The sequence below is a fragment of the Bacillus sp. 5w2 genome, assembly GCF_054353775.1.
The window spans coordinates 57,672-173,014 of sequence record NZ_JBTIWT010000001.1; the positions used below are offsets into that span (position 1 = coordinate 57,672).

Sequence of the window (115,343 nt, forward strand, 5' to 3'; positions counted from 1 at the left end):
TTTGTGGTTGCATTCTATAACCGCCATTAGCAATCGTTGAAATATATTGCGCCAATTGCAACGGCGTATACGTATCATACTGACCAATAGAAAAGTCTAGTAAAAAACCAGGTTGACTATCTGCTTTTCTAGTTTGTCCAATTATTTCATTCGGTAAATCAATACCTGTTGGGACACCTAAACCAAATTGCTTGAAATAATAACGCATCGTATCAAAGGCTCCTTGTTTAATATCCAATGAGCCATTTGGTACGTAATTAACTCCCGCAATTTTTAAAGCTGTCTGGAACATGTATACATTCGAAGATACTTGTAGAGCTCGTAAATCATTAATATTACCAAATCCGGATACATTCCATGATTTCTTAGCTTGTGTACCTTTAAATTTCATAGGTGCATCATAAAATTGATCTCCTGGATGTATTGCCCCTGTCTCATATCCAGTTAATAAAGTAGCACCTTTTACAGCTGACCCTAGCTCATACGAAGTTGTCATGTTGCCTAATGCCAAATCCTCAATCTCTATTTTCCCTTCTTTTTCTACAATCTTTTTGCCTGCCATGGACAAAATCTGTCCATTATTTGGATTCGTCATGACGACAAAAGCTCGGTCCAACAGTGGCTCTGAACTCTTAAAAGCTCTCAAGTTTTTCTCTATACTTTCTTCCACTTTCTTTTGTAATTCCATATCAATCGTTAATGTTAAACTATTTCCACTTTTCCCTTTAGAAATTACTTCTGTGTTTATAATGTTTCCTGATTTATCAGTAATGTTTTTCACTTCTTCTTTTGTACCGTGTAATACATCTTCATATCGTTGTTCAATATAACTTTTTCCGACACGATCATTACGGTTATATCCACGTACCAAATAAGAATCTAAATTTTCTTTTGGTAAACCTTCTTCGCTACTCGTAATATTTCCTAATACGGAACGAAATAAATTACCGTTTACATAATTACGTTCCCAATCAACTGTTGCATCTACCCCTGGAAACTCCGCAAGATTTTCACTTATTCGCGCATACTCTTGATCTGTTACATCTTTTTTTATAATTTGTGGTGTTAGTTGATAACCTGAACTCATTTTACTTTTAATAGCTAACACCTTTAAATCTTGTGTTGTTAATTCTGCCAATTCAGCTTCTGTAACGCGACTTCGTCTTAAGTCTTCAATTTTTTTATCTAACTCTTTTCCCTCTATTCCCTTATCTTTTAACTTTTCTATATCTTTTTTAGTAATCTTTGTATCAGCACGTTTCGTATTCAACTGCATCCAAAAATCTTTTTTATCGATATCTGTTAATTTATTTATATCTTGTTCGGGCATTTCAAGTACTTTCGCTAAATCTTTTGCTGTTTTTAAAATATCGTCACTCGTAACCCCCTTCACCCTTGTATACGTAATTGTGCGAAGAGACTTATTATTAACAACTGTTTTCCCTTCTCGATCTAGTATTTGTCCACGCGGAACTGGAATACTAGTTATTGCATTTTGACTGCTTTCCACTTGATTCTTATAAGCCTCTCCCTCTACGATTTGCACTTTTCCTAGCTGCATAATAATAACTGCGAATAGTAAAAATATGCAAAGGAACATTATATTTAATCGAATAGATATATATGTCTTCTGCTTCTTTCCTTTTTGTTCTTTCATAAATCCTCCATTTAATCCTTTCAGGAATTACTGCAAATACTAAAAGCATTCCTTTTATATTAGATACCGATGACCGGTTATAAATATCGTCTCAATTTTTTGCCTACTCCTTGTAAGCATCCATTCCTTTTCGTTTAGCTACGTAACTCATAACTCTCCCTTTCTGTTTTCTCTCTATTTTTTTGTCTCTTGCATTAGAAATGCTACACTGTATAATGACTCTTATTAAACTTACATATAGACTTGCTAGTAAATTTTCATACTGATGGTTCCTTTCTTCATGCTGTAATACTTAATAGACAACCTAAACAATAAAGTTGTTCCACATTTACAAAAAAAATAATTAACTATAAGATGAAATAGGCTACATAAGGGAGGGTTATATGTTACATACAAAAAGATGGAGATTTTTTGCGGTTCTTTCTATTTTAGGTTTGATTTTACTAATTTTATTAAAAATCAACTTCATTTCAATTACTATCGCAACTTCTTCAGCTGAAAGAGGAAAAATTTTTGATCAAAATGGTGTAATACTAGCTACAAATAAGAAAGTTAAGTCTCTTTATTGCACTTCTAATTATGAAAATTTATCGAATCAAGATACATCAAACACATTAGCTTTTTTCAATCAATTTTCAAACGAGTTTCAACATGACATTTCTACAGAGACTATAAAATCGCAATTACAACAATCTTGTAAAAATAAGACTATGAATGATATACCGTTATACTCTGACATAACTGAGAATGAACTTGCATTCATAAACAAAAACAAACCCAATAATGTAATAATCAAAGATGAATTGATTCGATATTATCCTAAACATGAAACTGGTTCACAAGTAATTGGGTATGTGGAAAATGAGCTTAATTCAAAGCATATGCCCGCTGGAAAAAGCGGGATCGAGTTGCAATATGAAAATGATTTAAAAGGAAAACCAGGAAAAACTCTAATTTTTAAAATGAATAATAAAAAGTTCTTTTGGAACATCCGAAAAGTACAAAATGGAAAAGATGTCCGGCTAGCTTTAGATTCTAAGTTGCAGCAAAAAACAGAGGAAGCATTAAGATCTCAAATTAAGAAAACACCTGATGCTAAAGCTGGTTATGCTGTAGTGAGCGATGTAAAAACTGGCGCAATTTTAACTATGGCCAACTCGGCAGTTTTTGATCCAAATATATTACATACACATGTATCACCTAAAATAGAAAACATAAAATCACTTTCGCAAAATAAAGCAATTCAAAAATTAAAGTATGGTGAATCTTATGTAAATATGGCTTCTACTATAAAGCCACTTACTATTTTAATTGGATTAAACGAAAAGCTTTTTCAACCTGAAGATACTTATTTAGATAAGGGTACTTTTCAGTATGATAATCAAAATAACATTACGAATGCACCTGGAACGCCAACAGGTGAGATTACACCGAGGCAGGCTATCATTAATTCATCTAACACATTTATGACAGCAAAAGTAGCTTTGCCCTTATTCAACCAAAATAATGGGAATATAGAAAAAGTGGCACATATATGGACAGAGTATTTAAAGCAATTTGGCCTTCGTTCTAAAACTGGGATTGATTTACCCTTTGAAGAAGACGGACAATATGAATTCCATCCTTCTAATAAGTTTGAAAATGGAATCTCCGCTTTATTAAATGCCTCTTGGGGAGGAAATGAAGTGCATACTCCTCTTCAACTTGCTCAATATGCAGCAACTTTGGCAAGTAAAGGTGATAAATATAAACCTCAAATCGTAAGTGCTGTTATTGCTCAAGATGGTCAGGAAACAAAAAAGTTTAAACCAATTTTAGAAAGTTCAAATCGTTATCCAATGAACTTTTGGAGTGTCGTGCAAGGTGGAATGAGTCAAAATATAGAGGAGATTAAAAAATTGCCCTTTGATGTCGCAGGTAAAACGGGTATAACCGGTTCTCCAAATGAACAAGAAAGAGTAATCAATCATTCTCTTTTCATTGCATATGCTCCTACCAAAGATCCACAGATTGCCGTTTCTGTCGTTATTCCTGGTAGTAATTCAGAAAAAAACATTGCTGCTCTCGTTACATCAGAAATTTTAGAGTCTTGGAATACTCTTCAAAAAGAGAATAAAAACAAAGAGGAAGGTTCATTAAAGTGAACCTTCCTCTTTTACCATATAGAATCTATATTAATAATTTTCCATATACCTTCATTATTCTTTTCGAACATAAATGAATATTTAATATCAGTTAATACATACTCTTTTTGTACATATCCAGTATTACCGTTAATTGTCGATATTTTTATATATCCATCATTCTGCACTTTTTCTGGAATCCAAGCTTTGACCATTTCATTAGATACTTCATATAAAACTTGCGATTCTCGCTTTGGTTCACCTAAAATTTTCGTTTTATTTCCAATAACAGTTGCATATATAAAATGCGCTTGCTTTGGTTGGTTACTTTCTGTCAATCCACTTGGTACTTTGTATACTTGCTTTGTATCATTTGCAAACTCTCCTCCCATTGTAAGAGCGACTTGCAACTCATGAAAAATATCTTCATCAAACTTCATTTCATCCTTCTTATAACTCTTCCCTTTAAATAGAACTTCATCATTTAGCGCTTTGTACAGCTCATTTTCATTTTTTGAACTTGTACTTTGATATAGTTCATTCATAAATTGTTTTAATGATGGATCTTGAGCAGACTCATCTTTTGTTTTAGGCTTAATTTGAGTACTACTTTGTACCGGTGATTTATTATCATCAATCCAAGGTTGTTGAACAATAAAAAATAAAAATGTACAAGCTAAAACCACTACAATTGGCAATGCTTTTTTACGAAATGGTCTTGTCTGTTTTGAAGAATCTACCTCATTACTTTCGTATATAGATTGCTTTATTTTATAAATATATTCTTTTTCATCTTTACGTTGTTCCATTGGGCCGTTTTTTAATTTACTATACCAGTCAGGATTTTTTTTATTTTTCATCACTACTACCCTCCCCTATTAATTTTGAAACCTTACTTCTTGCTCTACTTAATCTAGATTTCACAGTTCCAATGGAAACTCCTAACGTTTCAGCCATTTCTTCATAAGATAATTCATATTTTGCATCCAATATTATTATTTCACGATGCTTTTTAGGTAGTTTTAATACAACCTTCCACACATCATTCATTTCTTCTTGCTTAAAAAATTCTTGTTCTGCCGACTGCGATTGCTTATCGTCATTAAAAAATCCTATTAAAGATATCCTTTTAAAATAAGAGGATTTCAAATAGTTTATTGCCGTATTTCTTGTAATTTTTAATATCCACGTTTTAATAGATGACTCCTTTCGAAATGAATTCCAATTTTTAAATACCTTTATAAATACATCTTGCGTGATATCATCTGATAAGTGTGGATCTTTCGTAATAATAAATGAATAATTCCATACATCTTGCCAATAGTCTTTTATAATATCGTCCAGCTCATCATGATTACACTTTTCAATAAACGTCTGTTCCATTTCCACACCTCAAACTTATTTGAATAAACATAAAACTGCCCTCACTTTTATTATGGTTTCAATATATAGACAAGATACAAGTTTCATTTGTTCCATTGTTTATCTTTTTTGATAGAAACATCCTCCTAAAAATGTAAAGGTGTGCAATTACTTTCATAAAATAATCACCTACACATTCTCTTACATGACAGGCTCCTAAAAAACAAGTAAAGCATACAATATTAAAAATACACTCATAAAAAATCTGATTATTATTTGTGCATTTCACGCAACACTTCACTTGTACCACCTTTTTTCTTAGAGCATACTTATTTGTGTGCTCTATTTATGTTTTACTACATAACTGTTTTGTTACAGTTTTTAAACTTGTCCCTTTCAATATGTTTTACTCTTCTATTTACTATTAGCAATACCAACTTTTCAAAAATGAAAATAAAGATGAGGTATCAACTTTATTCAGCCACAACAAAAAAGCATTCTCGATTAAGGAGAATGCTTTTTTAAAACTTAATTGCTCTTTGTTTTGCTCAATTTATACCTTCGTGTTAAGCAAACAATGAATGTAGTAAAAGATTTCACCTTATAGTTACGTATTATTTCTGAAAAACGTGTTTTACTTTTTCGCCTGGAACGTTACTCCCCCCTCTTCCTTTTACATCTTCAATCATCATGGTTACAATCATGTCTGGCTCATTTGCATCAAAAGCCGCAAACCATCCAAGTTCTTTTCCGTCTGCCTCTTTCGATTCTTTCAATTCTGCTGTACCTGTTTTACCAGCAAGAGTTACACCATCAACCTTAGCAATTCTACCCGCACCATCAGGGTCATTAATGACTTTTATTAAGGCACTCTTTAATATCTCTTGATTCTTTTTAGAAACCACATTTTCTTTCCAATTCCCCGCTACTTTTGCTTCTTTTAAAAGATGAGGCGACGGAATATTCCCTTCATTCACAATCGGTGCATATGTTAATGCTAAATGAAGTGGTGTCATTAATACTTGTCCTTGTCCGTATCCCGTGTCTGCTAGTTGAATATCATTTTTTATCCCGTCTCTTGCAATGATTGAAATAGGAAATTCATATTCAATTGGTAATTTTTCATGAAATCCGTATTTCTTAAATTCGTTTACATACTGATCTTTTCCCATTTTCAAAGCTTGTTGAGCAAAATAAATATTATCAGAGTACTTCATTGCCTTGTCAAAATCAATTGGACTTGCATCCTTCACACGTGTTACATAATAATTTCCCCAAGATGAATCTTTTGTCCACTTTAATCCTTGAATTTTAAATTCTTCCTTTGGATTTATTGTGTTTGTTTCCAAACCAATTGCACCTGTAATCGTTTTAAATACGGAACCTGGTACAAATGCTTGTGTGAAACGATTCATCATTGGTAGTTTCGAGTCGTTATTCCATGCTTCTCGTTGGGCTTTTGATGCTCCTCTAACTATTATATTTGGATTATAAGCAGGGCTACTTACAAGTGCAATTGTTTCACCCGTTTTCGGATTGACCGCTGCACTAGATCCTGCTTCATTTTTCATCTCATTAAAGATTTTTTCTTGAATTGCAGCATCAATTGTTAACGTAACATTTTCCCCAGCTTTTGCTTCTTTTTTTGCTATGTTTTTAATCTCTTTCCCGTTCTCATCTTCCATAAATACGCGTCCACCCTTTTCACCACGTAATTTATTCTCTAATACTTTCTCTAAACCGGTCTTACCCACTAAATCATCTGCATGATAACCTTTTTTTTGAAGCGATTTTAACTCCTCTGCATTCACCTTTCCTATATATCCTGTTAAGTGTGCCGCTGCTTCTCCTAATGGATACGTACGAATATTTACTGGACGAGATGAAACTCCTTCTAATTCAATATAATCATTCTGTCTAGTTCCCTCTTTTAATATACCAATTGGTACAAAGGAGTCTGGTTTTATCCATTTCGCTGAAAGCTTCTGATCGACCTCTTCTGTAGACATATCCAGTAACTGTGCTACTATTTCTTTTGTTTGTGCTGCCGTTTCGCCTAGTTTCTCCGGAATAATTCCAACCTCAGTCGCTTTACCATTCGTTGCTAGACCTTTCCCATTTCGATCGTATATTTCTCCACGTTTTCCTTGTTCTGTTTGCATACGTACCTTGTAATCTTTTTTCATACCTGGAAAAATGAAATCTGGTGTCCAATCTATTTTCCAAGATTCTTTTTCTTTCACAAGTTTTGCTTCATGGATAAATGAAGCTGTTCCTCCATCCGTATCCATCTTAACTTCAAAAAGAAAAAGTTCTTTATCTTTAGCATTCTCTCCTTTCGTTTTAACTTTTAAATTCTTAACGCCAATACCTTCATAGATTTTTTGATATTTTTCTGTAAATTCTTTTTTAGAAATCGTTTTTTTTGCATGATCTGATAAATAATCATACATATTTGCAAATTTTTTATCATTCCATAAATTGATATATTCTTCAAATGTTTGTTTTGGCGGTTCGTTTTTATTACATCCTACCAACATAACTGCAAAACAAAAGAAAACCAACATCCATAATTTTTTCAATTCAATCTTCTCCCTTAGTTAAAAATATTTATTCCTTTCTTGCTATATTAAATAAAAAATGTTGTAACGCTTAATTGACAGTGTAAGTAATGAGATTGTTCCATATTTACAAAAGAAATTAATTTATGGTTCAGTTGCATTCGAAGGGGAAGATTTTAAAATTCTTACAAATAAAAAAGCAAATCTATTTAGCAATCGGTGTCATTATTAGTGCTGTTTTAACAATTTTATTTAAAATACCTTTTAGTTTGAGTTCTCCGCTCTTATCTTTTTTGTAGATATTTGAAACAAAAAAGACCCCTTATACTAAGGGGCCTACAACAGAAAACAAATAAGTATAAACAGAAAGTATAATTTATAGGCGCTTATATCCTTCTATTTCGCATCAAAACCCCTGCACTGTATGCGACAGGGGGCTTGTTCATTCTAAAGCTTATTTAAAAGAGTCATGTACAGGCAAACTACTAAAAATCAATTCAGCAACTTTTACATATCCTTTTGAGTTTGGATGAATTAAATCCTTAGACCAAAGCGTATTGTCATTAACTAAATGATGATTCCAAAAATCAACATGATGAAGCTTATACTCTCTGCTCAGTGAATGTATAACTTCATTTGCCTCTAATAATTGTTCTTTTATTACTTGTTTTTTTTCAGAAGCAAAAGGAAGCCTAACTGTAAAATCGGGAAGGTTTGCTATAATAATATCAGCATCTGTTTTACTTAATGTATCTATCATAAATTCCATTTCGTTCTTATATGCTTGATGATCCCAACGTCCTTTTAATACATCGTTTGCACCTGCAATTAGACTAACCAAATCTGGATTAAACGTTAATGCCTTTTCCAATTGCTGTGAGCGAATTTCTTTAGTTACTAACCCACGCTTTGCAAAATTAACATATTCTATATCGTTTACACAGAGTTGAACAAAATGATCTACCCAGCTTTTTAATGCTATTCCCTCAACTTCATCCCCTATCCCCTCTGTAAAACTATCACCAATCGATACAAATCGCTTCCACATATGTAGTCCCCCTTTATTATTATCCATATCTATACTATACAATAGCTTACAACGTATTTGTTATTTCTAAGTGTTTTTCGATTTCAATTACATTCCATTTTAGTATGTTTACATTTAGTAAACGAAATAAAATCCCTCTAGGTATTATACTTTTTTCAAAAAATTTGTTGTTCTTTGTTTTGCCCAGTTGATACATTTCTTTTCGATTAAATGATACGAAACTATAGAAAAAAGGAGTGTCATTGTAATGCACAAAGTAAGAAGGAATAAGATAGATATCTTTGTATACAAAAGTTTAAATAGTACCATCATGATTGGAAAATGACACAAATAGATACTGTATGAAATTTCTCCTAAATATACAAACACACTCTTATTTAAAAATGCTTTTACTTTTAGGTTACTCATGGCCATTATAATAAATATACTAACACCCATTACGACACCCCAATCTTTTAATAAGAAAGTAGTATCATTACGGGAAATACCATAAATTAAAATGGAATATAAATATAAAATAACCCCTAGTGCAATAAGAAATCCTTTATTAATTTTTTTCATATTCCTATATGAGTAGATAAGTTTTTCCTGATGTTTAAAAAGTAACATCCCAACCATAAACATAGATGTAAAATGCAGTGTATCAGCATAACCATTATAAAACCCCTCAGCTTTCCCAATATGCAACATATTAAGAAAAACACTAATGAAAGAAAAGCTCAAAGCAAATAGTATCGTTTTCTTCCAACTCTGTTTATAAAAAAGGAGGAATAAGAAAGGAAACACAATAGATATACGCATTTCTTGAGCCAATGACCAGATAACTGGATTATAATTTTCCGTAAAAAAGTTATTAAGAAGCACAAAATGGTTTATAATATCTAATTTTGTTATAGAACCTTGCCACCTATCATAGAACCAATCCCGTAGTCCTACCACTTCATACGGTGAAAATAAAATAAATAAAGCAAAGGTAATGATTATCCAAAAATAATAAGGGATATAGATTCTTACAAATCTCTTAATTAAATATCCCCAATAATTTGTTTTTGAATGGTAAAGTGCCATAGATAACACAAAACCACTGAGTACATAAAAAACGATTACAGCTTCTCCACCCGCCCATAAAATCCTAAGCGGGGAAAATTTAATAGAATTAGGCAACGATGGTAGCATTAAACAAAAATGTCCAAATACCACGGTAAGTGCTGCTAACCCTCGTATGGAATCTAATTCTTTTATTCTCTTACTCATAAAATGTTCTCCTTGTAAATTGTAGATTTTGCTGTTCATAAAGGCCACTATACAAATGTAGTGGGAGAATTGTACATATTGTTTCTTTAAATTCCTAATATAAGCAGTACAAAGTTAATTTGACCTCCATTTCTTTATATACATAATTTAAAACAAAATATTTAATACAAAGAAAAGATTTTATTAAATTTTTATAAAATCTAATTACAGAAATACGTACCGGATATTAATTTTTTTTGTCATTTGATGGAATAGTGGGTGGTTTTTCATCATGTAACTTTATGAAACTAACCTTGCACCTGAACCCTTTAAATCGAAAGATTCATAAAAAACGCCATCCTTTCTGTATATTTCTACAAAAAGAATAGCGTTTTTTAATTTATGGAAACAAATGTATGTTAGCTTTTTACTATATCAACCGCACTATCCCACATACCATTAAAGAAAGATCCGATTTTACGCATAAATCGTGTAAACCAATTTGCTTGTTCTACATCAGATTTTGTTACAAGGTCTATTTGTAATGATTTACCTGATAAGAACCCAGGATCTGTATTATCTTTAGGCGAGATAATCATTTTACTTATTGTTACACCTTTTTTAATAGGAGCTTCTTGTTCTTTATTCGATACTTTAAATTCTTTTTTATAAACATCTTTATTGCCCTTTGGCATTGGAAGTGAAACAGCTTGCTTCGTTTGAACTACTACATCTTTGTCTTTCGCATTTGCAACTCGCAAAGTTTCATGCCCTTTTACTACTGAATCTTTTCCGTAGATATTCTTCACTTCAAAATTCGCAAATCCATAATCATATAATTTCTTTGTTTCATCAAAACGTGCTGTATGAGAGTTTGCTTTTATTACTACAGAGATTAGACGCATACCGTTTCTTTCTACTGTACCAGTGAAGCAATCACCGGCTTCTGGAGTAGTTCCTGTTTTCAACCCATCTACACCTTCGTATTGCTTAATTAAACCTTTTAACATCATGTTAAAATTCACCATATCAATTGGATACTTGCCACCCTTTTGGAATGTTTTTTTGGGGATTTTTGCTGTATCTAACATTTTTGGAAAATCTCGAACGAGACGTTGTGCTAAAATCGCACAATCTCTTGCGGACATTTTATTTTTCTCGTCTGGAGTTGTCCCTTCTGGATGATGCCCTTTTAAATCATAGTTTGTTAAGCCAGTAGAGTTTACAAATTTATAATTTTTCATTCCAAACTCTTTTGACTTATCATTCATCATTTTCACGAAATCGGCTTCTTTTCCAGCAATTTCTTCAACTAAAGCAATTGTTGCACCATTTGCAGAGTAAATTGCCATTGCCTCATATAACTCTTTTACTGTATAAGAGCCACCATTTTCTAATGGAACGTTTGATAATGAGCGATCTTGTGAAATCTTATATGCATATTCAGAGATTTTAACTTTTTGATCCCATTTAAGTTTTCCTTTATCCACCGCTTCATGAACTAAGTATTCACTCATCATTTTTGTCATACTAGCAATTGCTAGTGATTCATCCGCATTTTTTTCATATAAAATTTTTCCGGAATTTACTTCTACTAAAATTGCTGATCCAGCTTCTACGTCTAAAACAGGAACTGTTTCCGCTGATGCGCTCCCAGATGTAACAACTATGCTACAAAATAGTGTAAGCACTGTTACTATTACAATGAATTTTTTGTAAAACATACCTTTCAATTCTCTTACCTCCAATATCTTTGTACTCAAAAAAACCGTTATTCTAGCATAATTCCTATAAAAATAGATAGTTTTATCAAATTCTATATACATATAAGACGTTAGGATCGCTTTCATATAGACCATCTCATACTTTTAGGCGCACTGATACTTTGTATTCCTACACGCATCCCTATTTTTCATACCTTTGTATTTTTCAAAATGATCCGTACTTTCATATTTTTTAGGATTACAATGAATAGACAATCTAAATAATGCGTTTGTTCCACATTTACAAAAAATAAAACCAGTGTATCCCGATTAAATATCGAGACACACTGGTTTTATTAGCTATCAAGGATTTTAATTATTGAATTCAGCTATTTACTATACTCATACCAGAGATGAATTTTCCTTAGTCTAGACTATTAATTTTTTATAATAAAAAACTACATCCTATATAGAATGTAGTTTCCCTCACAGATCTATCTATTTTTTACTTCCTTGTTATAAAAATCATATAATAATTCAATAGATGAACTAGATAAAAGCGGCATTGCCTTCTCAACTAATTCTCTATCCCAATCAAACCAACGCATATCCATTAGCATTTTCATTTCTGTATCAGTGAATCGTTTCTTTATTTCCTTAGCAGGATTTCCACCAACTATTGTATACGGCGGAACATCTTTACTTACGACAGATCCCGCTGCAACGATTGCACCTTCACCGATTATAACGCCAGGCAGAATAATAGCATTCATTCCAATCCAAGCATCACTTTTAATGACTGTATCGCCCTTCGGTTCATATGAATGCTCAATTTGCTCAGCGAATGGATATACTGTAATCCATTCTGAGTGATGATTATGATTACCACCCATTAAAATGACTACTCCACTCGCAATACAAACATAGTTCCCAATAATGAGTTTATCAAGATGCCATCCCATCTGTTCAATTGGATTGAACAGCGCTCGGGACTTAGCATCCCCCCACAAATACCTTACACAGCCATCTTCAAAATTTTGATGACCATAATAACCTGAATAATAGGAGTACTCTCCTACCTCAATGAGTGGATTTGTTACTATATCTTTTAAATACTTTGTTTCTGACCAATGATTAAATAATGGATGCTTCATAACTTTATTCCTCGCTTCTAAGTATTATATATTTTGCTATTTACTTAGAAGCTTACTACGACTGCTACATTTTTTAGCTTTCTCAAACGACGAATCATTATCTTCAAGCCTTTCTTTTATTATAAAGGAATCATATCGTGATAAATTATATAAGTCAAATTGTAAAATTATGTACTGAAACTTGAATTATGAATTGAAATTTCAGCATTAAAACAATCGAGTTTTCAAATAACAAATCCCAATTACATATAATAAAGATTTCTTAGCTATACATCTAACTTCTTTCTTATATTAGCCTTCACTCCCTCGATATAGTTTTATTATTTATTAATTTGTCTGATAAATCAATAAATGTTAATATGATTATAGAAGATATTATCATCCATTAGATTTCACAGCTAGTTTTTCACAAAAACGATTTCTGAATCCTTAAGTAAATAGGAGGTTTAGAACATGAAACTTTTAAGGCAATCAACAATTATTGGTGCATTGACTGTTGGAGGATTTTTATTTTCAAATACAATTAGTACAATCACACCTGTGTCTGCTGAATCGCAACTTACACAAAAAGAATCACGAATTTTAGATAATTGGCGGTGGCAAAGCTATTTTTTATTACATCATAATGCAGATTTTATAGAAGAGTTAGCAGTTGGTGAGTTAAAGCATGGAGATACATTCGATGTTACTATATATACTGGTGGTAAGGATACTGGTATTGTAAAAATATATCAATTGAGTGAAAATGAAAATAATGAAATAAACTTGCATAGATATAAAACCATTTATGACTCAGGTTTAAAACATAATTATGGTAGATTTGTAACACCTATTACTAAGGTTTATAATCCAGGAACATATGTAGCCGTTATGAAACTTGGAGAAAATTATTATTATGGAGGCAGCTTTAAAATCTCAAAATAATTTACATTTATCTCATCAGTAAAAAAATATTGGATACATTTTTATTAGACAAAAATCATTTTAAAAGCTTCTCTACCTTATATAAGATAGAGGAGCTTTTTGATTGTTTGCCCTTTTTAAGGTTTAAAAAAATTCTTACTTTCTTTATAAATTAGCATTTTTATTCAATAACTGTTTCCACTTCTATAAGTTTTACAATTCAATATGCAATATTGCATATTTTATATGTTTACTCTTTAAAAATGGGATAATTTATTTATACTAATTTATAAAATTAATATTGAAAGGAGAATATTACATGTCTTTCTATTCTTGGTCTCCTCTTATTTTCTTAATAGTTGTTGCAATTATCATTTCTATTCAAAAGGCTAAGAAACAATAATTTATTATGTGGAGGTGTAATAATGTCATTTGCAGCATGGAGTGCTATTTTTATGACTTTAATCGGAGCAATATCTGGAGCAATCTTTGGTACAATCTCCTCTAGAAATAAAAGCAAAAATTAAATGCTAACGTAAAAATGAATTTCTAATAAAACTCTATACAAAAAAGTAGCCTATAAAGTTTTATAGGCTACTGTTCTTTCATCAAAATTATTTAGCTAATTCTTTTGTCCCCTTCATTACATCAACAAAGAATCCCCAGTTATTCACAACAGAAGAAATACTAATATGTTCATCTGGAGTGTGAACATTGAATATATCTGGCCCGAATGAAATTGCATCTAATTCAGGCATCTTTTGAACGAATACACTACATTCAATTCCTGCATGTACAGCAAAGATTTCAACATCTTTATTGTATTTTTCTTGATGCACTTTTTCAAACAAATTACGAATTTGTGAATTCGGATTGTATGGCCATTCTGGATACTCTGACTCTATTTCAAATGTTGCACCAACTAATTCGGCAATACATTTAATTTCATCTGCAACATGTTGTTTTAAACTACTTACAGAACTTCTCACTTCGTTACGTAATTTAATTTCATCTTGCAACGTTTCAATAACGCCTAAATTTGTTGAGCTTTCTACTAGACCTTTAATATCCATGCTCATGCTTTGAATGCCGTTCGGAATTAAGAATAATGATGAAATAAGCTGCTTTTGTGTTTCTTTAGCAAATACTTTTTCTACTTTCTCATCCAATTTTGTAAGTGTAACATGAACATCTGGATCAACAGCACGCATTTCTTCTTGTAATACTCTTGTCCATGATAATAGTTTTTCTTCTACTTTCTCTACATCTTCTGTACGTAATACAATTGTAGCTACACTTTCACGCGGAATTGCATTCGTTTTTAATCCGCCATGAACTTCACTTAAACCAAATTGAATATTTACTGATAAATCATGTAATACTCGTCCTAATACTTTGTTCGCATTACCACGTTGTTTATCAATTTCCATACCAGAATGTCCGCCTTTTAGACCACCAACATATAGACGGTATGCATCCATATTCGCTGGCGCTTCATCCCAAATTACTGGAATTGTTTCAACAGCTTTCGCACCACCTGCGCTACTTACAAGTAATTTATGATCTTCTTCAGAATCAATATTAATAAAGATCTTTCCTTCAAAATGATTTGAATCAACAGCGAAAGCCCCGCCCATTGTTGTTTCTTCTTCAGTGGTTATAACTACTTCAAGTGCTGGATGTGGAATGTCTTTTGAATCTAATAAAGCCATTGCATACGCAACTGCAATACCATTATCAGCACCTAAAGTTGTTTGATTTGCATATAACATGTCCCCAATAATTCGTAATTCAATTGGATCTTTTTCAAAATCATGTACAGTCGCTTGATTTTTTTCACATACCATATCCATATGACCTTGAATAATAATAGCTGGTACATTTTCATAACCAGCAGTTGCTTCTTTTTTAATAATGACATTCATCGCTTCATCTTGAATCACTTCTAAATTACGCTCTTTTGCAAAGCCCACTAAATAATCACTAATTTCCTTTTCATTACCAGATCCTCTAGGAATCTTTGAAATTTCTGCAAAATGATAAAATACAGGGTGCTTTGTTAATTGTTCTAAAGTAGAATACATTTTTAAGCTCCTCTCAAAATGACAAAATAATATGTAAGTCTTTTATCATTATACCATGATTCGTTAGTTTCCCTTTCTATTTCATACTTTAAAATCCTCGCGTTAAATATTTAATCCTATAAAAAAACGAAAGAAAATGCACTATGCATTTTCTTTCGTTTTTTTTGCTTTCATATATTTTGAAGTACTATTATTCATTAATTTCTCTAAACGATTTATATTTTCCGTTAATGCACCTTTCACAAGAGAGAAATCTGTATTTGGTTCTTCTTTTTTTTCTTTAAAAAATGAAGACTTTTGTACATTTACTTCAGCCATCTCTTCTCCCCCTTTTCAAAAAGATACAACCTTTTATTTATATTATATAGCAAATGCAGACAGGGTGTACACGTATCATTTTCTTTTTAATTCTTCTTCTAATTCTTCTACTTGCTGCAAAGTATCTCCTTTTATTAAAGAGAAATCTGTTGTATCTTCACTATCTTCTTTAAAAAAATCATTGTCATAATCTTTTATCACTACAATCACCTCTACCTACTAGTGTAGGAATGATTGTCCGAATTTATACAAGTTTGTCTTAATTTGCTTTCCCTTTATGTATAAGTAAAAAGGACAGAAGAAAATCCTGTCCTTATTTAATAAAATAACTATGATGTATTGTTAAATTATATACATTTTCAAAATCCCGATCTTGCAGATTATTTTTCTTCCCATCAATAACAATGAAAACATCACTCACTATTTTTGCTGGTATAATTCCGACATTTTCTACTTGCACCGCTTTCTGCTCATTTAATTGCTCAATGTACTCTAACGGAACGATAGTACTAAATTGAGATCGAATACCACGAAAATTTGTATTTAATTCCTTTGCAGCTTCAAATACAACAATTTTCGCTCCAATCTTTTCCCCATACGAATCTAAAAATGCGTTTAAACTTTTTGTATATTCTTCTTCCGAATGCCATTCCATTGTACCGAATACTGCTGGATTGACATTTTGAATAATTGTTGTGTATATTTCTCCTCTTGCTTTAGAAGCAATTAATGACCGTTTTATCGATTGAACAGTCTTGCCGATATCACTAAATTTCGCTCCCCATATTTCTGAAATATTAGGTGTTAAAATAAATGCGATATCAACGAAAATAACCATTGCAGTGAACATTAAAAGATTTTTCCAGAGGGTTAAATCGATTCCTTTTATCATGAAATACACGGTGACAGATATGATAAACAATCCATACCAAGTCTTTCTAATACGTTGCTTTTTCTCCTCGTACAACTCTTCATTTCTCCAGTAAAAGAAAACAAGAACTAGAAAAACGATTGCTAAAATAAATAAGCCGAATCGAATGTTAGAGCTCACCAATCATATCACCCTCCATTCAAAAACTACTCACGATATCATTACATGCACAAGCAGCTCTTTTTATGACAAAAGACGTGGACAAGCTTCTAAATTTAGCTATACCGCATATACATTAGAAGGTGCCACGTCTTTTATCATGAATCTACATTGTATATGTAGACAAGCGTGCGTTTCAAATTTTCATGTTAAAAAGAAATATGTTTTGGAATTTCCCCTTCAGGTACTTCTCCATCCATACTTAAATAATAATGACGAATCGGATGTAAATCATCGTCTAATTCATAAACAAGTGGTATGCTCGTTGGAATATTTAATGAAACAACACCATCGCTTGAAAGGTTATCTAAGTATTTCACTAGCGAACGAATCGTATTACCATGCGATGAAATAATTACCTTTTCACCATTTTTTAATGATGGCGCAATTTCTGAATGCCAATAATCAAGTACTCTTTTCTCCGTATCCACTAAACATTCTGTCAATGGAAACTCACCTTTTTTAAGTGCTTTATATCTTGGATCATTCATTTCATATCTAGGATCATCCTCAGTAAGAGCAGGTGGTCTTACATCAATACTTCTTCTCCAAATATGAACTTGCTCCTCACCATATTTTTTAGCAGTTTCATCTTTATTCAACCCTTGCAATGCACCATAATGTCTTTCGTTTAGCTTCCAAGATTTATGTACTGGGACCCAGGCAAGATCCATCTCATGAAGTACAATCCATAACGTCCGAATTGCTCGTTTTAATACAGATGTATAAGCAACATCAAAAGTATATCCGTTTTTCTTTAATATTGCTCCTGCTTCTCTCGCTTCACTTAATCCATTCTCTGATAAATCTACATCTGTCCATCCAGTAAAGCGATTTTCAAGATTCCATAAACTTTGTCCGTGACGAATAAGTACAAGTTTTATCATAATAATTCCCCTCTCGGAAATGTGAATTTTATTGTTCCATTGCGTACACGTATAAAGTATCTAGTAATGCATCTTTTTATCCATCCACTCTATGACCAATCCATAGTTGCCAAATGTATGGATAAAATTTGTTCTTTTTCAAACTATAAAACAGATATATTTCGTATTATTTTTGATCGATTGCAACTTCCCGTTTTGATATCCAAGCATTAAAACCTGATCGGCTATTTGCCATCTCATTCATAACTTGATGCCAATTTTCTTCACACGATTCACCAAATTTTGAAAAAATGGCACCCATTTGTTGTCTTTGTACATCGCTCAGTTTTTTCTCTAACTCGGCACCTTTTTCTGTTAAAGATAACTGTTTCACACGACGGTCATGTGTAGCTTCATTACTCTCAATTAAACCCTTTTCCACAAGTTGACGTAGTGGTCCGTGAAGAGCTTGTTTACTTATCTCTAATAGTGATAATAATTCATTTACACTTATTCCTGGAAAACGTGCGATAAAAAATAAAATTCGGTGATGTACTCTTTGTATGCCATACTCTTTTATAATTTCATCTGGCTTTTCAGTAAATGTTTTATATGCAAAGTAAAATAGTGCTAATGCTTCATTCATCTGTTCTTCTTTATGTTGTGTCATCTACTTTCCCCCTGTATGTAAATTATACCACAATCCAGTAATCAATATTTTAATGAACGCATTGGAACTTCTTTAGTCTATTGAAATATTCATTGCACAATTAGGAGATGATTCACTTGAAAATGCAATATACTGTAAGTACATATTTGCTAGACCGACTAAGCGAATTAGGAATTGAACATATTTTCGGTGTCCCTGGTGATTATAATTTGGCTTTTTTAGATGATGTACTAGCACATGAAAAGCTAAAGTGGATTGGCAATTGTAATGAATTAAATGCTGCATATGCAGCAGATGGATACGCTCGCATAAACGGAATCGCAGCTCTTATTACCACTTTCGGCGTTGGAGAATTAAGCGCCCTAAACGGAGTTGCTGGCTCCTATGCAGAAAACGTACCAGTTATAAAAATCACAGGTACACCAACAACAAAAGTAATGGAAAATGGAGCACTCGTTCATCATACCTTAGGTGATGGAAAGTTCGATCATTTTTCCAATATGTATCGAGAAATTACTGTGGCACAAACAAATGTAACAGCTGAGCATGCTGCTGAGGAAATTGATCGTGTATTACGTGCATGTTGGAATGAAAAACGTCCTGTTCATATTAATTTGCCAATTGATGTGTATAATAAGCCAATTAATAAACCTACAGAACCAATTTTACATAAACCGATTTTAAGTAATAAAGAAGTGCTGGATAAAATGCTTCTACATGCAACTTCAAAAATAAACAGTGCCAAAAAACCTGTTATTTTAGCTGATTTTGAAGTGAATCGTTTTCATGCGGAAGAATATTTACTTCAATTCGTAGAAAAAACTGGGTTTCCTATCGCAACGTTAAGTATGGGTAAAGGAATATTTCCTGAAAAACACCCACAATTTATAGGGATTTATACTGGTGATGTTAGTTCTCCATACTTACGAAAAAGAATTGATGAATCTGACTGTATTATTAGTGTTGGTGTGAAATTAACTGATACTATTACCGGCGGCTTTACACAAGGTTTTATGAAAGAGCAAGTGATAGAAATCCATCCCTTTACTGTGAAAATTATTGATAAAAAATACGGACCAGTTATAATGCAGGATGTTTTGCAGCATTTGAGTGATTCAATAGAACATCGCAGCGAGGAAGTTCTTGAAATTAAGCCTTTTATTTCTGAATCATCTTTATTTACCGAAGAGTTCATTCCAAAAGAACAAATCGTTACGCAAAAACGATTTTGGCAACAAATGTATCATTTTTTAAAAGAAAACGATGTCTTAATTGCAGAACAAGGAACACCTTTCTTTGGTAGTTCCGCTATCCCTTTACCAAACAACACTACATATGTAGCACAACCATTATGGGGATCGATCGGTCATACATTACCTGCTCTACTTGGTACACAGCTCGCTAATTTATCGCGGCGTAACATTTTAATTATTGGTGATGGTTCTTTCCAATTAACTGTTCAAGAGTTATCGACTATACTACGTCAAAATTTAAAACCGATAATATTTTTAATCAATAACAATGGATATACTGTTGAACGTGCGATTCACGGTCAAAATCAACCGTATAATGACATACAAATGTGGGATTACACTAAACTAGCAAACATATTCGGAACAGAAGAAAAAAGCCAAACATTTAAAGTAGAAAATGAAATAGAGTTAGTAGAAGTCTTAACTAAAATAAGTTTTAATAAGAATCAACTTATCTTTATTGAAGTTATAATGAGCCAAGGGGATCAACCTGAATTGTTAGCTAAACTGGGGAAAAGATTCGGCCAGCAAAATTCTTAAAATGAAAAGCGTAACTATAAATAGGTTACGCTTTTCTTTTCAAATCTTTACTCAGCAAGCGTTAACTGCCAAGACACACCATACTTATCATTTAACCAACCAAATTTTTTACTAAATGGATAGGCACCTAAAGGCATAAGAATTGCTCCATCTTGTGCTAACTTATTAAAAACAGTTTCAATTTCTTCTTCCGTTTCACAAGTTACATAAAGTGACATAGCTGGAGTGAATGTAAACTCATGCTTTACATAACTATCAATACACATAAACTCTTGGCCATTTAGCGTAAAAGTTGCATGAATTACAGTTCCCTCTTTACCAGGTCCATTTTCATCGTAGCGAGAGATACTTACAATTTCTGATTGATCAAATAGTGATGTGTAAAAATTCATCGCTTCTTCAGCTTTTCCCTCAAACATTAAAAACGTAGTAATTTTTTGATTTGTGTTACTCATATAGAGACAGCTCCTTGTTATGTATTTATGAAAAATATACATCGGCCAACAAAACCGAACATACATTCTATCAAGTATATTTTCTATAAAAACGATGAGTTTGTCAATTATCTACTTTCTTATTTCTTCTTACATAATGCTGTCCAAAGAAATGATTCTCCAAACATTGTATTTGGTTGTTCAATTCGCTTCATCTTTCTAATTTCAATCACTTCAAATCCCTTAAATATCTCTCTTAATTTTTCTTCCGAATAAGCAAGACCACCTTGTAGACTCCATCCTCTATATACGTCCCAATCCGTTATTTCTGATCCATTTCGCTCATCTAAATCGCCTGCTGCAAAACATGTTAATCCAAAATAACCACCCGATTTTAATGAGTTTTTAATTAAATTCACATAATTTATTCTTCTATGCGGTGGAATATGATGTAAACAGCCCGAATCGTATACAAAATCAAATTCATTTTGACCCTCTAAATTAAAAATTGAATCACAAATAAATTCAATTTTTACCCCTTTTGCTAATGCCCTTTCTTTCGCCCAATTAATCCCTTCTATAGATAAATCCACTGCTGTTACATCAAATCCTTCATTTGCTAGATAAATTGCGTTTCTACCCGGACCACATCCAAGTTCTAGTACTTTTCCTTTTGAAACCCACTTTTTTTGTATATATGAAACTAAGTTTTCATCTGGAACATTTTCAAAAAACGGAACATCTTTTTCTCTATTCGCATAAAATTCATTCCAAAATGGTTCTGCCGGTCTTAATAATGAATCAAGCATTTTAATAATATCTTCTTGTGTGTGCAACGTTTCATTTTTCATTTGTATCCCTCCAAAACTTAATAGTCAGAAAATTATTATATATCTTTTTGAACTTTCAGACAAAGAAAAACCCCTACATTCAATAGGAGTTTTTATCTTTAAAATCCAAGTACAGTTAACCATTTTAACAACTTCTCTTCTCGTGCTTTTAAATCATCGTTCCTAAGCTTACCTAACTGTATTTCACTAACAATTTCTCCGTCCACCATAAAAAGAACTCTTTCTGTTTTCGCTGCTACCTTTACATCATGAGTCACTAACATAACTGTAGTCCCATCACGGTTAATATTTAATAATATTTGCATTACTTCTTCTGTTGATTTTAAATTTAGAGCACCAGTTGGCTCATCTGCAAAAATAATATTCGGATTATTGATGAGTGCTCTACATATAGAGACCCTTTGTAATTGGCCTCCAGATGCTTCGGTTATATAATGAGACGCTATATCACTTATCTCCATTTTCTCCATTAGCTCCAGAGCACGCTTATTTACTATTTTCTTACTCTCACGTTTCGCTAAATAAGCGGACAAAATAATATTATCAAATAAATTCAAATTTCTAAGAAGATTGCTCTGCTGAAAAATAAATCCTATTTCAGTAAGGCGCAATGCGGCTAACGCTTCTTCTTTCATACATGATATTTCTTTCCTATCAACTTTCACACTTCCTGATGATATTTGATCCATTCCACTAATCGTATATAGTAACGTCGATTTCCCAGAACCCGAAGGCCCCATGACCGATACAAACTCTCCCTCATAAATCTCTAAATCTATATTTTTTAGCACATGATAAGTTGCATTTCCATCTATGGAATATTTTTTGTTTAATTGTTTAACTTCTAAAATTTTGTTCAAGTTACACACCCCCTACTCTCCATTTGGCTTTACATCGTTTGTCTGTTTCATAGTAAAACTACTGAAAAGTGTTGTTGCTGTCACAGATATAAATAATATAGCTGGACATATTACATAAGAAACGATAGGATTCACGACAAACTTTATATGAGCTGCTCCCATAAATGAGCCCAACCAACTTACTAACATCTCACCAAACGTAGCAGCTATAAATGTCCCTGTCACAATGCCTAATAATACAATGACAATAGAGCGTGTTATATACTGTATACGAATATCTTTGCTAGAAAAACCAATACTTTTCATTATTAATATTTGGGAGGAGTCTTTTGCCAATAACATTTTAAAAAACATTGCAGTAATTAAAACTGATATCAATATCGCAATCAAAATTGCCACTTGAGTTACAAGTCTTAATTGTTTAATTGTCTCTCCTAAAGTTTGCGTTAAATAATCATCCGTATCTGTTATTTTTGCTGAATGAAAATTGTGTTTATACTCCTTCACTTTTTCTTGCAAATCCACAGTAGGCTTCAAATCTACATTTACTACATACCATAATATATTTTCATTATTATAAGAAAAACTCGCTTTAGCTGTTTTCCCACCATTGGTTACATCTTGATACATACCACTAATAGTTAGCTTTTTCTCTTTCCCATCTACAAATAAAATGATTCTATCCCCTACATTCTTTTTTAATTCATTTGCGTTCATATAAGAAAGAGCAATTTCATTTTCGTTTTTTGGTGCCATACCTTGAATATAGTCTAATGGAAATTTAGTGAAATCTCCCACTTCTACATTTAAGTTTTCATGTGTACCATCAGCGTTTACCATTTTAAATGTACTCGTTACAAATGCTGCATATTTTTCTACTTCTGCATCATTTCGCAAATATGAAATAACATCCTTAAATCGTTTCTCTATATTTTCAGATTGCTGTAAATCTATTCGAATATCACTTTTTCCTGTTCCCATATAATTTACAAACTTCGGTGACTGAATCGTATATAAAAAGTTAACTGGTACAACAATCATGAGTACGGCTATTATGAAAACGATACTTAATACGCGATATAACTTAAATCTTTTTATAACATCTTGTATACCAATAAATATATTTACATTTTTAAATTTAGATCGATTGAGTGAAAAGGAGTTTCTAATCTTTCTTTTCCCTAGTTTATCTCTTGATCGTAAAGCATCTATTGCTGTAATCTCCCTAAAACTCCGCAAAATGATACGACAGAACAGGATAACGACTAAAAATAACAATGTTGTGATTATTAATGGCACAACATTGTGTAAAATACTTTTATCTGCCGCCCCCATATAAAGAGTGATATTAGAAGTGAATATCTTTGTAACAAATAGTGAAAGTATATATCCACATATACATCCACCAGCTGAAATAACAACATATTTTGTTACATATAGTTTTTGAATATCTTTACTTGTAATGCCGATAGCTTTCATAACACCAATTTCCCGATAATCTTCTTCCATCGAAGTAATGATCGTAAATCTAATACATAACATTGCGATTAACATTAATAATGCACTTATTATGATAAGTACGGCGGCTATTATTCCATCTGTTAATGAATTGAGTGTTTTAAAGAGTGCATACGTAATAGAGGGACCTTTTTGGGGTAAGTTCGATGACTGGTATAAATTTTCAAATTCATTTATTTTATCTACGTCTGTTAGCTGGAATTCAATAAGATATTCGCTTTCTCCAAAATTTCTTTTTATTCTTTCGAAATCTTCATTGCTTATTACAAACCGTTTTGAACTAACAATTGATGGATTCATTTGAACATCACGAACAAATGCTGAAATAGTAAATTCTAGTTCATTATTATTTTTAACAACCCATATTTTATCTCCCATACGCAAATTATATTTTTGCATATAATAAATGGGTATACCTATTTCCCCTTTCCTAACATCGACCACTTTATTATTTAAATCTAATAAAAAATCAAACTTACTATTTTGCTTAACGAAACTAATGTCCATTACACTATTATGTTCTGCGTGATTTTTCTTTTTAATAAAAATGTTAGATCCATTTATTTGAACCATCTCAGCCGTTTGCTGTTCTTTTACAAAAGGAGTTTTTGCTACAAATGAATCAATTGACTTTTGGTTTATTTCTCCGGCATGCATTTGTACGAAGTGAGGTGCGCTTGATACTTTAAACAATTGATCCATTGAGTTCAATAGATGTAAAACGCTACTTGAGGCACTAGCCATTAAAAGACTCGATAGCATGATAAACATAAATAAAATGGTAATTATCATTTTTTTTTGAGAGAAATCGCTTTTTAATATTCTCCTAATCATATGAAGCTAGTTCCCTTCATTCGATAATATTTTCTTCGTCACAACCGCTATTAATATCATTATGAAACTAATAGCTAATATAGGTAAATAAATTTTCATACTAAATTCTTCAACATAAAACCATAAACAACTTGCCCAATCGGTGCCATACATTGAGATACAGCTGTTATAATTGCCATTACTTTTCCTAAGTTTTCATTTGGTGTTTTCTTTTGAACTACAGTAATCACATAGATGGATACAATCGTCATGATCATTGCAATTAGAATAGAAGAAAGTATAAAGAGGATAAATGGTGGGTAGTTTCCTAAATTAAGAATAAATGGCGTAACTGATAGTGACATTGGTATTACTAATAAAGCTATTAAAATCATCCAGTAATACAATGTTTTCATCTGTAGCTTTTTCGCAAAAAAACTTATTGATAACGCACCTAAAATAGTTGCAAAATCGATCAATCCCATTCCGATTCCATATAACGTGTGGCTACTTTCCATTGTTACTCGTAGAATAATTGGAGCACCAACAACAAATAGCGGTGTTAGTATTAAATTTAGTAATGCGGCTAAAAGCATAGATTTCAAAATAAATGGTTGTTTTAAAACGTATACAAAGCCATCTTTCATATCCTTTACAATTGTCGGTATGATATGACTTTCTTGCGCTCTTTTTATAAAAGGTATTTTAATAAACATTTCTAAAATCGCAGATAAAAAGAAAGCAAGACAGCTTATTATTACGAGCATTTTCAAACCAATTATGCCGTACCATATTCCTCCTAATACAGGAGCAACTATATTAGATAATGCTTGCACACCATTTACGATACCGTTCGCTTGTTCTAACTTTTTTTCTGGAACTAATTGCGGAATACTTGCCATTACAACTGGTGAGTACATTGCACCAATGACTGCTAGTAAAAACATAATTGTTCCAATCAATAAAATAGATACAGATCCAGTAAATAACAAAACTATAAAGCTTATTACAATCGCAGCGTTTATAAAATCAAAAATAACCATTACATTACGACGATTGAAACGATCTGCTATCGCTCCGCCGAGAGGGGCTAGCAAAAACGGAATACTCGTTACCGCATATAATCCTGCGAATATATCAGCACGCCCTGTTATATCTAATACATATAAAGATAGGGCAAAACGTAAAAGTGTTGAACCCAAAATAGTAATAATTTGCCCACTAACCATTAAATAAAAATCTTTCATCGAAGGTTGTATACTAATAGACATCATAATCACATCCTTCCTTTAATTTAGACCGACTGTCGGTCTATAATAAACAAACAGAAAAATATTATTTCTGTTTCATTAAAACCTCCATCATATAATTAAAGGATCCTTCTTTCGCCCCAACAGATACTTCCATCATTTTGATATAAGCTTTGGCTCTTCTCATCATTTCTTCCGGTTTCCATTGAAATAACCCATCATCAAATATGACTTGCGCTGAGGAAATTAATAATTCAATCGTTTCCTGCGGGTATAGAGTAGAAAATATACCTTCTTCAATTCCTTGCTCTAAAACTTCTGCTAATACAGGAGATAAATGAATAATGGATTGTACTAAACTTTTTTGATGCATTTCTGCATTATTTGGTTGATGAAATTGCTCAATTATTTTATCTTTTATATCTCCTGATTTTGGCGATTGCTCCATCAAAACTCGAAATAACTTTTCTAATACTGGGGTATTTGGATTAGAGACGATTACTTTCGCTTTTGCAACATCTTCTTTAATAATCCTCATAATAATTTCATCCATTACTTCCTCTTTCGACTTAAAGTAATGATAAAACGTCCCCTTTGCTATCCCTATCTCTTTTAAAATGTCATTTACTGTTGTTTTCGTATAACCTTTCGTAATAAACAAACGTTCAGCAGTTTCTAAAATTTCCTTTCTACGCTCCTCATACTCCTTTACAATGCGCATTCACGTTCTCCTTCCCACTAGACCGACTGTCGGTCTAATTTAATTATATGTTTAGTGAGTAAAAAGTTTCCTACTATCGTACATATACAACAAACTACATTATATTTCCTTTATGTATTTTGAAAATCATTTTTCAATACGGTGAATGAAATTTTCGAAATTACTTCTTAGTATCGCTTATTCCTATATTGTTGTATAAAAACAAAAAAGAGCCGCAACGCTTTGCGGCTCTTTTAGAATAATAACTATTTAACGGCCACGTCTTTGCTGACCTTGTTTTGTACTACCTTTTTTATTACTTGGCTTATTAAATGATCGATTGTTATCATTTCTCGAACTATTTCTTGAATCACTTCTTGAGCTATTTCTCGAATCACGTCTTGATTCACTTCTTGAACCTTCACGGCTATCTCTTTGACGATATTGACCTGATTTCTTTGGAGCTGGCTTTGGTACCGGTTTTCCATTTTCATCTACACGTTTTATCTTCGGTTGTTCAATTATTTCTCTTTTCAGTGGTGCACCAAGCGTTTTTTCAATTTCTTCTAAATGTTTTTCATCTTTCGCTGCAACGAATGTAATTGCAAGACCTGATCCACCTGCACGTCCTGTTCGGCCAATGCGGTGAATATAACTTTCTACATCTTCAGGGATATCAAAGTTAAATACGTGCGTTACACCATCTACATCAAGTCCACGAGCTGCTACATCCGTTGCGATTAAGTACTGAATTTTAGCTTCGCGGAAACTCTTCATAACTCTTTCACGTTTCGCTTGAGGTATATCACCATGAAGTTCAGCACAATTATAACCTAGTCCTTTTAAATTATCATAAAGCTTACTTGCTCTAACCTTTGTACGACAGAAAATAACTGCTAAAAATGGCTGATCACGATCCATAACAAAACGAAGTGCATCTGGCTTTGCACGATCTGTCGTCTCAATGACACGCTGCTCAATTGTATCTACCGTTACTTCTTCACTTTGTACTTGAATCATTTGCGGCTCATCCATATAACGCTTCGCCAATTTTTTAATATCTTTTGGCATCGTTGCTGAGAATAACATCGTTTGTTTACTACCAGGTGTCTCATCTAAAATATCTTCAATATCATATAAGAAACCGAAATAAAGCATTTGATCTGCTTCATCTAGTACAATCGTTGAAATATCACTTAAATCAATTGTTTCACGTCGTATGTGATCTAATAATCGTCCTGGTGTTGCTACAACAATATGTGTATTACCTTTTAACTTTCTCAATTGTTGTGCTACATCTTGCCCACCATAAATCGCTAGTACATTAATATCTTCTCTTTGAACAAGCATTTTTTTAATTTCAGTTGTAATTTGCAGGGCTAGTTCCCTTGTTGGTGCAACAATTAAAGCCTGAACATCACTACACTCTGGATCGATTTTTTCTAAAATCGGTAACACGAATGCTAATGTTTTACCTGTTCCTGTTTTCGCTTGCCCAATAACATCTTTACCTGACATAATAACAGGAATTGCCTTCTCCTGAATCGGTGTTGCTTCTGTAATTCCATTTTCACGTAATGTATGATTAAAAGTTTCACTAATTCCTAATTCTAAAAAGTTTTTCAAATAGACCACTTCTTTTCCTTATTTTTCACATTAGCTTCCATTGTACCATTTGTTTCGCCAAATATGAAAAATAAAAAAAATTCTTATCTTCTTTTTTTATATTCATCGTGTACTAGGTGGACAAATTCTTTTTGTTTTTTCTCGGAATTTATTAATGCTTCCATGTTAGTAGAAGACAAAATGAATTTCTTAATTTTTCTATTACTCCAAATTAAACTTGTATACTTTGTATCTTCATGTAAATTTCGAAACCACCCAAATTCACTTAATTTTGCGATATGATGTCTTAATTTTATGTCATTTCGAGGATAAAAGGTAATTATGGCCATTATTACATCAAACAATAAACTCATCTTCTCCCCTCCTATACATATATATTTCAATGTTACGGAAATATAGTTACAGGGTGATAAAATTGACTACTACATTCATAAAGACTTTTTGCATATTTTTCTTACTATTTTTTCAATCCACCACAATTATAATGGCGAAATCTCAAACAGATGTAATCAGTGAATTCAAACATGCTTTACTCAAAAATGATAAAAAATTAATGCAGTCATATGTAACAGAAGGAGTTGAATTACCTGCTTTCCAAAAGGAAAAACCTATTCATGAAATTAAAATAGTACCATCTCCAAAAGAAGATACTACAATTCTTATTTCTTATTCCAAAGACACTGATAATGAATTTACTATCGGTTTCATTTTAGAAATAGTAACAAAAAACAATAAAATATCTCGCATTAATCAAATTTATAATGGAACCAATCCACTTATGAAAGAAGCTACTATCGTAAAAGAATATGAAATGAAGTGTAAGGAGCATATACTTACTCCTACAAAATTCCCGTTCGAAATTCACGAATTTCAAGGGTACATCTATAACGATTACTTAGACCTTCAATACTACAATGAAGATATGAATGGGATTTTTAAAATCACTGTTTCACCAGTTCAAAACAAATTAGGCTTCTATGTACATAGGGGCGCTACGTTCTACAGTTTAAAAAATAATATAAAAGCATTATATAATCCTCATTTTGATTTAGCATATGAACTTATCTTTCAGAAGAATGGTTTTCAATATACAATTGCAATTGGTAACAAACTATACATAAAAAGAAAATACAATGTTACTGATTTGATAAGAATTGCGGAATCTATGAATTAAAAACCCGATCTTTTTGATATAAGAAAGATCGGGTTTTTATTATTTTATATAATGAATTTCCCTCCATGATAGCAATAATACTTTACGGCTTTAAGATTTTTAATCCTCTTTAAAGACTCTTTTGCTTTTTCAATATCTAAACAAAAATTCGGATTAGCTATTACTAACTCACGATTCTCTTGAACCGCTGCATCTCCCGTAATTACACAGTTTAAATTCGGAAAATATAATGAAATATGCCCCGAAGTATGTCCTGGCGTTGCTATTATTTGACATTCATCATTCAAAATCATTTGGCCATCATATACTTTTTCATCGACAGAAATATGTCTTATATTTTTTAATTGTTGTATAAACCACTCACCAAATTCTTTCTCTTCAACTGGAATAAGTTGTAACATGTCTTCAGCTTGAACTAATCTCTCTGATTTTATATCACCATTAATGTAGTTAGATTCAATTTCACTAGCAATAATATTAACGTGAGGATATTTCACTTTGAAATCATATAAAGATCCTATATGATCGTCATCATAATGGGTAATAATTATATTTTTTAAGTTTTTCATCTCATATCCATGTTTTAATATTGCATTTTCAATTAAAGGTAAAAAACTTGGATATCCTGTATCGACTAACGTTAATTCATTATGTAATATAATTAAACTTGGATAAATACATTGTCTTACCCCGTTAAATTCGAATTCAATTGGTAGTTCTATTATTTTCATTTTTCTTCCCCCATACCCGTTATTCAATTTTTAATAATAAATACATCATCCACATATATTTTACTGTACATACTTATGTAACAAAACAATGTGAGTCATTACATAACCAACATTCTATTATTTTGAACAGGTAATTCCCTATTTTTATGGAATATACAATAAGAAAAACAATAAAATTGATTATTTCCCTACTTCTTTGTCTATCCTTTTAAAAAATCGATGTTTTTGTAAAAGGAGTGTTTATATGGAGAAACAGACACTTTGGAAAAAGTTCAAAAAAAGCTCTGTAAACCTCGGTAAATCCAGCGTATATGAAAGTATTATTTTATTCTACACAATGAAAAAGAAAGAATTACCTACTAAAGCGAAATTCATAATATTAGCCGCTTTATCTTATTACGTATTAACAATTGATTTCATTCCAGATATAGCTGCTATTATTGGGATCGGCTTATTAGATGATGTTTTAGCAATTGCTATAGCGCATAAATATGTGATGCGCCATGCGGATGCTGAAATTCGAGAGAAGAGCAAAGTAAAAATGGAGTCATTATTTACTTCAGCACAAGCATAATTAAACTATTTAGTCATTTACCTAGCTTTTTACTTTCAAAAAAGCTAACTTTAATTATTGATAGTTCTATTTAACCTTCACCATGAGATCATTACAGAATACATTCTTAATTTCTCTTAACTCTCGAGCCGTAAACAAATAGGGTGCCAGTACTTGTTCCTAAGTTCTGACACCCTATTATTTGTTCTTATATTTATCTGTTATACAATTCATTCAGGAAAGATTCCAATAGAGACATTCTTAAATAAAGAAAGACCATAATAGTGCAGATAGTTTATACAGTTGCATGCGTGCCCCTATACAAAACTGCTATTGCAACTACTATAAGAATCATCCCCATAAAAGCAGGTGCGGCATGACCAAGTGATACATAAATTTGCCCTCCAATAATTGGACCAATCATTCTTGCCAAAGCTTGAATAGATTGGCTTCCACCCTGAATCCTTCCTTGTTCACTAGAATCGACAGACTTTGAGAGCATCCCATTGAATGAAGGCCCGAAAATCGAGTCACCAAAACCAAACAGTAACATCCCAACGATTAAAAGAGGATATAGGGAAAACAAAGCAGATGCTGCAATAAAACTGTAGCCAATAATCTCCGAAACCATCCCAAGTATTGCTATTTGTTTATCACTAAGCTTGCCCACAAGCTTTGGCATTATAAAAGCTTGTGAAATGATGTCTTGAAAGCCCATAATTGAAAACATAAGTCCGATTAGTGCAGGCTTCCAGCTAAAAGTATCCATCGTAAATTGTGTGAAAATTGCTTGTAAAGATCCGTTAGGTATCCAAAGTAAAAACGCTGAGACGAGTAACCATTTTAAATGTTTCATAGAAAGTATGTTTGCAAGTTGTACAAAAGGATTTAACCTTACAAAAGTAATCTCTTTTAACCTATTATTTTTGTCAAGACTCTCAGGCATATATTTCATCCCATATAATACATTGAATAAAGTTATGAGCGCTCCAAAATATAAAGGTACAGAATGACCAAACTTTGCAAGTAATCCCCCAAGAGTTGGGCCAATGATGGTTCCTACACCTACCACCGCACTTACCCATCCAAAGTATTTCGTTCTCTGTTCTGGCGGAATGATATCTGCAAAATATGCGAAAATTGTACTGATACTCCCGCCTGTTATACCTTCTATTATGCGTCCAGCAAATAGTACCCATAAGGCCCCTCCTATACCAAAAACTAAGTACCCGAGTGCAGAACCGAAAAGGCATATTAAAAGTAATGGACGACGACCATATTTATCGCTTAAAGCCCCGAGTGCAGGAGCAGCAAAAAACACGCAAACCGCATAAACAGAGGTCAGTAGCGTAACAACTAGAGCCTGTTCTTCCGGACTACTTATATAAGGCTGCACTAAGAATGGCACTACAGGCATAATGATACTGAACCCTATACCACAAAGAAATACAGAAATAAGCCCGAATATTAAAGCATGTTTATCTATGTTTTTTTCAGTTTCCTTTTCATTTTGTGATCTAAATATAGACATTTAACTTCTCTCCTCAAAACTTTTTGTTGCTGTGTCAACAAAATAATAACTCCATTTTGTTGATTAGTCAACAAAAAAACAATAATAAAAAGGTAGCCTCTTCTCATACGAGTAAGGCTACCTTTTTATTATTTAAATTTATTACGACTTAATATGTATACCTTGTTTCTTTATTTCTGCATCCAAATGCCTACTATATTTTTCCACGAAGCTAATTATACTGTCGAATTCTGCCTCGGTTACTTGCTCAAATACAACTTTATCCCGCTCTTGAAACTCTTTGTGCAAGTCTTCATGGATTTTATAAATTTCTTTCCCCTGTTCAGTAAGCCTAAAATAGATCTCTTTTTTATTCTCTGACTTTTGGTAGCTTTCAATAAGGCCTTTTTTTATGAGCTTCTTAGTCATCCTACTTATAGCACCGCGAGTTACATAAAAAGCCTCTGCAAGTTGTGTCACGTTAGAATCTGCATTGTTTTCAATATGTTCAATACAATGTACCTCAGAAGACTTAAACCCTTTAAGACCTTCTTCCATTTTATCCTTATTAAGCCAAACCATCTTATTATATAAGTCCCTGAAACCGTTCATGACCTGTTCTTCCTTATTCATGGCCTATCCTCCTAACCGCTCATTCATACATTAAAACCATTATATTAAATTTCTGTTCCCGTTTCGACAATATTGATATAATTATTTGAGTTATCTATGAAAATAGACGATTAAATAAAATAATTCACGAAACAACAAATAATGCAAGTGTATTACAACTTGTACTACACAGTAGACAAAAAGTAAGAGCTAAGATAATTTCTCTTAGCTCTTACTTCATAAAATTAATATTTTTAAGATACTATTTCACTTCATTCGCTACAAAAAACTGTTCACAAACACTCGAAATACGCTGTAAGTCTACGTTTCCACCAGATATAACCGCTACTACTTTTTTCCCTTTGATATATGGATCCACTTTCCCTGCAAGTAGAGCAGCAGTAGCTAATGCGCCTGCACCTTCTACAACAGCTTTACCTCGCTGTAATAAGTCTTTCATCGCTACTTCTAATTCACCTTCTGATACTGTGACAATATCATCTACTAATTCTTTTACAACTTCAAAAGTTAAATTGCCCGGTATTTTAACCGCACAACCATCTGCTATAGTAGGTGCCTCATAATGTTCTACAATTGTACCTTTGTCATAAGATGCCTTCATTCCATGAACATTATCTGCTTGGACACCAATTATATGAATGGATGGATTAAAAGATTTTAATGCAACAGCAATACCAGAAATAATTCCACCTCCACCAATTGGTACAATGACAGTATCAACATCCCACATATCATCAAGAATATCTAATCCTATTGTACCTTGACCAGCCATTACTTCTACATCATCATATGGATGTAAGTATGTTTCACCTGTTTCCCTAATAATCTCTTCACATTTTGTCTTCGCATCATCAAAGGTTTCACCATGTAAAACCACTTCTGATCCATATCCTTTAGTTGCATCAACTTTCGCCTGAGGTGCAGAAATCGGCATAACAATTTTACTCTTAATACCGAGTAAATGAGCAGATAAAGCAATTCCTTGCGCATGATTACCTGCTGAACATGCAATAACTCCTCTTTCTTTTTCTTCGTCTGTAAGCTGTGACATTTTATTAAATGCGCCACGGAATTTAAAAGAACCCGTTAATTGCATATTTTCTAATTTCAAATGAATTTCTCCGCCTGTTTTACTAGTCAAATAAAAAGATTTCACTAATGGAGTTTTACGAGCATTTCTGTCTAGAATGTTTTGAGCTTTTTTAATGTCTGCTATATGTAATGGTAGTTTTTTAGTTATCATACTAACACCCCTTCTAATGATTTATAATTTACTGATTGTCTCATTCCTAAGTTTTCGTAGGCAATTACTCCTTTATACGCAACCAACCCTGTTAAAAAATCATTCCTCATATATATACGCTATTCTTTAAAGTACACAAATGCAAACAATTCAACATCCTCTTCATATCACGTTCTTTATAATGATTCAGGCATGCAATTTGGATCCAATTATTCTTTTGTAAATACGCTGATTCATAATGGACAATATATCCTTGTAACGCTAACGCATCACCTACTACTTTAGAAGAAAGACCTTCGTTTAATTGAATAGTAAGTATAATTGGCGCAGCATGTTCTTTAGGTGAAACAAGGTTTAAACCCATAGTGGTAATAACTTCTTCCATATAATCATATGTCTCATTTATTTTTACAAATGCTTTTTCATCTTCAAATTTCTTCAACGCTTCCTGCAATGCATAAATTAAATTCCATGAATGAGAATATGGAATACTTTCATTTTCTCCGTACATGCCTATGTCCATATAGGCTGGTAATGTCTCGTTTACTTTCACATTATGATTATGAAAAACGAAAGATAATCCAGTAAACGATTTAATTGCTTTTCCACTAACACCACTTGCAAAATATACACCCTTTAAATCTATCGGTATCGCTCCAATTGAACTGATACAATCTACACATAGTTTCACTTTATACTTTTCACAGAAAACATTTAGTTCGTCTAAATCATTTAACATTCCGGTTGATGTTTCATGGTGAACAAACCAAAGCCATTCATAATTTCCAGTTTTCATTATTTTTTCTAATTCTGTATAAATAAACGGTTCTCCCATTTCTTTTTTATACGTATCAAAATGTAATTGCGCGCGTGCTGCGTGTCCAACTAATCTATTTCCAAATTCCCCATTTGTTAATACGAGTCCTTTCCCTTTTAAAGAACGCAACTGTAAAGCAATGGCATCATTTGATAACGTCCCTGTTCCTAACATGATTTGCACACGTTTTGCTTTTGTCATTTGCAGTAAACGTTTTTTCACATTTTCAATTGTTACTTGAAATGACTTAGAACGATGCGAAATAGGCTTAGTAGAAAATGCCTTTCGAACATTCTCTTCAATATCTACTGGACCAGGTAAAAACGTATATTCTTTCGTCATAATCCCTCCAACACTCGACTCTTCAAACATAGCGGGGGTAACATACATTGGCTGGAAGGCTGCTTCTTCTGTACCAACTAACTTATGGAAAGTTTTGAATCCCATTTGCTCATATAAAGGTAGCTCACGTGTTGTAGCAGAAATGAGTGCCAATTCATATCCATTTAGAAGCAAATAACGATGTAAAAAGCGAATTAAACCTAACAACGCTCTTCCATTTCGATATTCACGTTCTACTGAAAGCAAACGAATTTCATATACGTTTTCTCCATGTTCTTGCAAATAAAAATCTAGATTTGAAATTTTATAATCTAACGAGAATGGTCGTTTTCCCCGCAATGCGACCATACCGACTAACTTATCGTCATCTAAACAAATTAAATATGTATTTTCTTCATGAAAACGATCTATACGAACACGCTCTTTCGTTTCTTCATGTTGCGGAATTTCTTCTACAAATGTTTTATAATTCAATTTATGTATACTTTCAAATTCCCAATCTTGATCAGCAACCTTATAAATTAACCCCATGTTCTATCTCCTTTATGCATTTAATAAAAATTATAAGTGGAGATTAACTCCACTTATTAAAAGTTCATTTCATTCTCGATTTACATATAAAATAAGTACAATTATAAGAGCACTTAAAATAGTCGTAACAATAGAGTAAGAATACAAAATTATGCAAATTGGTAAACAAGCAATTGTAATTAACCCTGGCTTAGTAAATCCTTTAAAGATTAAATAAAATATAATGAAAACAGCAACAAGTGTAAGCGCTATCAAATAATCAAATGCGATTAATCCTCCAATAAATGTTGAAATGCCTTTTCCGCCCTTGCCTTTAAATACAATTGGGTAAATATGTCCAAGTAAAACAGCTAGTAAAGCTAACATTACAAAAGTAGAATCTTCAAAAAGATATTTTGCAATAGAAACTACGATTGCCCCTTTAATTGCATCACCTAAAAATGTAGCGACGAAATACCCTTTTCCATATACGCGCCCCATATTTCTTGCGCCAGGATTCCCACTTCCTTCATCCCGAATATCAACGTTATGTCTCCATTTTGTTACTATATAAGCGGTCAATATGTTTCCAAATAAATAAGAAGCCACCAAATACAAAAACTGCATACTATTAATCATGTAATCATTCACTTTCTACATGGGAGTACTTATACAATATTCAATGACTATGTATATTGTACTTTTCTTGCTTTAGATCCCTTCGTATATTTTAACATCATTTTTTTACAAATCATACAAAAATTCACATACAACTATTTTTTAAAATATATATTCTTCATTAAATAATATGCTCCTTTCGCAGCTGGTTCTGATTGTGATAAAAATGTAACTTCTCCTATACTCTTCTCACAGCATTTCTTAAATTCAGCATATATTTCAGGAACGAAACACAATATGCTGCCACTTACTGCAATTGAAGTTGGGTGCTTAAATTTCAGCTTGTTATAAACATTTACTGTAATCCTAGCTAATTCCTTTCCAGTTTGCATCATAATTTCATGTGCATCATCATTCCCATTTCTCGCTTTCTCAATAATGAATGGTGCAATTGCTGCCACTTTATCTTTTGAAGAAATATATACTAGACTTTTTATATGAGACGGTGTCAAAAGTTGAAACTCGTCTTGAATACTTAAGCTTAATGGGCAAAGTGGAACTCCTTGATCAAATTGATTTGCCATTCTCTTTAAACCTTGTAATGCAATCCAATATCCGCTTCCTTCATCTCCTAAAATATGTCCCCATCCACCGCTATACCCGTACACTTCTCCCTTCTTTCCTAGACAAATCGCACCTGTACCACCAATCGTTAAAATTCCCTCCTTCCCTTTTAAAGCCGCTGCATGTGCGATCATTGCGTCATTATAAACTTCAATTTGTGTTCCGTACTTCTTTTTTAGACGAAATGTTAATTCATTTGTATTTGCTCCACTTGCACCCGCTAATCCTAAACAAACACAAACGCAATTCCCATTTAATAAACCTTTCTGGCATTGATCAATCGCTTCCATAATATGGAAAAGCGCTTCTTCAAAATCTATTAATATGTTTCCAAATCCACTTGTAGCTCTTACAAGTTCGTTTCCATCTTTATCAAATGCAATTGCTTCTGTCTTTGTTCCCCCGCCGTCTACTCCAATCATATACTTCATATGTTCGCCTCATTTTCATCATCTTATTGGAGGGAATGTGATATTCCCTAAAACTACAGATTGCTTTGCACCTGTTGCACTTGGCACATTACTCGGATTACGATGATGTGTTTCGTTTGCTAAAATTGCAAAGGCGATTGCTTCTTTCGCCTCTGAAGAATAGCCTATATCTTCTTGAATGAATATTGTGCACTTTTCTTCCTTCAATCCATACCGTATCATTTCAACAAGTGTACAATTATAACTGCCACCACCACCTAAAATCACCTCATCGATTTCATAATATGGCAGAATAAACTCATGATAATGATGAACAATCGATCTTGCTGTAAACATTGTGACAGTCGTCAATATATTTTCTTTACTATGCTTTTCAAACCGCTTCAATAACTCACTTACAAATTCTTCTCCAAACTGTTCTCTACCAGTTGATTTTGGTGGATTCATTGTCAAAAATGAATGGTTCATACAATATGTCAAAATTTCATCTACAACTACTCCCTGTTTTGCAATCTTACCATTTTGATCATATGGCAACTGAAATAACCTTTGACATACTTCATCAATTATCATATTGCCTGGACCAGTATCAAAAGCTATTACGCTCTTATCACTTCGGTGATTTGGTATTACTGTTACATTACCGATCCCGCCAATATTTTGTAGTAGTCTATTTTTAGTTGGATGACGATACAAAATAATCTCTGAATATGGTACAAGTGGTGCACCTTGTCCCCCTGCTGCCATATCCATCGTTCGAAAATTAGAGATAACCGTCGTGTTCGTTTCATATGCTATAACTGCTGCTTCTCCAATTTGCAATGTGGAAGGAATCAAATTACCATTTTGCTTTGGCTGATGATAAATCGTTTGTCCGTGAGAACCTATTAAATCTAATTGTTTCAAAGAAAAATTGGCCTCTTTACAAACTTCCTTTACAGCATTGGCAAAACATAAACCGAGCTTGAAATTTAAACTGCATATAAGTTGGACATTTGAATTTTCTATTGATAATGATTGTTGTATTTCATTTTTTGTATCATTACAAAATGGAACAGTAGTAAAATGGATAAGTTTGACCTTAGACTCTACACCACTCCCTTCTATATGAACGAGTGCTAGATCTATACCGTCTAACGATGTACCTGACATTATGCCTACAATATACATAACATGCATGACTTCCTATTTACTAAAAAACAATCATGTAAGTTACAAACGTACAACCGATCGAAAATAATATGAATCTAAAAAACAACTGAACTTTCGATGTGAACGATCCATCAATGAAAGAAACAACTACTGTAAGCAAAATACTTGCCGCAATGCTTGTAACGAGCCATATACTATGCATTTGTGATAAATGTAGCATTCTTAATAAAGGTACAAAAAGTAAATTTGCACATATCACTCCAAATAATAATAAAGATACACCTTTATAACTAAATTTTATATTCATTCCATTTCACCCTCTCTGAACTTCATGTGAAAGAAGTGATAGACAACATGCCTATCACTCAAAATAAAATATAAAACTTACGGATTAACAGATTCTCCATCACCATTTTTCTCAATTTCAAGCATGTTTTTGTCGTACATTTTAAAGAATGGTAAATAAATAAGGAATGATATTGTTATGTTTATAAATACGAGTACAATCGCTCTCCAATCCCCACCTGTTGCTAAATATGCACCAATTGGAGCTGGTAATGTCCATGGAGGCATTATATGTGTTGGTGTAACAAACCCCATCGCAGTTGCTGAGTATGCAATAGTTGCTGTTACTAGTGGTGTAATGATAAATGGGATAATTAATATTGGGTTTAGTACAATTGGCAATCCAAAAATAACAGGTTCATTAATATTAAAAATACCAGGCACAATACAAGTTCTTGATAATGCCTTCGAATATTTTGATCGACCAAATACAATCATAGCTAATACAAGCCCTAACGTCGCACCAGAACCACCAATCCATATAAACCATTGGTATAATGGTTCTGGTGAAATGAATGGTAACTGATTTGCGCCACTAGCAACTGCTTCACCATTTTTCCCTAAATATACTTCCCATAATGGCCGGGCAACAGTTCCAACAACTGACACACCATGAATTCCGAATGACCAAAAAAATGTAATTAAAAATACTGGAATGATTACACCGAAGTAACTATCACCAGCTTTTACTAACGGTGCCGCTAATTTATCAACTACATGATGTAAATCAATACTAAAAACGACAGTTACTAGACTCATTAAAATAATAACGAATGCAGCAGGTATAAGTGCTTCAAACGAACGTGAAACAGACGGCGGTACTTGTTCTGGCATTTTAATCATTACATTTTTCGTCTTACAAAATCTTAAAATCTCAACTGATAAAATAGAAACAATCATCGTCACGAATAATCCATGACCACCGAGATTTGTCATCGGAAGCATAAACCCTTTTTTATCAATTAATTCAGGCGTTAATGTTAATAGTAATGAACATACTGCAAGCTGTGCTCCTGATAAAGCATCTAGCTTATAACTTTTCGCTAAATTATATCCTATTCCAAATGCTATATATAAAGACATAATAAACATCGTTAAACGATATGGTATTAATATACTGGTTTGATTCTTTAATGCCCAAACGGATATGAAACTATCTTTCGGTAAAGGTGGAAATGCTACGATTAAAAAGAAACTTCCTACAATAATAAATGGCAAAGCTGAAATAACTCCATCACGGATTGCTTGTAAATGCCTTTGCTCAGAAAGCCTTGCCATCGGTCCAGATAAGTTTTTATCAAGAAACGTGACAAACTTATTCATAACACTTCCCCCTAACTAATTAAATCATTTACAGTTTTTAATAAAGTCGATCCACCAAGCGGCGTATATGCTTGCGGCGGTATGATACCGCATGGAATAGATTCCTCTTCTGCAAATTTTTTTACAGAGTCAAATCGATGTCTTACTTGAGGTGCAACCATTACAACATCCCAACCATTCTTTACTTCTTCCTCTACCTCACTTGTTCCAATTGCATGGACTTCCATGTTCATACCTTTTTTCTCCGCCTCTTTTTTTAAAGCGTTTACAACAATTGCGCTGGACATCCCTCCAGAACAAACGAATAAAACCTTCATTTATTAATCCTCCTATACTTATAATTTATCCCCTTCGAATGAAAGGAAGTTTCACTTTACTAACAAGCATATGAAGTTGTGAAAGAATTTAGTTATGATGAAAGTAAATTTCACTAAAAATATTTCCCCTATTAAATTAATGTTTCAATATGTATTTTTCTCAATTGTAAGAACAACCTCACCTCGGATATCATATTAGTTAACGATATAATAGGGAGGCGTATAAATGATCGTTAAACGTTTATTAATGTTATGTTGTATCGTCATCTTTTTTATTCCTTTCTCTTTCATTTCCCCTTACTCTACTTATGCTGAAGTAAATACTACGTACAAAAAGCATGAATTACGCGCTGTATGGATTGCATCAGTTCTTAATATTGATTGGCCCTCAAAAACTGGCTTGCCTATCGAAAAGCAGAAACAAGAATTTATAAGATTGCTAGACGATGTAAAAAGCACAGGTATGAATGCAGTGGTTGTACAAATTAAACCAACCGCTGATGCTTTTTATCCTTCCAATTACGGTCCTTGGTCTGAATACATTACGGGGACACAAGGAAAAGCCCCTGGATATGATCCACTCGCATTTATGATTGAAGAAGCACATAAAAGAAATATAGAATTCCACGCATGGATTAATCCATATCGAATAACGATGAATCACACTGATATAAATCGATTATCGGATAATCACCCTGCAAAACAGCATCCGGATTGGGTTGTACCTTATGGCGGGAAATTATATTACAACCCTGGTATTCCAGAAGTGAAAAAGTTTATAACAGAAGGTGCTTTAGAAATTGTTCAAAATTATGACATTGACGGGCTGCATATGGATGATTATTTTTATCCATATAAAGTAGCGGGTGAACAATTCCCCGATCAAAAAACGTACGAAGCATATAATAACAGTAGATTTACTAATATAGAAGATTGGCGACGTGACAATGTAAATGAACTTGTAAAAGGTTTAAATACAGCTATAAAACAAGAAAAATCATACGTAAAGTTTGGTATAAGTCCGTTCGGCGTATGGCGAAATATAGCTGACGATCCAACTGGCTCTAACACAACTGCAGGTCAAAGAAACTATGATGACCTTTATGCCGATACACGTGAATGGATACAAAAAGGATATATTGACTACATTACACCGCAAATTTATTGGAATATTGGTTTCACACCAGCTGCATATGACATATTAGTAGATTGGTGGGTAAAAGAAACAAATAATAAACCGATTCACCTATACATCGGTCAGGCGGCCTATAAAATTAATAATAATTCTGTCCCCGCTTGGTCTGATCCGGAAGAATATCCAAGACAAATTGCATTAAACCGGTTATATCCTGAGATAAAAGGTAGTATGCATTTTAGCTTAAAAGATATGAATAACAATCCACTAGGAGTTAAAGATAGACTCTCCAAAGACATATATAAACATCCCGCATTAATCCCGCCTATGCCTTGGCTTGATCATGATCCCCCAAAACAACCGACTTTAAAAGGTGCCATTCCAAGAGATGAAGGTATTGCTATAGGTATCATTGATGATAGAGAGAATGACTCTGCTTATTACGCAATTTACCGTGTCAATGGAAAAAATGAAGTAGATATACAAAACCCAAAAAATCTACTTACTACTGTAAGAAAAACAAAACTCGGAGAAATTTATGTAGATAAAACAGCTATTTCTGGAGAAACGTATACGTATGTAGTAACTGCAGTTGATCGATTGCATAATGAAAGTGTTGCATCTAGTAAAACTACAGTTAAAGCAAAATAACATCTAATAAAAAAAGCGCCTTAAAAGCTAAGAACTATAGCTTTAAGGCACTTTTTTTATTTATTCTTAAACTTTTCAGTCGCTGCCCTCATCTTCACATTCAAATCGTGATCAATCGAATCACGAATATCTCGCTCGACTACTTCCATTTCTTTTTGGAAATTTTGCAAGTAGATTTTTAATTCTTCTTCTTTTTCTGGTCGTTGTGAAGGTGGTAATTGTACGACTAAAGATAGCATCGCTGTTAAATCTTTCATTAAAAACGTTTCAAGTTTATGTTGTTGTTCAAACATACGCTGCTCTTGATAATACGGTAAGGCATTTAATACTGAAATTGTAATATCATCAACCGTTCGTTGTAATGCAGGATTTATTGAGCGTTTATACGCTTGAATTGTATTTAATGCATCTGGATATCGATCATAAAAATACAATTTGTAAAACGATAAGTCTGTCGGTTTTACTGTTTGCTGCGTTTCTTGTCTTAAAAAATCTTTTACTTTCATCGCCGCTACATCAATATCTTCATTTGTAAGTTTTTTCGTTGTTTTTGCCATTACATGTACTTTTTTCTGTTTTTCTTTCGGTAACATTGAAAATACTTGCTCTCTCGTACGTTGACCCGATGCACAGAAAAGCGTGTTTAATGTATATTGTTCTTTCTTTCCTTCCGTACGAATCCAGCGATAAAAGAGTGGATGTTGTGTAAATTCTTGTAGAAACGGCAAAGATTTATTCGATAACTTATCTAAAGAATCGTGTGCCCTTTTATATGGTTTCGTCCATGAAAAAAACAGTTTGCGTCCGAAATATACAACTAAAACAACGACAGTAAATGCGATTAAAAGTAATGTACCCAATAGTACTAATACGGTTTGAATGAAACTCATTTTTTCACCTCCTCTAAAAGTCTGTTATTTCCTTGGACGCTGAATGAGTTTTTGTTTCATTTCATCATTAAATGTGTCTAATTCAATTACAAACTTCTTACTTGACTCTATAATACGTTCTGATGATTTCTCAGAAGCTTCAATCGCAGCAAATACGTTTTGGAATGATTCGCGTAATTTATCCATGCTAATTGCAGGATTTTCAAGAAGTTTTGTTGTTTCTTCTGTATTTTGTTTTAATGCTTGTGAGTTACTTAATACCATTGATTCAATTGCTTCATTTGTCGCATTCACTGCATCAATTGTTTTACGCTGATTTGTTAACGCTAGCTGGATAGCAGCTGAAACTGTTACAACGTTTTGCGTCATCGTAATTGCATTACGAATTGCCTCTGTTAACTTTTCATTATTTTTCTTAATAATGTCTACAGATGCGATAGATTGTAATAGCACACTTTTCGCTTGCTGCATATTACGTGTACGCACTAGAATCTTTTCTAACGCATCGTTAATTAATGGAATATCTCTTTGACGTTCTGGATTTTGTTTCTCAGCTTCCAGCATGCCAGCGAGTTTTCTTCCTAAGTATACTTGTTTATCAAGAGCGTGAATTTTATCGTGCGATTGCTCTTTAAGCATTTCAAGACCAACTGTATCTTCTTGTAAGTTGTCCCGACCAATTAGAAGGGATCTTATAATCTCCTCAATTTGCTTATCTATGGATTGATATTTATGCACGTATGTTTCAAGTGGGTTTTTCTTGAATACTTTAAACATAATTTTCTTCATTCCACTTGCTTTTAATGAATTCGGATCAAGCTCTGATACCACTTTTCGTAATTCTAACAATGTATTTGGTATTTCTTCGTTCTTTCCATTCATCATCGCTGTTACAGGACGTTTTAATGCTGACAACGTTTGTCCTGCTGCTTGTTGCTCTTTATCCCCTAAATCTCCTAGCTGGGACAATACTTTTGATAAATCTGTATTTTGCTCGCTATTTAACTTTTGTACATAAAGATCAGCTTCTTTATTCAGTTCCTCTAATTCTGCATCTTTTATAACTGTATCAACCACTACTTCTACATTATTATCTTTCACAATGGATACAGGTTCTTTTTTCTCGAGTTCAGTCAACAAAATCGCTCCTTTATTTATATGTGCGAATTTATTTGCACTATATATTTCATCTCATTCATCGAATTCCACTTGTTTGAAACCGATTTTCAAGAAATACCTGCATATGCAGTCATTCCCTGTTTCTTAGTATAAGTATACCTGTTCTCAACATTATTTTCCTCAGACTTAAGACCTAGAGTACAACATGCTGAAGGCGGATTCTTCGTATATTACGTATATAAATTATGTTCTTCTTATCCTACTGTACTCAATCTTTTGACATATACCCTTTTTCAATGTGATAATTAAATTGCGCTCACTCCTATTTCTTCTTGCGCGCTACGAATGCTCCATTTTGAAATGCCAATAACACCGTTTCAAATATTTCATCTTCTTCAATCATTTTTCTAAACTCGGCTAACTCACTCGCGTGAGAAGTAGCATTATCAACAACAAGAAAACCCTTTGGTTGTAAAATGCGTTTTATATGCTCAAGCCACCACATGTATTGCGTACGCTCTGAATCTAGGAAAATAAAATCAAATGAATGATCTAGTTGCGCATCTAAAAATGCCCCTGCTTCTTGATTATGAACATCAATCCTTTGTAGAAGGTTTACCTTTTCAAAATTGACAAGTGCCTCTCCAACTCGTTCTGAAGAAAGCTCTACAGTTGTTACATTTCCATTTGTTTCTTCTACCGCGTTAGCTAACCACAATGTAGAATAGCCATTAGAAGTTCCAATTTCTAAAATATTTTTTGCATTACACCCTTTTACTAAAATTGATAAAAATTGCCCCATTTCACGAGAAATATTCCGTAATTTTTCTTCCCGCGTTTTTTTATTTCGATCATGCTCTTCTCCATATTGTTCAAGTTGAAATAATAATGAATCTAACGTATCCATTTTTTCATCGCCTTTCCAAAGCAATATGATGAAAAAGCTCTTGCTGCCCGTCTACTTTCATTATATGCGAAACGAAAACCTTTTTCTCGTTATATGACAAAGATTTAAAATTTTTTATAGCATATTGTTTCGTTTTTTGGTAAAGTTAATTTCTACGTGCAATTATTCCATTCATACTATTTTTAATTCAATTGCAGTTATTAAATCATATAACCCCCAATTAAATGAATCGGTATTTCAAATTCAATTAAGCGCCCTTTCCGGACGCATTTTCTTTTGTTTATATATTTCTAGAAGAAAGGATGCTTACAATGAACGTGATTAGCTTAGATGCTGCTAGAAAACGAAAACAGCATAAAAAATTAATGATTACTATACCGATTATTTCACGTATTTATGAAGAAGACGGGGAAATTAAATTTGAGGTAGCTGGCGAAAAAGATGTACCTCTTGAAATGTTAGAGAAATAATAAAAAAGACGCAATTCAAAAGAAATGCGTCTTTTTTTATACTATTACATTTAAATGCATAAGTTTTTCAGGATTAACCATCATATAAATGTTTGAGATTTTCTCATCCTCAAATGCGAATGAAAGTACATACATCACTTTATTATTTATTGTAACTATAACGCCCGGTGCACCATTTACTATTTTGAAATCAATACTATGCTTTTCTGGCAATCTTTTTGCAATTCCAAAGAACAAACGTATAATTTTATCTGCAGAATAAATCGGATTAATAGCAGTTGTAACTTTACCACCACCATCTGCTTTAAATATCGCATCTGTTTTTAATACTTCTAACATGCCTTCTGCATCCCCACACTGTAATGATGATACAAACTTTTCCACATAGACAGCCATTTTCTTCGTACTTAGTGTTGATTGCTTCGGCTTATCTAAAATACTTTTTCGTGCGCGTTGAAAGATCTTCCGGCAATTCACACTACTCTTATCAACAATTGAAGCTATTTCCTCGTAGTCATAACTGAAAACCTCTCTTAATATGAAAACAACCCTTTCTACCTCAGCCAGTTGTTGTAAAAGTAATAAATATGCCGTAGAAATTGATTCTTTCATTACAAATGACTCTGCTGGCTCATCAGACTCTTCCACAAATGGCTCTGGTAACCACATCCCTACATATACATTACGTTTATGCGCTACCGAACGTAATTTATTAATTGAACGATTTGTCGCCATTTTACACAAATATGCTTTCATATTTTCTATAGATTGAACATTCTCTGTATTGTTTATCGCGATAAATACGTCATGAACAATATCTTCAGCGTCCATAACACTCCCAAGGATTCTATATGCTAATGAAAATAATAATGGTTGATACGCTTCATATAATTGCTCCGTTTCCATGATGAATTGCCTCACTTTCTAATTGCTTTAAAATGTGTAACGCTGCTCGTTTCCCGCTTGCTACCGCAGCATCAGCTAATATTTCATCATGCCCAGCCCAATCTCCTGCAACGTAAACACCTGGCATTTCAGGTATAATAGGGCCCGGTTTTTCAACACGGTCAATATGAGGAAAATCATGTACTACCGTTATTTTCGGTAAATATTGCTTTGCAACAACTTCTCTTTTCCAATTAGGATGTAGCAACTCCATCGTATTTTCTAACTGTGCTTGATCATCATGAAAATGATTTATCTCTAGCATAGGATTATGGTACTTAATTAAACTCACTACAATTGCTCCATCTTCACTTAATTTGGCTGCTCTTGATTGATTCGTGAAAAATATAGGTTGATCTAACCCTAATGCAAATTGATGTGTAGGGTTGGTTAAGCGTCTTAAACCAATATCTAATGCAGCAACGGTAACCGGTACCGATTGTTCACTCCATCTATACAAACTTGTTCCTTCTGCACCTTTTATTATTTTACAAGCCTCTTTTGGTAGAGTCGTCACGATGACTGTACCTACTTCAAATAACTCATCGTCAAAACAATGTATTCTTTGTTTATCTTCGTCATGCTCTATTTCCAAAACATGTTTATTAGCCGAAAATTGCACCCCGTGATTATTCGCTATATCTCTTAATTTTGTTATTATCGTCTCCCAACCACCATCTACATAAAATACTCCTTCTTTCATAGACAGCTGTATTTGCTTTAGTACAGATGATGCTAATTGCATTGTAGGAGCAAACGTATATGTTGTCGTTCGGCATAACGCATAAAATATATTTCGAACCATTGGATCTTTTATTTCTTTTTCTGCCCATGTAGTTAGACTCATTTTCGGAACTTCCCCTACATCTAAATTCCCTAAATGAATCATAAGACGCGAAAATTGTACTTTTGCAGACCATGAAAGTAGTGGAGTTGCTAAAATAGAGCGAAAATCTGTGGGGATGGTAAATACATCCCCTTTCCATATTCCATGTGCTTTTGTAGATGGCATTCCCCCTGGAAGATTCAAACCTAACTCATTAAAAGTTAAAAATGCTGCGCCTCCTCTGTATAAAGCATGTGCACCAAGATTCATGCAAATGCCATTTTTATTTACAGTCATACCTCGACCACCGAAGCGACTGGATTTTTCCAATACAATAACTTTCCTTCCAGCTTTCGCTAAATATATAGATGCTGTTAATCCAGCAAGCCCACCGCCAACAATTGCTACATCAAATGTATTCATAATAAAATCCCTCCTTATCCGTTCTACATACAAGACGAACGATTAACGAGGGATGTGACATTCAGTGATAAATAATTTATTTTCTAATCCATTACATGCTGATGCCAAACTTCTCTTTCTTCTTCACTCATTCCTCCAATTATTTTTGAAAAATCTATTTTTCTTTCAAATGAGTCTTTTAACATATAAAATTTTTCAAACGAACCTGTAAATATTTCTAATGAACGAGAACAACAAATCGTTTTAAGGTTATCAATTGTTGCGCCATCTAATTCTAATTCCTTTAGTCCTTTCATTTTACCTAATGCGGTTCCATCCTTTACCTTTGTATCTGTCAACTTTATATTTTGAATTGACGAATTGTGTTTTAAGCAATTAAAATTAACAATGATGCTATTTTCAAATTCAATTGTTATTAACTTATTTAATTTTTGCAAAACAAGCAAATCCAATTCACTAACATTTTCTAAACCTAAAATATACAAATGCTTTAAAGTGTCTACTTTTGAAATTGCATAGAGCTGCTCGCGATTTGAAATATGTACAGTAAGCGATTCTAACTTTTTAAACTGCGGTAGTAACGAAAAATCTTGAATACTAGTATGTGAAATATCTAATTTTTTTAATGATGCTATTTCTACAAGTGCCGATAGATTATTTATCCTTGTATTCTTTATATTCATTTCTTGTAAGTGCTGTAAATGTAATATTGGCGTTAAATCTTGAACCGGATTTTTAACTAAATATAACTTCTTTAAAGAATTCATTCGTTCTAATCCTGTTAAATCTTTAATTTCATTTCCAGATAAAATTAGTTCTCTCACTTCCGTACACATCTGTAACGGACTAATATCTTCTATTCCATTTCCACCTAAATATAATCTCTTCTCTCTAATAAACTTGTCTGCACGTTCAGATGGTCCCACTATATTTCTCCAATTCTCATCTAAACTATCGTACCAATCTTTCACGTTATTTTCAGATTGAAATATAAATTGAGGATGTAAAACAGGTAATTCAATATTAAATAAAGCGTCTAAAAAATGTATATTATCGTTAGCACCATAACCCCAATATATATAGTCTTCTTCTTGGTGAATGGTGAAATTTTTATTTTTTAACGTTTGTAAAATAAATAGTAACAAATCTGAAATTCTATTTGCAATTACATATTTTACTTCTTCATCTCGTCCAAAATTAATAACTTGTCCCATTTCCCCCTTTTCATCCGGATCAATATCTATTCCTATATTGTTACCGCCATAATCTTTACTAATAGGTATCCAATTGTGATTCACATATCTTTCCCTAATACATTCTGTTGGTATTGAAAATGCATCAAAATTAAAAAACTCATCATCTTCAATTCTTTTCCAAACTCTCCACTCATCCAAAACTTCATCTAACGAGAGAAATGGCAAACCAAAAAATAAACCTGGTCCTGATTTATCCTCACCGTTATGTGCGAGATAAAGATTACGTAATTCATCTGGAAACGAAATTCCCATTTCACTTTCGGCAAATTGAATTTCTTCTATTGTTGCAGGTGCATTCAAAAACGGTTTAAAATAATTCGTTAATTCATCTTCCAACTCTTTTAAAATAGTATGATTCATTTTCTGCACTCCCCTTGTATTCCATAATAAAAAAGCGCTATCACTTATATTAATTGTAATTAGCAGCACCTTTTTTCGCAATGACATTAATTTAATCATATTGCATACAAACGAACAGTTTTATCCTTGTACAAACCAAAAGCAGCAGCGTTTTCACATTTCAACAACTAGACTCATATCCTAATTTCAGATTGTGTGAAAATATAAGAAAGGCAGGTAATACCAATGACTTCTAATATCGACTACACTTCCCCCTCAACTAATTTCACTTATGATGTAAGTAAAAGTAATTTTTTTAAGAAAGATGCCCAAAATTATATAAACGTACTTGGCATAAAACAATTAAATACTTTAGAAAACACTTCTTTATTAGATATCTATTTAAGTACAGGAAATGTTGTAGAACCACATATTCATCAAAATGCAGCTGAACTTGTTTACTGTATTTCAGGATCTGCTGTTGTTTCTTTACTTAATCCTTTTACAAACCAAATATTAAACTTACCGATAAAACCAGGGCAAGTTGCCAACATTCCACAAGCGTGGTGGCATTATGAAATTGCTACAGCAGATGGTACTCATTTATTAGCTATTTTCGATGCCCCAACCCCAGAAGTTATTTTTGGTTCTGATATTTTAAGATTAACTCCCGCTAATATGATGGCTCATACTTATTGTCTCGATGAGCAACAATGGAAACAAGCGGTATCCCCTATTCAATCCACTACAGTAATTGGTCCCCCAGCAAACTGTAATCAAAACCGCGAAATGATAAATCAGCCAACTCAGCTCCCTATTCAACAACAAAATCTATACTACCATGATTCTTATTATTACCCTCTTTATTGGGGGTATTAATTTATATCATTAAAAGACAATTATTTATCTCCTCGAAAAATACGTGGGAGATTTTTTTATTGTATATCCTCCATTCCTATTTTTATCGTAACAATTAATAGAGTACATACATATAATATTTATATATTTAATTGGAGGTGATAGTACTATGAGTAATTATAACTATCGAAAAAACTACTCTCATAATAAAAATAGTAGTTCATCAGCATCCTCTCAGTCTTCGAATTCTCAATCTTCCAATTCCCAATCTCAAAGAGATTTAGCAGAACAAGGCTATGTAAAGAAAAAAGGATGTAACTGTAATAAAAACAAATAGTTTATTTCGAATGTAAACAATAATATTTCAACGCTCACGATAAATAACTTACTTCCCTTGTATACAAGTTTATTTTATGGATGAATTCTATTTTTAATAGAATTCATCTTTTTTGTTTATAGGTCATTTTTCAAAGCATTTAACTTAATGCATAAACAATAGAGTATAAATTTTGTTTTTTCTTTCATACCAACTTAACAAAGAATGATTTCTCAATTGATTTATCACCTATCTTCCCATAAAATATAGCCCTTCCTAATATAATTAGGAAGGGCTATATACAAATGCCAGTTCAAATTTCAAACAGACATTATGACAAACTAGACGATATTAATACCTGCACTTACAAATCCAGCTACTGCAGCTATTGGACTTGCCGCTGTTAACGAAACATACAGTAGTATTTTATCTCCAGCAGTTACTGGAATAGCTTCAGGTATAATACCTGATGATGTAGCACCAATCGCTATTACTGCAAATGCTGGTGTTAATAATAGAGGTGCACCCTGTACTGTAAACGTGTTACTTGCTGCAGGTGCAGTTAATATTTGTATCTGCACTTGAACAGGTGATAATGGAGCTAATGCAGCTGTTGCACTAAAGAAACCTGCTAATGACGTAATAACCCCATCGCGTGGTGCTACAAATGCATAATCACCTATACCTAATGCTAATGTGATACTAGTTCCACCTGTTAAAGCTATGCCAGGCTGACTAAATCCAAATCCAAGGAGTGTTCCTGTATTAGCAATTAACGCGTTAACTAACGCAGATGGTGTTGTACCTGAAGCAAACGGAATAATAGCTCCGCCACCAGTTGCTCCTGTTAAGCCTGTCGGACCTGTTGCTCCTGTTGGGCCTGTTGCTCCAGTTGGACCTGTTGGGCCTGTTGCTCCTGTGTCTCCCGTTGGACCTGTTGGACCTGTTGCTCCTGTGTCTCCCGTTGGACCTGTTGGGCCTGTCGCTCCTGCTCCTGTTGGACCTGTTGCTCCTGTGTCTCCTGTTGGGCCTGTTGGACCTGTTGGGCCTGTCGCTCCTGCTCCTGTTGGACCTGTTGCTCCTGTCGCGCCTCCTGCTCCCGTTGCTCCTGTTGCTCCTGTTGCTCCTGTTGGGCCTCCTCCTGGAGTAGCACCAATTAGTTGAACTAATAAGTTTAATAGAAGTTGTAAACTTGCAGGATCAATAATTAAAGAGAAGAAGAATGGTGCAAGTGCGCTGTAGAATTGTTGTAATAAGGAAAGCAATTCGCTTAAGTCTGGGTTAGGAGACTGTAGTACATTGATAATACTTTGAATTAATTGTTTTAAATAATTACCTTCTGGAGAAGGTGCTAATTCATTTAGCAAATTCAGTAGTTGAGTAAATAAGTTGAGTAAAGCTAATCTGTTTGCATCACTTGGATTTGCAAAAAACGCTGCAATAGCCGAAATTAAAGAGTTTAGTAAAGTTATTAATCTTCCTAATTGTTCGCTAGTAATTGGAACCGTTTGTGGATTGTTACAACAATCTGGTGTGAAAACAATCGGATTATTGCAGTTGTTATGACCAAAACAATCATTATGTTTCATTTATTTCCTCCTTACCTTTCTTATATTTGAGTATTTTCCTATTATAAGAACTATAAAATTGTGCATAGATTTCATTCACTTAAAATAGGAAACATGAATGATAATTAAACTTTAAAATGTTATTTAATTATGTTCATGACTCACATATTAATTATATGTTTTTAATAATTGACTGCTTAGATTAAACACCTAAACTTAAAAGTTTATTTTATTTTTCCACGTTTATCTCTTAGGTCCAAAAGCACATTTTAACTTGAGTATAAAAACTAAGCATTGGCATATAACCACCAAAACAACAATATCTTTACTAAAATTGTGTTCCCTCTATTATCATGAAGCCGTTTCTATTATCAAAAACTTTCATACAATATATTGGACAAGTTATCCCATACTTTGTTCAAAAAATAATTTAGGGAGTGAAAATTAATTGCCTATTATTCAACCCTTTATGGCATCTAGAAGATTCACATCTACACTAGGAGCTGGAACCGGAACTGGTGCAGCTTTTGCAATTGCTGCTACAGCTTGTTTAAATGATGCCGGTACTACTGCAACTGCTTTTCCGACTTTTACGTATTACAACTTATATGTAAACGGCATTCTTCAACCTAGTGTGAACTCCAGTGTTACTACTGGACCTACCGGTGCTATTACAATTCCTGGCGGAGATGCATTAGACGGCGGAATTCCAATTACAATCGAATTTATCGTCACTTAGTTTAACTACTTTAATGTAGAACAAAAAGACAGATTCTTTTTATCTAAGAATCTGTCTTTTTTAATTAATAATGATAAATTGCAAAATAATTGAAGAACCTTGCGTTGGTGGTTGATTATCCAATAAAGTTAGCTGACCATTACTAACCTGATATAATGGTTGTGGTTGAAGTATTCCATTAATAAACAAATTAATATAAGAAACCTCATCAGGAGATAATATGTGAGTTGTACCATATTGAGCTAGCCCATCTGAATCTGTATATATAAGTTTCTCTCCATCTGCAAAAGTGTAAAATAATAAATTAGTTGTTGTTATTGGTCCAATTACTCCAGTTGGACCCGTTGCCCCTGTTAAACCAGTCGGGCCTGTTATTCCCGGTGATCCTGTTATACCAGTCGCACCTGTTATTCCCGGTGATCCTGTTATACCAGTCGCACCTGTTATTCCAGTCGCACCTGTTATTCCCGGTGATCCTGTTATACCAGTCGGGCCTGTTATTCCCGGTGATCCTGTTATACCAGTCGCACCTGTTATTCCCGGTGCCCCCGTTAAACCAGTCGGGCCTGTTACTCCGGTCGGGCCTGTTACCCCTGTTGACCCTGTTACCCCTGTTGACCCTGTTACTCCCGTTAAGCCGGTCGGACCTGTTATTCCAGTTGGCCCCGTCGGAATATAAATTGGGGGAAGAACTGGAAAAGTTGGTCCAATGTTTTCAGGTTCTATCATAGCTTTATTTATTGATAATTTATTATCTCGCTTCACTTAAATACCTCATCCCACATTTTTGTTTACTAATTAACAAAATAATACATCTATCATTTTAGAAGGATTCCATAACTACTTTTTTCATTCTCAAATGATTTTTACATATAGTAAACTTTTTACCGTTGCTATAGCCAGTAGTATTAATATAATAAAATGATAGTTCCATTTCAAAATACTAAATCGGTTACGTTCTAATTAAAAATGAGGTGATTTATATTCAAGATAAGAATGAAAAAAGAACTATTATCACTGGCTCTTGAAATTATTCTTCCATACAGACTTACAGGTCCTACTGGGCCCACAGGCATTACTGGACCCATTATTACAACAAACTCTATGTTCGCTAATAATACATTAGGTGGTCCCATTTCAGTCATATTAGGTGGAACTAATATTCCACTTTCTAATAACCAAAGTCTCAGTAATTTTACAGTGAACGCTACAAATGATATATTTACAATCCCTGTTACTGGAAGATATAATTTAACCTATCAAGTTAATACAACAACTTCTCTACTTGCTGGTACAAGGCTACTATTAAACTCTTCGATTCCACTTCCCGGATCTATTTTTTCACCCGCAATATCAACTTCAAATTATAATAATAATTTAATAAGCAATTTAATTGCTGGTAATACAATTTCACTTCAACTATTCGGCGTATTATCCGTAGTTAATTTAGTTGGAGGCGGTTCAACAGGTGCCTCTTTAACAATTATACGAATCGATTAAAAAATGATTCGTTCTTTTTTATAATAATCATTCTTAAATGCTAAAATAGTAACTATTACGTCATTCCTAAAGCTTATATTTCAATAACTTCACGACAGTGATTATGCAATAAGAAACACTTTGTACTATATTCATAGTACAAAGTATCTATACTAAATTTTCCGTATATACATTATCAATTTACACTCCTTCCTACCAATGTTACATTAAATATGAAGACAGTTTCTCAAATGCGAACCATCTCAAAACGTATTTGAGAAACATACTCCAATCCTATACGCGAGAGCAATACTATGTTGACACTCAAACGAGTGTCTTTTTTTATGAATTTTAAAAAATAAAACCATCTCTTTTAGATGGTTTATCAACACACATTTCTATATATTCTTGATGAAATAACAAGTTTATACAGCTGGATAATAGATGGTCATACTTAACCGAGTTAGCGTTCTTCCGAAATTATGATAAGAGTGCGGTCTATCTGCCTTAAATCGAATTGCATCTCCGCTATTTAATGTATATTGACAATCATTTATTTCAATTATCAATTCCCCTTCAAACACAGTTATAAATTCTTCGGTCCCTTCTTTATGGCCTTCCGAACTTAACTTCCCTTCTGTTTCAATTTCAACCATATAGATTTCAAAGTTCCTATCATCTTGAAAAGGAAAAGAAGGATACACTTTATATCTCCCATTGTCTTCTGATAATACTTGAACATCATTTCGTAAAACAAGTTTCGTATCTGGTTGCGGATTATTGATTAAAGAAGTAAAAGATACTTTCAATCCATTCGCAATTTTCCATATCGTTGTTAATGTTGGACTTGACTCTCCTCGTTCAATTTGTCCAATCATCGTTTTACTTACACCTGTTAATTGCGAGACCTTTTCCAAACTCATTTTCTCTTTCTCTCGTATTGTTTTTAAATTTTTCGCCAAAATAAGTTGAATTTCTTCCATAAGAAACACTCCTACACTATATACAATATAACGACCGTTATGTATAATAAAAAGCACACGTTATATTGTTCTTTTCGGTCATTATAACACACACTAAATAATTAGGGGGTTTTGAAATGCCTATATTTTCTTTTTTGTTATTTGTTTTTATTAGTAGCTTCACACCCGGTCCTAACAATTTTTTAGCTATGACATATGCTAATCAACATGGTTTAAAAAGGAGTATGCAATTTTGCTTCGGAGTAGCTTTCGGGTTTTTCATCCTCACTTCCTTATGTAGTTTTTTTAATATTGTACTAATTAATATCCTACCCAAAATCGAGTTCCCTTTAAAAATCTTAGGTGTAGCATATATGCTATATTTAGCTTTTAAAATACTCACTAGTAAAACTAGTACAGATCCCGATGAAAAATATAATAAAAATTTATTTTTAGTGGGGATTTCCCTTCAGTTTATTAACCCTAAAGGGATACTATTCGGACTAACTGTAGTATCAACCTTTATTCTCCCTTACTACAATTCATATTCAAGTTATCTACTTTTCTCATTATTTCTCGGTGTAGTTGGTTTAATGAGTACATTTAGTTGGAGTTTATTTGGTTCCATGTTCCAAAAACTTTTATTAAAACATACTACATCATTTAACATCATTATGGCCGTTTTATTAGTTTTCAGTGCTATTTCAATTGTAGTCAATTAAATTCAAATTCTAAATTTTTTTCTTATTAAAAGTATATTTTACAAATATAGATGATATTTTCAATGAACATCCCACTTACATGCATTACTTATTTAGTTTTAGTCCGGAATTAAAAATTAAAAAAGAGGATGACTCATTATAAGCAATCCTCTTTTTAGGGTCGATTGATTTTTAAACATTCTGTTCCACTAAACTCAAATCTTTACTTAACTTCATACCACCAGCCTTTACGATCAAGGTAATCCGTCATACCTTTAAGTTGCGCATCTGAAGTTGGTTCAGAGATAAAATATGTTAGACCATCAGATTGTAAGATGAAGTTAGCTGTCATTTTTAGGGACGTTAATGCTCCCATTACATCAGGTGTTTCATACGGTGAAAAAGCTCCTGATTGAATGATATTTTTTTGGGATGGCGGAGTTGTCCCACCAGATTGCCCTGTTAATGCATAAACAATTGAATTTGCAATCTTATCTGGATTCCATTTTGCCATATCTGCTTCATTATCGATAAATCCAAGTTCAATTAAGATTGCAGGTGCTTTCGTATTCGCTAACACATAAAGATCTTTTCGTTCCTTTGCACCACGATTTGACCAGCCAATATCTTTTGAAAGTTGCGCTGCTATCTTTGCTGATAATGCTTGTTGGTCATAATACAATACTTCAACACCATTAGCATTCGTATCATATGAGTTTAAGTGAAATGAAACTACTAAGTCTACATCATGTGAGTTTGTTTTTGATACTATGTTATTTAAATTTTGTGCCTGCGTTGTCCCTACCTCATCAGTATCATCATAAACTGTATGCCCTAATGCTCTTAATTTAGCGACAACCGCATCCTTAACTTGGCGATCCATAATGTGTTCTTTCCGATTTCCATAATTCGCACCCTGCACAATACTATTGTGCCCTCCATGTAAACTATATCTAGCCATTGTTCAACATCCCCTTTTTTTATTACTATATTCAAAGCTCGTCTTATTGTCCGGTCAAATATCCAGTACATCTCCAGCAAACAAAAATTAGGGCACTAGTTTAATTTTTAATTCTAAATAATATATTTTCTAAAACAAAGAACTCATAAATAAAACCACAGCTAATATTTTAAGTTGCGGCATTAACCTATTTATTTCAAAATCTTTTTATTATAATACAAAAAATACGCTATAATATAAGTTATTGTTCTTTAGGAGGGGTTTAATGGCTGATAAGTATAAATTTTTGATTCTCATTGTTACAGCATTTTTTTCTTTCTTTTCCTTAATAAAAGATTTCCGCAACACTTCAAAAAGTTTCTTTTGGGGAAGCTTTGCAATCTTAACAAGCTTTATATTATTATTAACTCACGCTTTAGAGTTAACTCCAATACTGCTCTATTCGGCACAGATTGCTCTTGAGATTATTACAATACCACGTAAATTAATTCTTCCATCTGTCACTGAAGTTGCTAGTATTTGTTAACAATTCGTGTATCTAAAAAATTGCAAGTCTATATTTCTAATTATCTTTATAAATATAAAAATGCGGTTTCTCCTTTCTAGAGAAACCGCACTATATTATATTTTAAACTGACTCGTATACAAATCAAAGTTGTATCCTCACATTTACGATTAGTTATTTCACTATTATATTCCTAATAAACTCCAAACACCTTATCTCTTTCTACGCTTCTTCTGCCTCCTTTATTTCTCCTTGCTTAACTAGTTTTTCAAGGTATAAACGTACTAGCTTATAAACACTCTCTTTTCGCTGTTTTTCCTGATCTTCTTGATTTTTCATCCGGACGCACCATGTTTTGTAGTTTTTCAGCTCCTTCACCACAAGTCTACGCATCTCCTTTTCATCGATGTCTTCAAAAAATGAAAATTGATTCATGCGATACGGCCCCGTTCGATCTACTTACTTATAAATGGATTACTTTATTGAGTTTCCATAAAATAGTAATTAATATATAATTAAACTATTCAAATCTTAGGTGGTGATACAAATGACTGAAACAATCCGAATCGCTCTTTTCACACTTGTAGGAATAAGTGCCATATTTTCTGTAATTAAAGAATTGCAAAAACCAGAAAAAAGAAAGTTTTGGATTACCTTCGAAACTTTAATTCTCATTGGGGCAGCCTGGATGTTAATAGGACTTCTCATGTAACCTACATAATTAGTACACCCCCTTAAATGAAAATCAATATTTTGTCAATAATGTAAGTAACATTAGATTTTCTCCTTGTTCCTCCTTGGAGAACCGAGTAGCTAGCTTTTTTATTTATAATAAAGATAGGACCTTGTTTTCGTATAAAGGTTATTTTATTCCAATTTTAAACTATTCATCCTCCTTCCTTTAACCCCCGGTTGCTATTGAGATATTATTCGCGTATGATTTAAGATAAGCATTTCACTTTATCGTTTTAAAGAAAGGAGAGTACCAAAATCATGAAGAAAAAATCAATGAATTTTTTATCAAATGGATATGGGTACTCGACTGCTGTTTTTTTCTAAAATCATTTTTATAGGATGAAGTGTGTCTAAAAATGATATAGAAGAAACCGCAGTTATTTTTTATGATGAGGTGAAATATATGAGAAACGGAATAATCACCAGAAAAAATCCAACAAATATGCTAGAACCAGTAGGAAACTATACACATATTACTAAAATCCCTAGAAACGCAGAGTTATTTGTGTCATCAGGACAGATCGGGATGAATCAGGACGGTCAATTCCCAGAAAGTATGAATGAACAAATCAGTAACACTTTTAAAAATGTAAGTAAAGTCTTAGATTCTGAAAAATTAACTGCTGCGAACATTATAAAAGTGAATATATGGGCAACAGAAAAAATTGATTGGGAACACATGGATTTGGAATGGGAACAATTATTTAATACTGAATACCCAGCAATGACAATTGGATATATTTCAGAATTAGGATTACCAGAAATTAAAATTGAAATAGAAATATGGGCAGCTAAACCCTAATATAAATACACACTTCATTCCATTTGGAGAGCAGCTAGCTTTTGCTAGCTGTTCTTTTGTTATTCATCGTCACATTATGATGCAATGGTCATATATTATCTCGAAGTAAAAAACCTAATTTTCTTTTTCATACCTCACTTTTCCCTTAAAGAGCACTTTTTAAAGGCGCTCTTTTTAGGTTGTTTTGAATAAAATTTAATATCCCTTCAATAATATAGATAGGCGATGGCCATAACTCATTTAGTGATGTCCCTAATCTTTCTCCTTTCCCCCTTTTAGAGAACCAGCCGAAAAGTTGCTGTTCTTTTATTTGCAACCCTGTTAGACAAGCTTTCATATAATGTAGTCATTCCTTTCTTAAAAATTAAGCTCATCACTTGAGTAATAAAAATAGGATTAAACCCTATAACCTTTTCAGAAATCATCCATATTTTATTTCTGAAAAAGTGCTTTGTTTATGACAACATGAAATTTTTATTAACTTTGATCGTATTTTTTGATCTATTATCTATGCATTCAAACATTTATATACTTTTTTAATACCTATCTCAATTGTTTTGGCTATTTTTGCACCAAAAGGTACATCGAAAAAAGTCGCTGTAGCTAGTTTGATAATTGCATATTTGGCCTATTTTTTATAATTGGTTGGGGAATAGCAGAATCAAAACTAAACTAATCCCTTTTCTCTCAAATAAGGATTTTGTTAAAAACTTACATGAATATTTTTTTCGTTATATAATTAAATTATCAATATATCAGGAGTGCTAATAATGCTAAAAACAATAATGATTTTGTTATACATCTGTTTCGGAATTAGTGCAGTTTTTAGATTAATAAAGGAATTTCGAAAACCACAGAAAAAACAGTTCTTGATTTTAGTTGATTCTCTAATTTTGATAGGAGCTATATTTTTAATGGCTAGTTTCTTTATCTAAATTACATAAAGAGAACTCCCAGTTAGTGAAGCAGTTAGCAAAAGCCAACTGCTTTGTAATTAATATAACTATTTTGTTTAAATTCACCTCAATTCATACCATTTTTTCTTAATATTCAAATTAGAAACTGTATAATATAATTAAACTATTTGTATGAGAGGTGATTATTATGAACTGGAAACAAAAATACAATCCAAAGTATCTCTTTTACCGTATGTATAGTTATATTTATAAAGCCCTTGATGATATATCATGGTCCCTATAATAATTTAGATTGTTATGAGTACACATTTTCTGTGTGCTCTTTTCACATTTCTATAAAATAACGCCTTCATTTCAAAATTATATTGTTTTAAATTATCTATTCTACTTCTCTTCTCTTGTTCATATGCCAAGTACTTTATTCATAAACTAAAAATAATTGACATAACTGAATGGAGGCTAACAATGTCTTTTGCAAATATTATTAAATACAGGCGCGTTCCCCACTTCAATTCTAACTTCCCTTTAATTTTATTTTGGAGCCAGAAAAGTGGTTGTACTTCTCTTGCACATTGGTTTTTTTATCAAATTAATTTATTTAAGCAAGCCATAAAATACGATTCTTTCATCCATAATTACGAAAATGAAATATACAAAAACTCCTCAGATTACTTTATTGAATTAGCTGCAGCTTTATATTCAAAAGAAAAGGATACCTATAAGTTAGTAAGAAACCCGTATACAAGAGCTGTAAGTTCATTCTTCTCATTAATCGCTCCTCCATACATAGAAAACCCAGCATGGGAGCCCGTTCGGGGTTTTTATTATGGTAACAGCATTTGTAGTAAGCCTATTTCATTTAAAATCTATCTCTATTACTTAAAATCACAAATGACTGATTTAGAACAAGTAGATCCACATTTGACACCACAGTATGTACCCGGCGAAGAAGCGTTTGTTACAAATTATATCTACCTTGAAAATTTCTCTACCGAAATTGTACATCTAGAACAAACATATCAATTCAAAACTTCTCCTTTACACATACTAACCAAATCATGGCATCATCAGAAGGACAGGGCGATTTTTAGAGGTAATTTTGCAGACGCTGATATTACCGATCCTTTATTCCCACGCCTCCCAACATACGATAGTTTTTATGATCATGAAACTATCCAATTAGTACAAGATATTTTTAATAAAGATTTCAGCACTTACAAATATCCATTAACTCCTTTAAAAAATAAGTGATTTTCTAATTACAGTTTCCTATATTATAGAGAAACTTAAATTCACCTATTTAAGTTTCCTCATAAAACTCTCGTAGTAAGTTGGGACACTGAAAGCAGTGTCTTTTTTTTATAAAACTCAAATTGCATTATCTATTGATTTTTTAAAATGTATAGTAAAATTGTCGTTAAGATTGCCGTTATTCGTTCTATTTGTTCCACTGCCGTTATATAATCAAAGTGCAATTATTTCACTATTATATACAAATAAAAAGCACTTATAACGAGCGCTTTTTTACACGTTATTAGTCAAACTGTAAACCTGGATAATTGTACTAGATACAAAAACTTCAAGTTCCAAACGATTAGTCTCAATTGATGAAAAATAATTGAAACATTATAAAAACATAAAATTATAATAAACACTGATAAATTAAGACTTGGTCAAACGTATACGGATTGTGATTTAGTTGTTAGTACCAAAAAAGGTAAATGCGTTTGTCGCGGTGGATTTCAAGATATTTTTATGGCTTATTTAATAAAATATAAATTTTTAAAAAGTCGATTTCATGGTTTACGTCATACTCATGCAACACTACTTTTGAAACAAAGTGTACATCCAAAGATTGTAAGTGAACAGTTGGGTCATAAAGACGTTTTCATAATCTTACATCACTAGTCGCAAGTTTTACCTAAGACACAAGAAGACGCAGTTAAAACATTTAGTGAATGACTATTTGGATAGTAATGTTTGCAAATATAAAAATGCGGTTTCTCCTTCCTAGAGAAACCGCACCATATCAAAGTTCTTATTATATTTTAAACTGACTCGTATACAGATCAAAGTAAAATCCTCTATCTTCCATAAGAGATTCATGATTCCCTCTTTCCATAATACTTCCATCTTTAATAACAAGAATTTGATCTGCTTTTTCAATCGTTTTCAGTCGATGAGCGATTACAAAACTTGTTCGACCTCTCATTAAATTGTTCAGTCCTTCTTGAATTTGTAATTCTGTTCTCGTATCAATATTAGATGTCGCTTCGTCGAGAATTAATATATCTGCATCCGCTAAAATTGCCCTTGCAATCGCAAGAAGTTGTTTCTGTCCTTGACTTAAATTCGATCCTTCTGAAGCAATTTTTGTTTCATATTGATTCGGTAAATGCTTTATGAAAGAATGTGCAGATGCTGCCTTAGCTGCATTAATTACTTCTTCATCACTAGCATCTAATCGACCATAACGGATATTATCCATAATCGTCCCAGCAAATAAATACGTATCTTGTAAAACTACTCCTATTTTACTTCGCAACGAATTAATATCATAATCTTTAATATTTTTTCCATCGATATGAATTTGCCCTTGCTGTATATCGTAAAAGCGCGTTAGCAAGTTAATGATTGTGGTTTTGCCCGATCCGGTTGGACCAACTAAAGCAACTGTCTCCCCTGGCTGTGCCTTAAGACTCACTTCTTTTAAAATCGTTTTATTTTCCTCATATCCAAATGAAACATTCTCGAGTGCAACATGCCCTTGTAAATTTTGTACAATGAATGCATCTTTTTTATTTTGGATTTCCGGTACTTCATCCATAATTTCAAAGACACGTTCTCCACCAGCAACTGCCGCTTGAATCGTATTCATTAAAGTTGCGAATTGACTGAGTGGTCTTGAGAATTGACGAGAATAATTAATAAAAGCTGCAATGACACCTACTGTTGTCATTCCATTTAAAACCATTACTGATCCAGTCCCAATTACAAGTCCCATACCTAAGTTGTTAATAAAATTCATACTCGGAAAAATAAAAGCTGAAAATGTATCCGCCTTCGTTGCTGAAACTCTTAGTTGTTCATTAATTTTATTGAAATTTTGTACGGTTTCTTTTTCTTTCCCGTATAACGTTGTAACATCCGCTCCTGTTATAGCTTCCTCAATAAATCCATTTAATTCTCCTAAATCTTTTTGACGCTTTGCAAAGTTTTTACCACTATAAGCAACTAGTTTTTTTGTAACAAAAAACATAATAGGTACTGTAATTAAAGTAACAATCGCTAAAACCCAATCTAATGCGAACATCGCAATCGTTACACCTATAAAGGTTAATGCTGATGAAATAATTTGTACAACACTTTGTGTCAATGCTTGATTCAAATTATCTATATCATTTGTCACACGACTCATTAAATCCCCTTGAGAACGTACATCAAAGAACCGTAAAGAAAGCGTTTGGATTTTCTCAAAGATATCTTGTCGTATTTTTTGTATCGTTTTTAATGCAACGTTAACCATGACAAATGTTTGTAACCATGTTAACAATACCGTTACACCGTAAATCGCAATAAGTAACAAGCACATTCTCGCCGTACCGCTTAAATCTTTCGGTACAATATATTGATCTATAATTACTCCCATTAAATACGGACCTAATAGCCCAAGTAACGTCGTAACAAATACTAAAAATATAACGAACGTAAGAGCAGCCTTTTGATACCCCATATAGTTCCATACTCGCATTACAGTTCCTTTCGTATTTTTAGCTTTACCCATCTTAGGCGCGTTACGTCCACCTTTATTAGCAAATTGTCCTTGAAAATTACGCATGTTCTTTCCCACCTTCTTTATGTAAATTACCACCTTGGGAAAGATAGATTTCTTGATATACCTCACATTGTTCTAACAGTTCTTCATGTGTACCATCACCAACTAATTCACCGTTATCTAAAACGAGAATTTTATCAGCATCTATTATTGATGAGATTTTAGAGGCAATTAATAATGTCGTTGTTCCTTTATATTCTTTTCTTAATGCCGATTGAATGTTAGATTCTGATTTAGCATCAACTGCTGATGTAGAATCATCTAATACAAGAATAGATGGCTTTCTCACAAGTGCTCTTGCAATTGATACACGTTGTTTTTGTCCACCTGATAAATTCGTTGCACCTTGTGTTAAATGATATTGATAAGAATCTTCCAGCTTGTTAATAAACTCCGTTGCACAAGCTGATGAAGCCGCTACTTCCAGTTCGTCACTTGTTGCATCTTCTTTACCATAACGCAGGTTCTCTTCTATACTACCTGAAAACAACAATGCCTTTTGAGGTACAAAACCTATTGAACCACGAAGTTTTTGTAAATCGTATGCCTTAACATTTATTCCATCAATGCATATTTCACCTTGATCAACATCGTATAAACGCGGTAACAGTTTTGCTAAAGTAGATTTACCACTTCCTGTAGAACCGATAATCCCTACTTTTTCACCTTTACATATGCGAAATGAAATATCTTTTAAAACATATTCATTATTTTTCGTGTAACTATAACTAACATTTTTAAAGTCAATATGCCCCTCAATTTGCTTAGGTACAAGCGCATTTGTTTCGTTCATAATATCAACCTCAGTATTTAAAACTTGCTGTACACGATCCGCAGACGGAAATGCTCGCGCGATTTGCATAAATACCATACTTATAGACATAAGTGACATTAATATAATGTTCAAATAGTTTATAAACGCTAATATAGCTCCTACTTGAAGAGTTCCATTGAATACTTTTTCTCCACCAATCCATAATGTTGCGACGATTCCTCCACTTACAACTAACATAATGATTGGCATCATTAAGGAAATAAGCTGCACCGCTCGAATATTTATCTTCGTTAAATTTGTATTAACATTTCCAAACTGAGTGATCTCATATTTTTGTCTTACATACGCTTTAATAACACGTACACCAGATAAATTTTCTTGTAACTTTGTATTCACTTTATCTAATGCTTCTTGCACCCTTTTGAACGTCCCACTGGCTTTACTTGCAATAAATATAATGGCAAGTAATAAAATTGGAACGACTACGAGTAATATAGGAAATAACTCACGCGCTGTTACAAAAACAATGATTATACTTCCGATAAATAACAAAGGACCACGAACAAGAACACGTAATGTCATCGTCATCGCCGATTGAATAGAAGTAACATCATTTGTCACAATCGTTAATAATTTCCCAGTTCCAAATGAATCACGATTTTCACTAGAAAATGTTTCTATTTTCGCAAATACATTTTTTCGTATGTCTGTAGCGAAATTCACAGCTGCTTTTGTAGAATACATCATACACCCAAGTCCTCCAACTAAACCAAGTGCTGCTGCTCCTATCATTAGAAGCCCCATTTTTATTACATAATTCATATCTCGATTCGCTATCCCAACATCAATAATATGTTGCATAATAGTCGGTTGAATTAAGTCCATCGCAACCTCAAGTACCATAAAAAGCGGTCCAATAATAGCGAAGAACATGTATGGTTTTAAATACTGTAATAACTTACGAAATGATTTCATACATAATCTCCTTTTCCTATGAAATTACCAATTAATAATTCTTACCCTCCTTACTTAAGCCATATTATTTATGATTTTTTTATTACTTCTATTATATTATGCAAATTAATATTTAACATTATTAAATGATAAGCATTAATGACTTCTCGGTCAATAAATGTGCTTTGTATTACACAAATAGAAAAACCGTATTCTTAAATAGAAAGAATACGGTTTTTTTATCTATATGTGTTAAACTACAAAATTTAATCTTAAATTCATTATTATCAGGTGAACTTCACATGTACAAACCTATTTTAATAGTGTTTATACTTATGTCTCCATCAAAAACATCTATATAAACATTTAAAACTCCGTTAATACTGGGAATTTATACCCTTTAAAATCTAATTCTTTATTACTTCGAACCATTAAATACTTACTAGACTGTAATTCAGTAAACTGTACATCCTCAATCCCTAATTGATCTGGAGAGAAGTAAAATTCAATTTCTGTAAATCTTTCAGAGATTTCCCCGCATATTTCATCTAAAACTGGAATTACTGGTGCAAACACTCCATATAATTTCAACTTTTCATTATCTACTTCATACACAATTAGAGCATCTAGTTTCTCTGAATAATACAGTTTCTCATTCCATTTCGCGTCATACATATTTAAGTAAAATGAGGACTGGAAGTTTATAGTTGCAAATTTATTTGAAAGCCTTTGGCTACTATCGATCGTTTCATGTATTAACTGTCTATTCTCTTCATCAGAGTAATCTAATTTTCTAAGCAGAGAATCGTTATTATTATTTTTATCGTATGGTATACTCATCAGATATTCCTGTACAACTTTAAATCCAAATGATGCATATAATTCAGGGTTTTCAGTAAACAACATTGTACAATCACATTGTTTATCGATTTCCACTATCACCTTTTCCAATAAATGTGTCATTAGCCCTTGTCTACGAAAATCTGGATGCGTCATTACCGATTGAATACCCTTTGCGTTTATTCTTTCACCATTGATTAGCAATGGTAGCGAAAATACCGCAACATTTGCAATCACTTTATCTTCTTGTAAAAATGATAAAGCTTTATATGTATCATCCCAATACCCTTTCTCCGAAAAATCATTCAATGTTTGACTTGTAATTCCAAACACTTCTTCAAATAAAGGAAATAACTGCTCTCTTTTCGGTTCTTCTATTAGAAGAGTTGCAAATTTTTCAACATTCCCCATGTTGTACCTCCATACGTCAATTCCATTAAATTAGGTATAGTTATATGACCTACTCATAATAGGCCTTACAAATCAATATACTATCATAAAACTTAAAAAAAATGTCTAATTTATTTTATGTTTTGACTATTCGGAAGTAAGTCGAATAAAGCGATATTAAGATTTTTGAATATTAATAAGTTTATTATATAAAAATAGTGCGTTCTACTTCTTTTTTACTAATAGAAATGCACCATTTATAAAAAAATATTTTTTATTATTTTTTTCCTTCTAGTCTCTCCTTTGTATTAATTTCTTCTCCTCTCATTCGTTTTTCAAACGTATTTCTCCAACTAGTAGAAAGTGCATGTACTTCTAAGATCCTTTTTAGCCCTTCCAAATTTTGTTTTTCCTTATGCATGATACGATTAGCAAATGCTACCGTAACACCTTTTGGATCAGACTTCAGTAATTTTAACGTATCAGCAGGTGATACCCATCCTTCTTTTAATACGCGAAAATAAAACCCTGTATATCCTGTTTCTTGAAAATATAGTGGTAACTTTGGAATATTGTATTTCTTAGCTAATTTAAAACAAGGTTGTCTCGGCTGCGTTACTTGTACAATTGCTTCTCCAATTTGAAATGTATCACCAATACAAACATCCTCTTCGCACATATCACTAATTGTTATATTTTCTCCGAATGCTCCATATACAAGGTCTTGATTCAACTCTTTTTCCCAATATCCATAATGTTCTCCCGAATACACACAAACCGCTTTGTCTACTCCACCATGATGAACCAAATCCGCCTGACCATCACCTTTAAATTTTAAAAAAGATAAAAATATAGGCTCCTTTGTTTCCACTTTGTTAATACCTGTTTGAATTAACTTACCTCCGTACATAACTTCTTTAGGCAATCCTATATTTAAAGATAGTACCTCATATACTTTATTCACCTTAATCGCTCCTCTTACTTACCCACAATTTTGCAAAAAATTAATCTATCCTTTCAAACTCTCTGTCTATTTTTTAAAAATGACAAAAGGTCAGAAAATGTAATAGCTGTCAAATATCCTTGCTCCAATACTTATCTATCCTTACTTCAAATGCTCTTCAATTCCTCTCTAATAAAATGATTATAAGCTCCACAAAACCATTGTTCAATCCAATTATTTATATAATAATGATAGGTATAACCTATCATTAAACTTGAGGTGATCCCAATCGAATTACGACAACTTGAATATTTTTTAGCTGTTTCAAAAGAATTACATTTCACAAAAGCAGCTGAGAGATTAAATATTTCACAGCCTTCACTAAGTCAACAAATACGTGCATTAGAACATGAAGTAGGAATGCCTCTTTTCGATCGCATTGGTAAAAAAATATCTTTAACTGACGCAGGAAGGATTTTATTATTACATAGTACAACCATTTTTCATGAAGTCGAACAAGCACGTTCTGCTATTCAAGACTTAAACGGATTACAGCAAGGTTCGTTAACAATAGGATCATTGTTAACCGTCGTGAATTATTTATTACCACCAGCTATTTTAAATTTCAATAGTTTATATCCCAATATAGAACTTTCTGTATTAGGGCTTCGTACAGGAGATATTCGTGAAAAATTATTACAAAACGAACTAGATATCGGCATTACTTTTCTCCCGGTGCACGATAAAGAGATTATTTCTATCCCCCTATACAAAAGTGAACTTACATTAGTCGTACCAACCGGTCATCAATTAACTGAACATGACCATGTATCTATCGCTGAATTACAGAACTACCCTTTAATTCTTTTACCTAAAAATTTCTATTTAACTGAATTAATTACATCTCATTGTCAAAAATTCAACTTTAAACCAAAACCAATTTTAGAAATTAGTACGATGGAATCTTTAATCCAAATGGTCTCAAAAGGAATGGGAATTACAGTATTACCCAAACCGTATATAGACTTTTTACAAAATGAAAATATTCAAGCTATTAAAATAGAAAATCCTACTCCAACTATAGATATAGGACTTATTTATCGCAAAGATAAATATATGTGCGCTGCAACTCGAGAATTCATTAAGCAATTGAAACTAACCGTGCATTCTTTACAAAATTAAACGAACAAAAGAGATTATCCTATGAAGTCGTTTCATAACGACCTAGTAGAATAATCTCTTTTCATAATGAAATAAAGTATTACCTATAAATTTTAGTGTACCTTTTTGGAAATTGGAATATACTTTGTAAAATAAGCCCCGACTAACAATAATACAATTGAAAATAACACTGTCAAAATACCGCCAAAATGAAACCAGTATGCAAACAAATTAAAAATTGTAAGTGAAAAGAAACAAATTGAAGTTAATGCACTCTTCAATCCTTTTATTTCTGCTTTTTTTCTTTTTTGATACGCAATATACATGGAAACGGCTAGAAAAATGATAAGAACAATCGTTAACAAAATTTTTAGCATCGGTAATCCCTCCAGTATAAATAACCCCTTCGTTACTACCATCTTATCCCATTTATCCTTTTGGAATCAATTTATTATTCTCTTCTCTCCAAAAATCAGTATACGTTTTATTTTCGAAGTTTACATTCACCTCTGAAAAAGGAAGACTCCCTCCAACCTCCAACGAGTACCAGTCATTTAACAGCGGTGATCCGAAACAAATGTTCATTGTGCATTCATGTAAATCAAATAATACAGAATGTAAAGTTCCAAACCATTCTTCATAATTATGCACAGACAGCCCGGCTGGATATTCTTTTTCTACTAATCCTTTTAAAGACTCCATACTCACTTGTTCATTTCGATTTAAATGTTCATACAATGTGTGATATCTGTTTGTAGATTGTTCTAATCTCCTATTATTCAATTTTTGAATAGGTAAACTGACCGCATGGTTTGTTGATATTATAAAATCTTGGCTTTCCTCATCAATTGTGATTATTGATTTATATCCGTCAAATATTTCAATACGTGCTGCATCTAAAGGATCCGCTACTATTAGATTAATATTACTAGCAATTGGTATGTCTTCTATTAGTGACTTAGCCTCCTGCACATTTTTGCATTTCTCCAATAATACTCTAATGACCGCAAAACATTGTAAACCACTTACCGCTGGCTTTCTTAAACCCGCAATATTTCCTACCGGTTGGCCACATGCTGAAAATGTAACAGATAATCCATGCTCGTTAACTCCTTCCGTTCGGCCAAAATATTGAGTAGAAAAGCCACTATGTGCATATGCACCTTCAACATGAGTCGAACAAAAGCGCATATCATCTATTACTGGTGACAAATCATAGTTTCTTAATACATAAGTATGCTTTAAATCTGTCTTTTTAGGTAAAACGGCACAATGGCTACAACCTGCTTTTAATAATGTTTGATAGTAATACATCATATTTTCAGATGGAATTTTTAAAACTTCACAAAACCCTTCAATCTCTTCATTAATTCCTGGACAATATTTATGTAATATATTCCTAGATTCTGTCCAATGGTGGTGCGATATTAAGTTTTCTTTCTGTATAAATTGCGGAATGAGATAAGGATGTTGTTTCACAAATTCCCCTTGTTGCTTACCGATTTCATAAGGACTTCCTTTTAACGATGAAAAATACCCCTTTACTTGATACATCTAATTCCCCCTTATTTAATTTATCCATATCGTACCAAATAAACTTTATTCATTCTTGATGTTTTTTACTGTCTTTCAAATCAGATATGGCTGAAATAAAGCAAGCAATTATAAAACAAAAACTAGGAAGCTATAATCAATTTCATCCTTATGCTTTAGAATTACTTGCTATTTATGAAAAAGCGCAAGAAATCCCTCAAAATACCGATCATTTAGAAGGTACATTGAGTATTACATCTAACGAATCATTAGCAGTATATCGTTTACCACAATTATTACGTACTTACAAACAGAAAAATCCGAAAGTAAATATCGTACTTGAAACAAGCACAAATGAACAAGCATTACAAAAATTACGTGAAGGAGAAACAGATGTTGTCTTCATAATTGGAGAAAGTGTAGAACATAATGATTTTATTACGCGTACTTTTAGTAATGAAGCATTTGGATGGATTTTACCTATTCATTCCCCCATACATACTAATCCATTTCATTTATTACAGGACACCCAGTTTATTTTTACTGAACAAAGCTGCGGCTATAGACCGATGGTAGATCGTTTTTTACGTCAAAGCGGGAATATTCCAGAGAAAACATTTGAAACTTCCAACGTTGAAGTCATTAAACAATCCGTTATATGTGAGTTAGGAATTTCAATTCTTCCTTATATCGTCGTACAAGAAAATTGCCAAAAGGAACAAATACGATTTCACCCTATCGAAACTCCAGATGTTATCCAAAGTCATGTAATCTATCATAGATCTAGATGGATTTCACCCGTTTTACAATCGTTTCTTTCCTTACTAGAGGACGACTAAAAAGTGCACAAAAAAAGAGTAACTGCCTAATAAGCACTTACTCTCTTCTACTATTACCTTATTTATTAGTCTGTCCCCCACCTGCAATTAATTGACTACCCGAATATGTACCTTTTTGCATAAACACTTGATTAATTAACTCTTTTTGTTCCACTTCTGACATTACCCCTTTTCCTTCGCCTAAATTCCCGCTTTGTAATTTCCAAATCTTATTGTGATCCGCATCAATTTTTTCATATTTTCCTTGTTTCCATCTCTCTAAAATATCTGCATATGTATTTCCTTGCACAAGATCATTGCTCTTTACAATATCAAGTAAACTTTCAATACGTTCTTGTGTAATAAAAATATAGCCCCACTTTTGATCAGCTTTCGTTTTTTGATGTGCCATTTCATGTAATGCTGTTTGTATGTTCTCATCTGTCCATTTAAAATTTTTATTAAAGCCGCTATTCGGCAATGAATGATTGCCATTTTCCAAAACCTTTGCATCTTCAGCTTTTACATTACTATCAGCTAATACTTCTACTGCCGGAGCGGCTGGTGATGCCTTTTTCGCAACTGGTTTACTATTATTCAAATAATACAGCATACCATACGTTATACCTACACCGATTACCGCCATACCAGCTATAATTCCAATTATTTTAAAGAATGTTTTCATCTTGCTTGTTTCCTCCCGCATATCTCATTTCATATTTTCTATTCCCTAAACCACATATGTATTTCCTCATATTATATTTCTTTCTTTTATAAATTGAAAGATTATTCTGTTAAAAAACACCGTCTTTTTCAAATGCAACTTCACCTCAAAGCATTTCATTTTAATTTTATAAAAATAAATGATAGCCTTATATTTAAAGGAGATGAATAAATATGAGTTTATTACATAACGGTTTAACTTTTTTAAACTTTGATGATACATATTTATTACAAAATAAACTACATTCTTATTCACATGAAGATATTGATTTTACTCATTTAGAACACTCAAATCTATATTGCGAAAATCCCTCTTTAATGCATATAAAAAGGGCATTAAATCGTAGAAAGAAAAAGGGAGTTACTTTTATAGGTTCTGGAAATTATCATTATGTATCTTATTTATTACTAGAAGAAATAGACAAACCTTTTACCCTTATACTATTTGATCATCATACTGATATGAACTTAAAGGAAGCAAATGAACAGACTCTTATTTCCTGCGGATCTTGGGTATCATTTTCTCTTCGAAATAATGGTAATTTAAAGAAAGTAATTATTATCGGACCTTCTTCTCTAACAATTCATTCTAATGATTGTTCATACGTAGAAGTTTTTCCAATTGATATCTCACATGAAGTATCGATACATACAATACTTTCACATATTCATACAGAAACAATATATGTAAGCATTGATAAAGATGTTTTAGATCCAAAAGTCACTATTACAAATTGGGATCAAGGGCATATGAAGCTATCTATACTTTTACAATTTATTCATTCTCTTATTATGAATAAATCTATCTATGGTATTGATATTTGCGGTGAACTCCCAGTTTATCCTTCTCAACTCTTCTTACCTAAATATAAAAATGCTATTCAGAAAAATGAACAAGCAAACTTACAAATTTTAAAAACAATTTATAAAACGAACTTACATATTCAATATGCATAAAAAGAACGAGTACCTTACAGGTACTCGTTCTTTTTATGCGCGATTTTCTTTTAACCACTTCGTAATCGTATCTAATCTCGAAACATCAAAACGTCTGTCTTCACACACATGTAAACTGTTTAAACTTTTCACAATTTCTAATTCATTCGACTTTACACTTTTTGCCTCAATTAATTTACAGTACCCGTCTGTAACGGTATTTAAATTTTCATAATAACGCTGAAGTTGTTTTGATATATGTAAATGCTTTTCAAAGTTTCTTCTTCTTCTCGTCTCATCAGATTCTTTCCGTTCTCTAAGTTCTTCATCATTCGTATATAAATAAAAATATTGATCAGGAAAACCAATTTCTCTATGTATCAGCTTTTCTTTATAAAAGTTTTCTATTGAAGATAATGGCTGATCAAATATTTCAAAATGGAAACACCAATTATAACTAAGTGGTTGATAAATGTCGCCATCAAGTATTACTATTTCATATTGCTCTGACTTCTGCATTGCTATTTTCCAGCGCTCTACTTGTTTTTCAAAATACCATGTTCTATGTTCATTTTTTGGTCTTTCAAATAAAAAATTCACTTCTGGTATAATATAAGCACCATAATTCTTTTCTAACTCACGACACGTTGTGCTCTTACCAACCGCGCTCGCTCCCTCAAACGCTATAATCCCCATAGTTTCTCCCACTTTCATTAACTAAAATCTCGTTGTTTCGCTTTTCTCCCCCATAACTGTCTCCATAAAACAATTGAAGCGATAGAAAGCATGATTGTTGTAATGATACTACCCTCAATTCCGAATGAGCCTCCATGAAAGAGTTCCGATCCGTTTGTTACAGGTCTAAAAATTGGTGTAGAATACATTTCCATTCCACTAACCGCAAAACCGAATACATTATATTGTGCCCAATTCCAAATGGAATGCCATGCGCATATCCCCCAAAGACTACTGTCTTTCAAAACGTAAAAAGCTGCAAATACACCAACTAATATTATATTCGATATCGAAAGAATTGTAATACCTGGATTTAACAAATGAAGAAAACCAAATAAAAAAGAAGTAACAACAATCCCGATCCATATACGGCTTCTAACAGAAAGGACTGGAAATAACCAACCTCGAACAACAATTTCTTCTGTTGCACCTTGTATTAAAAAAGCAACTAAAGACCCCACAATTCCAAGTATAACGGTTGGTGTAATTTGTTGCATTTGTAGTTGTACAATTCCTGTTACTAAAAGTAGCATGACTGGTATTGAAATGAAAACAAAACCTATTAATGCACCTCTCAAATATTTTCTTATCCACTGATTTCTCCAAAATCCAATGGATGAAATTGATCTTTTCTCTACAAATCTAATCCATAAAAAAACAAAAAATATAGCTCCGCCAAATGTCAATATCATCTCAATATCACTATAAATTGCCTTCAATAAAAGTGTTTCTGCTTTCGGTAAAAACAGCATAAATAACATAAACAATTCACCTAAAGATAAAAATACAATTGTAAGTATAACAGCCAATACTGGATGAACTTTTCTTCTTCCCTCTTTGGTTGCTTCAATTATTTTAAATTGTTTATTTTGCAATATTCTCGCCTCCTTAACAAATACTTCAACACTATTCTTATACTATAAATCGTTTTCCTAATACAAATCTCCAATAAAAATGTTCTCAGTTTAGCATAAACCAAAATTAGGAATAATATATAAATAAAAGAGATGTCTTTGTGACTTTTACCATTTTTCCCATCTTATTGCACACTGGTATTACCAGCACTTGCTATTTCCCACCATTTGTTGTAAGATAGTAATTAAGGTCAATTTAACACTATATTTACTTTGCATATTATCAAGTATCAATCAGGAACATTTTGTATGCCTTATTGGTTTTTGATAATATGTGAACTTTTATTTTTCATTCAAATAAGGCCGATCATATTGTAATCTTTTTAAATTTTAGGAGGCATTACCATGACATTAACAGGTAAAGTAAAATGGTTTAACAGCGAAAAAGGTTTCGGTTTCATCGAAGTTGCAGACGGTAACGACGTATTCGTTCACTTCTCAGCTATCACTGGCGACGGCTTCAAATCTCTTGACGAAGGTCAAGAAGTTAGCTTCGAAGTTGAAGACGGTAACCGTGGACCTCAAGCTAAAAACGTTGTAAAGCTATAATTTAAACAATAAAAAGGTTGTTACCAGCTTGGTTAACAACCTTTTTAATATATAACTAAAATTTTTTACATAAAAGGAGTGGTTATATGTATCGCAATCGAAAGAACGATGTAGCAGAAGTACCACCAGAACAAACCCCTGTCTGGGAATGTGAAGCAGAGGATTGTTTAGGATGGATGAGAAAGAACTTTTCATTTGAAGAAGAGCCTAAATGCCCTTTATGTAAAAGTAGCATGAAAAGCGGAGAACGTTTATTACCTAAATTAGGTTAATTTTTACTTAACCCCTCTTATAAAAGAGGGGTTTTTTATTATAAATTTGTATCCTCTACATCCGTTCGAATGATAGAATACAGTAGTGCATCATGTTGCTTATTTCCTTGATGAATATATCCACGTAATAATCCTTCCTTATGAAAGCCTATTTTAGATAACATTTTACAAGAAGTAATATTTTCAGGGTATGTAATAGCTCCAATTCTAAATAAGCCTAAATCTTGAAATCCATAATGAATAATTTCTTGAGCCGCTTCTGAAGCATAGCCATTTCCCCAATAACGAGGATGTAAGTCATATCCAATTTCAGATCGTTTACTCCATAATTGTAAATTATTTAATCCAATTGTACCTATTAAAGTGTTAGTTTCTTTTAATACTATCCCCCATCGTATTGCCTTTTTCTCGAAATAATTTTTTGAAAAAGATTCAATCATACGTGAAGCTTGTCCAAACTCCGTAAAAGAATTCATGCCGTAATAACATGTTACCTCATCCAATGAAAAAATTTCATATATTTTTTGACAATAAGATTGTTCTATTTCAACTAAACGCAAACGTTCTGTTTCTAATATAGGAAATGCCACAGGATCACTCCTTTCTTTCTACTCATTCATTATAGCAGAAAAAATATTTATAATTAGGAAAGTCCTCAATGTCCCATTAATCAAATATTTCTAGAGAAGCCTATCCTCTTAATTCAATACGAACTAAGAGTAACCCTTCTTACTTTTACATGATTAGAAAAATAAAGAGATGATCATAGTAGTTTGATCATCTCTTTATTTTCTATTTATATGCAACTAATGCCCAATGACATGGGGCTGTTTGTCTCCAGTTTACACTTGAAAAACCAGTTTCTCTAAGTAGTGTATCTAACTCATTCACAAAAGGATATACTTCTGCACTATCGCATTTCCTCCCAATTCGTTCTCTCGCTTCATTTCATGCAAAATGAGATACGAACATAATATCCAAGAGAAGAAATTCCCCCTCTTTCCGTACTATTCTATACACCTCTTCACAAGCTTTCTTTCTCTCTGAAGGTAACACCTCATGAAAACAAAAACTTGAAATAACTATATCAAAAGCTTCATCTTCTTGATTCGTATTCGTATTCGTAAATGATCCTACCTCTAAATGATACGTTGGATATTTTTCTTTACATGTTTCTAACATCTTTTCCGATACATCCACCCCTATTACCCTCCCATTATTTTCACTCACTAATGAAGCAAATGCACCTGTTCCAATTCCAATATCAATAATTTTTCCCCTCTTATATAATTGAATCATTTCTTTCGCTTCAATTAAACTATTGTTATATCCATATAACGTACCTGTTGCTTCTTGAAATTTTCATCGTAAGTTTTTGCCCATTCGTCAAATACTTTTTGCGTTGCTTCAACAGTACGTAACAATAACATTCCCTCCTATTGTCCGGTTTTCACCTTCATTTTTAAAAATTAATTGGATTATTTTCATTTTCACCGCACCACTCAAAATAATATGTCTTATCATTTCGATTCCATGCTCACTTTTCCCTTCTAAAATAACACCCTACTCCATACATTTATGGTAAAATATAGATAATTAATTATTTTATTGTGGAGGTGTATATTTTCTATGTATATATTCATCGGCTTATCCCTCTTACTCATATTACTCATTTTTTTATTTGCAAAAAAATTCGCTCCAAACTCATTCATGATGACTAGTTTTACAGGCAATAGCTTTAAGACATTTTCAATCGGCATGTTAATTTCTGCCACTCTTTCTCTTTCATATGGAATCTATCACGCAGCAACATATCAACCTAAACATTTAGATATCACATTGCAAAATCAAAACTTTACTGTTTTCGGTAATGTTGGACAGCTTGGATATTTCTCAGAAGAATTACTAAAAAAAGATACAGAAGTTGAACTACATTTTGCCTCTTGGGAAGCAATGCAATTAAATAATCCAGAAATACTAGTAATCTATCCTTCAGGTAAACAAGAAACATGGAAACCGAACATAACATTAATTCCTACCAATAAATTAAAAGAGAAACATAATATAAAAGAGCTTTATCAACTCTCATCATATTCATTTAAAGAATCCGGAAACATAACATTAACGATTACCGAGAATAATACAACAAATAAAAAGGTCTCAATTCAAGTGAGATAAAGTTCAACTAATCAGGCTTTTACGAACAGTTGATCCCCTACCTAACTTCTTTGCTTCTGCTGTATTTTGAGATGGGGGTCTTACTGCCCGCAAATAGCGGGATAAATATAAATAAAATGTCCCTTCATTATACTGGAGGGACATTTTATTTATATATGTATTCTATATTAGTTTGACGATTCATTTAATGTTGCAATGATTTCATTTGCAGTGTTCTTTCCATTTCCAATACACGCACCAATTCCGACACCGTAATAGGAAGCACCCGCTAAATATACATTAGGATAAAGATTCGTCATTTTTTCTTGTAATGTTTGAACCGCTTGGTTATGTTCTAAATGATATTTCGGCATTAAATCTTTCCAATTTGTAACTTCAACTACTTCTGGTTTCCCTTTAATTCCGAGACTCTTTTCAATATCATATAAAGCTACTCGTACTAATTCTTCTTCACTATAATTTTTAATCGTTTCATATATAGAGTTTGTACTTTTATAAAACATTCTTACTAAAAGCTTTTGTTTACCAGATGTATGTTTCCACTTTCGACTTGTCCATGTACAAGCGTCACAATGTAAATCACTATTTTCCGTTACGATAAACCCTGTACCGTCAGCTGGTAGTTGTTCGTCTAGTATATCAAAACCTAAGTAAATACTTATAAGTGATGAATTTTTAAATGTATGAAACTGCTCGTTTAACTCATTGGACTGTAATAAAGTTTGTGCGATATCATGCGGAGCTGCTAATACAACATAATCAGCTTGTATTGTTTCATGATTTGCAAAAGTAACCTCATATCGGTCGACTTGTCTACTTACACCTGTCGTTACAACCCCTTTTTTTATGACGGTTTCATTCAGCATTTCTTCTAAGCGATCAATAACTGTAGATAGTCCACCTTTAAATGATACGAATTTTTTGTTTCCTGCTGATTGAAATTGTTTTTTATTCTCTTCAAAACCTTTAATAATACTTCCATATTTATTTTTATACTCCAGTAAATATGGTAATGTAGATGCCATCGTAAGCTCATTCAATTTACCAGAATATACACCTGAGAGTACAGGTGCAATTTGTCGTTCCACTAACTCTTTCCCTAAGAAGCTTTCTAAAAATACAGCAAGTGATGTATCTTTCGTAAACTCTTTATTTTTCGTTATGTAATCTTTTAAAGCAACAATTTTCCCTTTCGTTGATACTAGCGTACTGCTAAATAACGATTCAACACTCATCGGTATCCCAAATATAGTATCAGAAGGAATTGGATGTAAAGTATTATCAGAATATATATAAGAAATACCCGTTTCGTTATATACCATTTCTTCTTCTAGATTTAAATCTTTTATGAGCGGCATAACATGCTCATTACGAGCAACGATAGAATCCGCTCCTGATTCCATAATAAAATCCTTTTCTTCTACACTACGGATTTTACCACCTAAGTACTCTTCTTTTTCTACAAGAATTAAATTTAAATCAATATTATTATCCTTTGTTAATTTTTCTAAATAAAACATAGTAGAAAGTCCCGTTATACCTCCACCAATAACAACAACTGTTTTCATATATGCTGCGCTCCTAACCGGTACAATTAATAATTCCTTTATTATTATACCCAAAAGTCCTTATATTCGACTAGCAGCTTGCGCATTCTGTAAGAATTTAGACAATATATTCGAATATATTCCCGGTTGATCATTATGCACTAAATGACCGGCAAACGGAATAACGGCGATATGGATATTGTCGTTTAATTGTTTGAACGTTGTAGCAGCTATAACTTCATCTTCTGAATCTCCCCCAGCAATACAAAGTGTAGGTATTTGAAGATTCGCTACGTCACCAGTTTCATCAAATGGGTACCATTCTTTAACTTGCCACGATTCAAGCAATGCTTTCCAATCACTTTTTTCATGAATTTGATTCATATAGGTTACAACTTCTTCATTCCCCATTAATTGTCGATGACAATTTGCTTCATACTCCTGAGACTCCTCCCAATTTTCTCTCTTAAGCGGAAAGATACCTGAAAAAGTTAATGTTCTCACTTTATCTGGATATTTTTTTGCAAATAATAAAGCAACTAATCCTCCTAGCGAAACACCAGCTATATGACATCTATCAATTTGTAAATGCTCTAACGTATCATGTAAATCCCTTACAGAACGTAGGAAATATTTCTCCAATGTCCCTCCTGATCTTCCATGCCCTCTTAAATCAGGGCGAATGACTTGATAATTTAGTTCTCGAAAAAATGCTACCTGCTCTTCATATTCTACTAAACCTGTCATACCACCAGAATGTAAAAGTACGATTGGTTCCCCTTCGCCTGAAATGTGCGTATATAATTTCATATTTCCCCCTCCTTCAAAACGGAATATTCTATCAATTATTAGTATATAGAATTTACATCTGAATTTCCAAATAAAAAAGAACTATAACACTTTCACATCATGTCATAGTTCTTCCTATTTTAAAAACATAAAGTAATTAATCAATTTGTCTATTTCTTGACTTAAAGCCAATACTTTTTCATGTTGAATTCCATAATCCGATACTAAAAATAAAAGTTCTTCTTTCTTTATTTCAATTGCTTTTTCCAATTTCACTAATTCCATGTCGTTTTACTTCTCTCTCCAATACTAAAATGTATGTATTTTAGTATAGCCTATTTACATAATTAGTAAAAGTGAAATGCGTATGCAAAATCTTACATATTTTTAAAAATAATATCCTATCAACAAAGAAATTTTAAATTTAGCTTCTTTATACCGATCGTTAGACTTCATTACGTTTTAATAACAAATCGAAATTTCTCTAGTGTTATATCTTTATATTCTGGAGCTCTCTTTATATGATCAAAATAACTATATGAGAATTTAAAGACATGTCCGAAATCCCAATCAAATGCATTATAGTCTTTTAGCCAAAATTGTTTTTCTGTTGGTAATACATGAGCACGATTAGTTTCGATTAAAGGTAAACAATCTATCGGTGAGTGTATAGTTATTTCAGCATTTGGCGGAAGATTTTGACTAGCACGTAACACGTATACTAGTTTTAACAGTGGACGTACCCCTCGATGGAATATATCTCTATGCCCTAAGTCATACATAATATTAATTGCATGAGAAAAAGTAAGTAAATAACCTATTAAATCATGGTGCGATTCCGCTCTATAAATAATATTAAATTGCGAGAGCTCGTTTAAAATAAATTTAGATAATTGCTTCGGATTTCTTAATTCACTTTCTATCTCATCTTTTATACTTAATTTTTTTACTTCCTTCGTCGTAAAACCAATCCACGATCTGCCAGGAATTGTTTTTTGAAACGATAATATAAGGTTAATAATCCCTTCAATTGCTTGATTATCGCCCCATTTTTGTAACTCTTTCATAGCTAATAAACTTAATGCAGCATAAATGACATTATGTCCGACCCAATGAAGTTCATCAATTGTATGTTCCAATGATTTTAGAATCATTTTTTCAGCACTTTGAAAATCAATTTCTTTTTTATTATCGATGATTTCACCTAAGTTTTTCTTGTTCAACATCAGTTTTATTTGAGAATACATACTACGAATTATTTCTTCTCCCACATTGTTATCTTTCATGAAAAAATAACTAGCAATTGCAGCTGCTCCGAAATGTGCATGCCAAATATCATTTGTTTCTTTTTTACATTGAGAAATAATTGAAAGGCCACCTTTTAAAACAGTTTTATTTTCCATGTTTTTATCCCCCGTAATAAAAATCACTTTATACTCATCCTAAAGATGGCGTCAATACAAATAAAATATGATTGGATTCATCACTTTTATTCAAAAAACGATGTTTCACATTTGGCGGAATACGTACAACATCACCTTCTTCTAAAAAATATTCTTTTCCTTCTAACTCCACATACACTTCTCCTTTCATGACAACAGCAATCTCTTCTTTATCTTCATGTGAATAGTGGCTTTCCGTTGTGTTTGCCTGTTTATTTAAATCCATCATTAGCATCTCAATACGTGCTTTCATGAAATCGGGTGTTAATACATCATATACAATGTGATCATTGTTTTCCCGATATACTTTTTTTCGATCTTTTTTCTTAGAAATGAGTGAATCTGTATCAATCTCATTAATAAAAAGTGTAAATAGCGGTACATTTAATGCTTTCGCAATTAATTCCAATACGCTTAAAGAAGGATTCGCATATCCTCGTTCAATTTGACTAATTAGTGAAGTACTAATCCCTGCATAATCAGCAAATTCACGAATTGTTATATTATTTTTCTTACGATAACTTAATACAGTTTGTCCGAGTCTATCATGTATCATAGTAAAAACTTCCTTTCGTCCATCATATTGCATGTTTCATTGTCTTTGTGCTGACATACTAAACAAAGGCAAATAATCCTTTCCTATCGTCTCTGGGACTTATATACTTACCTTTGTACATTATATCGTACTTAGTTCATTATAATTAACATTATATCGGAGGGACAAACTGTGAAATCACCTATTCTTTCATATTGCATCTTATTTTTCGGCGTATTCGCCCTATCAACTTCAGCAATTTTTGTAAAATTGGCAGATGCTCCTGCGGCTATCATTGCTTTTTACCGTTTATTCTTTGCTACACTGATTCTGTTACCGTTATTACTATTTAATAAAAATAATCGAAACGAGCTAAAAACAGTAACAAGAAGACAATGGGGATTCGGATTCATATCCGGGCTATTATTAGCTGCACATTATGTACTATGGTTTGAATCGTTACAATATACTTCTGTAGCAAGCTCCACAGTTATCGTAACATTACAACCTTTATTCTCAATGATTGGTGGTCATTTTTTATTCAAGGAGCGGTTTACGAAAGGAGCGGTTATCGGTTGCCTCATCGCTATTTCAGGAAGTATCGTCATTGGATGGCAAGACTTGCAAATTAGCGGAGAAGCTTTATACGGGGATATTTTAGCGCTTATTGCGGCAGGAATTATTACCGGTTACTTTTTCATTAGTCAACATGTTCGTAAAGATTTATCACTTATACCGTATTCGGTAATTAGTTATGGAAGTAGTGCCTGTTTTCTTGGTATGTTTGCTTACATGCAACACGAATCTTTCATTCACTACTCTACACAAACTTGGGTGTGCTTTATTGGATTAGCGTTTATTGCAACGATTTTAGGACAAACAATTTTTAATTGGTTATTAAAATGGATGAGTGCTACTGTAATCTCTATGAGCATTTTAGGAGAAACGATTGGAACTTGTATACTAGCGTACTTTATTTTAAATGAGACCATTTCTTTACAACAAGGACTAGGTATTACAGTTATTTTTATTGGTTTAGCATTATTTTTATTACAACCAAAACTACCGAATCACAACTAACAAATAAAAAAGCATGACATTGATTTGTCATGCTTTTTATTGCTGTGTTGATTGCTCCATCTGTTTTAGTTTCAATCTTTGTTCTAAAGCATGAATCATAAAAAGGAAATGTTCCGCTTCTCTTGTAACGTGATCAGCCAAAAGAGGATTAATGACATTTCGAATTTGGCACGTTTGAATTAGTTCTAATCCTGCTTTTTTGAAACTCCTTAACTCCACTGTGGCGTTTTCACTATCTTTATTCATTTTCCTAATAATCGGATAGGTCGGTTCTTTTTTGTATAGCATAGATTCAACATCTCTAGCTTCGTTTAATAACACTTCAAAATCATCCCCGAACTTCAATGCTGTATGAACTAGGTTTCTCTCCGATTGATCCAATAACGAGGCAATAAAACGGGAATGCTCCATCATAATCCGTAACCAAAACACATTCTCACTTATAATCGCATCTTGGATAGGATCCATTTTCCCCTCATTAAACTTTTGAAGTGTGCGCATAAAATATTCCGCTTCCCGAGCAACATGATCTACTAAAAGAGGAAAATTAAAGCCTTTCACCTTACAATTAATAATTAAAATAAGTAAATTTCTTTTATAATTACGAAAAGCGTATACAAGCTGAATACTTTCTTCATTTAATTGCCTAACCGCTTGAACCGTTTGCGGAATCGTAAACGCTTTTTGCAAATGTCTATCAAACAAATTATAAAATTGATCTACCTGCTGAATTAAATTTTTATCGTTACGATTAAATCCTTCGCCAAGAAATAAAGCATGCTCTTTCATTATACGTAACCAAAATCTATTTTCTGTTAAAGATCGTTCAATAAATAATTGCTCAGTTAAGGATTCAGATGGAGCCCCCTTTAATTCTGGTGGCAACAACATAGCACGCTGTTCATCCAATAGGTTGCTCTGTCGACAATCCAATCACTCCTTATTCCTTGAATGCATTCATATGCTACGTATAGAAATATATATAATTCAAATTTACTTATATGATATAGTGAGTTTTTCAAGGTGTTATAAATTTAAACCAATGCATAATATCATCTCAAGCTACTTTTGACTAATTCAGTACAAAGTATAAAAATCCAACTCATTTTAATTTTTCTTCCTGAAATAAATTCTATTAAGTAATATGCATTTCATTCTAAGATAATGCCTAACGTTTGTACTATTAATAGTTGCTCGTACTTCTTATAACATAAAAAGCATGGCGACAATTCACCATGCTTTTTTATATTAATCCAATATATTTATTTATCGTGTAAGATTAAACCATCAGGTCTAAAACGACTCATCATAATTTCATTTATAAACTTTCCATGAGCTTTTAAATTCCCTATCTTTATTCCTTCTTCTATAAATCCAAATTTTTCATATAGAGCTTTCGCTTTCGGATTCGTTTCTAATACACCAAGTTCCACTCTTTCTAGCATTAACCAATTATCTGCCAAATCAAGCATTTTTGTAAGAAGTGCTTTACCAATACCTTTATTATGATATTCACTGTCTACGCCGATAAATAAATCACCTGAATGTGATCTTCTTCCTGGACTTTGTGTTAAGCCAACAAAACCTACTACTTCTCCATCATACTCTGCAACAAATTCAAATTGATTTGGTGCTAAGTTTCGAATTCTATTTTCCATAGCGTCTACACGCATGCTAGGTAAAAAAACCATACAAGGTAAAACATCCTCCTGTATACAAATGCGATGAATTGCTCTAGCATCTTGTATTTCTACTGCTCTAACTGTGATCCCCATCTTTCGCCCCTCCATATTCATAACAGTACATTGAATATTCTAGATCCCTTCATTAAATCCCTTTTATCCGTATTTCTTTATGTTATTTTTACACAATTATTTCGGTATAATGTTTATTTTATAAACAACTAACCTACTAAACCTCACTTAATTATTGCAAGTTAACTTTTCACCTTATTATATAACTCAAGCATATTTTCAATTGGAATACCATTTATTTTCATACCGGTTACATCACAATTTTCTATTTCAATATTTTTCAAATTACTATTACGTACTGTACTACCTTCCAAATCACAGTTATCGAATAAAATAGGTTCCTTCTCATCTCCAAGACTTGTACCTTTAAATTGAACTCCACCTAAAGTCACCAAATTAAATTTACTGCCAGAAAGATTTAAATCTGAATAAGAAGAACTTCTAAAATTTATATTTCTAAACTTTGATTGACTTACATTACAATTGCTTATATTAATATTCATTATATTGCTATTAACAAATAAACTTTTTTTAAAATTTACTTGATAATACTCTGTATTTGCTAAATTACAGTTTTCGTATTGATAATTTTTCAAATCTTCATTTTCAACTAATATATCTTCGGTTGAGGCTGAATTTATTCTTTTTGCGTAACAATACTCATCTTCCGATTTAAAAATTATTTCATAGCCCATTTTTTTATAAAAATGGTGATTATTAATTTGTCTACTAGATGTTTCGAGATCCCAAATCTTTATGTTCGGATATTCTTTTTCTATTAATTTAATAACATGTGATCCAATTCCTTTTCCTTGATACACAGGATCTACAAAAATACGATCAATTCGACCGTACGACTTACCAGAAATCGTAACTATTATTCCTCCGACTATTTCTTTATCCATTACAATTTTGAAAGAATCCAATTCTTCGATGGAATATTTCATCATTTCAACTGAAGAATATCCTGGTGGTTGGATGTTATAGTCAATAACATCATCTTGGCCGTATAACCATTGTTTTGCTTCTGCATCAAATGTTTTTTTCATTATTTCTGTTAATTTCTCAGCATCCAAAATTGTAGATTTTTCTATAGATATTATCGTCATTTTTGTTTTCCCCTCCATTGTTACAAACCGACAACTTTTTTAAATAACATAATTATCAATTCACTTTTGCTTTTAATGCTTTCCCCATTATTACATATGGAACATCATTTTTACTTGGAAGAAATGGCTCCAATACATCTATCCAATCCAACCTTTCATATAACGAACGTGCTTTTTCATTGTTGATTTGTGTTGTTAAAACACTCGTTCTATTTGAAATCCCTTCTAGTAATTCATTATGTAAGCTCGTTCCAAGACCTTCATTTTGATATTGTGGATGAACTGCTAACTCTACAAATTCAAAACAATCTTGTAACCACTCGTCTACTTGCTCTAGATTTAACACTGCTCTCATTAATTGATTATAGTACTGTCCCTCCATTGAGCGATAACCATAAGTAAAACCAACTACTTCATTTTCATCATTTATTGCTACTATACCTTTAAAATCTGTATATTCTATATGTCTTTTCATTCTTTCGATTATTTCATTGAAATTTGTTTTCTCAAATGCTTTACAATACAATTTTGCCATATTCTCAATTAGGATCTCATCTTTTTCAATACTTACGAATTTCACTTTACTTCCCCCCTATTAAAACATTTATAGCTTTAATAAATCACAAAATAAAGAAAATTAAATCAACAACTCTCTTTACTATTAAACTACAAATCAATCTATATTTTCCACTGTTACTTAGTAGTAATGAAAAAAAAGAGACCATGCAATATAAACATGTTCTCTTCTTTTATTCATTTTCAATTGTGTATAATTAAAAATTAGATATTACTTAAGGTTGCAACTATTACTTAACTCCTGTAAATCTTCTATAAATCGACTCGCATGATATCCATCACAAACCGAATGGTGTACTTGCAATGAAACTGGTAGCATAACCTTATTTTCTTCATTAAAATATTTCCCGCAAGTTATAATTGGTAATAGAAAATCAGCATCATTATTAATATTAAGATTAAATCCAGTAAAACTAGTCCAAGGTATGCTAGAGATTGGAAAAGCATTTGGTGGAATATTCTCTTTCGTGAAGAGACCATGAACATTAGCATAGCATCTCATATCTTCTTCATAATTTTTATAGAAAATGTGGAAATCACTTGAATAATCCGTCCATATACTTGAAAAAGACTTATCATCTTTATGGAAGATTGTATAACTTGGTGTCATTTCCTCCCAATAGCCTAAAACTCCTTCATCGTTAAAACATGTTCGAAATTCTTTATGATTATTTACTACTTTAGAAATTAAATAAATAAAAACGGGATAAAATTTTATTCCCTTTTGATGTAATTCCTCTAATAACATCGTGATATCAACATTCACAGTCATACTAAACGTACATTTCAACTTTAAATAATGTTCAAAATACTGCTCTCTATTCCAATTTTCTCTGTCAATTATATGAAATCTCATTTTAATAGCCTCCTAAAATTTTATTTTATTTTAGAAGGCTAACTTTCTTGTTTTCACCATACCTGTTCACTCCTTACAGTTTAAATCTATCTTCAAGTTTTATTTAATTATATAACATCTGCAAAAATCCATTCACATATTTCTTGGAATCCAACCACATACTATTAATAAATCAACTGATGTTTGGAGGATGCATACATGAATAACAAAAATGAAAATAAAAAAGAAAATGTTACTGAAAACGCTACACTTATTCAAAATAATAATACTGCAAACCTTAATATCGAAGAACAAGCAATGAACGGATTATATGGAATGCCAGAAACAGCTATTGAAGATGCTGATCATGCTGTAACTGATGATTTGACTTCAAAAGATTAATTACATGGAAAAAGCCAAGGGAAATATCCTTGGCTTTCTTAACTATGCATCCACTTTTTGTATCTCTTCACTCTTTCTCGAAAGTTTCCCTGGCCAAAAAGCAAACCTTCCTAAAACAACTGTGATTGCTGGTACAAGTAATGGTCTAACAATAAAGGTATCTAGTAATACACCAATTGCTGTTACAATACCAAATTGAACAAGAACTTGAATTGGAAGTGTACCTAACACCGCAAATGTTCCTGCTAAAATTAAACCTGCTGATGTAATGACACTACCTGTTTGTATAACGCCATTTTTTACAGCATCCAGGTGATTTTGCGTCTTTCTGTTTTTCCATATTTCAGAAACCATAAAGATATTATAATCTTCACCTAATGCTACTAAAAATACGAATGCGTATAACGGTATCGCCCCTTGTATCGCTGGAGCCCCCATACCGAAATGAAGTAATATCCATCCTGCTCCTAGTGCCGAGAAGAATGATAAAACAACAGTTACAATTAAATAAATCATCGCGACAATAGATCGTAAGTAAACAAGTAATAATAAAGCTATAATACTAATCATTACTGGAATAATAACTGCTTCATCACGTTCCGTAATTTGCTTTGTATCATATAATGACGCCGTTTCTCCACCAATCCACAATTGATCTTCAACATTACTAATCCCAGCACCCTTTAATACTTTTTCTACACTACTTTTCAATTTAGGGATTTGATCTAACGCTTCAATTGAGTATGGATTTTCCGCTAAAGAAACTTCATACATTTGTATTTGCTTATTTTCTTTTCCCTCTTTTGGCTCTTTCACTGTATTTACAAAAGAAAATTTCTCTAGTTCTTGTTTAATAGGAAGCTCTTTTCCTTTCGTATCAACAACAACTTTTACTGGTGCTAGTTCACCAGCTGAAAAATGATCACTAATTAACGTAAACCCTTCACGGGAAGGCATATCTTTTGGAAACGATTCTAATAGGTCATATGTGTATTGTATACGTGGTACGAATGAAGCCAATCCGCCTAATACAAACACAGTTAGCATAATTATTGTCCACGGTCTTCTTACTACAATATCTCCAAGTTTTTTACTAAAGGCGCCTTTTGATCTTTTAACTTTTACTACTTTCTTTTTCTTTTTTGCAAATTCTTCATTCATTGAAGTTGTTCTCGGTATAAACGGGAAGAATGCAGCTCTACCGAAAATTAATAAAAATGCAGGAAGAATTGTTAAAGCAGCGATTCCCATTATGAATACAGCAACACTAAATGGTACTGCAAATCGATGAAAGGCACCATAATGAGCAAGTAATAATGTTCCTAATCCAAGTACTACCGTTAATGCACTCATTATAATTGCCCCGCCAGATGCTTTAATCGCAAGTTGCAATGCTTTATATTTACTTTCTTCCTCTAGTAAGTACTCTCTATATCTCGAAATTAAAAATAGACAATAGTCCGTTCCAGCACCAAACAATAATACTGTCATGATTGAAATCGCTTGGGCATCTACTTTAATCCATCCATGATCAGCTAAAAAACCAAGTGTAGGACTAATAATACCGTATGCAAATCCCACAACAAGTATAGGTAAAATTGCTAAAATTGGTGAACGGTACAGTAAAATTAATAAAACCAATACTAGTAATACCGTAGCCACTAATAATTTCACATCTGCTTGACTAAATAAACTAACTGCATCCGTTTGAATACCTACAGGTCCAGACAATCGGACATGTAAACCAGAGTCACTTATTTTTTGTTTGAATGGATCTTCATCCACTTTACTATTTACTATCTTTCTTAAATCTTCAAGATTTCCTTTTAATATATCTGTACCAGCTGATTTATTAAAAAATACTGGTGTGACAAATGATGTACCATCTTTTGATGCACTTTTTGATAATACTTGTTCCGGTATTGTATCAAATGGTGGTAACGTTGATTGTTCCTTTAAAGGACTAGCCTTTAATTCTTTATAAACGTCTTGTATGAGTTTATAATCCTGTGACTGTAATCCACCATCTCTATGCCATACTACAAGCAACGGATTCCCTGCATTATTAGGGAATTCTTTTTTCATCATTGCTTCCGCTTGCTGCGACATAGCTGTTTCAGGTAAATTTTTCGGATTCGGTTCTTTCGTGCTATTTACTTGTGGCAACGTAAATGAAAGTACTAATGTAATAAGAATCCAAACCGATAAAGTTATCCATTGCGTATTCTTCCCTGCTACAAGCCTCCCTAGCATATGTAACGGGTGCTTTTTCATAAAAAACCCACCTTCCTTTTTTCCTCCACTATTAATTATATATACTGGACGGTTAATTAATCAAGAATGATTAAAAATTATGTTATAATTATTTTAAGAATACATGTCAGGAGCGAATAGATTTGGCACAAAAACAACGTCCTCTCGGAAGGCCTCGTCAAAATAAAAATACAAAATCTACAAAAGAAACCATTTTGGAAGTTGCAACTCGGTTATTTCTTACCCAAAATTATCAAGTTGTTTCCATGGATGAAGTCGCAAAAGTTTGTGGTGTTACGAAAGCAACCGTCTACTATTACTACTCAACAAAAGCGGATTTATTTACCGCTACTATGATCCAAATGATGGTGCGTATACGAGAGAATATGTCTCAAATTCTCTCTGCAAATAAGACTTTAAAAGAAAGGTTATTAGACTTCGCTAAAGTTTACTTACACGCAACGATGGATATTGATATGAAAAATTTTATGAAAGATGCAAAACTGTCGTTATCTGAAGAGCAATTGAAAGAATTAAAAGAGGCTGAAGATAATATGTATGAAGTGCTAGAAAAAGCACTCGATAATGCGATGCAAATCGGAGAAATCCCGAAAGGAAACGCTAAATTTGCTGCTCATGCATTCGTATCTTTATTATCAATTGGGAATTTTAAAGATGAAAATCACAATCCTATTCTTGCAAATATAGATGAATTAGCACAAGAAATCGTTTCTTTTTATTGGAACGGGTTAGATCATTCATATTAAATAGATTACCTTTAATAAAAGAGCATGTTTAATTTTTTTTCAAACATGCTCTTTTATAATTTAAGTGTTTTATTTATATATCAACAATTAGATTACACTGTGGCGCCCATTAATAAAAAATTATTGTCTTCAACTTTTAGCTTACCAGATGATACGCCAACTCTCTCCATCTCTACTTGTATATCTTCAAATTGTCCAGGGAAACCAGTATCTATTAAAACTGCCATTTTATCATCCCATAAAAGAATTGGATGAATAATAAATTCTTGAAATTCAAGTTGTAACATTTCTACCCCTTTAGCTATCTCCATATAGCCAGTCTCTTTTATGATGAAGTTTGAAAATATGCACAAGTACACCGATAATATAAAGCCACACTATCTTTTAATATGTTTTGTCATTCCAATTGAAAATGCCTCAAATCCTATAGATTCATAGTAAGATTGCAAATTTTCTGCGCACATAAGTTGGGGAATAACCTTGTTGTGTTCACAATGCTGGATTAATCGTTTCATTATTTCTTTCCCGATGCCACTTGACTGATACTTTGGCAATACGCCTACTCCACAAATTATGCCTGTAATTACTCCATCTGATAAAACACGCCCCATCCCTACTAACTTCTTATCATCAAAAGCATAAATTGCATACCCACTTTGTTTACACATTTGCTCCAATTCATTAACCGTTAATTTAAGAGAATTCCATCCTAAAGATTCGTATAAGGCTAATAATCCATTGAAATCTGTTGGATGTTCCATTTTGTAATTTATACTATTATTCATATGAATACTCCTTATTCTCTCGTTTGTGTGTATTTCATAAAATTACCCTTAATATGAAATTAACTTAAACAAACTTCCATAAGAACAATATAATTCCTTCTCAACATAAAATAAAAAGAAGTTAACCTCATCTTAGTTAACTTCTTTTATAAAAACTATCATTATATTATCAACCAAAAATCATACAGCTACAGACGATAAGAACAAACAAAACTAATAAACCATTTGAGAAATAACCCATAGAATACTACCCCTTTATTTAATTATGTAAAAGATTTTATCATAAAATTTTTTACAACATAATAACTGAAAAAGACATTGCATGCATCAGTTATTTGTATTTAGTAATATTTTATTTCCGTTCATATTCTTCTCCCCTAAAAGCACCTCTTTTACCCTTCTATTTCAGTTCGTATAGTACCAAAAACATTATTATAGTAAATATTAATTTACTATAATAAATTAAATGATTTGATTAACCATTAAAATAGTAATAAAATATTTACTAAATACATAAAGGAAGCGAAAACTATGACCCAAAACGAATTATTAAACGAATACATGAATTTGTTATTAAATATGTCAGGTACTTTCAAATTATTATCAGAGAAATCCTCTGAATTTACACATTTAGAGCAACACGTAGTTGAGTATATCGCACAACAAAAGGTTCCTGTAAATTTAAAAATGATTGCTAGTTATTTAAACATACCTAAACAACAATTAAGTGTAACAGTTCGTAATTTAGAACTAAACGGATATATTATAAAAAAACAAGATACGGTAGACAAAAGAGCTGTACTCATTTCTCTGACAGAAAAAGCTGAAAAGGTACATTATGAGAGATGGAAACAAATATATAATACTTTCACTCATAATCTTGAAAAACTAAGTGAAGACGATCAACGTGATTTAACTTACGGATTGTATAAAACAAATAAAATGCTCTCAAAAATGTTAAGTAACGATTAAGAATAAAAGTAACTTTTATTAAACGGAGGAAGTTTCATGGTCAAAGAAATAGATATACATTCAGTACAAGGTACAATGCTTATTCCGCTATGGGGACGTGCGTTTGGCAGTGAGAAAAATAAAGATATTTTAGATGATACTGAGGCTATTCGTATTATTAAAGAATGTGATTTTAACTTCTCCTCAATTGCAAATACATTTGGTGAATACGGATGCATCACATACATTACTCGCGCACGAAAAATTGATGATACTATAAAAAAATTTATTATAAAACATCCAAATGCTACTATTGTAAATATCGGTTCCGGACTAGATACTACTTTTTCTAGAATTGATAACGGTACGATACATTGGTATAACCTTGATTTGCCTGATGCAATCTCTTTTCGCAAAACTTTAATTGAAGATACACCGAGGAATACTAGTATAGCTAAATCATTTTTTGATATCTCTTGGTTTGACGATATAAAATATAATCCAAACGACGGTATTCTATTTATTTCAGCAGGTGTATTCTATTACTTTAAAGAAGAAGATTTAAAAAAGATCGTAGTCGCCATGTCAAAACGTTTCCCTGGAGGCGAGTTATACTTTGATGCTGAATCAAAATTTGCACTGAATCTTTCAAATGCTACAGTAAAAAAATCTGGTAATAATGGCGCTCTAATGTATTTTTATATAAATAATCCAAAGACACTAGAAAAATGGTCTTCAAACATAAAAGTATTAAGCTGCTCCCCTTTCTTTAAAAATATATCTATAAATAAAGATTGGGATGGAAGTACGCGTATTATGATATGTATTGTAAACTTAATAAAGATGTTGAAGTTTGTTCATTTACAGTTCAAAAAATAATAAATAAAGAAGATCTCAATACATTTATATTTAGGTCATAGTTGTTAAACTTAATAAAATCAAAGACAGGAACATATTTGATATGTACAATATGTTCCTGTCTTTTTACTATGGGCTACCGGTACATAGTCATCTAGCTAAGATTTTGAAGTACTTCAAAATCAAAAATTTCATCTCATCACAGTTTCCTATGAGAATTCAGTGGACAGCTTATTTACATAATTCTCGTTGCCGGAAGTCAATGTTTCTGCGAATTTATAAAGTTCTAGCGCTATTTTCAATCAATTTCTCCAATTCTTTTAAATACGTTTCCATTCTCTGTTTTAGAATATCCTTATTTCCCATTTGCTGTTCAACCTTATAACTTAAATCCTCTTGTTTTAACAGCAAATAATGTTCATGAATTTCTAATAAGATCCACAACAAATATTCATCCATTAGTCTTTTATATAGAGAGTGGTCATCACCTACATATGCTTTAATAAAGCCCTCTGCTATGCTGTTTAATACGTCTACACTGCTTTCATAACCCCTATCTATGTATCTTGGAGCGTTGGAATAAGAAGGAAGAAGAAGTTTATAACAAAAGTAAAAATAACCAGCATACTTTATATCAAAATCTAATCTAGGATATGGATCAATAACGGAAACATTATCCTGGTGAAATACTATATTCTCAGGGGTAACATCTTGATTAACCAAAGATATCTTTTGTATCCTTTTTCTTCGGATAGAAATGATATTCTGTATTTTTAATTCAACCTTTTTTCGATTGAATGTTAACTCTGAGTTACTTAGCTTTTCTAATGCTTTAAGATAATAGTCATTGTCTTGCTCCCATTTTTCTTGAATATCTAATGCTTCCTTACCCTCTATAGTATTTTCGTTCCATACTAAATTTCCATACCCCTTCAGCATAGTATCCCTATCGTGCATCCCTTTGTAAAATTCGCCTAACAACTGCCCTAAGTATAATGATTTATTATAGCCTAAGCTATGTAACGGTAAACTACTTCCCATAAAGCTTTCTACATTAAATACTATTTCTTCATCAATAAAATAATTAAATTCGGTGGGGCATATTCTCCAAATACATTTGTTGGCTTGATTATAATATGTTTTAGATGATTCATATTCTGTAAGAAGGTGTTGTCTAGTGTAAGTTTGAAGCTGGTTATATGCTTTCTCTTTTTTAATCCTTATGACAAAATCTTGATTTGAAAATGTTTTTATTCTATAAACTTCATGCCATGCACCTTCTCCAATATGTATGAATTCTTTCAAATCATTTATCATTAATTGTTTTAAAATGTAATCAACTTCTTTGTTAGTTAACTTTTGCATACGGTATTTTCACCCCCCAGATAATTTTCCAAATAATTCAATTTTATCATAACTTCAATTTCTTCGTATGTATATAATCTAATCATTAATACTTTTCCCTTTTGAATTTTCCAGCCTATTATCCCTTTAATATTCTGATTGAAAAATTACTAAAACAACAAAAAAACAAATGTCACATCAATATGAAAATAATTAAAACTGGACATGAAAAACACACCTCAATAAATCTGAGGTGCATTTAGCTGTTCCATCCATATATAAACATTTACAAATAAAAGCTACGCTACATTAACAGTTTTATTCTTCATAACAAACTTTCCAAATAAAAAACGCACAAGCGGCCCCATAATAATTAATTGCAATGGATACGCCATAATGAAATTTTTAATGAAAATCGAAAAATAAATGGAAACGAATGATTCACCATGTAATCCATTATGCAAATACATCATAGCCATTCCGTAAAAAGACATAAAGAAAACCATTCCGATTACCATAGCTGTCGCCATTGCAATAATAACATTTACTTTTTTCGATTTATCAAACGGTAATGCAAATACAATTTTTTTCGCACAAGGTCCAACGATACATATTTCAATTAATAATGCAATAATGAATCCAATTACTAGTTCTAATGCGATCTCCTTAATATGAATTGGTCCTCCTGCTCCATTCAGTAATACATTATAAAACGTCATTACAATAACCATCCCGAGGCACATCATCATACCGAATTGGAGGCTTTCCTTTCTTGTTGTTGGCAATTTCTATCATCCTTTCTGTTTAAGTCTTTGTCATTATATCGATTGTGTAAACCTCTTCGTAAGTGAACATTTTGTGAACAAATTTAAAGCGTTATCATATATTCTCTTTTTTACTTTTAGAGGTTTAATATATAACAATGTTGAATTATTAAATTTAACTTTGCAATACATGATAATTACTACTAGGAGGATACCCATGAATGCACAAGAATTTTACGCATATCATATCGTGACAAATAAAAAAATGAATATCGGACAAATCATTCATTTCGATAAAAATCAAACTAATACTCTATTTCATTTCTTTTTTGAAAGAAAACATTTAAATTCTAGCGGTGAAGATTCTATGCAAATTTTAAAAGAACACTATACAAATGAAGAATTACATATAAAAAATGAAAATGCTAAAATAGTTATGAATTATATGGATCAAACAATTAGAGCGGTTAGAGAAACGATTGTAGAAATGGTAAGACTACAAGAATTCCCTGAATACCCTTCAAGATTATCTTGTTTATATGCTGCAAGGAGCTATGAAAATGCTTTAAAATGGAAAGCATTATTTGATTCTTACAATCGAGAAGTTTTGCAGATTGTTAAACTACGAGTGATCGGTAATTCTTTTGAAGGTGACGGAGCTCTTTTACCGAAAGAAGATGGTATTCCTTTTTCTCAAAAAATTGAACAAGCTAGAGAATATTGGAAAGGAAATGTGAATAACGAACTCTCTGAGTTACTCATTAATGGCGAAATTGAAGTGGTGGAAATTATTGATGACTTTTCCTCAATTCATGTTTAATTTCTAACTAAATCATATAGGATGGAGATTACAATGATGAAAAAAGTGTACTTCAATCATGATGGTGGTGTAGATGATTTAATTTCACTATTTTTATTACTTCAGATGGATAATGTTAAACTTACCGGTGTTTCAGTTATCCCTGCAGATTGCTATTTGGAACCAGCAATGTCTGCAAGTCGCAAAATTATTGATCGCTTCAGCAAAGGAAATATTGAAGTATCCGCATCCAACTCCCGTGCAAAAAATCCATTTCCAAAAGACTGGCGGATGCATGCATTTTATGTAGATGCTTTACCAATTTTAAATGAGTCTGGAAAAGTTGTAACACCCGTAGCAGCAAAACCTGCCCATCATCATTTAATTGAAACCCTACTACAAACTGAAGCGAAAACAACTTTATTATTTACAGGTCCTCTTACCGATTTAGCGCGTGCACTATATGAAGCACCTGTAATCGAAAAAAGAATTGAGCGTCTTATTTGGATGGGAGGGACATTTCGTACTGCCGGCAATGTACATGAGCCAGAACATGATGGAACAGGTGAGTGGAATTCGTTCTGGGATCCTGAAGCAGTAGCTCGTGTATGGGAATCAAAAATTGAAATCGACTTAGTGACACTAGAAAGTACTAACCAAGTTCCATTAACTATAGACATACGTGAACGTTGGGCAAAAGAGCGAAAATATATTGGTATTGATTTCCTTGGTCAATGCTATGCGATGGTTCCTCCCCTCGTTCATTTCTCAACGAACTCTACTTACTATTTATGGGATGTATTAACTGCTGCACTTGTCGGAAAAACTAGCCTTGCAAAATCTCAAACGATTAATAGTATCGTTCATACATATGGACCAAGCCAAGGACGTACAGAGGAAACTGCTGATGGACGGCCGGTAAATGTAGTATATGATGTAAACCACAATGAGTTTTTCGACTATATAACTGGGTTAGCAAAGAAAGTCTCTAATTAAAAACTTATCTATATGGAAAACCCAAAAATGATGTAGCTTCAGATGGTACAGTAAAAATAATTAGAAATTGGTTGGAACTTAATATTAAAAAGAGTATTGAAAGTTAATTCAATACTCTTTTTGTGCAGTTTAATGTTATCTGATTAAAGTTGCGTTTTATAGATTCACCATTTCATAACCATTTACAAAAAACGTTATTGTTTCTAGTTCATCTTCATTTAATTCTCTATCTACGTCTCGTTTATACGCTGCCTTTATGTTCTCTTCATCGCCTTTATGAGCTTCTGTATATGTTCCTACTGTTTTCAGCAAATGCATTTCTTGTAAAAACTCATCCCGATTTATAGCTGTCCCATGAGAAAGAATATATGTCTCAGCATCAAATTTCTCTAATTCATCTATTAATTTAGACGTTCGTTTCGTCGTATAGTTCCACTTCGAAGAAAAAATATCTGCATATATACAGTCTCCTAAAAACAATATCTTCTCTTCTTTTATATACATAACAACAGAGTCATGTGCATGATCTCCGCCTATATGTTTTAACACGCATGTCACTTCACCAAGATCTAATTCAAGTTGATCCTGGAACGTTAAGGTCGGAGGAATAATTTTAATATTTCTTTGTTCTTCACTGAACTCTTTTTTGATACAATCTGCACAAAATTCTATTTCAGTACCCTCTTTTACGCGTGCGTCCAATGCTTCATCTGTCCATTCATAAGATACTAGTTTCTGCATCTCTTTTTTCGTTTCAGTATGCGCAATAGTTAATGCATTTTGTAGTACAGGCAATCCAAAAATATGATCCCAATGCCAATGTGTTAGTGCTACGAGATCAGGATTTGATACGTTTTGTTCTTTTAGCATTTCTAAAAATAATTGTGCATGTGCTTCTGAATTCCCCGCATCAATCATTAAAGTTTTTTCTTGTCCAACGACCATTCCTAATATAGGTCTATCTGTTTCAGAAACAGGTGTCATATACCAAAATGAGTTTCCTATTTTTTTAATTTGTTGCATAATTAGTTCCTCCATTTACTACTATTCTCTGCAATTTATACTACTTATGAATTTCTTCCATCTAACATACTAACTATTTCCCTTTATTCATATACTGTTCTTGTACATGCTGCATTAAATCTCTCATCTTCTTTTCAGCAGGATGCTCTTGGTTCTCTGGTACCTCTCTACCATTTGCCGAAAATTCTTTAGAACATGCTGTACGAGTTACTTCTAAGTTTGCAAGTGGAAATTCCCACGAATTTTCGGTTCTACTTCCAGTTGAAGCAAGGCGTATACAGCTAGAATCAAGCTTCGTACGCCCCCCTTCTTTATTTACTGTATAATATAAATCGTTCACTGTACCATATTTCATATCTTTTGTAGATGTAACAGCAGTACCGTCAGCTGCGAAAGTGACAACACTAAACTCTTCTTCTTTTGGTAACAATTCAGCACCAGGTACGTTATATAAAACAATTAAATCCCCTTCATATTCTTCAGGAATTACGTAAATTGTATCTGTAGTTTCTTTACCAAAACTGATACATCCACTTAAAAATAACGTTAATATGATTCCGAAACAAAATGTACTTTTCTTTACAACATAGTACATTCTCCTATCCATCTAAATATGCATTCCAATCATAGTCTTTAATTTTATAGAATCTACCTTCATCATTTCTTTCATATGCACATAAAGGTGGTTCCTCAAGAAAGTTTAAAATAGAATCATCTATATTCAAAATGACTCCAATTGAAATAATTTGAAAGTTTTTAGGATTATTGACATAGTCATCACTTTCATAGCCACTTAAAATTGACCAACCTGGATCGCCCTCTGCTGTTGGATTATCTCTAAGCATAAAGTTAAATTCTCTTTTTTCAAGTACATCATCACTAACAATTACCTTCGTATCAAAATAAAAATCCCAATCACTTGAAGCTGGATCATCATATTCCGTATCACATATATTTTCGATTCCAAATGAAATTTTATCACCTATTTTTAAATCTAAACGATACGGATCATTGTCCAGTTCCCCTACAAACTTCTTCTCATTTCTTTCAGTGATTACTACCCACATTCTTTCGCCATGAAACCCATCTTCTTCCTCATTTTTAGATACAAAAATTAGCTTCACCAAATCTCCAACCTTTAATTTCTCCAACACTTCTGAGCTAGGTAGATAGAAAGTATATGGTGCTCCTTTATTTAATTCATAAACATTATCTAAGTACCAAGACATCTTTTTCTCTCCTTAAAAGCTTTTTACACTCATATTTTTAAAATAACACTATTTTTTCTTCCGGCAAACTACTACCATAGAATAGCAGTCTTCCCCTAACTCATTTCCTTCCCAATCATTATATATATGTAATAATTCAAAACCATTCGCTACTAATAATCTTTCTAACTCCTGCGGATACGTATAGCGAAGATCAATTGTTGTTTTCATTTCCTCTACTATCACATCATCCTCATAAAACCTTCTTGCTGTTATATAGTGCTGTATTTGCTGAATTGAATCGTATGTCATTTCAGTATATAAATCACATTTTCTTCCCTTTTCATCACTAATAGTTGTCCAGTATTCTTCTGTAAATGGTTGTATTAATTCTTCTTTAGAAGGAAAACGTGTATCAAATATAAATATACCATTGTCAGCTAACACATGATGTATAGATGTTAATAACTTATTTTGATCTGTATTCGTAAGAAAATGCTGAAATCCATGGCCAACCATAAATGCTAACGGAATCATTTCATCAATGCTTAATTGTAAACAGTCTTGTTGTAACCATTTAACCTTATTACAATTCTTAGCTTTTTTCTTTGCTTCAGCAAGCATCCCTTCATGTATATCTACACCAATCATTTGATACCCGTTTTCTATAAAGGGAATTGTAACTCTTCCTGTTCCACAAGCAATATCTAGAATCCATTCATTTTGTATATTTAGTCTTTGTGCCCATGATAGTAAAAACGGAAAATCTGACAAACTTTTATTTTCTACATCATATCGTTTTGGATTTTCATATTCAGATAGACTCCATTTTGTTTGCAAACTTATTCCCCATTTCATATTTCCACTTAATTTTATATATAAATTATAACGAATTATTAGTTTTTTCTCTATAATCAAACACAATTACTTGGACTAATCTAACTTTCCTTTTCGTAAGCTAAAAATAAGTGGAAGAATCGGAGTGTGATACTATGGAACGATTATGGATTCCAATGATTGTTACGTTTTTTTCATTCGGTGGATTACTATTAGGCGGTGCTGTTGGCATTGCTACTCGCCAGCTAATTGAAGAAAAAATGCATCGTTTATACGCCTTATGTGGCGGAATTTTGCTCGGTCTATTATCCCTTGAAATTATTCCTGAAACCTTTACAAGCTATGAAATAATTGGGCCTATACTTGGTATAGCTATTGGTATTTTAGTTATGAGCTTATTAGATAACTATTGTCATCATCCAACGATACATAAAAAAGATCAACAAGCATGGCAAACTTTCCTTTTTCTTTCTTTTGCTATATTTATTCATAATTTGCCGAGTGGCTTTGCTTTAGGTACAGCTTTTATTAATCATGCTGACTCTGCCATTCCTTTTTTAATAGCAATTGTAGTTCATCATATTCCAGAAGGATTAGCTTTAATTATCCCCTTTCTCTTTACAAAGCATAAATATATTTCATTTTTATTAACAACTCTATTACTTTCTCTTATTCTCGGTACTGGTACTGTTTTTGGTATTTTGATGGAAGGAAAAGCCCTACATTTACAAGGGCTGATTATGGGGAGTGCTATCGGTTCACTTGGCTATGTAACAATTCATGAAATGCTTTGGAAAGCTAAGAAACAGCTCTCTTCCCTTTCATTTTTAACATGGGCAACTAGTGGATTTTTACTAATAACAGTATTTACACTATTTACTGGTCATCATTAAAACTAATATATTTTATCATTTGTATATTTTTCCTTTTTCTTCAAAACATAATAGTATCTACCTACTTATAAGGAGGAAAAATTATGTTTGGAAAAACAGCCGGTGAAGCACTAGTTGACCTATTAATTGACTGGGGAGTAGAACACATATACGGAATGCCTGGAGATTCCATCAATTCTATTATTGAAGCTTTAAGAAAAAAACAAGATAAAATCAAATTCATTCAAGTTCGCCATGAAGAAGCTGGTGCATTAGCAGCAGCTGCCTATGCTAAGTTAACTGGAAAACTCGGCGTTTGTATGGCAATCGCAGGGCCCGGTGCTATTCATTTATTAAATGGTTTATATGATGCCAAACTCGATAAAGCCCCTGTTCTAGCAATTTCAGGCCAAGTAGAAACAGATTTACTCGGTACGGATTTTTTCCAAGAAGTAAACTTAGAAAGATTGTTCGATGATGTCGCGGTTTATAACCAGCGCATTATGTCAGCAGAACAGCTACCTGCTGTCGTAAATCAAGCGATTCGAATGGCTTATACGAAAAAAGGCGTATCTGTTCTTACAATTCCAGATGATGTTCCGAAATTCGAAGTAAAAAGTGGTGCTCGTGTTACAAATACTTCTTTTACATTACCTGAGTTATTTCCGCAAGAGGAAGATTTACATGCTGCCAAACTCGCAATAAATGAAGCGAAAAAGCCTGTTATTTTAGCTGGAAAAGGTGCGAAACATGCGAGAGAATCCTTACTTTCATTTGCAGAACATATTGGTGCTCCAATCGTACTTACATTACCAGCTAAAGGAATTATCCCTGATGAACATCCACTTTGTATTGGTGGATTAGGATTAATTGGAACGAAACCTTCTTATGATGCAATGAAACATGCGGATACTTTAATTATGGTTGGTACTTCTTATCCGTTCACTGGTTTCTTACCTGAAAAAGCAAAAACAATCCATATCGATACAGATCCTGCCCAAATCGGAAAACGTTATGCCACAGATATCGGCTTAGCCGGTGATGCTGATAAAACATTAAAATGGTTAATTGAAAATGTAGAAAAACACGAGGACCATTCCTTCTTAGAGCATCATCAAGAAATGATGAAAAAGTGGGAGGAAAAATTACACGATCAAGAAGACGATACTTCTACTCCAATTAAGCCACAACGTGTTATGCATGCACTGCAACAAGTAGCTCATGATGATGCAATATTATCAGTCGATGTCGGAAATGTAACAGTATGGACAGCAAGGCACTTCCGTATGACAAACCAGCAATTTATTATTTCTAGTTGGCTCGCAACTCTTGGCTGCGGTTTACCTGGAGCACTTGCTGGAAAAATTGCTTTCCCGGATAAACAAGTGTTTGCAGTTTGTGGTGACGGTGGTTTTGGAATGACAATGAACGACTTCGTAACAGCTGTTAAATATAAACTATCAATCGTTGTTGTCGTTTTAAATAATAATAAAATCGCCATGATTAAATTTGAACAAGAAGTTATGGGTAATATCGAATTTGGTACAGACTTAACAAACCCTGATTTCGCAAAATACGCAGAGGCGTGCGGAGGTATTGGATACCGCGTTGAAAATTTAGATGAACTACTTCCTGCTTTCGAAAGTGCGGTAAAACAAAATAAACCATGTATTATCGATGTAGTTGTAGATGCAAATGAAGCACCAATGCCAGCAAAAATCACATTTGGTCAAGCAGCTGGTTATACGAAACATATGATAAAAGAATTATTTGAAGAAGGTAAGATTGATTTACCACCACTATAAACAAAAAAAGATAGCTGAAAACAATTTGTCTTCAGCTATCTTACTTTATTTTTGTATCTCTTTATAGAATGAAAAATCATTCAAAGTATGTTGTAATTGTTTCTCTTCCTTCATTTCTTTATCTTTGCTCCTAGGCATTCTTACATTTCCTAGTTTAATCGCATCTTGCATACTATTACTAACTAGATTTCCCGCTAAAATTGTCATGCTATAAAAAGTAATTGGTATAAGTACAATCCATGTATGTGTAGTTAAATGGCGGAAGTTTTGACCAATTAGGCCAGTCCATTCCTTTGTTACACTATCTGCATCTAATCCAAATAATATTGTTCCTCCAAAAAACAACTTAAGTAATCCAAGATGCAAAAGAAGTAATAGTACACTTACAAATTGTTGAGCTACTAATAAAAGAAATGATGGTAACATATGCGGCCATATATGGCGCTTCAACCTATGCCACTTACTTCCGCCGAGCACAGTAGCTGCCAACATAAATTCTTCTTTCTTAATACGCTTTACTTCTTGCGCTACATACAACATAACCGTCGGTACAGCAAGACATACAAGAACTATAATTTGAAATGCCACACGCAAATATAACGGCACAACTTCTGCTCCACTACCAAACGTTAAAACTTCATTTAACATAAAATAAGAAATCATAACCATCGGTACAATACTAAAAGGATCAAAAAAGGATGAAATAACTGGAAAAGAACGTTTACCATACATACCAAGAAGTAAACCAATTCCCCCTCCAACTATAACTCGTAAAATCGCTATAATTATACTCGCTCCAACTGTCCATTTCGCTCCTTCTATTATTAACTGGAAAAGGTCGCGTCCTTTCTCATCACTTCCGAACCAAAATTTACTCGACGGTGAAAACGGAGCAGCCTCTAGTTCTCCTTTTTCGTTATACATCATCGTTAGTTCGCGAATATTCCCGTCGAAAAACAACGTATTCCCAATACTAACAACCATAAGTACACTTAAAAAAGTAACACCGATCCAAAATCTTACATCTCTTTTTGCAATTCCCCACATATCACGCACGCTCCTTTATAACATTTTTTAAAAGCGTATGTAATATACGAAATAGTATAAAAAGCGGTACGTATAATATAATTAAACTCACCGTAAATATTTCTAATTTCGAATTTTCTTTTACAAAAACAAACATTCCATATGTATTGAAAATCCATTCGATAATATATAAATTTGAAAGCATAAATAAAATATTTGTTTTCGCATAATAAATTGTCGTCAATAAAACATTTCTTGAAATATGATGTGTCAAAATATGCCGTAAGCTTAGTCCTTTACTCTTGGCAAATAAACTATAATCTTTCTCTAATTCTTCTTTAAACCGTAACAACAAAAGTTTAATAAACAATAATGTAGTTGGTATTGTAAGACATATAATTGGTAACAAACGTATCCTTTCTTCCCCTAATCCAGCCAGTTTGACTGGCATAAATCCTGTTTTTTGAAACATAATTACGACAAGAAGCTGTGATAATAAAATAAGTAATATATCCGGTATACTCTCAAGCGTAAGAAAAATCCCGTTCCACATTTTCTGTTTCATATGAGAACGCTGCAATACCCAAACGACAAGTATATACGCTATAAACAAAGAAAGTAAAAATGCTGATAGAAATACAATCATTGTTTCAAAATAATGAATCCATATTTGCGGAAATAGTTTTCTTGAGTCTCGAAATCCATATGTAATTTCACCCGGTTGCAGTAACTTTTCTCCAAGTAATACAATCGTGTTCCAAAAACCAATTGAATCTATTTGCAATCCCTTAAATAAACGTGGCAGCGCACCTAGACAGATTATACATAGAATTGCAGCTACTAGTTGTAAACAAGTAACCCCACACCATTTAGCAATTCGCATCAACATAACGATTTCCCCTTACCATACGATAGAATATTCAGAAACCAAAAACCACATATATTACATCTCTTCAGCTATACCTTGCACGCGTTTCTTCCCACTAGGTAAAATGGCTTGATATAAACACGTAACAAAAAATAATAAACCAAATAAAATAATAAACAACGTATCTGCACTAATCCATTTCGGGAACAACATCGCTATCGCACCGAGAGATAACAGCTGGAATCCTGTCGTTAATGGACTAAGTAAACTTTGAACACGTCCCATGAATGATTCTTCTACAATTTCATACATCCAGCCCATAATTGCAACATTAATAAACGGTAAAAAGAAAGTCGCAAAAGCGATACATACATAAAAAGACCATACGTGGTTTACAAAGTAACACATACCGAAAAAGACCCCTGAGCCTGCCATACCAAAGACAATAATAGGCTTGGGTGCATATTTCTTACCTATACTTGTTGCTACTATACTTCCAATTAGTAATGAAATCCCTCCAACTACACCACCCACCATCGCTAGACTTTCATACGTTGCTGGTGCTAATTTGTATTTTAATATGTAAGTAGTAGATACACTTAAAATACCATTTAATAAACCAAATACGATAAATCCTAAAAGTAATTTTTTTAAAGTTTCATTTTGGTATATATACTTGATCCCTCCTTGAAACTCTGTTATTAACATCTTCAAATTAACTTCCTTCCATTTTATTCTACCATTTGGCAAACGCACTTTTTCTGGAATGGAGATCGTTTGAATCAAAACACCACTCATAATAAAAGTGAGCGTATTTACTAAAATACTCCCGTATATTCCAAAAGTCCAGTACACCATCGTTGCAATTCCTACACCAAACAAAGCATACAAACTATTTACCATTTGATTCACACCTGCTGCTGCACCGTATTGGTCGGATTCAACTACTCCCTGTATCATCGACTGTTCTGATGGGGAGAAAAATTGTATACATGCATTTTCCAAAAATAAAAATATAAAGACGAGTATAATCATCCCGTAATAAAGCGAAATTAGGATGCCGATATTACATAGCGAACAACATATGTTACTTACCGTACAAATACGTTGTCTATCAAAACGATCCACTACTGTCCCTACTAATAGAAAAAAGATTAATGCAGGTAATGCCATCATAATTTGTGTCATCGTTGCGTAAACTGGTTGTTTTCCGTATTGATCTAACAAGTAAAACATTAAAGAAATTCCAGCAATCATAGAACCAAGTCGCTCTAAAATATTTGCTAGAAAAAAACGCGCATACACTTTGTTGCGAAATAACTGTAGCATTTCTTTCATACTTCATACCCTTTCTATCGACAAGATTTTATTGTTTCAGTCATTTATTGGAAGTTATATTATCTTTTTCGACCATTATTCAATCTTTTCCTTCTGTATAGAGAACATTCAAAAAAAGACTCTTGTTTTTATACAAGAGTCTTTTTTATTTAACTTCGCTTCATATAATGATATATCTCGCTAACTTTTTTAATTCTCTATAGTTCGGATACACTTTATTTATTTTACGAATGTATCGGACATCCACTCATAAAATTTTTCTTTCTCTTCAAATTGTGGATAATGGGCTGATTTCTCAAAAGTAATAAATCCTTTTTGATCTGCTTCAATCGTATCAAAATATGTTTTTGCTGCATGAAATGAAGTGTTATAGTCATATTTCCCCATGAGAAAATAAAACGGTAGCTTCAGCTTAGTTACTTTAGTAGGCAATGGATTTTTCAAATCTTTTTCCAATAATACAGTTTGAGAATGTGATAATCCAACGTTATAACGAATTACGTCTAACAAGTTATATTCATTACTGAATAACATCCCGATATTATCACCATCTGGATTTTCAATGAGCCTTGATGTTCCACCGTATTTCGCAACATAATTTCGCGGAGTGTATGTATCGCCATTTTTAATTTTTTCAGTCAACCCTTTTAAATATGCAACTTCATCTTCATTCCCTGCATTTTTTGCTTGGTCAATTACAAAATGTAAACTATCCATTTCACTTTCTACTGTATCACTCATCTGCCCTATGCCAACATATGCTTCGTATTTTTCAGGGGCTTTATTGGCAGCTTGCATTCCGATATATGTACCGTAAGAATGACCAATTAATATTACCTTTTCTTTGCCGAGACGTTTTGAAACATAATCTGTCATTGCTAATAAATCCTCTACTAGTAGGTCTGATGAAAGGTTCGAATAATCTTCAAAGAAATGATACGATTTCCCACTTGCTCTTTGATCGTAATTAACAACTGTGAATTTCTCCTCCAATACGACTTGGTATTTTTGAGCATATGGTATTTCTGAAGTACCTGGTCCACCATGTACAAAAATAATGACCGGATTGTTCTTATCTTGGCCGCGTATCATTATTTCATGACTACTTCCATTAACCTCTACCTGTTCTAACGTACTTATACTGTTTTTCCCTTTTATTTGCGAGGTCCATGTAGGAAATACTAGTGCTACAATTAATAATAGTGTAGTGATGGCTCCAATAAATTTTATTAATTTTTTCACCTTCTTCATAAGTCGTTTCCTTTCTTTTAAATTTATAAAAATATCAATTTAGTTCTGTAAAACTACCTGAAAATAATATGAATATATAACAATTGCTCTCTCTAATTTCATCTTAACCTTTTGTACATTCTTAATATCCCATACACTTCTTAACTTTCCACTACATAACCCCTTAATATTCCCTTAATTTTCAATACATTAATAATAGGAAGGTTTTGTCACAATGTATTACAAATAAAAAGAGTCCTTGTTTTCTAAACAAGGACTCTTCTCTTAAACTATTTCGCTACTTCTTCTTTCGGCATTACCATACCTTTATAAAGTTGGACTGTTATCCAGTAATAGATGAAATAAATGACTAAGAAAATCCCAATCGGCACCCACACTTTTACAAACGGGTCAACTAATATAAAGCTGAATAAGTTTAGCCCTACTAACACGTGGGAAATTCCAATAATCGCTGGGAAGATAAATAAATATGAAATTTCTTTATATATACTTTTGGTTAACATACTACGTCTCACACCGATTTTTCGTAACATTTCATAACGGCGTACATCACGAGAAGCACCCGTTAATATTTTGAACATAAGCGAACTTGCCATCATTGCTAAAAAGGCAATTCCGAGGAAGAATCCCATAAACATTGTTCCACTCATGAAACTGTTCATAAACTGATAAATTGTCATTTTCGTAAATAAGTCTACTTTTGTACCTGTTGTTTTTTCAATTAATTCTTTTTGTCTCTTATCTATATCGAGCAACAATGGTTTATATTTTTTCATATCGTCTACTTTTGCTAATGTTACACTATGCTCTGTTCCTTGAATTCCTTTATAATGCTCTTCGTCTGCAATTCTTACAGGTTTTCCGTTAAATTGATTATGTGTAATTTGTATTTCTCTTACAACTGCATCTTCCCAATCTTTTGGCATGCGAGGAAGCTTATTCGCTGCTTCGGGAGCTTCCAAAGCAGAATAGACAGGTTCAGTTAAAGGTTCAGCCACACGTTTACGAACAGGCTCTTTTAAAGTTTTTGTATCAAAGTGATCGGAAACAAGTGGTGGTTTCGCAGTTAAGTCATTACGTAAGTAATACACCGCTTCTCCGTCTACTTTATACTTGTACTTGCTTTCTTCAACAATTTCCATTTCTTTTAAGGCCGCTTTGTCTTGTTCATTTGGATCATGAATTACGACATCATATACTCGTGAGAAGTCTGTCATAATACCTACATTTTTTTGGAACGCCATCCCTGCAGTCATGGCACCTGCTCCTAATGCAATTAACATTGCTACAGTACCTAATACTCTCGATAAACTATTTACTCGAAAGCGTAACTGTGCATATGTAAAACTATTTAAGCCCGTTTCATTTCGTTTTTTATTCCCTTTAATTTTCATCACAAAAAATGGGAGCAACGAACTAAAGATAAAATATGTTCCAAGTGTTGTAACGATTGTCGCTATTATAAAACCGATTTCAGCAAACATTTTTATATTTACCATAAAATAGTATCCTGTACTTACTAGTAATACACCAAGTACAGTCATTATAATAATACGAGTTTTACTTTTCTTCACTTCATCTAGTGTTTCATCTTCACGAATTAACTCTAGTTCTGTTTTACGTAATAACCGAACACTATTCATTAATCCGGTAATAAAAAATAGTATTAAAAAGAAAATAGCTGTAACTAAGATTGCTGGTGTATATACAGATGAGTAACTACCTTTCGCTGAAATCTCCATTCCATTCATTAAAAAGTTTCCTGCTACACTTGCTAGTAACATCCCTACTAAAATCCCGATAATAATACTGACAATACCCATACCGAATGTTTCAATAAATAATAACTGTGCTACTTTTTTCTTTTTCGCTCCGAGCATCATGTACATACCGAGTTCTTTTCTTCTTAATGTGAGTAAGAAAGAATTAGCATATATAATATAAAATACAGTAATGAAAGATAATAGTATGGCACCTACCCAGAATACGAGTCTAATACTACTAATAAGACTATTATCCTTTGTAAATTCACTATTCATTGCCATCGTTTGGAACATGTAGAAGATACTAATACTAATAACGAGACCAATAAGTAAAACCATATAATCTTTTAACATCTTTTTCATACTATGACGTGATAATTTAAATAACATAGTCTCGCCCCCTACTTAGACTCAGCAGCTGAGCCCATATGAGCGAGCACACCTAAAATGTCTTGATAGAAACTTTCTCGCGTTCCTTGACGCTTTAATTCTTTATATAGAAGACCATCTTGAATGAATAAAATACGCTCACAGTAACTCGCACTAAATGCATCATGTGTAACCATCAAAATACTTACATTGTGATTTTCATGTAAATCTTGCATCGCTTCTAATAAGCTTTTTGCATTTTTACTATCCAGCGCTCCTGTCGGTTCATCTGCTAATACGATTGCTGGATTATGTACTAAAGCTCGTGCTGCCGCTGTTCTTTGTTTTTGCCCACCAGAAACAGCAGTTGGATATTTTGTTAAAATTTCAGTAATCCCTAATTTCTTCGCGACCTCATTTACCTTTCCCGTAATCTCACTTGAAGGTACGCCTTGCAGAGAAAGTGGTAAAGCAATATTTTCATAAATTGATAAGTTTTCAAGTAAGTTAAAATCTTGAAAAATGAATCCTAATTTTTGAGATCGAAAATCAGATAAAGCATTCCCCTTCATAGAAGTAATATTTGTACCAGCTATTGTCACACTGCCACCTGTTGCTTGATCCAATGTACTAATCACATTCAATAAAGTCGTTTTTCCAGATCCAGAAGGACCCATAATCCCGACGAATTCCCCTTCTTTAATACTTAATGACACACCCCTTAATGCTTTTGACTGATTCTCATTTCTTTTCCCATACGTTTTTTCTACACTTTCTACAGTAACTACATTTGCTGACATCTCTTTCACTCCATCCCTTTTGTATAAAATTAATTTCTCACATATTTCTTATCTTTTTCTCATGTAAATCCTTAAGAGTTTTTAAATTTTTCAAACAAAAAGAGTTACACGGGGACCATGAACCTTTTTCCTACTTCATATTCTCATTTTTCTACAACTCGTTCCTTCGATTTCGCTTACATTTACCTTACATTTTTGTAAGGTAAATAATATTACAGACCAATTCATAAGGGGACTTTCTATATAATGAGAAAAAATTTTTATTTTTATCAAAATGAATAGGATATATAAATAACAATAATAATAAAATAAAAAACAATATAATTTTATTTTAAAACGATAAATTGTATGATAAAATCATGTTGTCATTAAATAAATGAGGTGCTTTTTATGAAACTAGTTACAACACTCTTTTTAAAGTTAGCTATTGTTTTTATAGGTATAGTAGTTCTTGCATTGTGCATATTTTTAGTGCCTAAAATCGGGAATTTTGCTGGAGAATTATATCCAGATATTGCTTTTATGAAATCTCTCGTTTTAATCGATATGTATGTAGCAACAATACCTTTTTACTTTGCTCTGTATCAAGCTTTTAAACTTTTAAGCTATATCGATAAGAACAAAGCTTTCTCGGAATTATCAGTAAAGGCTTTAAAAAATATAAAATACTGTGCCCTCACGATCGGTACCTTATATTTGCTAGGTATGCCACTTTACTATCTCATGGCAAAAAAAATTGACCCTCCAAGTTTTATACCAATTGGATTGATCATTATTTTCTCCTCTATCGTGATTGCTGTTTTTGCTGCAGTTCTCCAAAAACTCTTACAAGAAGCCATTCGTATAAAATTAGAAAATGCTTTAACAGTCTGAAGTGAAATATATGGGAATAAATGATGAAAGGATAGCGATTAAGCTATCCTTTCATCATTTATTATGGTTCTTTCATTACTTTAAATTCAGTAATACATGTTAAAGGTGTGTTTTATTATTCATCTCTATTTCTTATTTTTTATTTCCTCTTTCATATTTTGCACAAACTCATCTAGTCCAATCACTTCTGACTTATCTTCACCGTATTTACGTACATTTACAGATTCGTTCTCCATTTCCTTATCCCCAATAACAAGAACATAAGGAACTTTTTGCATTTGCGCTTCTCTTATTTTATATCCTAACTTTTCATCTCGAACATCTCGTTCCACACGAACGCCAGCTTGTGCTAACTTATCTGCAACATCATCTACGTATTGTACATGAACTGCATTCGAAACTGGAATGACTTTCACTTGAACTGGTGCCACCCAGGCTGGGAACGCGCCTCCAAAGTGTTCAATTAATATAGCTAAGAAGCGGTCTAAAGATCCTAATACTGCTCGGTGAATGACAACTGGTCTTCTCTTTTCATTCTTCTCATCTATATAATTTAAATCAAACTTCTCTGGCATTTGGAAATCTAGCTGGATTGTTCCGCACTGGTGACTTCTATTTAAAGCGTCTTTTATATGGAAGTCGATTTTCGGTCCGTAAAATGCACCATCACCTTCATTTAGTCTATATTTATAATTCAATGAATGTAATACATTTTCTAGTGCCGCCTCTGCTTGCTCCCATAACTGATCATCACCCATTGAATCTTCTGGACGAGTAGAAAGCTCTACTTCATATTCGAACCCAAAAGTTTTATAAACGTAATCAATTTGCGCCATTACGGATTTAATTTCATCTTCAATTTGTTCTGGTGTTACAAATAAATGAGCATCATCTTGGCAGAAAGTACGAACTCTTAATAATCCATTTAAAGCCCCACTAAATTCATGTCGATGTACTTGACCGAATTCACACATGCGAATCGGTAATTCGCGATAAGAATGCAATTTATTTTTAAACATAAGCATATGTCCTGGGCAGTTCATCGGTTTTAATGCAAAACTCTTTTTGTCTACTTCAGAGAAATACATATTGTCTTTGTAATGCCCCCAGTGCCCTGACTTTTCCCATAATTCTTGATTCATCATAAATGGAGTACGCACTTCTTGATAATTGTACTCTTTTTGAATTCCTCTTAAAAATGCTTCTAATTCATTGCGGATAATCTGTCCTTTCGGCAAGTAAAACGGCATTCCTGGTGCCTCTTCAGAAAACATAAATAACTCTAATTCACTACCTAGCTTACGATGATTTCTTTTTGCTGCTTCCTCAACAAAATGTAAATACTCCTCTAATTCTTTTTGAGAAGAGAATGCAACACCATATATACGCTGAAGCACTTGATTGTTACTATCCCCTCGCCAATATGCACCTGAAACGTGAGTTAATTGGAATGCTTTCAAATAGCCTGTTGACGGTAAATGTGGTCCTCTACATAAATCTACAAATTCACTTTGTTTATAAAGTGTTACACTTTCCTCATTAGGAATCGCTTCTAAAAGTTCTAATTTCAAGTGATCGTTCATTTCTTGAAACAATTTTTTTGCTTCTTCTCTTGAAACCTCAACTCGTTCTATTTTTACATTTTCATTTATAATCTTTTTCATTTCTTTTTCGATTTTCGGTAAATCTTCTACGTTTACACTACTCGGAAGATCCATATCATAATAAAATCCATTTTCAATAACAGGCCCTACACCGAGGTTTACATTACCATACATTCTCTTTACAGCTTGCGCTAAAATATGTGCCGCAGAGTGTCTTGCAATTTCTACACCTTCATTTGAATCTATAGTAATGATTTCCACTTTCGCATTTTCTTCAATATTTCGGCGTAAATCATATAACTGATCATTTACCTTTCCTGCGACTGCTTTCTTTTTCAAACTATTGCTAATCGAACCTGCAATTTCTTCTAAAGTAATTCCTTTTGTAAATTCTTTAACGCTTCCATCCGGAAATTTCATTTCAATCATCTGTTCTTTCATTTTTCATCTCTCCATTTCATAATAAAAAGCACACTCATCCCTAAAATAGGGACGAGTGTGCTTATACCCGTGGTTCCACCCAGATTCCCATCGTAAACATACAATGGCTTCTTTTACGGTAACGTCGTTTACACGGCACTAGATACTTCATTTCCCTAGTGCAGCTCTAAGGTGGTAAGTTATTTTTCTGCGTTAGGAAGTTCTCAGCTTTCCTTCCTTCTCTGTATAACCGGGTAAAATAACTCGTGTCCTTTTCTTCGCTTATTATGAAATTGAATGCAAAAAAGCATATTCATCCCTAAAATAGGGACGAATATGCTTATATCCGTGGTTCCACCCAGATTCCCATCACAAAATGCAATGGCTTCTTTTGCGATAACGTCGCTTACACGGCACTAGATACTTCATTTCCCTAGTGCAGCTCTAAGGTGGTAAGTTATTTTTCTGCGTTAGGAAGTTCTCAGCTTTCCTTCCTTCTCTGTATAACCGGGTAAAATAACTCGTGTCCTTTTCTTTGCTTTTAAAAGTACATCCATTAATTGTTATTTACTATATCTTATTCATTTTATTATTGCAAGTGTTTAAAAAAGTTTTTTATTTTTAAAAAAGAAACCAAAAATAGATTTTTGGTTTCCTCTTCACAATTTTACCAATCTTGTGGTTCGTAATTTAAGTCTGAAAATAGACGTCGTTTCTCTTTTTTCGATAAATCTCTCCACTGTCCGACTGGTAAATTATTCAACTCAATATTCATAATTCTAGTACGTTTTAACGTGTATACTTGATAACCTAAAGCTTCACACATACGACGAATTTGGCGATTTAGCCCTTGTGTTAAAATAATTTTGAACTCATATTTTGATAACTGTGTGATCTCACAAGGAAGCGTTTTCGTTCCTAAAATTTTCACACCAGCTGCCATTTTCTCTAGAAAATCAGGTGTAATTGGCTTATCTACAGAAACGATATATTCTTTCTCATGTTTGTTTTCAGCACGTAAAATTTCATTAACGATATCACCATCATTCGTTAACAAAATTAAACCGTCTGAGTCTTTATCAAGACGCCCAATGTGACTAATTCGTAAAGGATGATTCACTAAATCGATAATGTTACCTTTTACAGCTTTTTCACTTGTACATGTAATACCTACTGGTTTATTTAAAGCGATATATACGTGATCTCGAGCAATACGAAGTTGCTCTCCATTTACGCGTACATCATCACCTGGATTTACTTGGTCACCAATTTTTGCAACCTTACCATTAATAATTACTCTTCTCTCATTAATTAATTTATCTGCTCCACGTCGAGACGCTTTTCCAGCTTCACTAATAAATTTATTGATACGCAAATTAGGCACATCCTTTTCAAAAAAATTCAAGCTCACACTGCTTCTACCGTACAATACAAAAGGGTAAGCCTTCTATTATAACTTAAATATATTAACATGAAAGGGTATATAACGTCTTCTATTAATTACTCGTTTATAAGAAAATATCTTTATTATACATTCATTTATGCACGTTTTGTACACTTAATATACAAGCCACTCTTCCTTACATACAGCTTGTTTACCTCTTATATCTGCTAAATCTTCATGAATATTCGCTAGTTTATACAACTTAGGGAAAATCTCATCTACATAATTTTGATGCGCCATTTCATCTTTCCAATAA

Annotated in this window: 112 protein-coding genes, 3 pseudogenes and 2 other annotated features (2 of these 117 cut by a window edge); of the genes and pseudogenes, 32 read left to right on the forward strand and 83 right to left on the reverse strand. The window is 32.7% G+C overall.

The features are described 5' to 3' along the window. On the reverse strand, positions 1-1,657 hold the 5' portion of the coding sequence (locus ACXY7N_RS00275; protein WP_488592222.1) for a peptidoglycan D,D-transpeptidase FtsI family protein. The gene continues 476 nt to the left of window position 1, outside the view; the window shows 1,657 of its 2,133 coding nt (coding positions 1-1,657); it begins with the start codon at positions 1,655-1,657; the stop codon falls past the left edge of the window. A gap of 383 nt (positions 1,658-2,040) precedes the next feature. Between ACXY7N_RS00275 and ACXY7N_RS00280 the strand changes: the two genes are divergently transcribed. Beyond that, the gene (locus tag ACXY7N_RS00280; RefSeq protein ID WP_016134516.1) at positions 2,041-3,801 is read left to right on the forward strand and encodes a peptidoglycan D,D-transpeptidase FtsI family protein; all 1,761 of its coding nucleotides are present in this window, start codon (positions 2,041-2,043) and stop codon (positions 3,799-3,801) included. A gap of 11 nt (positions 3,802-3,812) precedes the next feature. Here the strand turns inward: ACXY7N_RS00280 and ACXY7N_RS00285 are convergent, their stop codons facing one another. The 7 genes from ACXY7N_RS00285 to ACXY7N_RS00315 form a co-directional block, all read right to left on the reverse strand. After that, positions 3,813-4,640, reverse strand: a complete 828-nt coding sequence (locus ACXY7N_RS00285; RefSeq protein ID WP_016134515.1) for a hypothetical protein — start codon at positions 4,638-4,640, stop codon at positions 3,813-3,815. Further along, positions 4,630-5,163: an RNA polymerase sigma factor gene (locus ACXY7N_RS00290; RefSeq protein ID WP_016087832.1), complete on the reverse strand. Its 534-nt coding sequence runs from the start codon at positions 5,161-5,163 to the stop codon at positions 4,630-4,632. The genes ACXY7N_RS00285 and ACXY7N_RS00290 overlap by 11 nt, the downstream gene beginning before the upstream one ends. 593 nt (positions 5,164-5,756) lie before the next feature. Then, positions 5,757-7,724, reverse strand: a complete 1,968-nt coding sequence (locus ACXY7N_RS00295) for a penicillin-binding transpeptidase domain-containing protein (protein WP_088084182.1) — start codon at positions 7,722-7,724, stop codon at positions 5,757-5,759. Positions 7,725-8,157: 433 nt separating this feature from the next. Next, entirely contained in the window at positions 8,158-8,751 is a 594-nt protein-coding gene (locus ACXY7N_RS00300; protein WP_116349086.1) for an SGNH/GDSL hydrolase family protein, read from the reverse strand. Positions 8,752-8,895: 144 nt separating this feature from the next. After that, positions 8,896-10,044 carry an acyltransferase family protein gene (locus tag ACXY7N_RS00305; protein WP_082181397.1) on the reverse strand — a complete coding sequence of 383 codons (1,149 nt, stop codon included), beginning with the start codon at positions 10,042-10,044 and terminating at the stop codon, positions 8,896-8,898. A gap of 359 nt (positions 10,045-10,403) precedes the next feature. After that, entirely contained in the window at positions 10,404-11,717 is a 1,314-nt protein-coding gene (locus ACXY7N_RS00310; protein ID WP_088084184.1) for a D-alanyl-D-alanine carboxypeptidase family protein, read from the reverse strand. Positions 11,718-12,181: 464 nt separating this feature from the next. After that, a complete protein-coding gene (locus tag ACXY7N_RS00315) occupies positions 12,182-12,841 on the reverse strand; it encodes a CatB-related O-acetyltransferase (protein WP_088084185.1) in 660 nt (219 codons plus the stop codon). Positions 12,842-13,294: 453 nt separating this feature from the next. Here ACXY7N_RS00315 and ACXY7N_RS00320 point away from each other — a divergent pair, with 453 nt between their 5' ends. After that, entirely contained in the window at positions 13,295-13,765 is a 471-nt protein-coding gene (locus ACXY7N_RS00320) for a DUF5065 family protein (RefSeq protein ID WP_016087846.1), read from the forward strand. A gap of 593 nt (positions 13,766-14,358) precedes the next feature. Here the strand turns inward: ACXY7N_RS00320 and pepD are convergent. From pepD to ACXY7N_RS00350, 6 genes are all read right to left on the reverse strand, one after another. Further along, complete coding sequence (gene pepD / locus ACXY7N_RS00325; protein WP_016087848.1) at positions 14,359-15,828, reverse strand: beta-Ala-His dipeptidase; 1,470 nt, start codon at positions 15,826-15,828, stop codon at positions 14,359-14,361. Positions 15,829-15,969: 141 nt separating this feature from the next. Further along, positions 15,970-16,146 (reverse strand): stage II sporulation protein SB, encoded by a 177-nt coding sequence (gene spoIISB, locus ACXY7N_RS00330; RefSeq protein WP_016087849.1) that lies wholly within the window; start codon positions 16,144-16,146, stop codon positions 15,970-15,972. Positions 16,147-16,221: 75 nt separating this feature from the next. Next, positions 16,222-16,347, reverse strand: a complete 126-nt coding sequence (locus ACXY7N_RS00335; protein ID WP_033659699.1) for a hypothetical protein — start codon at positions 16,345-16,347, stop codon at positions 16,222-16,224. 112 nt (positions 16,348-16,459) lie between these two features. After that, entirely contained in the window at positions 16,460-17,197 is a 738-nt protein-coding gene (locus ACXY7N_RS00340) for a type II toxin-antitoxin system SpoIISA family toxin (protein ID WP_033659836.1), read from the reverse strand. Positions 17,198-17,385: 188 nt separating this feature from the next. After that, positions 17,386-18,123, reverse strand: a complete 738-nt coding sequence (gene gpmA / locus ACXY7N_RS00345) for a 2,3-diphosphoglycerate-dependent phosphoglycerate mutase (protein WP_016087852.1) — start codon at positions 18,121-18,123, stop codon at positions 17,386-17,388. 166 nt (positions 18,124-18,289) lie between these two features. Beyond that, positions 18,290-18,772, reverse strand: coding sequence for a MarR family winged helix-turn-helix transcriptional regulator (locus ACXY7N_RS00350; RefSeq protein WP_454496963.1), 483 nt, complete (start codon positions 18,770-18,772; stop codon positions 18,290-18,292). A 107-nt stretch (positions 18,773-18,879) separates the two neighbouring features. Between ACXY7N_RS00350 and ACXY7N_RS00355 the strand changes: the two genes are divergently transcribed. Further along, positions 18,880-20,565, forward strand: coding sequence for an alpha-keto acid decarboxylase family protein (locus ACXY7N_RS00355; RefSeq protein WP_082181396.1), 1,686 nt, complete (start codon positions 18,880-18,882; stop codon positions 20,563-20,565). A 47-nt stretch (positions 20,566-20,612) separates the two neighbouring features. Here ACXY7N_RS00355 and ACXY7N_RS00360 read toward each other — a convergent pair whose 3' ends face one another. The 8 genes and pseudogenes from ACXY7N_RS00360 to ACXY7N_RS00395 all read right to left on the reverse strand — a co-directional run bounded on the left by ACXY7N_RS00360 (position 20,613) and on the right by ACXY7N_RS00395 (position 28,970). Further along, on the reverse strand, positions 20,613-21,020 hold the full coding sequence (locus ACXY7N_RS00360) for a VOC family protein (RefSeq protein WP_016087855.1): 408 nt from the start codon (positions 21,018-21,020) through the stop codon (positions 20,613-20,615). A 119-nt stretch (positions 21,021-21,139) separates the two neighbouring features. Next, positions 21,140-21,850: a class I SAM-dependent methyltransferase gene (locus ACXY7N_RS00365; protein ID WP_016087856.1), complete on the reverse strand. Its 711-nt coding sequence runs from the start codon at positions 21,848-21,850 to the stop codon at positions 21,140-21,142. A gap of 98 nt (positions 21,851-21,948) precedes the next feature. Then, entirely contained in the window at positions 21,949-22,710 is a 762-nt protein-coding gene (locus ACXY7N_RS00370) for an ABC transporter ATP-binding protein (protein WP_001033650.1), read from the reverse strand. 12 nt (positions 22,711-22,722) lie between these two features. Beyond that, the gene (locus ACXY7N_RS00375; RefSeq protein ID WP_353811320.1) at positions 22,723-25,062 is read right to left on the reverse strand and encodes an ABC transporter permease; all 2,340 of its coding nucleotides are present in this window, start codon (positions 25,060-25,062) and stop codon (positions 22,723-22,725) included. Positions 25,063-25,068: 6 nt separating this feature from the next. After that, positions 25,069-26,315: pseudogene (locus tag ACXY7N_RS00380) on the reverse strand (MFS transporter). Positions 26,316-26,376: 61 nt separating this feature from the next. Beyond that, on the reverse strand, positions 26,377-27,012 hold the full coding sequence (locus tag ACXY7N_RS00385) for a TetR/AcrR family transcriptional regulator (RefSeq protein WP_088084192.1): 636 nt from the start codon (positions 27,010-27,012) through the stop codon (positions 26,377-26,379). Positions 27,013-27,261: 249 nt separating this feature from the next. Continuing rightward, positions 27,262-28,626 carry a DEAD/DEAH box helicase gene (locus ACXY7N_RS00390; RefSeq protein WP_088084193.1) on the reverse strand — a complete coding sequence of 455 codons (1,365 nt, stop codon included), beginning with the start codon at positions 28,624-28,626 and terminating at the stop codon, positions 27,262-27,264. A 74-nt stretch (positions 28,627-28,700) separates the two neighbouring features. Next, complete coding sequence (locus ACXY7N_RS00395; protein WP_088084194.1) at positions 28,701-28,970, reverse strand: hypothetical protein; 270 nt, start codon at positions 28,968-28,970, stop codon at positions 28,701-28,703. Positions 28,971-28,999: 29 nt separating this feature from the next. On the opposite strand from ACXY7N_RS00395, the gene ACXY7N_RS00400 reads away from it, so the two are divergent. Beyond that, positions 29,000-29,791 carry a hypothetical protein gene (locus ACXY7N_RS00400; RefSeq protein ID WP_088084195.1) on the forward strand — a complete coding sequence of 264 codons (792 nt, stop codon included), beginning with the start codon at positions 29,000-29,002 and terminating at the stop codon, positions 29,789-29,791. 44 nt (positions 29,792-29,835) lie between these two features. Here ACXY7N_RS00400 and ACXY7N_RS00405 read toward each other — a convergent pair whose 3' ends face one another. Further along, positions 29,836-30,522 carry an MBL fold metallo-hydrolase gene (locus ACXY7N_RS00405; RefSeq protein WP_088084196.1) on the reverse strand — a complete coding sequence of 229 codons (687 nt, stop codon included), beginning with the start codon at positions 30,520-30,522 and terminating at the stop codon, positions 29,836-29,838. Positions 30,523-30,766: 244 nt separating this feature from the next. Between ACXY7N_RS00405 and ACXY7N_RS00410 the strand changes: the two genes are divergently transcribed. Continuing rightward, positions 30,767-31,096: a YkvA family protein gene (locus ACXY7N_RS00410; protein WP_000415085.1), complete on the forward strand. Its 330-nt coding sequence runs from the start codon at positions 30,767-30,769 to the stop codon at positions 31,094-31,096. A gap of 274 nt (positions 31,097-31,370) precedes the next feature. On the opposite strand, the gene ACXY7N_RS00415 is transcribed toward ACXY7N_RS00410, so the two are convergent. From ACXY7N_RS00415 to ACXY7N_RS00460, 10 genes are all read right to left on the reverse strand, one after another. Beyond that, a complete protein-coding gene (locus tag ACXY7N_RS00415; protein ID WP_000021815.1) occupies positions 31,371-32,606 on the reverse strand; it encodes an MFS transporter in 1,236 nt (411 codons plus the stop codon). A 141-nt stretch (positions 32,607-32,747) separates the two neighbouring features. Continuing rightward, the gene (locus tag ACXY7N_RS00420) at positions 32,748-33,218 is read right to left on the reverse strand and encodes a MarR family transcriptional regulator (RefSeq protein ID WP_001030891.1); all 471 of its coding nucleotides are present in this window, start codon (positions 33,216-33,218) and stop codon (positions 32,748-32,750) included. 241 nt (positions 33,219-33,459) lie between these two features. After that, on the reverse strand, positions 33,460-34,461 hold the full coding sequence (tdcB, locus tag ACXY7N_RS00425) for a bifunctional threonine ammonia-lyase/L-serine ammonia-lyase TdcB (protein WP_088084200.1): 1,002 nt from the start codon (positions 34,459-34,461) through the stop codon (positions 33,460-33,462). A 106-nt stretch (positions 34,462-34,567) separates the two neighbouring features. Then, entirely contained in the window at positions 34,568-36,151 is a 1,584-nt protein-coding gene (locus tag ACXY7N_RS00430; RefSeq protein ID WP_016087866.1) for an aminotransferase class V-fold PLP-dependent enzyme, read from the reverse strand. 69 nt (positions 36,152-36,220) lie between these two features. Then, the gene (plsY, locus tag ACXY7N_RS00435) at positions 36,221-36,769 is read right to left on the reverse strand and encodes a glycerol-3-phosphate 1-O-acyltransferase PlsY (protein ID WP_016087867.1); all 549 of its coding nucleotides are present in this window, start codon (positions 36,767-36,769) and stop codon (positions 36,221-36,223) included. Between the two features lie 134 nt (positions 36,770-36,903). Further along, positions 36,904-37,803, reverse strand: coding sequence for a BadF/BadG/BcrA/BcrD ATPase family protein (locus ACXY7N_RS00440; protein ID WP_098485730.1), 900 nt, complete (start codon positions 37,801-37,803; stop codon positions 36,904-36,906). A gap of 18 nt (positions 37,804-37,821) precedes the next feature. Then, positions 37,822-38,973, reverse strand: coding sequence for an anhydro-N-acetylmuramic acid kinase AnmK (gene anmK, locus ACXY7N_RS00445; RefSeq protein ID WP_098485729.1), 1,152 nt, complete (start codon positions 38,971-38,973; stop codon positions 37,822-37,824). 22 nt (positions 38,974-38,995) lie between these two features. After that, complete coding sequence (locus ACXY7N_RS00450; protein WP_016087870.1) at positions 38,996-39,262, reverse strand: hypothetical protein; 267 nt, start codon at positions 39,260-39,262, stop codon at positions 38,996-38,998. A 77-nt stretch (positions 39,263-39,339) separates the two neighbouring features. Continuing rightward, positions 39,340-40,623, reverse strand: coding sequence for a PTS sugar transporter subunit IIC (locus tag ACXY7N_RS00455; RefSeq protein WP_097845050.1), 1,284 nt, complete (start codon positions 40,621-40,623; stop codon positions 39,340-39,342). An 11-nt stretch (positions 40,624-40,634) separates the two neighbouring features. Next, positions 40,635-40,940, reverse strand: a complete 306-nt coding sequence (locus ACXY7N_RS00460; RefSeq protein WP_016087872.1) for a PTS sugar transporter subunit IIB — start codon at positions 40,938-40,940, stop codon at positions 40,635-40,637. A 226-nt stretch (positions 40,941-41,166) separates the two neighbouring features. Here ACXY7N_RS00460 and ACXY7N_RS00465 point away from each other — a divergent pair, with 226 nt between their 5' ends. Next, positions 41,167-42,726: a glycoside hydrolase family 10-like protein gene (locus tag ACXY7N_RS00465; RefSeq protein ID WP_454496957.1), complete on the forward strand. Its 1,560-nt coding sequence runs from the start codon at positions 41,167-41,169 to the stop codon at positions 42,724-42,726. Between the two features lie 56 nt (positions 42,727-42,782). Here ACXY7N_RS00465 and ACXY7N_RS00470 read toward each other — a convergent pair whose 3' ends face one another. From ACXY7N_RS00470 to ACXY7N_RS00480, 3 genes are all read right to left on the reverse strand, one after another. Next, positions 42,783-43,616, reverse strand: a complete 834-nt coding sequence (locus tag ACXY7N_RS00470; RefSeq protein WP_016087874.1) for a DUF3974 domain-containing protein — start codon at positions 43,614-43,616, stop codon at positions 42,783-42,785. Between the two features lie 24 nt (positions 43,617-43,640). Beyond that, positions 43,641-44,753, reverse strand: coding sequence for a toxic anion resistance protein (locus ACXY7N_RS00475; RefSeq protein ID WP_000137398.1), 1,113 nt, complete (start codon positions 44,751-44,753; stop codon positions 43,641-43,643). 304 nt (positions 44,754-45,057) lie between these two features. Then, positions 45,058-45,642 carry an O-methyltransferase gene (locus ACXY7N_RS00480; protein ID WP_098485741.1) on the reverse strand — a complete coding sequence of 195 codons (585 nt, stop codon included), beginning with the start codon at positions 45,640-45,642 and terminating at the stop codon, positions 45,058-45,060. A gap of 311 nt (positions 45,643-45,953) precedes the next feature. On the opposite strand from ACXY7N_RS00480, the gene ACXY7N_RS00485 reads away from it, so the two are divergent. After that, positions 45,954-46,112, forward strand: a complete 159-nt coding sequence (locus ACXY7N_RS00485) for a hypothetical protein (protein ID WP_001100983.1) — start codon at positions 45,954-45,956, stop codon at positions 46,110-46,112. A gap of 36 nt (positions 46,113-46,148) precedes the next feature. On the opposite strand, the gene ACXY7N_RS00490 is transcribed toward ACXY7N_RS00485, so the two are convergent. The 3 genes from ACXY7N_RS00490 to ACXY7N_RS00500 form a co-directional block, all read right to left on the reverse strand. Continuing rightward, entirely contained in the window at positions 46,149-47,018 is an 870-nt protein-coding gene (locus ACXY7N_RS00490) for a sigma-70 family RNA polymerase sigma factor (protein WP_488592223.1), read from the reverse strand. Continuing rightward, positions 46,996-48,306, reverse strand: coding sequence for a phytoene desaturase family protein (locus tag ACXY7N_RS00495; protein WP_016134493.1), 1,311 nt, complete (start codon positions 48,304-48,306; stop codon positions 46,996-46,998). The genes ACXY7N_RS00490 and ACXY7N_RS00495 overlap by 23 nt, the downstream gene beginning before the upstream one ends. 83 nt (positions 48,307-48,389) lie before the next feature. Then, complete coding sequence (locus ACXY7N_RS00500) at positions 48,390-49,922, reverse strand: SMI1/KNR4 family protein (RefSeq protein ID WP_454496953.1); 1,533 nt, start codon at positions 49,920-49,922, stop codon at positions 48,390-48,392. A 225-nt stretch (positions 49,923-50,147) separates the two neighbouring features. Between ACXY7N_RS00500 and ACXY7N_RS00505 the strand changes: the two genes are divergently transcribed. After that, on the forward strand, positions 50,148-50,780 hold the full coding sequence (locus ACXY7N_RS00505) for a cupin domain-containing protein (protein WP_016087880.1): 633 nt from the start codon (positions 50,148-50,150) through the stop codon (positions 50,778-50,780). Positions 50,781-51,416: 636 nt separating this feature from the next. Here ACXY7N_RS00505 and ACXY7N_RS00510 read toward each other — a convergent pair. Further along, positions 51,417-52,664, reverse strand: a complete 1,248-nt coding sequence (locus ACXY7N_RS00510) for an exosporium glycoprotein BclB-related protein (RefSeq protein ID WP_016087882.1) — start codon at positions 52,662-52,664, stop codon at positions 51,417-51,419. 427 nt (positions 52,665-53,091) lie between these two features. Between ACXY7N_RS00510 and ACXY7N_RS00515 the strand changes: the two genes are divergently transcribed. Continuing rightward, positions 53,092-53,382 (forward strand): DUF4183 domain-containing protein, encoded by a 291-nt coding sequence (locus tag ACXY7N_RS00515; RefSeq protein WP_001121647.1) that lies wholly within the window; start codon positions 53,092-53,094, stop codon positions 53,380-53,382. 60 nt (positions 53,383-53,442) lie between these two features. Here the strand turns inward: ACXY7N_RS00515 and ACXY7N_RS00520 are convergent, their stop codons facing one another. Continuing rightward, positions 53,443-54,147, reverse strand: a complete 705-nt coding sequence (locus tag ACXY7N_RS00520; protein ID WP_488592224.1) for a DUF4183 domain-containing protein — start codon at positions 54,145-54,147, stop codon at positions 53,443-53,445. A 231-nt stretch (positions 54,148-54,378) separates the two neighbouring features. Between ACXY7N_RS00520 and ACXY7N_RS00525 the strand changes: the two genes are divergently transcribed. After that, the gene (locus ACXY7N_RS00525; protein WP_016134488.1) at positions 54,379-54,882 is read left to right on the forward strand and encodes a BclA C-terminal domain-containing protein; all 504 of its coding nucleotides are present in this window, start codon (positions 54,379-54,381) and stop codon (positions 54,880-54,882) included. 404 nt (positions 54,883-55,286) lie between these two features. On the opposite strand, the gene ACXY7N_RS00530 is transcribed toward ACXY7N_RS00525, so the two are convergent. Continuing rightward, positions 55,287-55,901, reverse strand: a complete 615-nt coding sequence (locus ACXY7N_RS00530) for a helix-turn-helix domain-containing protein (protein WP_098404987.1) — start codon at positions 55,899-55,901, stop codon at positions 55,287-55,289. A 59-nt stretch (positions 55,902-55,960) separates the two neighbouring features. Between ACXY7N_RS00530 and ACXY7N_RS00535 the strand changes: the two genes are divergently transcribed. Continuing rightward, the gene (locus ACXY7N_RS00535; RefSeq protein ID WP_016087887.1) at positions 55,961-56,545 is read left to right on the forward strand and encodes a LysE family transporter; all 585 of its coding nucleotides are present in this window, start codon (positions 55,961-55,963) and stop codon (positions 56,543-56,545) included. A 202-nt stretch (positions 56,546-56,747) separates the two neighbouring features. Here ACXY7N_RS00535 and ACXY7N_RS00540 read toward each other — a convergent pair whose 3' ends face one another. Further along, on the reverse strand, positions 56,748-57,485 hold the full coding sequence (locus ACXY7N_RS00540; protein ID WP_016087888.1) for an N-acetylmuramoyl-L-alanine amidase: 738 nt from the start codon (positions 57,483-57,485) through the stop codon (positions 56,748-56,750). Positions 57,486-57,750: 265 nt separating this feature from the next. Here ACXY7N_RS00540 and ACXY7N_RS00545 point away from each other — a divergent pair, with 265 nt between their 5' ends. Beyond that, positions 57,751-58,011 (forward strand): hypothetical protein, encoded by a 261-nt coding sequence (locus ACXY7N_RS00545; RefSeq protein ID WP_016087889.1) that lies wholly within the window; start codon positions 57,751-57,753, stop codon positions 58,009-58,011. A gap of 201 nt (positions 58,012-58,212) precedes the next feature. Here ACXY7N_RS00545 and ACXY7N_RS00550 read toward each other — a convergent pair whose 3' ends face one another. Beyond that, positions 58,213-58,425: a hypothetical protein gene (locus tag ACXY7N_RS00550; protein WP_082181394.1), complete on the reverse strand. Its 213-nt coding sequence runs from the start codon at positions 58,423-58,425 to the stop codon at positions 58,213-58,215. A 112-nt stretch (positions 58,426-58,537) separates the two neighbouring features. On the opposite strand from ACXY7N_RS00550, the gene ACXY7N_RS00555 reads away from it, so the two are divergent. From ACXY7N_RS00555 to ACXY7N_RS00570, 4 genes are all read left to right on the forward strand, one after another. Beyond that, positions 58,538-58,702 (forward strand): hypothetical protein, encoded by a 165-nt coding sequence (locus ACXY7N_RS00555; RefSeq protein WP_016134486.1) that lies wholly within the window; start codon positions 58,538-58,540, stop codon positions 58,700-58,702. 426 nt (positions 58,703-59,128) lie between these two features. After that, complete coding sequence (locus ACXY7N_RS00560; protein WP_033660146.1) at positions 59,129-59,527, forward strand: RidA family protein; 399 nt, start codon at positions 59,129-59,131, stop codon at positions 59,525-59,527. 1,382 nt (positions 59,528-60,909) lie between these two features. Then, complete coding sequence (locus ACXY7N_RS00565; protein WP_016134483.1) at positions 60,910-61,695, forward strand: sulfotransferase family 2 domain-containing protein; 786 nt, start codon at positions 60,910-60,912, stop codon at positions 61,693-61,695. A 396-nt stretch (positions 61,696-62,091) separates the two neighbouring features. Beyond that, complete coding sequence (locus ACXY7N_RS00570) at positions 62,092-62,352, forward strand: tyrosine-type recombinase/integrase (RefSeq protein WP_223261060.1); 261 nt, start codon at positions 62,092-62,094, stop codon at positions 62,350-62,352. A gap of 133 nt (positions 62,353-62,485) precedes the next feature. On the opposite strand, the gene ACXY7N_RS00575 is transcribed toward ACXY7N_RS00570, so the two are convergent. The 4 genes from ACXY7N_RS00575 to ACXY7N_RS00590 all read right to left on the reverse strand — a co-directional run bounded on the left by ACXY7N_RS00575 (position 62,486) and on the right by ACXY7N_RS00590 (position 68,148). Further along, positions 62,486-64,282 carry an ABC transporter ATP-binding protein gene (locus tag ACXY7N_RS00575; RefSeq protein ID WP_016134482.1) on the reverse strand — a complete coding sequence of 599 codons (1,797 nt, stop codon included), beginning with the start codon at positions 64,280-64,282 and terminating at the stop codon, positions 62,486-62,488. Further along, positions 64,275-66,029: an ABC transporter ATP-binding protein gene (locus ACXY7N_RS00580; protein WP_353811332.1), complete on the reverse strand. Its 1,755-nt coding sequence runs from the start codon at positions 66,027-66,029 to the stop codon at positions 64,275-64,277. The genes ACXY7N_RS00575 and ACXY7N_RS00580 overlap by 8 nt, the downstream gene beginning before the upstream one ends. 345 nt (positions 66,030-66,374) lie before the next feature. After that, positions 66,375-67,259, reverse strand: coding sequence for a GNAT family N-acetyltransferase (locus tag ACXY7N_RS00585; RefSeq protein WP_353811333.1), 885 nt, complete (start codon positions 67,257-67,259; stop codon positions 66,375-66,377). Positions 67,260-67,515: 256 nt separating this feature from the next. Then, a complete protein-coding gene (locus ACXY7N_RS00590) occupies positions 67,516-68,148 on the reverse strand; it encodes an MOSC domain-containing protein (RefSeq protein ID WP_048894659.1) in 633 nt (210 codons plus the stop codon). 312 nt (positions 68,149-68,460) lie between these two features. Here ACXY7N_RS00590 and ACXY7N_RS00595 point away from each other — a divergent pair, with 312 nt between their 5' ends. Continuing rightward, positions 68,461-69,363 carry a LysR family transcriptional regulator gene (locus ACXY7N_RS00595; RefSeq protein ID WP_353811334.1) on the forward strand — a complete coding sequence of 301 codons (903 nt, stop codon included), beginning with the start codon at positions 68,461-68,463 and terminating at the stop codon, positions 69,361-69,363. A 92-nt stretch (positions 69,364-69,455) separates the two neighbouring features. Here the strand turns inward: ACXY7N_RS00595 and ACXY7N_RS00600 are convergent, their stop codons facing one another. Continuing rightward, entirely contained in the window at positions 69,456-69,719 is a 264-nt protein-coding gene (locus tag ACXY7N_RS00600; RefSeq protein WP_033660068.1) for a hypothetical protein, read from the reverse strand. 52 nt (positions 69,720-69,771) lie between these two features. After that, entirely contained in the window at positions 69,772-70,896 is a 1,125-nt protein-coding gene (locus tag ACXY7N_RS00605; protein WP_353811335.1) for a C45 family autoproteolytic acyltransferase/hydrolase, read from the reverse strand. 134 nt (positions 70,897-71,030) lie between these two features. Here ACXY7N_RS00605 and ACXY7N_RS00610 point away from each other — a divergent pair. Beyond that, positions 71,031-71,714: pseudogene (locus ACXY7N_RS00610) on the forward strand (LysR family transcriptional regulator substrate-binding protein); the annotation flags it as partial. Positions 71,715-71,772: 58 nt separating this feature from the next. Here the strand turns inward: ACXY7N_RS00610 and ACXY7N_RS00615 are convergent. Next, positions 71,773-72,378, reverse strand: a complete 606-nt coding sequence (locus ACXY7N_RS00615) for a PRK06770 family protein (RefSeq protein ID WP_353811336.1) — start codon at positions 72,376-72,378, stop codon at positions 71,773-71,775. 212 nt (positions 72,379-72,590) lie between these two features. On the opposite strand from ACXY7N_RS00615, the gene ACXY7N_RS00620 reads away from it, so the two are divergent. Next, the gene (locus tag ACXY7N_RS00620; RefSeq protein WP_001990410.1) at positions 72,591-73,373 is read left to right on the forward strand and encodes an arginase family protein; all 783 of its coding nucleotides are present in this window, start codon (positions 72,591-72,593) and stop codon (positions 73,371-73,373) included. A 33-nt stretch (positions 73,374-73,406) separates the two neighbouring features. On the opposite strand, the gene ACXY7N_RS00625 is transcribed toward ACXY7N_RS00620, so the two are convergent. Both ACXY7N_RS00625 and ACXY7N_RS00630 read right to left on the reverse strand, forming a co-directional pair. Beyond that, positions 73,407-74,066, reverse strand: coding sequence for an AAA family ATPase (locus ACXY7N_RS00625; protein ID WP_353811337.1), 660 nt, complete (start codon positions 74,064-74,066; stop codon positions 73,407-73,409). Beyond that, on the reverse strand, positions 74,066-74,962 hold the full coding sequence (locus ACXY7N_RS00630; protein WP_353811338.1) for a CPBP family intramembrane glutamic endopeptidase: 897 nt from the start codon (positions 74,960-74,962) through the stop codon (positions 74,066-74,068). Before ACXY7N_RS00630 ends, ACXY7N_RS00625 begins: the two co-directional genes overlap by 1 nt. 384 nt (positions 74,963-75,346) lie before the next feature. Here ACXY7N_RS00630 and cspD point away from each other — a divergent pair, with 384 nt between their 5' ends. Next, positions 75,347-75,550: a cold-shock protein CspD gene (gene cspD / locus ACXY7N_RS00635; protein WP_000176365.1), complete on the forward strand. Its 204-nt coding sequence runs from the start codon at positions 75,347-75,349 to the stop codon at positions 75,548-75,550. Between the two features lie 86 nt (positions 75,551-75,636). Next, positions 75,637-75,822, forward strand: coding sequence for a cold-shock protein (locus ACXY7N_RS00640; protein WP_000286198.1), 186 nt, complete (start codon positions 75,637-75,639; stop codon positions 75,820-75,822). Between the two features lie 38 nt (positions 75,823-75,860). On the opposite strand, the gene ACXY7N_RS00645 is transcribed toward ACXY7N_RS00640, so the two are convergent. Continuing rightward, positions 75,861-76,412, reverse strand: coding sequence for a GNAT family N-acetyltransferase (locus ACXY7N_RS00645; RefSeq protein WP_353811339.1), 552 nt, complete (start codon positions 76,410-76,412; stop codon positions 75,861-75,863). A 358-nt stretch (positions 76,413-76,770) separates the two neighbouring features. Continuing rightward, positions 76,771-77,121: a class I SAM-dependent methyltransferase gene (locus tag ACXY7N_RS00650; RefSeq protein ID WP_488592225.1), complete on the reverse strand. Its 351-nt coding sequence runs from the start codon at positions 77,119-77,121 to the stop codon at positions 76,771-76,773. Positions 77,122-77,451: 330 nt separating this feature from the next. Here ACXY7N_RS00650 and ACXY7N_RS00655 point away from each other — a divergent pair, with 330 nt between their 5' ends. Further along, positions 77,452-78,000, forward strand: coding sequence for a hypothetical protein (locus tag ACXY7N_RS00655; protein WP_016087911.1), 549 nt, complete (start codon positions 77,452-77,454; stop codon positions 77,998-78,000). Positions 78,001-78,167: 167 nt separating this feature from the next. Here the strand turns inward: ACXY7N_RS00655 and ACXY7N_RS00660 are convergent, their stop codons facing one another. The 5 genes from ACXY7N_RS00660 to ACXY7N_RS00680 form a co-directional block, all read right to left on the reverse strand. Further along, positions 78,168-79,568, reverse strand: coding sequence for a protoporphyrinogen oxidase (locus ACXY7N_RS00660; RefSeq protein WP_016087912.1), 1,401 nt, complete (start codon positions 79,566-79,568; stop codon positions 78,168-78,170). A gap of 60 nt (positions 79,569-79,628) precedes the next feature. Further along, positions 79,629-80,357 carry an alpha/beta fold hydrolase gene (locus ACXY7N_RS00665; RefSeq protein WP_016087913.1) on the reverse strand — a complete coding sequence of 243 codons (729 nt, stop codon included), beginning with the start codon at positions 80,355-80,357 and terminating at the stop codon, positions 79,629-79,631. A 114-nt stretch (positions 80,358-80,471) separates the two neighbouring features. Then, positions 80,472-80,621, reverse strand: coding sequence for an aspartyl-phosphate phosphatase Spo0E family protein (locus ACXY7N_RS00670; RefSeq protein ID WP_016087914.1), 150 nt, complete (start codon positions 80,619-80,621; stop codon positions 80,472-80,474). Positions 80,622-80,791: 170 nt separating this feature from the next. After that, a complete protein-coding gene (locus ACXY7N_RS00675) occupies positions 80,792-81,739 on the reverse strand; it encodes a hypothetical protein (protein ID WP_016134468.1) in 948 nt (315 codons plus the stop codon). Positions 81,740-81,773: 34 nt separating this feature from the next. Next, complete coding sequence (locus ACXY7N_RS00680; RefSeq protein ID WP_454496942.1) at positions 81,774-82,367, reverse strand: helix-turn-helix domain-containing protein; 594 nt, start codon at positions 82,365-82,367, stop codon at positions 81,774-81,776. 138 nt (positions 82,368-82,505) lie between these two features. On the opposite strand from ACXY7N_RS00680, the gene ACXY7N_RS00685 reads away from it, so the two are divergent. Further along, a complete protein-coding gene (locus ACXY7N_RS00685; protein WP_098485715.1) occupies positions 82,506-83,393 on the forward strand; it encodes a DMT family transporter in 888 nt (295 codons plus the stop codon). 36 nt (positions 83,394-83,429) lie between these two features. Here ACXY7N_RS00685 and ACXY7N_RS00690 read toward each other — a convergent pair whose 3' ends face one another. The 5 genes from ACXY7N_RS00690 to catA form a co-directional block, all read right to left on the reverse strand. Continuing rightward, the gene (locus tag ACXY7N_RS00690; RefSeq protein WP_488592296.1) at positions 83,430-84,284 is read right to left on the reverse strand and encodes a DUF2935 domain-containing protein; all 855 of its coding nucleotides are present in this window, start codon (positions 84,282-84,284) and stop codon (positions 83,430-83,432) included. Between the two features lie 371 nt (positions 84,285-84,655). Continuing rightward, positions 84,656-85,168: a GNAT family N-acetyltransferase gene (locus ACXY7N_RS00695; RefSeq protein WP_488592226.1), complete on the reverse strand. Its 513-nt coding sequence runs from the start codon at positions 85,166-85,168 to the stop codon at positions 84,656-84,658. A gap of 161 nt (positions 85,169-85,329) precedes the next feature. Then, a complete protein-coding gene (locus ACXY7N_RS00700) occupies positions 85,330-86,256 on the reverse strand; it encodes a GNAT family N-acetyltransferase (RefSeq protein ID WP_016087921.1) in 927 nt (308 codons plus the stop codon). Positions 86,257-86,311: 55 nt separating this feature from the next. Then, complete coding sequence (locus tag ACXY7N_RS00705) at positions 86,312-86,836, reverse strand: GNAT family N-acetyltransferase (RefSeq protein ID WP_088084207.1); 525 nt, start codon at positions 86,834-86,836, stop codon at positions 86,312-86,314. 207 nt (positions 86,837-87,043) lie between these two features. After that, positions 87,044-87,688: a type A chloramphenicol O-acetyltransferase gene (catA, locus tag ACXY7N_RS00710; protein ID WP_016134461.1), complete on the reverse strand. Its 645-nt coding sequence runs from the start codon at positions 87,686-87,688 to the stop codon at positions 87,044-87,046. 198 nt (positions 87,689-87,886) lie between these two features. Here catA and ACXY7N_RS00715 point away from each other — a divergent pair, with 198 nt between their 5' ends. Beyond that, positions 87,887-88,069 carry a DUF4021 family protein gene (locus tag ACXY7N_RS00715; protein ID WP_016134460.1) on the forward strand — a complete coding sequence of 61 codons (183 nt, stop codon included), beginning with the start codon at positions 87,887-87,889 and terminating at the stop codon, positions 88,067-88,069. A gap of 42 nt (positions 88,070-88,111) precedes the next feature. Here the strand turns inward: ACXY7N_RS00715 and ACXY7N_RS00720 are convergent, their stop codons facing one another. Beyond that, a complete protein-coding gene (locus ACXY7N_RS00720) occupies positions 88,112-90,343 on the reverse strand; it encodes an MMPL family transporter (RefSeq protein ID WP_088084208.1) in 2,232 nt (743 codons plus the stop codon). A gap of 122 nt (positions 90,344-90,465) precedes the next feature. On the opposite strand from ACXY7N_RS00720, the gene ACXY7N_RS00725 reads away from it, so the two are divergent. Beyond that, positions 90,466-91,089, forward strand: coding sequence for a TetR/AcrR family transcriptional regulator (locus ACXY7N_RS00725; protein WP_016087927.1), 624 nt, complete (start codon positions 90,466-90,468; stop codon positions 91,087-91,089). A gap of 131 nt (positions 91,090-91,220) precedes the next feature. Here ACXY7N_RS00725 and ACXY7N_RS00730 read toward each other — a convergent pair. Both ACXY7N_RS00730 and ACXY7N_RS00735 read right to left on the reverse strand, forming a co-directional pair. Further along, positions 91,221-91,400 (reverse strand): annotated as a pseudogene (locus tag ACXY7N_RS00730) (hypothetical protein); the annotation flags it as partial. A gap of 66 nt (positions 91,401-91,466) precedes the next feature. Next, a complete protein-coding gene (locus ACXY7N_RS00735) occupies positions 91,467-91,874 on the reverse strand; it encodes a GNAT family N-acetyltransferase (RefSeq protein ID WP_488592227.1) in 408 nt (135 codons plus the stop codon). Positions 91,875-92,405: 531 nt separating this feature from the next. Between ACXY7N_RS00735 and ACXY7N_RS00740 the strand changes: the two genes are divergently transcribed. Continuing rightward, positions 92,406-92,846: a MarR family winged helix-turn-helix transcriptional regulator gene (locus ACXY7N_RS00740; RefSeq protein WP_016134456.1), complete on the forward strand. Its 441-nt coding sequence runs from the start codon at positions 92,406-92,408 to the stop codon at positions 92,844-92,846. 36 nt (positions 92,847-92,882) lie between these two features. After that, positions 92,883-93,704 (forward strand): class I SAM-dependent methyltransferase, encoded by an 822-nt coding sequence (locus ACXY7N_RS00745; protein ID WP_016134455.1) that lies wholly within the window; start codon positions 92,883-92,885, stop codon positions 93,702-93,704. A gap of 255 nt (positions 93,705-93,959) precedes the next feature. Here ACXY7N_RS00745 and ACXY7N_RS00750 read toward each other — a convergent pair whose 3' ends face one another. Together ACXY7N_RS00750 and ACXY7N_RS00755 are read right to left on the reverse strand one after the other, a co-directional pair. Further along, a complete protein-coding gene (locus tag ACXY7N_RS00750) occupies positions 93,960-95,048 on the reverse strand; it encodes a hypothetical protein (protein ID WP_088084210.1) in 1,089 nt (362 codons plus the stop codon). A gap of 278 nt (positions 95,049-95,326) precedes the next feature. Then, a complete protein-coding gene (locus tag ACXY7N_RS00755) occupies positions 95,327-95,812 on the reverse strand; it encodes a DUF2798 domain-containing protein (protein ID WP_016087933.1) in 486 nt (161 codons plus the stop codon). Between the two features lie 196 nt (positions 95,813-96,008). On the opposite strand from ACXY7N_RS00755, the gene ACXY7N_RS00760 reads away from it, so the two are divergent. Next, complete coding sequence (locus ACXY7N_RS00760) at positions 96,009-96,611, forward strand: DUF2441 domain-containing protein (protein WP_016134453.1); 603 nt, start codon at positions 96,009-96,011, stop codon at positions 96,609-96,611. 33 nt (positions 96,612-96,644) lie between these two features. After that, complete coding sequence (locus ACXY7N_RS00765; protein WP_488592228.1) at positions 96,645-97,586, forward strand: nucleoside hydrolase; 942 nt, start codon at positions 96,645-96,647, stop codon at positions 97,584-97,586. Between the two features lie 156 nt (positions 97,587-97,742). On the opposite strand, the gene ACXY7N_RS00770 is transcribed toward ACXY7N_RS00765, so the two are convergent. The 4 genes from ACXY7N_RS00770 to ACXY7N_RS00785 form a co-directional block, all read right to left on the reverse strand. Then, a complete protein-coding gene (locus ACXY7N_RS00770; protein ID WP_016087936.1) occupies positions 97,743-98,609 on the reverse strand; it encodes an MBL fold metallo-hydrolase in 867 nt (288 codons plus the stop codon). Positions 98,610-98,682: 73 nt separating this feature from the next. After that, a complete protein-coding gene (locus tag ACXY7N_RS00775) occupies positions 98,683-99,216 on the reverse strand; it encodes a DUF6843 domain-containing protein (RefSeq protein ID WP_033659690.1) in 534 nt (177 codons plus the stop codon). Then, a complete protein-coding gene (locus ACXY7N_RS00780) occupies positions 99,209-99,838 on the reverse strand; it encodes an immunity protein Imm33 domain-containing protein (RefSeq protein WP_016134450.1) in 630 nt (209 codons plus the stop codon). Before ACXY7N_RS00780 ends, ACXY7N_RS00775 begins: the two co-directional genes overlap by 8 nt. A gap of 48 nt (positions 99,839-99,886) precedes the next feature. Further along, on the reverse strand, positions 99,887-100,675 hold the full coding sequence (locus ACXY7N_RS00785; protein ID WP_488592229.1) for a class I SAM-dependent methyltransferase: 789 nt from the start codon (positions 100,673-100,675) through the stop codon (positions 99,887-99,889). A gap of 134 nt (positions 100,676-100,809) precedes the next feature. On the opposite strand from ACXY7N_RS00785, the gene ACXY7N_RS00790 reads away from it, so the two are divergent. Then, positions 100,810-101,547, forward strand: a complete 738-nt coding sequence (locus ACXY7N_RS00790) for a ZIP family metal transporter (RefSeq protein WP_016087940.1) — start codon at positions 100,810-100,812, stop codon at positions 101,545-101,547. Between the two features lie 83 nt (positions 101,548-101,630). Further along, positions 101,631-103,331: a pyruvate oxidase gene (locus ACXY7N_RS00795; RefSeq protein ID WP_488592230.1), complete on the forward strand. Its 1,701-nt coding sequence runs from the start codon at positions 101,631-101,633 to the stop codon at positions 103,329-103,331. Between the two features lie 45 nt (positions 103,332-103,376). On the opposite strand, the gene ACXY7N_RS00800 is transcribed toward ACXY7N_RS00795, so the two are convergent. The 6 genes from ACXY7N_RS00800 to ACXY7N_RS00825 all read right to left on the reverse strand — a co-directional run bounded on the left by ACXY7N_RS00800 (position 103,377) and on the right by ACXY7N_RS00825 (position 110,746). Further along, a complete protein-coding gene (locus ACXY7N_RS00800; protein ID WP_098485712.1) occupies positions 103,377-104,378 on the reverse strand; it encodes an ABC transporter permease subunit in 1,002 nt (333 codons plus the stop codon). Position 104,379: 1 nt separating this feature from the next. Further along, positions 104,380-105,246 carry an ABC transporter permease subunit gene (locus ACXY7N_RS00805; protein ID WP_098485711.1) on the reverse strand — a complete coding sequence of 289 codons (867 nt, stop codon included), beginning with the start codon at positions 105,244-105,246 and terminating at the stop codon, positions 104,380-104,382. 54 nt (positions 105,247-105,300) lie between these two features. Next, entirely contained in the window at positions 105,301-106,563 is a 1,263-nt protein-coding gene (locus tag ACXY7N_RS00810) for an MFS transporter (protein WP_016134446.1), read from the reverse strand. A 219-nt stretch (positions 106,564-106,782) separates the two neighbouring features. Beyond that, positions 106,783-107,814, reverse strand: coding sequence for an alpha/beta fold hydrolase (locus ACXY7N_RS00815; protein WP_016134445.1), 1,032 nt, complete (start codon positions 107,812-107,814; stop codon positions 106,783-106,785). A gap of 269 nt (positions 107,815-108,083) precedes the next feature. Continuing rightward, on the reverse strand, positions 108,084-109,967 hold the full coding sequence (locus ACXY7N_RS00820) for an FtsX-like permease family protein (protein ID WP_016087947.1): 1,884 nt from the start codon (positions 109,965-109,967) through the stop codon (positions 108,084-108,086). Positions 109,968-109,978: 11 nt separating this feature from the next. Beyond that, positions 109,979-110,746 (reverse strand): ABC transporter ATP-binding protein, encoded by a 768-nt coding sequence (locus tag ACXY7N_RS00825; protein WP_016134444.1) that lies wholly within the window; start codon positions 110,744-110,746, stop codon positions 109,979-109,981. Between the two features lie 390 nt (positions 110,747-111,136). Here ACXY7N_RS00825 and ACXY7N_RS00830 point away from each other — a divergent pair, with 390 nt between their 5' ends. Continuing rightward, positions 111,137-111,619, forward strand: coding sequence for a DUF2975 domain-containing protein (locus ACXY7N_RS00830; protein WP_016087948.1), 483 nt, complete (start codon positions 111,137-111,139; stop codon positions 111,617-111,619). A gap of 125 nt (positions 111,620-111,744) precedes the next feature. On the opposite strand, the gene thrS is transcribed toward ACXY7N_RS00830, so the two are convergent. From thrS to ACXY7N_RS00845, 3 genes are all read right to left on the reverse strand, one after another. Continuing rightward, positions 111,745-113,664, reverse strand: a complete 1,920-nt coding sequence (thrS, locus tag ACXY7N_RS00835; RefSeq protein ID WP_353811345.1) for a threonine--tRNA ligase — start codon at positions 113,662-113,664, stop codon at positions 111,745-111,747. 44 nt (positions 113,665-113,708) lie between these two features. Next, positions 113,709-113,931 (reverse strand) — a binding site (T-box leader). A gap of 35 nt (positions 113,932-113,966) precedes the next feature. Beyond that, positions 113,967-114,188 (reverse strand) — a binding site (T-box leader). 122 nt (positions 114,189-114,310) lie between these two features. Then, positions 114,311-115,018, reverse strand: coding sequence for a pseudouridine synthase (locus tag ACXY7N_RS00840; protein ID WP_016087950.1), 708 nt, complete (start codon positions 115,016-115,018; stop codon positions 114,311-114,313). Positions 115,019-115,201: 183 nt separating this feature from the next. Next, a protein-coding gene (locus ACXY7N_RS00845) for a YdbC family protein (RefSeq protein ID WP_016087951.1) crosses the window boundary here: on the reverse strand, positions 115,202-115,343 show its final stretch. It continues 479 nt past the right edge of the window; only the last 142 of its 621 coding nucleotides appear in the window; the start codon falls outside the window, past its right edge; its stop codon occupies positions 115,202-115,204.

Coding starts and splice junctions, on each gene's coding strand:
- ACXY7N_RS00480 (WP_098485741.1), bottom strand. CDS start 45,642: ATGGATACGTTAGATTCATTATTATTTCAACTTGAACAATATGGAGAA.
- ACXY7N_RS00780 (WP_016134450.1), bottom strand. CDS start 99,838: ATGTCTTGGTACTTAGATAATGTTTATGAATTAAATAAAGGAGCACCA.
- anmK (WP_098485729.1), bottom strand. CDS start 38,973: ATGTATATTGTAGGCATAATGTCAGGTACATCGTTAGACGGTATAGAT.
- ACXY7N_RS00580 (WP_353811332.1), bottom strand. CDS start 66,029: ATGAAATCATTTCGTAAGTTATTACAGTATTTAAAACCATACATGTTC.
- ACXY7N_RS00385 (WP_088084192.1), bottom strand. CDS start 27,012: ATGCGCATTGTAAAGGAGTATGAGGAGCGTAGAAAGGAAATTTTAGAA.
- ACXY7N_RS00455 (WP_097845050.1), bottom strand. CDS start 40,623: ATGAATAAGTTTGTCACGTTTCTTGATAAAAACTTATCTGGACCGATG.
- ACXY7N_RS00745 (WP_016134455.1), top strand. CDS start 92,883: ATGGTCAAAGAAATAGATATACATTCAGTACAAGGTACAATGCTTATT.
- ACXY7N_RS00790 (WP_016087940.1), top strand. CDS start 100,810: ATGGAACGATTATGGATTCCAATGATTGTTACGTTTTTTTCATTCGGT.
- ACXY7N_RS00285 (WP_016134515.1), bottom strand. CDS start 4,640: ATGAAAAATAAAAAAAATCCTGACTGGTATAGTAAATTAAAAAACGGC.
- ACXY7N_RS00470 (WP_016087874.1), bottom strand. CDS start 43,616: ATGAGTTTCATTCAAACCGTATTAGTACTATTGGGTACATTACTTTTA.
- ACXY7N_RS00700 (WP_016087921.1), bottom strand. CDS start 86,256: ATGACGATAATATCTATAGAAAAATCTACAATTTTGGATGCTGAGAAA.
- ACXY7N_RS00405 (WP_088084196.1), bottom strand. CDS start 30,522: ATGAAAATAATAGAACTACCAATTGAATTCGAATTTAACGGGGTAAGA.
- ACXY7N_RS00830 (WP_016087948.1), top strand. CDS start 111,137: ATGAAACTAGTTACAACACTCTTTTTAAAGTTAGCTATTGTTTTTATA.
- ACXY7N_RS00555 (WP_016134486.1), top strand. CDS start 58,538: ATGACTGAAACAATCCGAATCGCTCTTTTCACACTTGTAGGAATAAGT.
- ACXY7N_RS00430 (WP_016087866.1), bottom strand. CDS start 36,151: ATGGGGTTAATTTATAAGGTTGCTGATCAAGATTGGGAATTTGAAAGT.
- ACXY7N_RS00450 (WP_016087870.1), bottom strand. CDS start 39,262: ATGAATATAAAATTTAGTTATAAAGGTGTATCTTTATTATTATTTGGA.
- ACXY7N_RS00560 (WP_033660146.1), top strand. CDS start 59,129: ATGAGAAACGGAATAATCACCAGAAAAAATCCAACAAATATGCTAGAA.
- ACXY7N_RS00320 (WP_016087846.1), top strand. CDS start 13,295: ATGAAACTTTTAAGGCAATCAACAATTATTGGTGCATTGACTGTTGGA.
- ACXY7N_RS00800 (WP_098485712.1), bottom strand. CDS start 104,378: ATGTGGGGAATTGCAAAAAGAGATGTAAGATTTTGGATCGGTGTTACT.
- ACXY7N_RS00290 (WP_016087832.1), bottom strand. CDS start 5,163: ATGGAACAGACGTTTATTGAAAAGTGTAATCATGATGAGCTGGACGAT.
- ACXY7N_RS00460 (WP_016087872.1), bottom strand. CDS start 40,940: ATGAAGGTTTTATTCGTTTGTTCTGGAGGGATGTCCAGCGCAATTGTT.
- ACXY7N_RS00650 (WP_488592225.1), bottom strand. CDS start 77,121: ATGATTCAATTATATAAGAGGGGAAAAATTATTGATATTGGAATTGGA.
- ACXY7N_RS00505 (WP_016087880.1), top strand. CDS start 50,148: ATGACTTCTAATATCGACTACACTTCCCCCTCAACTAATTTCACTTAT.
- ACXY7N_RS00680 (WP_454496942.1), bottom strand. CDS start 82,367: ATGCAATATGATGGACGAAAGGAAGTTTTTACTATGATACATGATAGA.
- ACXY7N_RS00375 (WP_353811320.1), bottom strand. CDS start 25,062: ATGATTAGGAGAATATTAAAAAGCGATTTCTCTCAAAAAAAAATGATA.
- ACXY7N_RS00655 (WP_016087911.1), top strand. CDS start 77,452: ATGTATATATTCATCGGCTTATCCCTCTTACTCATATTACTCATTTTT.
- ACXY7N_RS00590 (WP_048894659.1), bottom strand. CDS start 68,148: ATGTACGGAGGTAAGTTAATTCAAACAGGTATTAACAAAGTGGAAACA.
- ACXY7N_RS00510 (WP_016087882.1), bottom strand. CDS start 52,664: ATGAAACATAATGATTGTTTTGGTCATAACAACTGCAATAATCCGATT.
- ACXY7N_RS00625 (WP_353811337.1), bottom strand. CDS start 74,066: ATGAAAGTGGGAGAAACTATGGGGATTATAGCGTTTGAGGGAGCGAGC.
- ACXY7N_RS00715 (WP_016134460.1), top strand. CDS start 87,887: ATGAATAACAAAAATGAAAATAAAAAAGAAAATGTTACTGAAAACGCT.
- ACXY7N_RS00525 (WP_016134488.1), top strand. CDS start 54,379: ATGAAAAAAGAACTATTATCACTGGCTCTTGAAATTATTCTTCCATAC.
- ACXY7N_RS00620 (WP_001990410.1), top strand. CDS start 72,591: ATGAGTTTATTACATAACGGTTTAACTTTTTTAAACTTTGATGATACA.
- ACXY7N_RS00695 (WP_488592226.1), bottom strand. CDS start 85,168: ATGGGGATCACAGTTAGAGCAGTAGAAATACAAGATGCTAGAGCAATT.
- ACXY7N_RS00490 (WP_488592223.1), bottom strand. CDS start 47,018: ATGGAAACGGAGCAATTATATGAAGCGTATCAACCATTATTATTTTCA.
- ACXY7N_RS00495 (WP_016134493.1), bottom strand. CDS start 48,306: ATGAATACATTTGATGTAGCAATTGTTGGCGGTGGGCTTGCTGGATTA.
- ACXY7N_RS00825 (WP_016134444.1), bottom strand. CDS start 110,746: ATGTCAGCAAATGTAGTTACTGTAGAAAGTGTAGAAAAAACGTATGGG.
- ACXY7N_RS00600 (WP_033660068.1), bottom strand. CDS start 69,719: ATGCTAAAAATTTTGTTAACGATTGTTCTTATCATTTTTCTAGCCGTT.
- ACXY7N_RS00770 (WP_016087936.1), bottom strand. CDS start 98,609: ATGCAACAAATTAAAAAAATAGGAAACTCATTTTGGTATATGACACCT.
- gpmA (WP_016087852.1), bottom strand. CDS start 18,123: ATGATAAAACTTGTACTTATTCGTCACGGACAAAGTTTATGGAATCTT.
- ACXY7N_RS00670 (WP_016087914.1), bottom strand. CDS start 80,621: ATGGAATTAGTGAAATTGGAAAAAGCAATTGAAATAAAGAAAGAAGAA.
- ACXY7N_RS00765 (WP_488592228.1), top strand. CDS start 96,645: ATGATGAAAAAAGTGTACTTCAATCATGATGGTGGTGTAGATGATTTA.
- ACXY7N_RS00305 (WP_082181397.1), bottom strand. CDS start 10,044: ATGAACAGCAAAATCTACAATTTACAAGGAGAACATTTTATGAGTAAG.
- thrS (WP_353811345.1), bottom strand. CDS start 113,664: ATGAAAGAACAGATGATTGAAATGAAATTTCCGGATGGAAGCGTTAAA.
- ACXY7N_RS00500 (WP_454496953.1), bottom strand. CDS start 49,922: ATGAATCATACTATTTTAAAAGAGTTGGAAGATGAATTAACGAATTAT.
- cspD (WP_000176365.1), top strand. CDS start 75,347: ATGACATTAACAGGTAAAGTAAAATGGTTTAACAGCGAAAAAGGTTTC.
- ACXY7N_RS00820 (WP_016087947.1), bottom strand. CDS start 109,967: ATGTTATTTAAATTATCACGTCATAGTATGAAAAAGATGTTAAAAGAT.
- ACXY7N_RS00365 (WP_016087856.1), bottom strand. CDS start 21,850: ATGAAAAATGAAACGTTGCACACACAAGAAGATATTATTAAAATGCTT.
- ACXY7N_RS00355 (WP_082181396.1), top strand. CDS start 18,880: ATGATTCACTTGAAAATGCAATATACTGTAAGTACATATTTGCTAGAC.
- ACXY7N_RS00665 (WP_016087913.1), bottom strand. CDS start 80,357: ATGAAATTATATACGCACATTTCAGGCGAAGGGGAACCAATCGTACTT.
- ACXY7N_RS00535 (WP_016087887.1), top strand. CDS start 55,961: ATGCCTATATTTTCTTTTTTGTTATTTGTTTTTATTAGTAGCTTCACA.
- ACXY7N_RS00735 (WP_488592227.1), bottom strand. CDS start 91,874: ATGAATAATAGTATAAATTACAAAATGGAACATCCAACAGATTTCAAT.
- ACXY7N_RS00550 (WP_082181394.1), bottom strand. CDS start 58,425: ATGAATCAATTTTCATTTTTTGAAGACATCGATGAAAAGGAGATGCGT.
- ACXY7N_RS00785 (WP_488592229.1), bottom strand. CDS start 100,675: ATGAAATGGGGAATAAGTTTGCAAACAAAATGGAGTCTATCTGAATAT.
- ACXY7N_RS00410 (WP_000415085.1), top strand. CDS start 30,767: ATGGAGAAACAGACACTTTGGAAAAAGTTCAAAAAAAGCTCTGTAAAC.
- ACXY7N_RS00360 (WP_016087855.1), bottom strand. CDS start 21,020: ATGAGTAACACAAATCAAAAAATTACTACGTTTTTAATGTTTGAGGGA.
- ACXY7N_RS00420 (WP_001030891.1), bottom strand. CDS start 33,218: ATGAATAAGGAAGAACAGGTCATGAACGGTTTCAGGGACTTATATAAT.
- ACXY7N_RS00415 (WP_000021815.1), bottom strand. CDS start 32,606: ATGTCTATATTTAGATCACAAAATGAAAAGGAAACTGAAAAAAACATA.
- ACXY7N_RS00690 (WP_488592296.1), bottom strand. CDS start 84,284: ATGTTGTTGCCACCAGAATTAAAGGGGGCTCCATCTGAATCCTTAACT.
- plsY (WP_016087867.1), bottom strand. CDS start 36,769: ATGATTAATAGTATGCAGTTTTTGTATTTGGTGGCTTCTTATTTATTT.
- ACXY7N_RS00440 (WP_098485730.1), bottom strand. CDS start 37,803: ATGAAGTATATGATTGGAGTAGACGGCGGGGGAACAAAGACAGAAGCA.
- ACXY7N_RS00315 (WP_088084185.1), bottom strand. CDS start 12,841: ATGAAGCATCCATTATTTAATCATTGGTCAGAAACAAAGTATTTAAAA.
- ACXY7N_RS00815 (WP_016134445.1), bottom strand. CDS start 107,814: ATGAAGAAGGTGAAAAAATTAATAAAATTTATTGGAGCCATCACTACA.
- ACXY7N_RS00565 (WP_016134483.1), top strand. CDS start 60,910: ATGTCTTTTGCAAATATTATTAAATACAGGCGCGTTCCCCACTTCAAT.
- ACXY7N_RS00760 (WP_016134453.1), top strand. CDS start 96,009: ATGAATGCACAAGAATTTTACGCATATCATATCGTGACAAATAAAAAA.
- ACXY7N_RS00395 (WP_088084194.1), bottom strand. CDS start 28,970: ATGAGTTTATTGTTTGATGTAATAATGGCCATAATTACCTTTTATCCT.
- ACXY7N_RS00575 (WP_016134482.1), bottom strand. CDS start 64,282: ATGCGTAATTTTCAAGGACAATTTGCTAATAAAGGTGGACGTAACGCG.
- ACXY7N_RS00300 (WP_116349086.1), bottom strand. CDS start 8,751: ATGTGGAAGCGATTTGTATCGATTGGTGATAGTTTTACAGAGGGGATA.
- ACXY7N_RS00585 (WP_353811333.1), bottom strand. CDS start 67,259: ATGGGGAATGTTGAAAAATTTGCAACTCTTCTAATAGAAGAACCGAAA.
- ACXY7N_RS00795 (WP_488592230.1), top strand. CDS start 101,631: ATGTTTGGAAAAACAGCCGGTGAAGCACTAGTTGACCTATTAATTGAC.
- spoIISB (WP_016087849.1), bottom strand. CDS start 16,146: ATGGCTGAAGTAAATGTACAAAAGTCTTCATTTTTTAAAGAAAAAAAA.
- ACXY7N_RS00640 (WP_000286198.1), top strand. CDS start 75,637: ATGTATCGCAATCGAAAGAACGATGTAGCAGAAGTACCACCAGAACAA.
- tdcB (WP_088084200.1), bottom strand. CDS start 34,461: ATGATAACTAAAAAACTACCATTACATATAGCAGACATTAAAAAAGCT.
- ACXY7N_RS00485 (WP_001100983.1), top strand. CDS start 45,954: ATGAACGTGATTAGCTTAGATGCTGCTAGAAAACGAAAACAGCATAAA.
- ACXY7N_RS00615 (WP_353811336.1), bottom strand. CDS start 72,378: ATGAAAACATTCTTTAAAATAATTGGAATTATAGCTGGTATGGCGGTA.
- ACXY7N_RS00280 (WP_016134516.1), top strand. CDS start 2,041: ATGTTACATACAAAAAGATGGAGATTTTTTGCGGTTCTTTCTATTTTA.
- pepD (WP_016087848.1), bottom strand. CDS start 15,828: ATGTATTCTACTTTAGAACAATTAACAAAGCACCCTGTATTTTATCAT.
- ACXY7N_RS00805 (WP_098485711.1), bottom strand. CDS start 105,246: ATGTTGATGCGAATTGCTAAATGGTGTGGGGTTACTTGTTTACAACTA.
- ACXY7N_RS00675 (WP_016134468.1), bottom strand. CDS start 81,739: ATGGAAAATAAAACTGTTTTAAAAGGTGGCCTTTCAATTATTTCTCAA.
- ACXY7N_RS00810 (WP_016134446.1), bottom strand. CDS start 106,563: ATGAAAGAAATGCTACAGTTATTTCGCAACAAAGTGTATGCGCGTTTT.
- ACXY7N_RS00720 (WP_088084208.1), bottom strand. CDS start 90,343: ATGAAAAAGCACCCGTTACATATGCTAGGGAGGCTTGTAGCAGGGAAG.
- ACXY7N_RS00660 (WP_016087912.1), bottom strand. CDS start 79,568: ATGAAAACAGTTGTTGTTATTGGTGGAGGTATAACGGGACTTTCTACT.
- ACXY7N_RS00465 (WP_454496957.1), top strand. CDS start 41,167: ATGATCGTTAAACGTTTATTAATGTTATGTTGTATCGTCATCTTTTTT.
- catA (WP_016134461.1), bottom strand. CDS start 87,688: ATGAGATTTCATATAATTGACAGAGAAAATTGGAATAGAGAGCAGTAT.
- ACXY7N_RS00775 (WP_033659690.1), bottom strand. CDS start 99,216: ATGGATAGGAGAATGTACTATGTTGTAAAGAAAAGTACATTTTGTTTC.
- ACXY7N_RS00750 (WP_088084210.1), bottom strand. CDS start 95,048: ATGCAAAAGTTAACTAACAAAGAAGTTGATTACATTTTAAAACAATTA.
- ACXY7N_RS00740 (WP_016134456.1), top strand. CDS start 92,406: ATGACCCAAAACGAATTATTAAACGAATACATGAATTTGTTATTAAAT.
- ACXY7N_RS00540 (WP_016087888.1), bottom strand. CDS start 57,485: ATGGCTAGATATAGTTTACATGGAGGGCACAATAGTATTGTGCAGGGT.
- ACXY7N_RS00350 (WP_454496963.1), bottom strand. CDS start 18,772: ATGACACAACATAAAGAAGAACAGATGAATGAAGCATTAGCACTATTT.
- ACXY7N_RS00400 (WP_088084195.1), top strand. CDS start 29,000: ATGTTACGGAAATATAGTTACAGGGTGATAAAATTGACTACTACATTC.
- ACXY7N_RS00605 (WP_353811335.1), bottom strand. CDS start 70,896: ATGTATCAAGTAAAGGGGTATTTTTCATCGTTAAAAGGAAGTCCTTAT.
- ACXY7N_RS00545 (WP_016087889.1), top strand. CDS start 57,751: ATGGCTGATAAGTATAAATTTTTGATTCTCATTGTTACAGCATTTTTT.